Raw genomic sequence first — 114,388 nt, 5'->3', positions numbered from 1 at the left:
AGGAATAGCGGGCCGCCCGGCGCGAAGATCCGGTCGAAGATCGCGAACTGCAGCGGGTCGGTATCCTGGAACTCGTCGATCAGCGCGGCCGGATAGCGCGCGCGCAGCGTCTCGGCGAGCCACGGATGCGCATGCAGCGCGTGGTACAGGTTCGCCAGCAGATCGTCGAACGACACGATGCGCCGCGTGCGCTTGCGCTCGGCCAGCTCGCCCGGCGCCATGTCGAGCCATTCGGCGATCAGCGCGAGCCAGCGCGCGCGTTGCGCGGCTTCAGCCGCCGCCACGGCCGCCTCGAGCGCGTCCGCCACGTCGAAGAACGCGTGTTCGGGCGTCGCGCCGCCTTTTTTCGTCGCCTTCACGAGCGCGGTGCGCGTGAGCTTCAGCGCGGCCTTCGGCAGCGCAGCCGTCGCGTCGCCCTGCGCGAAATGCGCGGCCCATGCGGCGAGCGCATCGGCAACTGCTTCGGGTTTGTGCGAACGCTGGTTGAGCGCGGGCTGCGCGGCGCGCAGCAACGCATCGATCGCTTCGCGCTCGGCCGCCCATATCCGCCCGGCCTCCGCGAAGCATTCGGCCGCGGCGGCCTCGGCCGATTCGTCGGGCTCGGTCACGCCGTCCCAGCGCAGCGCGGCGAGCGGCTTCTTCAGCCGGCGCGCGAGCTGCGCGTCGAGCGCGGCCGGCCCGGCGCCCGATTCGACGAGCCAGGTCGCGAAACCCGGCCAGCGTGCGGCCGCCGGTTCGACGCGCGTGCGCCAGAAATCCGCCGCGAGTTCGAAGCGCAGCGACGCATCGTCGGCCTCCATGTCGAACGCGAACGGCATCGCGGCCGCGAACGGCGCTTCCTGCAGCGCGCGCTGGCAGAACGCGTGGATCGTATGGATGGCCGCCTGGTCGAACGCGCGCAGCGCACGCCGGATCCGTTTCGCGGCCGTTTCGGGATCGAGCTCGCCACCTTCGCCGAGCGTCGTCTCGAGCAGGCGCTCGATGAACCGATCGCCGCCGTCGTCCCCCGTGTCGAGCGCATGCGCAAGCTGCGCGAGCCGGCCGCGAATCCGCTCGTGCAGCTCCGCGGTCGCCGCTTTCGTGAAGGTCACGACGAGGATTTCGTCCGCGCCGAGATCCTTTTCCAGCAGCAGGCGCACATAGAGCGCGCAGATGTTCCAGGTCTTGCCGGTGCCGGCCGATGCCTCGATCTGGTTGACGCCATCGAGCGGACACGCGAACACGTCGAGTTCGAGCGCCTGCTGCGGCTGCGACACGGCGCTCATGCAACCTCCTTCAGATGCTCGACGAGCGGATCGAACACGAGCCGCGCGAGCGTGGCGAACGGCTCGTCGAGCGACGCATGCGCGCCGCGCCATGCGATCGCGATGGCCGGATCGTCGGCTTCGCTCACGACCCGTTCGTTGATCCAGACACTCGCGGCCTTGGCCTCGCCGTCGGACACCCGCGCCCATGCGCTGCGCGGGAAAAACCGCAGCGGCATGCGCCGCCCCGCGCGAAACAGCGCGGCAAGCGGTGCGAGCTGCTCGAGCGGCGCCGCGACAGGCGTCAGCTCGAACGCGCCGCCGCTGCCGAACCACAGCGTGCGGCGCGGGCCGCCGGGCTCGATCGCGCAGTAGACGAGATGCGCAAGCCACGCGGACAGGTAGTCGCGCGCACTCGGCCTCGCATAACGGTAGATGATCTGCCCGGCCTGCGTCAGCCGGTTCAGCGTGCCGTGCAGTTCAAGCGGCGCGCTCACCGCGTCGCCCGACAGCAGCGCGTCGTGCGCGCCGAACAGCGCCTGCTCGGTATCGGGCCACGCGGGCACGACGGTGAGCGAGAACGACCGCCGCTCCATCCCGTCGGCCAGCGCACGACGCACGTTCGACGCCAGCTGTGTCATCGAGCCGAGCGCCTGGTCGCGCCACACGGCGCCTGTCGCGCCGCCCGGCAGTTCGGGGCTCGCGTCCGCGATGCGCAGCGCATGATCGTGCACGCCGCCCTCGTCCGACTCGATCAGCAGCGGCAGCACGCGCTCGGCGAGCGCATCGCTGCCGGCGAAGTCGAGCGCGAACGGTTCCGTATCGAGCAGTTCGGCCTGCGCGTCGGCAAGCACGATGCCGAGCCGGCCACGCAGCAACGCGCGCGCCGGATGGCGCCAGAAGCGTTCGAATTCGCTGAATGCGACAGGCTCGACCGGTTCGGCCGGCAGCGGCTGCGCGAAGAACGGCAATTCGCGCGGGCCGTCGCGCGACGCTTCGGCGGCGAGCAGCGACGCGAGCGTCGCCCGCTCGGCGTCATAGGACACCAGCGCGCTGCCGGGCTGGAAATACGCGGCCGCGAACGGTTGCAGCGGATGCTCGACGATGAACGCGCGCCGCGCGGCATCGACCGCGTCCGGCGCGGCGTCGGGGCCTGCCGTGACGAGCGCGAGATGGTCGAGCAATTCGTCGACGAGTGCCGCGGGCGGCAACGGCGCGTTGTCGCGAATGCTGCGGCCCGTGTACGCAATCAGCAACCGGTCGCGTGCGGCGAGCAGCAGGTCGAGAAACAGGTTGCGCTCGTCGTCGCGGCGCTGGCGATCGCCGAGCTTCGGCAACACGGCCATCAGGTCGAATTCGTCCGCGCGCGCGAGGCTCGGCAGCACGCCATCGTCCATCCCGAGCAGGCAGACGACGCGATACGGCAGCCCGCGCAGGCTCGTCAGCGACGAGAACGTGACGCCGCCCCACGGCACCCCGCCGCGCGCCGGATCGTCGAGCGCGGCGGCCAGCCCGGCCCGGACGACGGCCGCCGGCAGCGCTTCGTCGGGCGCCCCCTCCGTCATCGCGGCCAGCATCGCGTCGAGCGCGTCGCGCACGCCCGCGAGCGCATCCGCATACGCGGCGCCCGAATCGAAGAAACGCGCGAGCGTGTCGGCGAACAGTTCGCTCCAGCCGTGCGGCGTATGCGATTCGGCCAGCCGCCGCGCGAAGCCGTCGAGATCGTCGGTGAAGCGTGCAAGCCGGCCGAGCAGTTCGGCCTCGCTGCCGGTGGCCGCCTCGATCGGCAGCCACGCGCCGACCGGCGCCGCGCCTTCCGGCATCGCATAACCGAGAAAGAGCCGCGCGAGCGCATCGGAGAACGTATGACGCGGCGACGGCACGGCCGCATCGTCGCTCGCGAGCAGCGACAGCCCGCGCCGCGCGCCGGCGGCCGCGAGCCAGGTCTGCACCGTCTCGAGCGCCGTCGCGTCGATGCCGTAGCGTGCCGACACCGCGTCGACGCGCAGCCATTCGACCAGCTCGGGCGCACCGACCTGCCGCTCCGGCAACGCGAGCCAGTCGAGCAGCACGCGCGCGACCGGGTTCGCCTGCGAAGGCGGCAGGCCGGTGATCCGGTAAGGCACGCGTGCACCGCCACTGCCGGCCGTGCCGAACACGGCATCGATCAGCGGCCCGGCCGCCGCGAGATCGGCGACCGCGACGAGCACGTCGGACGGCTGGAGGCTCGCGTCGGCGTCGAACCACGCGAGCAGCCGGTCGTGCAGCACCTCGAGCTGGCGCGCGAGGCTGTGGCACACGTGCACCTCGATGCCGCGCTCGGCCGGGGCATCGCCGGCTTCGGCCTCGGGCCGCAGTTCGAGGATCGCGTTCTGCACACGCGCGAGCCACGTCGGCGCGGGATTCTCGATGAAACGCGACGCGTCGCCCGACGCGGCGCTTTCAGTCAGTTCGTGCAGCATGTGCAGCTGCGCCTGGGTCTGCCTGCCCCATTCGGCGAGCAGCGGATGGCCGACCTCCTGGTAGTCGAGGCGCCCTGCCGCGTCGAGCGCCTCGGCATGCGCGGCGGTCACGATGTCGAACCAGAATTCGCGGCACGGGTTCAGCGCATAGACGCGCACGTCGATCCAGCGCGACAGCTCGCGCAGCAATGCGACGTGCAGCGGCGGCATCGTCGGCAGCGCGAACACGCTGACCGATTCCGGCCAGTGCGAGCGTGCGCGCGCGACGGTTTCGGGGTCGAGATGGCGCGCCTCGACGAGGAAGCGGTGCGCCGGCGGCGTGCCGCTGTCGCTCAGCTCGGCGAGCAGCGCGCGCCACAGCGCGGCCTGCCAGCGCTCGTCGTCGCGCGCGGCGTCGCTGATCCCGCGCGGCGCGCCGTCGCCCGCGAGCACGGACTCGCCGGCCTGCCACGCGGCGAGCCACTCGGGACGATAGGTCAGGTAATGGTCGAGCACGGCCGCGACGCGGTGGGCAAGCTCGTAGCGCATCGCATCGTCGGACGCGGACAGATACGCGGCCAGCCGCGGCGACGCGAGCCACGGCGCACCGTCGGATGCCTGCGCGAACAGCCGGTAGCAGCGCCACACGAGGCGGTCGGGTGCGAACGGCGAACGCGCGGGCACCGTCAGCACGCAGCCGATCTGCGCCCACAGCCACTGCGCGAGATACGTGAACTCGACGTTCGCGCATACGCCGTTGCGTGCGGCGATGTCGAGCTCGAGGCGACGGCGCAGCGCCGCGCTCGGCACAATGACCTGTTGCGGCGCCCACGGGCCGTTGCGGGCCGGGAACGCGGCCAGATCCTCGAGCAGCGCGTCGGCCAGCGTTTCGTGACGGTTCGAATAGAAGAGATGGAGCATGAAGCAGGCGTCGGAACCTCGCGCGGGCAGGGCCGGGCGAACAGGATCATCAAGGATAGCAAATGGACCGCCTCCGCGAACCTCGGCCGGAAAGCCAGGTTTTGCGGACCGCGAAATACGATAGACTCGTCGCCAGTCAATACGCCGCCCCGGGCGTCTTCGTCTGCCATTCAGTCCATCGATGCGCTATTCGGTCGAAATCAGAAAGTTTTTCTACAGCCAGTACTTTTTCGGCGGCCTGCGGATCGCGGTCGGCGTTTCGCTGCCGGCCGTGCTGTGCCTGATCGTGTTTCACAACCGCGAGCTCGGCTTCACGATCTCGACCGGCGCGCTCGGCGCCTGCGTCGTCGACATGCCGGGCCCGCTCAAGTACAAGCACAACGAAATGCTCGCGTGCAGCGTGATCGGCTTTCTGGCCGCGCTCGCGACCGGCCTTGCCACACCGAACATCTTCGTGCTGTGGCTCACCATCGTGCCGCTCACCTTCGTGCTGTCGCTGATCGTCGTCTACGGCAACCGCTGGCCGCAGATCAGCTTCGCGACGCTGTTCATGATGGTGATGACGCTCGAGGAGAAGTTCTCGCCGCTGCAGGCGTTCATCAACGCCGGCTGGATTCTCGCAGGCGGCCTCTGGTACACGTACTGGGCCACGCTCGTGTCGCGATGGCAGGCGCGCCGGATCGAGCAGCAGGCGCTGGCCGAGAGCCTGTTCGCCTGCGCCGACTACCTGCTCGCGCGCGCGCAGTTCTACGACCTCGATGCCGATCTCGACGAGTGCTACCGCAATCTCGTCGCCAAGCAGATCACGGCGGTCGAAACCCAGGAAACCGCGCGCGACATCGTGCTGCGCAACCTGCCGAAGCTGCGCCGCGGCAAGCTCGATCCCGGCCGCACGACGATGTACAACCTGTTCATCAACAGCGTCGACCTGCACGAGCTGTTCGTCGGCGCGCACACCGATTACCCGCTGGTGCGCAACACGTTCGGCGGCTCGGACCTGATCATCTTCTATCGCGACCTGATCGGCAAGGCGGCCGCCGATCTCGAGGAGATCGGCCTCGCGGTGCTCGAAAACCGCGCCCCGCATTCGCGGATCAGCGTGAAGGCCGAGCTGCGCGCGATCGAATACGAGATCGAGCTGATGCGCAAGAAGAACTTCCCGGCCACCAACGCGGAGGCGTATGCGGCCGTGCTCGCCACGTTCCGGCGCATCTGGAGCGCGACGCGCCTGATCGACCGGATGCGCCGCAACCTGTCGGGCCACGCCGATCCGCAGCAAACCGAACTGAAGATCGACAAGGCGCTCACGCGCTTCCTGCAGCGCCGCCGGATGTCGCCGCTCCTGATTTTCTCGAACCTGAACATGCGTTCCCCGAGCTTCCGCCACGCGCTGCGCGTGACGATCGCGGTGGCGGTCGGGTTCTGGCTCGGCCGGCTGCTGCCGCTCACGAACGCGTACTGGATCGTGATGACGACCATCATCATCCTGAAACCCGGCTACTCGCTCACCAAGCAGCGCAACGCGCAGCGGATCATCGGCACGCTGATCGGCTGCGCAGCGAGCATCGCGCTGATCTATACGGTGAAGGAGCCGCACCTGCTGATCGCGATCATGTTCGGGTCGATGGTGATGAGCTACAGCCTGCTGCTGTTCAACTACGCGGCGAGCGTTGTGTTCACGTCGTCGTACGTGCTCCTGATGTTCCACCTGCTCGCGCCGGGCAGCATGCGGATCATCGGCGAGCGTGCGATCGACACCGTGGTCGGCTGCATGATCGCGATCGCCGCGAGCCGGCTGTTCCCGTACTGGGAATACCGGCTGATGGGCAAGCAGGTGGCCGACATGCTCACCGCGACCCGCAAGTATTTCGAGGCCGTGTGGCGGGCCGGGCGCGGCGTGTCGCCGCCGCCCGTGCCGGCCGCCGACGGCGCGGCCGTCGTGCCGGTGGTCGCCGCGGCCATCGAGGCGCCGGCCACGACCCTCGACGACGACTACCGCTACCGCCTCGCGCGCAAGGACGTGCACATCGCGTTCGCGAATCTCGGGCAGGCGTTCCAGCGGATGATGATCGAACCGAAGGCGCACCAGCGCTTCGTGCCGGAACTGAACGACCTGCTCGTGCAGACCCACGTGCTCGGCGCGCAGATCACGGCCGCCGCGCCGCTGATCCGCACGGCCTGCGCAGCCGATGGCAACATCCTTCACGACGATGCGCTGCACCGCGGCCTCGCCGCCGTGCTCGACAATCTCGAGAAGGCCGAGGCCGGCGAGCCGCCGCCCGCCGATCAGCTCGACGCGTCGAAGCAGATCACGCGCGACCTCGACGCGATGGTCGTGTCCGCGGAGAAATCCGATGCGGTGGGTGCCGAGCTCACGCACGACCTGAAGGTACTCGCACATCAGTGCAAGCAGATGCTCGCGTCGTCGCTGCTGATCCGCAAGGATGCGAGCGTGATCCGCCTGCCCGCCTGACCGCGGCTTTACCCCGCCGGTGGCCGGCCCGCGCATGCCGCGGATCGGCCACCGGCGCTCCCCGATTCAGCGATCCCCGAAGCATGACCCGAGCGTTCCAGGCGGCCCGCGCCTCCCATGCGCGACCGCCCTGCCCCCTGTTGCGCCCGTCGCGCCAGTCAGGGAATACCCGATTCCGGTCATCCGGCCCGGCTTGTTATCATTCGTTCACATTCAAGTTGTATAGACAACTTGACGCAATCGGACCGGCCCCGCTCGCCCGGTCCGTCGCATAACGATATCGGAGACACGATGAAAAACTTGCAGCGCCACCTGAGCGCGCGGCACATCCGCTTTCTCGCGCTGGGTTCGGCGATCGGCACGGGTCTGTTCTACGGTTCGGCGTCCGCGATCCAGCTCGCGGGCCCGGCCGTGATCCTGGCGTACATCCTGGGCGGCGCGGCCGTCTACATGGTGATGCGCGCGCTCGGCGAGATGGCCGTGCGCGAACCCGTCGCCGGCTCGTTCGGCCACTATGCGACCGAGAACCTCGGCCCGTTTGCCGGCTTCGTCACCGGCTGGACCTACACGCTCGAAATGGTGATCGTCGCGATCGCCGACATCACGGCGTTCGGCATCTACATGGGCTTCTGGTTTCCGGATGTCCCGCAATGGATCTGGGTGCTCGGCGTCGTCGCGATCATCTGCGGGCTGAACCTGTGCCACGTGAAGGTGTTCGGCGAACTCGAGTTCTGGCTGTCGATCATCAAGGTCGGCGCGATCGTCGCGATGATCGGCGGCGGCGTGGCGATCCTGCTGACCGGCATGCACTTCGGCCATTCGGCCGACGTGCCGACGTTCGCGAACCTGTGGAACCATGGCGGCTTCCTCCCGAACGGCGTCGGCGGGCTGATCGCGTCGCTGTCGGTCGTGATCTTCGCGTACGGCGGGATCGAGGTGATCGGGATGAGCGCCGAAGCCAAGGATCCGGAGCGCGTGATTCCGCGCGCGATCAACGCGGTGCCCGCGCGCATCCTGCTGTTCTACGTGCTGACGATGGTCGTGCTGATGTCGATCAGCCCGTGGACGGGTGTCGGCAGCGACGGCAGCCCGTTCGTGCAGATCTTCTCCGCGCTCGGCGTGAAGTCGGCCGCGACGATCCTCAACCTGGTCGTGATCAGCGCGGCGATCTCCGCGATCAACAGCGACATCTTCGGCGCGGGCCGGATGATGTTCGGGATGGCGCGCCAGGGCCAGGCACCGCGCGTGCTGATGACGACCTCGCGGCACGGCGTGCCGTGGGTCACGGTGCTCGTGATGGCGGTCGCGCTGCTCGCCGGCGTGCTGCTCAACTACCTGATGCCGAAGGACGTGTTCCTGATGGTCGCGGCAATCGCGACGTTCGCGACCGTGTGGGTCTGGCTGATGATCCTGCTGTCGCAGGTCGCGATGCGCCGCCGGCTGTCGAGCGCCGAAGTCGCGGCGCTGAAGTTCAAGGTGCCGTTGTGGCCGGTCGCGCCGGCGCTGACGATCGCGTTCATGGGCTTCGTGATCGTGATGCTCGGCTGGTTCGAGGACACGCGTGTCGCGCTGTATGTCGGCGCGGCGTGGCTCACGCTGCTCGCGGTCGTGTTCTACGCACGGATCCGCCCGAAATTCGCACCTGCGTCACGTTGACGCACGGCTGACCGGCGTACGCGGCGCGCCGGTTCCGGCGCCCGCTTCGTTCCCGGCTCCGCGCGGCATCCGCCGCGCCAACAGCCGGGCACTCGTCCCCTTCACCTCGACGCCACGTGCGCGGCCCGCCGGGCCGCGCATCGGCACGTCAGTGCGATGCGGCGCTCGCGGCCTCGGCCGGATGGGCTTCGTCGTACGCGTGCTTCTGCGAAATCGCGTTGTACAGGATCGTCCCGATCACGAGCAGCACGGCCACGACGATCAGGATGCTCACGTTGCGGACTGGGTTCTTCTTGCGCTGATCGTTCATGGTCGGGGCGACTCCGTCAAATTCATCGAAGCGGGCATTCTACGCGCTTGCGCCCGTCCCGCGACGCCCCGTTTCCGCACCCCTTTCCCGTCCTCCGCCTGCTCGTCGTTATCTTTCATTTGATAACGGTTCCCATTTCGATCTAGAATCCCGAGTCTTTCATTTTGTAATATTCCGGGTCGCTCGAGCGGCAGGCGCGCCCCGGAACGCTCCCTTCGTCCACCTGCCCCTCCGGAGTCTTCATGTCGAATCCGCGCACCCGCCTGCTGCCGCTCGCCGGCGCCCTCGCCCTTGCCGCCGCTGCCTTCGCGCCGCCGGCTCATGCGGCCGAGGAAGTCAGCCTGTACACCACCCGCGAACCGAAGCTGATCCAGCCGCTCATCGAAGCGTTCACGAAGCAGAGCGGCGTCAAGGTCAATACGGTGTTCGTGAAGGACGGCCTGCTCGAGCGCGTGAAGGCGGAGGGTGCGCAGTCGCCGGCCGACGTGCTGATGACGGTCGACGTCGGCAACCTGCTCGATCTCGTCGACGGCGGGCTCACGCAGCCGGTGCGCTCGAAGACGCTCGACGACGCGATTCCCGCGAACCTGCGCGGCGCGAACGGCGACTGGTACGCGCTGTCGCTGCGCGATCGCGTGCTGTACGTCGAGAAGGACCTGAAGGTCGATGCGTTCCGCTACGAGGATCTCGCCGATCCGAAATGGAAGGGCAAGGTCTGCATCCGCTCGGGCCAGCATCCGTACAACACGGCGCTCGTCGCGGCGATGATCGCGCACGACGGCGAAGCCGCGACCGAGAAGTGGCTGCGCGGCGTGAAGGCGAACCTCGCGCGCAAGGCGACGGGCGGCGACCGCGACGTCGCACGCGACATCCTCGGCGGCATCTGCGACGTCGGCCTCGCGAATGCTTACTACGTCGGCCACATGAAGAATGCGGAGCCCGGCAGCGACGCACGCAAGTGGGGCGATGCGATCAAGGTCGTGCGGCCGACGTTCGCGAACGCGAAGAGCGGCGGCACGCACGTCAACATCAGCGGCGCGACGGTCGCGAAGCACGCGCCGCACAAGGCCAACGCAGTGAAACTGCTCGAATACCTCGTGTCGCCGGAAGCGCAGGCGCTGTATGCGCAGGCGAACTACGAATACCCGGTGCGCGCGAACGTGAAACTCGATCCGGTGATCGCCGGCTTCGGGACGCTGAAGATCGACCCGCTGCCGCTGGCGGACATCGCGAAGCATCGCAAGCAGGCGAGCCAGCTCGTCGACAAGGTCGGTTTTGACAACTGACGCAACCACCGCCGGCGCGCGCCGCGTGGCGTGCCGGCCGCGCCTGCTGCCGCGCGCGGGCAGCCTGTGGCTGCTCGCGGCGCTGGCGATCGCCGCGGCGGTCGCGGCGCCGCTCGCGGTGCTCGTGGCCGCCGCGTTCGACGCCGATCTCGCGCACTGGCGGCATCTCGCCGAATTCGTGCTGCCGCAGGCGCTCGTCAATACGCTGCTGCTGCTCGCGGGCGTCGGCACGATCGTGTCGATCGTCGGAACCGGCTGCGCGTGGCTCGTCACCGCATACGACTTTCCCGGCCGCCGCGTGCTCACATGGGCACTGCTGCTGCCGCTCGCGGTTCCCACCTACATCGTCGCGTTCGCGTATCTCGACCTGCTGCACCCGATCGGCCCCGTACAGGGCGCGGTCCGCTGGCTGCTCGGCTTCGACAGCCCGCGCCAGTTCCGCCTGCCCGACCTGCGCTCGCTGCCCGGCGCGATCTTCGTACTCGGCTTCGTGCTGTATCCCTATGTTTACCTGAGCACGCGTGCGATGTTCGTCACGCAGTCCGCGAGCCTGCTCGAAGCCGCGCGCACGCTCGGCGCGGGACGCATCGCCACGTTCTGGCGCGTCGTCGTGCCGCTCGCGCGGCCCGCGATCGCGGTCGGCGTGAGCCTCGCGCTGCTCGAAACGCTGAACGATATCGGCGCATCGGAATTCCTCGGCGTGCAGACGCTGACGGTATCCGTCTACACGACATGGATCACGCGGTCCGATCTTGCCGGCGCCGCACAGATCGCGCTCGCGATGCTCGCGATCGTCGTGGGCATGATCGTGCTCGAACGCTACGGGCGCCGCCGCCAGCGCTATGCGCACGGCCGGCGCATGCGGCCGATCGCGCCGCGCCGCCTGACGGGCACGGCCGCATGGGGCGCCGCCGTGCTCGGCTGGCTGCCCGTGCTGCTCGGCTTCGGCGCGCCGGCCGCGTATCTCGCGGTCGAGACGGCCAAGCGGCTGCATCTCGTCGGCGGCGTGTCCGCGCAACTGATGACGGGGCTCGCGAACACGCTGACGATCGCCACCGCCGCCACCGTCGCGACACTCGCGTGCGGGCTCGTCGTCGCATGGGCCGCGCGCGCGCAACGCGACAGCGCAGGCGCGGGCCCGGCCCGCGTGTGCGCGAGAATCGCGAGCCTCGGTTATGCGGTGCCCGGCACCGTGCTCGCGATCGGCCTGCTGATCCCGTTCGCGGCGGCCGACCGGCTGTTCGGCGCGGCACTCGGCCGCGACGGGCTGCTGCTGATGGGCTCGGCGGCCGCGCTCGTGATCGCCTACACGGTGCGTTTTCTCGCGATCCCGGCCGGCAGCATCGAGGCCGGCCTCGCGCGCATCCCGCCGTCGCTGGAACAGGCGGCGCGCTCGCTCGGCGAAACGGCCGGCGGCACGCTGCGCCGCGTGCACCTGCCGCTGCTGCGGCCCGCGCTCACCACGAGCGCACTGCTGGTGTTCGTCGACGCCATGAAGGAATTGCCGGCGACGCTGCTGCTGCGTCCGCTGAACTTCGACACGCTCGCCACCTGGCTGTATGCGGAAGCGGCGCGCGGCACCTACGAGGAAGGCGCGGTCGCCGCCCTCGCGATCGTGCTGGCCGGGCTCGTGCCCGTGATCCTGCTCGCCCGCACCCGCCACAAGATCGGAGCCTGACACCGTGAACCTGCTCGAACTCGATGACCTCTGCCTCGCATACGACACGCCGCACGGCCGCCGCACGGTGGTCGACGGCCTGAGCCTCGCGCTGCCGCGCGGCGACATCGGCTGCCTGCTCGGTGCGTCGGGCTGCGGCAAGACCACCGTGCTGCGCGCGATCGCCGGCTTCGAACCGGTGCGCATGGGGCGCATCGTGCTGGACGGCGCGCCCGTCGCGGCGCCGTCGCTCGACGTGCCGCCCGAGCGGCGCCGCATCGGCATGATGTTCCAGGATTACGCGCTGTTTCCGCACCTCAGCGCGGCCGACAACGTCGCGTTCGGTTTGCGGCGCATGCCGAAGACCGAACGGCGCATGCGTGTCGCGGAAATGCTCGATCTCGTCGGCCTCGCCGATTCCGGCAGCGCCTATCCGCACGAGTTGTCGGGCGGCCAGCAGCAACGCGTCGCACTCGCCCGTGCGCTCGCGCCGTCACCGGAACTGCTGCTGCTCGACGAGCCGTTCTCGAATCTCGACGTCGATACGCGCGAGCGGCTCGCGTTCGAGCTGCGCGACATCCTGAAACGCACGGGCCACACCGCGATCCTCGTCACGCACAACCAGGCGGAAGCCTTCGCGATCGCCGACCGGATCGGCGTGATGAAGGATGGCCAGCTCGCGCAATGGGATACGCCGTACGCACTGCATCACCATCCGGCCAGCCCGTTCGTCGCGGATTTCGTGCGCCGCGACGCACTGGCCGACGAGCGCGCACGCGCACTGGCGCGCGGCCGCTGAACCCGCGGGCGCGCTGCACGCCCGCGCCGTTTCATTGCCGCGCTACGCCGGCTCGGCAAGGTCGCGCACGGGCAGCGCGGTCGAATACTTGATCTGCTCCATCGCGAACGACGAGCTGACGTCGAACAGCGGCACCGTACGAATCAGCTGCTTGTAGACGCGGTCGTAATCGTCGATGCCGGCCACCACGACGCGCAACAGATAGTCGGTCTCGCCGCTCATCCGGTACACCTCGACCACTTCCGGCATGTCGCGCACGGCCTGCGTGAACCGCTGCGCCCATTCCTCGGTGTGCTGGTTCGTCCGAATCGCGACGAACACGGTCGTGCCGACCCCAAGCTTGCGCGGATCGCACAGCGCAACCTGCGCGCGAATCGCGCCGGTTTCCTTGAGCCGCTGCACGCGCTTCCAGCACGGCGTCTGCGACAGGTTCACGCGCTGTGCCAGTTCCGCGATCGGCAGCGTGGCATCCGCCTGCAACAGCTCCAGCAGCTTGCGATCGATGGCGTCCATTTCTCCAGTCCCTCGTAGATAGAAATTTATTCTATTCATCCTGCACAACGGGGAACAATATGAAAACCGCCTCGCCGCGTCGACCGGTATAAATACCGATCCGGTACACGCGCGGGACGGGTGAGTCCGCCGGCACGCGGCCCGCTCCAGACGAAACAGGCGATCCCGCCCGTCAAGGTGGAATCGCCTGGCGTTCCTGCACGTCGCGACCGGCCCGATGCTCACGCGCCGGCCGGCGCGCCGCTCAATACGCGACCGTCGCGATCTCGCGCACGAAGCTGCCTTGCTCGAGCGCATCGACGAACGCGACCGCGTAGTCTTCCGTCGAGATCCTGCTGTTGCCCTGCGCATCCACGATCAGCTTGCCGACGCCCGTGCGGAACGTGCCCGTGCGCTCGCCCGGGGCGATCATCGCGGCCGGCGCGAAGAACGTCCAGTCGAGGTCGTCGACCGTCTTCAGGTAGCCGAGCGCATCGCGGTGCGCGAGCGCCTGCGCCTTGTACGCTTCAGGAAAGCCTTCGCTGTCGACCAGCTGCTTGCCCGGCGCGATTTCGAGCGAACCCGCGCCGCCCACCACCACGAGCCGCTTCAGGCCCGCCTGGCGGGTGCCGGCGACCAGCGCTTTCGCGGCCGCGACGACCTTCGCCGCATCGTCCTGCTTCGGGCCGTATGCGCTCGCGACGACGTCATGACCCGGCAGCGCGGCCGCGATGCTGGCCGCGTCGAACAGATCGGCCGCCTTCGCGGTGATGCCGTCGCCGGCCGCGCCGGGATGGCGCGACAGCGCGGTCACGCGATGGCCGCGTCGCACGGCTTCCGCGGCAATGCGCGAGCCGATCGTGCCGGTGGCGCCGAACAGCGCGATATTCAGGGTACGTTGCGTCATGTCGATTCTCCAGTAAGCAAAATATGTAACAAAGTCAATTACAGATAAGACCGAAAAAAACGGGGCAAAGCCCCCGTTGCGCCGGTCGCCGCGCAAACGCGCCGTCCGGCTTCCTGCCCTGCCGCCGGTTACCCGCCGGCGCGCGCCTCATGTTGCGTGCGCTGCTCCAGATCCAGCACGTCGGCCGTGACGTCGGCCAGCGTGCGCGTAGCAAGCGAGGCTTCCATCGCGCGCTGCGCGTCGCCGATGTAGTCGGTCAGCGCGCCCTGGATGTGCCGCCCGACGAGACACGCGGGATTCGGCGCCTCGCGGTGCAGCGCGAACAGCTGCGCATCGTCGACCGCCCGATATACGTCGAGCAGCGTGATCGCGCCAGGCTCGCGCGCCAGCAGCGCACCGCCGCCCGCGCCCAGCTGCGACGTGGTCAGCCCGGCGGCCGCCAGCATCGACAGCAAGCGGCGGATCAGCGCCGGATTCGTGTTCACGCTGCCCGCGATGATGTCGGACGACAGCGGCACGCCCTCCTGCATCGACAGCAAGGCAAGCACGTGGACGGCAAACGCGAACCGGCTGCTGGTATTCATTCCTCACTCACTTGACGACGCCGGCCCATCCTGCGGCCGGCGACATATGTAACCATCATAATTACATTTCGTGGATCATGCAAGCCCGCGTCACTCTCCGCTCGCGGGCTTGGCGCCCGACGCATTCTGCTGGCTCCACTGCTGCAGCTTCTTGCCGGCTTCGGCGATCTTTGCGCCGGCTTCGGAAGCCGCATGCGCGACGACTGCGGAAGCAGCCGCGTCGATCTGCGCCTGCGCGGCGGAGGCGAGGCCGCTCGCGGACAGCGGCGGCACGGCCGACGCCGCGGACGCGATGCCGGCCTTCGCGGCGTTGATCTGCTGGTTGACGGTGCTCGCCACCTGGTCGAGCGCCTTGGCCGCATTGTTCGCGGCATCGGCGGCCGCGCTCGCGGCCGTATCGGGTTGCGTGACCGGCGCACCGGACTTCTCGCAGCCCGCGAGCAACAGCAGCGCACCGGCGGCCACGGCCGCCAGTACGGACCCGGGCACGCGACGCGCCCGCGAAGTCTTCATCTTCATCAGCAATCTCCGGCTGCGCGTGGCGCGGCCTCGTGGTTGGACCGACGTCGATGATACCGCCTGTTGAACAGGGCCAATCACGTCCCGCCATTAAAAATGGCTTTAAATTTCGGACTCGTCTGATTCAATCGCACACGCGAGGACTCTAAAGTGGGCACGCTTCAACCCGCTTCGGACGTGCCCCCTTTTTCTCATGGATTTCCTCGTCGACTGGCTCATCGCCCTGGCCGCATTGCTCGCCGCCACCCTGTTCCTGTGTCTGCGCCCGCGGTCGGCGCACCGCCTGGCCGAATCCGGACGCCCGCGCCGCGTCGCAACCGCGCGCCTGCTCGCGCAGGCCGTGATCGGCTTCTGGACCGCCGCGCTGATCGTCGCGCAAGGCATCCTCGGCCCCGACGGCGACGGCCAGTCGCTCGCGGGCTTCGCGGCGCTCGCGTTCGCTGCGCTCGGGCTGACAACCGTCGCCGCCTACTGGTCGGCGTGCGCGCTGCGGCTGCGCCGGCCACCCCCGCTGTTCACGCGCCACTAATGCGCCACTAACGCGCCGGTTGGTGCGCCCGCCACGCACCATCGCGCACCACGCCGCACCAACCAGCTCGTCACGCGCACCAGTTCCGTACGCGCCGCACCACGTGCGTGCACCAGGTATCTCGCTCGGCCCGCGCCGGCTACGCCCTCTTCCCGTGCACGACCCATCGGAATGCCTCACCACGCGGCGCACGAGCACCAACTCCATGCGACGGCTCACCAAGTTGGCTCGATATTTGCATTCCTTGCCCGTTTTTTGCGCAAGGAAGCCACGGCATGGATGGTCTGAAATCCGGCGTCGACTCACTGTTCCTGTTGATCGGCGCCGTCATGGTGCTCGCGATGCACGCGGGCTTTGCATTTCTCGAACTCGGCACGGTCCGCAAGAAGAACCAGGTCAACGCGCTCGTGAAGATCCTGGTCGACTTCTCGGTGTCGACGCTCGCGTATTTCTTCATCGGCTACACGATCGCGTACGGCGTCGAGTTCTTCGACGACATCGGCACGCTGTCCCAGCACAACGGCTACGCGCTCGTGCGCTTCTTCTTCCTGCTGACCTTCGCGGCGGCCATTCCCGCGATCGTGTCCGGCGGCATCGCCGAGCGCGCGAAGTTCAATCCGCAGCTCGTCGCGACGCTGATCATCGTCGGCTTCATCTATCCGTTCTTCGAAGGGATCGCGTGGAACGAACGCTTCGGCGTGCAGGCCTGGCTCGCGCACGCGTTCGGCGCGCCATTCCACGATTTCGCAGGCTCCGTCGTCGTGCACGCGTTCGGCGGCTGGGTCGCGCTGCCGGCCGTCCTGCTGCTCGGCGCGCGCCACGGCCGTTACGCGAAGGACGGCCGGATCGCCGCGCACCCGCCGTCGAACATCCCGTTCCTCGCGCTCGGTGCGTGGGTGCTCGCGGTCGGCTGGTTCGGCTTCAACGTGATGAGCGCGCAGACGCTCGACAAGATCAGCGGCCTCGTCGCCGTGAACTCGCTGATGGCGATGGTCGGCGGCACGCTCGCCGCGTGGATGGCCGGCCGCAACGACCCGGGCTTCACGTACAACGGGCCGCTCGCGGGCCTCGTCGCGGTATGCGCGGGCTCCGACGTGATGCACCCGATCGGCGCACTCGTCACGGGCGCGGCCGCCGGCGCACTGTTCGTCGCGATGTTCACCTGCGTGCAGAACAAGTGGCGCATCGACGACGTGCTCGGCGTGTGGCCGCTGCACGGCATGTGCGGCGCGCTTGGCGGCCTCGCGGCCGGCGTGTTCGGCCTGCCCGCGCTCGGTGGCCTCGGCGGCGTGTCGTTCATGTCGCAGCTCGTCGGCACGCTCGGCGGCATCGCCATCGCGACCGTGGGCGGCACGCTCGTGTACGGTGCGCTGAAGGCGACCGTCGGGCTGCGCCTCGACCGCGAAGCCGAGTTCGACGGCGCGGACCTGTCGATCCACCGCATCTCGGCGACGCCCGAGCGCGATTGAGCCCCTGACGAACGCCCGGCCCGCCATTACGTTTTCAATTCAAAAAACTTTCATCGAGCGTCCTTACACTTCCGTCCAGTTTTCAATTTGCCTTCGCGACGCTTGCCGAGCGCCTGCTTCGCGAAGGCCATTCTTCCAACAACTGAAACTGGACTCCACATGCCCGCGTTGCCCAATGCTTCCCGTCGTCAGGCCCTGAAGATCCTCGCCGGCGCGCCGATGCTTCCCCTTTCCGGCCTCGCGCTGCCGGCCCTGCTGACGGGTTGCGGCGGCGACGACAATCCGGCGTCGACGCCGGCCCCGGTCGCCGCCGCGTACACGTCGGCGACGTTCTCGGCGATGGCCGCCCCGACGCTCGACAACGCGGCCGCGATGGCCACGACGACGGTCGGCTCGACGCTGTCGGTGTCGTTCTCGGACGGCTCGGCGCGCAACTTCAAGCTCGCGTACCGGCCGTTCTTCGTGACGGGCGACATGGTGCCGGACGGCAAGGGCGGCACGACGCTCGCGGGCGGCTACTACGACATCAACAACCAGCCGATCATCGACCGCTCGGTTGCCGGCAAGGAGCGCCAGTTCTATTCCGACTGCCCGGACGGCAGCTCGATGCTGACGCTGAAGAACGCGAACGTGCCCGGCGTGAAAGGCAACACGGTGTTCGCCGTCGTGCAGTTCGAATACACGACGCGCGACCAGGCGAGCGCATCGCAGTACGGCCAGCTGCCGTCGCCGATCGCGGTGCTGACGCTCGACCAGGATCCGGCCAACGGCGCGCTGAAGGTCGTCAAGTACCACAACGTCGACACGTCGAAGGCGCACGGCCTGTGGATCACGTGCGGCGCGAGCCTGTCGCCGTGGGGCACGCACCTGTCGAGCGAGGAGTACGAGCCGGACGCGACCAAGGCCGCGACCGACGCGCAGTTCAAGGCGTTCAGCAGGAACACGTTCGGCGACGAGACGAAGGCGAACCCCTACCACTACGGTCACCTGCCCGAGATCACCGTGAATCCCGACGGCACGGGCACCGTGAAGAAGCACTATTGCCTCGGCCGCATCTCGCACGAGCTGATCCAGGTGATGCCGGACCAGCGCACCGTGATGATGGGTGACGACGCCACCAACGGCGGCCTGTTCATGTTCGTCGCCGACAAGGCCGCCGACCTGTCGGCCGGCACGCTGTACGTCGCGAAGTGGACGCAGACCTCGTCGGCCGGCGCCGGCACCGCGACGCTCACGTGGATCAGGATCGGCCACGCGACGAGCGGCGAAATCGAAGCGCTCGCGAACACGTTGAAGGCGTCGGACATCATGGACCTGGTGACCACCGACCCGAACGATGCGAGCTACACGAAGATCCACTTCGGCGGCAAGTTCAACTGGATGCGCGTGAAGCCGGGGATGGAAAAGGCGGCCGCGTTCCTCGAGACGCACCGCTATGCGGCGCTGCTCGGCGGCAGCATGGGCTTCACGAAGCTCGAAGGCACGACCGTGAACGCGAAGGACAAGATCGTCTACACGGCGATGTCGCGGATCGAGACGTCGATGGTCAAGGGCAATGCGGCGTCGCGCGACGTCGCGGTCGACAAGAAGATCGCCGCGGGCGCCGTCTATGCGCTGAACCTGAAGGGCAGCCAGCGCGACACGACGGGCAGCGCGATCGACAGCGAATGGGTGCCGGTCGACATGGGCGCGCCGGCCGCGCTCGTCGGCGAGGATCTCGCCGCGGCCGACGGGCTCGGCAACCTCGCGAACCCGGACAAGATCGCGAACCCGGACAACCTGAAGTTCTCCGAAAAGCTGCGCACGCTCTTCATCGGCGAAGACTCGGGCATGCACGTGAACAACTTCCTGTGGGCGTACAACGTCGACACGAAGTCGCTGGTGCGCGTGCTGTCGTGCCCGGCCGGCGCGGAATCGACGGGCCTGCACGCGGTCGACGAGATCAACGGCTGGACGTACATCATGAGCAACTTCCAGCACGCGGGCGACTGGGAATCGCCGCTGCACGACAAGGTCAAGCCGACGCTCGACCCGCTCGTGCGCGCGAACTTCAAGGACCGCTTCGGCGCGAGCGTCGGCTACCTGACCGCCGAGCAGACCAGCATCAAGCTCGCGAAGGCCTGACCGGGCCGCGCGAGGAGGCGCCGCCCGCCGGCCGGGGTGTCCCTGACCGGGCGTCCCTGACCGGGCGTCCCTTTCTTCATCACCGATCATTCGTCGGCGCTCCACGCCGTTTGATGCGCGATGCCCAGTGCAGGCATCGCGCTTTTTTTTGCGCGTGCGAATCGCGTCAGGCGCACGCGCGAGCAGGCGCCGCGCGGGTGTAAACGGGGGGTTTCGACGATCGGGGGATAATACGGGCCTGACGCGTCCGGGCGGGCGAGCAGAAAAACGGGCAAAAAAAAGCGCCACGGAGACCGTGGCGCTAAAAAAGTTCTAGCCATTCCGAGGGCCGTGCTAGAACCTGAGAGACTGCGCGAAACATCGTTGCCGGTTAAACTCTTGAAACGATGTTTCGAAAACGTGAGACATTCTTTCCGTTTCCGCCCGACAAGTCAAGCGGTATTTGCACCGGTTCATGCACTTTCTGGCAACGCTCATTTGAGCGTTTTCCTAATAAACCAAGGGTGAACCCGTAAAATCTCATCCAATGACCGGTTCACCCGCGGAACATGCATCCTTTGACAATAGTCCTACAATACCAACAAAATTGAAATCGAGTTTCGGAAATAGAGAGAATCCCTCGTGTCGACCACTGTAACCCCTCCCGCGTCGCGGGACCGTGAATCCTCGCCCGACGAAATCACCGCCCTCGCCCGCGGCCTCGCCGTCCTGCGTCGCATCGCGGCTGCCGACGCGCCCGTCAGCAACCGCGAGCTGACCGAACTGACCGGCATCCCGAAGCCGACCGTCTCGCGCATCACCGCGACGCTCGTCAGCGCCGGCTTCCTGTTCCAGTTGCCCGACAGCGAGCGCTTCGTGCTCACCGCGTCGGTGCTCGAACTGAGCCACGGCTTCCTGCGCAACTTCGACATCCGCGCGCGCTCGCGGCCGTTCATGATCGAGCTGGCCGAACGCACGTCCCTGTCCGTGCACCTCGCGGTGCGCGACCGGCTCGACATGGTCGCGATCGACGTGATCCGGCCGCGCTCGGCCGTGCTCGTCACGCGTCTCGAGATCGGCTCGCGGATGGACATCGCACGCACCGCGGTAGGCCGCGCGTATCTCGCCGCACTCGAGGACGACGAACGCCGCCTGCTGCTCGAGTCGCTGCGCACCACGGCCGGCGACGACTGGCCGCACGTGTCCGCGCGCCTGACCCCCGCGCTGGACGACGCAATGCGCGACGGGTGCGCGATCGCGATCGGCGAATGGCGCGAGGGCCTGAATGCGGTGGCGGCCGGATTCGTCGGCCCGTCGGGCCAGCGCTATTCGGTGAATTGCGGCGGCGCGTCGCACCAGTGCCCGCCCGAATGGCTGCACGAACACGTGGTGCCCGCGCTGCACGAATGCATCGCGAAAATCACCCGCGAGATCGGCGGCGCACCGGCCCGGCGGCACGCCGTGTAATCGATTCGTCATCGTCCAATTGCGTTCTGTAACGACCGTAACCCGTTGAAAGATAGTCCACTGGACTGTAACGGGGACGGGACGTAGGATCATGCCCATCGTCGCGCCGCCTTCGCGGTGCGCACCGCTCTTTTCCCGCGCAGGCCGGCGGGGCCCCGGACCGAGCCGGGCGCCCCGTCCCGGCACCGCCCGCCCACGCGCAGCCCAGCAGTCCGATTTCCGGCACGCCGCGCCGTCTTCCTGACAGAACACGATGGATAACGAACAAAAGCCCACGCCTCCTTCGAACGACCCCGCGTCTCCCGCCGCACGGCGCCCGCGCCGCACGCTGATGGCTGGGGCGCTCGCGGTCGTCGTCATCGGCGGCCTGCTGTGGTGGCACCCGTGGAACCGCACGCCGGCGGCCGGCAGTGCCGCGACGGGCGCGGGTGCAAGCGCCGCCGGTGGCGGCGGCGGCCACCGCGGCCGAGGCGGCCCCGCCGCGATGGCGAACATTCCGCAGCCCGTGCAGGTCGCGACCGCGACGCAGGGCGAAATGCCGATCGTACTGTCCGCGCTCGGCACCGTCACGCCGCTCGCGAACGTGACGGTCAAGACGCAGCTGTCGGGCTACCTGCAGTCGGTCTCGTTCCAGGAAGGCCAGATCGTCAGGAAAGGCGACGTGCTCGCGCAGATCGACCCGCGCCCGTACCAGGTGTCGCTCGAGAACGCCGAAGGCACGCACGCGCGCGACTCGGCGCTGCTCGCGACGGCCCGCCTCGACCTGAAGCGCTACCAGACGCTGCTGTCGCAGGATTCGATCGCGTCGCAGACGGTCGATACGCAGGCTTCACTCGTCAAGCAATACGAAGGCGCGGTGAAGACCGACCAGGCCGCGATCGATTCCGCGAAGCTGAACCTCACGTATGCGCGCATCACCGCGCCGGTGTCCGGCCGCGTCGGCCTGCGCCAGGTCGACCCCGGCAACTACGTGACGCCGGGCGATGCCAACGGCATCGTCGTGATCACGCAGTTGCAGCCGATGAGCGTGATCTTCACGACGTCGGAAGACAACCTGCCGCAGATCCTCAAGCAGGTGAACGCGGGCCAGAAGCTGTCGGTCACCGCGTACAACCGCAACAACACGGTGCCGCTCGAGACGGGCTCGCTCGCGACGCTCGACAACCAGATCGACACGAGCACGGGCACGGTCAAGCTGCGCGCGAACTTCGATAACAAGGAAGGCATGCTGTTCCCGAATCAGTTCGTGAACACGCGGCTGCTCGTCGACGTGATGCGCAACGCGACGATCGTGCCGACCTCCGCGGTGCTGACCGGCTCGATCGGCCAGTTCGTCTACGTCGTGAAACCCGACAACACGGTGACGGTGCGCAAGGTCACGGTCGGCCCGGTCGACGGCGAACGCACGAGCATCGTCAGCGGCGTGTCGCTCGGCGAGCGCGTGGTGACCGACGGCTCCGACCGCCTGCGCGAAGGCGCGAAGATCTCGATCCCGGCCGACAAGCCGAAAGGCGCGTCGGGCGCGCGCGGCGCCGGTGCGGCGTCGGGTGCATCGGGCGCCGACGGCCATCGCGGCGGACACCGGCACGGCGCGTCGCAGGCAGCGGCCCCCGCGGCCCAGTAACGCGCGGGCCGCTCGATGAATCCATCCCGCCTTTTCATTCTCCGGCCGGTCGGCACCGCCCTCCTGATGGCGGCGATCATGCTGGCCGGTCTCGTGGCGCTGCGCTTCCTGCCGCTCGCCGCGCTGCCGGAAGTCGACTATCCGACGATCCAGGTCCAGACCTTCTACCCGGGCGCGAGCCCGGAAGTGATGACCTCGTCGGTCACCGCGCCGCTCGAACGGCAGTTCGGGCAGATGCCGTCGCTGAACCAGATGTCGTCGCAGAGTTCGGCCGGCTCGTCCGTGATCACGCTGCAGTTCTCGCTCGACCTGCCGCTCGACATCGCCGAACAGGAAGTGCAGGCCGCGATCAACGCGGCCGGCAACCTGCTGCCGTCCGACCTCCCTGCCCCGCCGATCTATGCGAAGGTCAACCCGGCCGACGCGCCGGTGATCACGCTCGCGGTCACGTCGAAGACGCTGCCGCTCACGCAGGTGCAGGACCTCGCCGACACACGCCTCGCGATGAAGATCTCGCAGATCGCGGGCGTCGGCCTCGTCAGCCTGTCGGGCGGCAACCGCCCGGCCGTGCGGATCCAGGCGAACCCGACCGCGCTCGCGCAGTACGGGATGAACCTCGACGACCTGCGCACGACGATCTCGAACCTGAACGTGAACACGCCGAAGGGCAACTTCGACGGCCCGACGCGCGCGTACACGATCAACGCGAACGACCAGCTCACGAGCGCCGATCAATACAACAGCGCGGTCGTCGCATACAAAGGCGGCCGCCCGGTGATGCTCACCGACGTCGCGACGGTCGTCGCCGGCTCGGAGAACACCAAGCTCGGCGCGTGGGTGAATTCGGAGCCCGCGATCATCCTGAACGTGCAGCGCCAGCCGGGCGCGAACGTGATCCAGACGGTCGACGCGATCAAGGCGCAGCTGCCGAAGCTGCAGGAAACGCTGCCGGCCGCGCTCGACGTGCAGATCGTCACCGACCGTACGACGATGATCCGCGCCGCCGTGCGCGACGTGCAGTTCGAACTGCTGGTCGCGGTCGGGCTCGTCGTGCTCGTGATGTACCTGTTCCTCGCGAACATCTACGCGACGATCATCCCGAGCCTGTCGGTGCCGCTGTCGCTGATCGGCACGCTCGCGGTGATGTACATGGCCGGCTTCTCGCTGAACAACCTGTCGCTGATGGCGCTCACCATCGCGACCGGCTTCGTCGTCGACGACGCGATCGTGATGATCGAGAACATCGCGCGCTACGTCGAGGAAGGCGAATCCGGGCTCGAGGCCGCGCTGAAGGGCTCGAAGCAGATCGGCTTCACGATCATCTCGCTGACGGTGTCGCTGATCGCGGTGCTGATCCCGCTGCTGTTCATGGGCGACGTGGTCGGGCGCCTCTTCCATGAATTCGCGATCACGCTCGCGGTGACGATCGTGATCTCGGCGATCGTGTCGCTCACGCTCGTGCCGATGATGTGCGCGAAGCTGCTGCGCCATTCGCCGCCGCCCGAGAGCCATCGCTTCGAGGCGCGCGTGCACCACGCGATCGACTGGGTGATCGCGCGCTATGCGGTCGCGCTCGAATGGGTGCTGAACCGCCAGCGCTCGACGCTCGTCGTCGCGCTGCTGACGCTCGCGCTGACGGGCCTGCTGTACGTCTACGTGCCGAAGGGCTTCTTCCCCGCGCAGGACACCGGCGTGATCCAGGCGATCACGCAGGCGCCGCAGTCGATCTCGTACGGCGCGATGGCCGAGCGCCAGCAGGCGCTCGCGGCCGAGATCCTGAAGGATCCGAATGTCGTGAGCCTCACGTCGTTCATCGGCGTCGACGGCAGCAACATCACGCTGAACAGCGGCCGGATGCTGATCAACCTGAAGGCGCGCGACGAGCGTTCCAAAACGGCCGCGCAGATCATCCGCGACCTGCAGCACCGCGTGGCGAACATCACCGGGATCTCGCTCTTCATGCAGTCGGTTCAGGATCTGACGATCGACTCGACCGTCAGCCCGACGCAGTACCAGTTCATGCTGACGAGCCCGAACTCGGAAGAGTTCGCGACCTGGGTGCCGAAGCTCGTCGCGCGTCTGCAGCAGGAGCCGTCGCTCGCCGACGTCGCGACCGACCTGCAGAGCAACGGCCAGTCCGTCTACATCGAGATCGACCGCGCGAGCGCCGCGCGCTTCGGCATCACGCCGGCGACCGTCGACAACGCGCTGTACGACGCGTTCGGCCAGCGCATCGTATCGACGATCTTCACGCAGTCGAACCAGTACCGCGTGATTCTCGAGTCCGAGCCGAAGGAGCAGCACTACGCGCAATCGCTGAACGACATCTACCTGCCGTCGGCGGGCGGCGGCCAGGTGCCGCTGTCGTCGATCGCGTCGTTCCACGAACGGCCGTCGCCGCTCCTGGTCGCGCACCTGTCGCAGTTCCCGTCGACCACCGTCTCGTTCAACCTCGCGGCGGGCGCGTCGCTCGGCGAGGCGGTCAAGGCGATCGAGGCCGCCGAGAAGGACATCGGGCTGCCCGCGTCGTTCCAGACGCGCTTCCAGGGCGCGGCGCTCGCGTTCCAGGCATCGCTGTCGAACCAGCTGTTCCTGATCCTCGCGGCGGTCGTCACGATGTACATCGTGCTCGGCGTGCTGTACGAGAGCTACATCCACCCGATCACGATCCTGTCGACGCTGCCGTCGGCCGGCGTCGGCGCGTTGCTTGCGCTGATGATCACCGGGCACGACCTCGACATCATCGGGATCATCGGCATCGTGCTGCTGATCGGTATCGTGAAGAAGAACGCGATCATGATGATCGACTTCGCGCTCGAGGCCGAGCGCGTCGAAGGCAAGCCGCCGCGCGAGGCGATCTACCAGGCGTGCCTGCTGCGCTTCCGGCCGATCCTGATGACGACGCTCGCCGCGCTGCTCGGCGCGGTGCCGCTGATCGTCGGCGCCGGCGCGGGCTCCGAGCTGCGCCAGCCGCTCGGGGTCGCGATCGCCGGCGGCCTGATCGTGTCGCAGGTGCTGACGCTGTTCACGACGCCCGTGATCTACCTCGGCTTCGACTCGCTCGCGCGCCGCGTGCGCGGCTGGTTCGAGCGCCACGGCCCGCAAGCCGGCACGCGCACGGATGCGTAAATGACACGACCCCCACGCTCACTTCGTTCGCGTGGGGGGGCGCAGCCCCCCCATCTCCCGAAAACGCATCCGTCGGAACACGCGGCGGCCCAGCGAGTGCCGACATGAACCTGTCGCGCCCCTTCATCACCCGCCCCGTCGCGACGACGCTGCTCGCGATCGGTGTCGCGCTCGCGGGCCTGTTCGCGTTCGTCAAGCTGCCGGTGTCGCCGCTGCCGCAGGTCGACTTCCCCACCATCTCGGTGCAGGCGTCGCTGCCCGGCGCGAGCCCCGAGACCGTCGCGACCAGCGTGACGAGCCCGCTGGAGCGGCACCTCGGCTCGATCGCCGACGTCTCCGAAATGACGTCGACGAGCACGGTCGGCAATGCCCGGATCATCCTGCAGTTCGGGCTGAACCGCGACATCGACGGCGCCGCCCGCGACGTGCAGGCCGCGATCAACGCGGCGCGCGCCGACCTGCCCGCCGCGCTGAAGAGCAACCCGACCTACCGCAAGGTCAACCCGGCCGACTCGCCGATCATGGTCGTGTCGCTGACGTCGGAGACCTCGTCGCCCGCGAAGCTGTACGACGCCGCGTCGACGGTGCTGCAGCAGTCGCTGTCGCAGATCGACGGGATCGGCCAGGTGTCGGTGAGCGGCTCCGCGAACCCGGCCGTGCGCGTCGAGCTCGAGCCGCAGGCGCTGTTCCACTACGGGATCGGCCTCGAGGACGTGCGCGCGGCGCTCGCCTCCGCGAACGCCAACGCGCCGAAGGGCGCGATTGAGTTCGGCCCGCAGCGCTACCAGCTCTATACGAACGACCAGGCGTCCGAGGCGTCGCAATATCGCGACCTCGTCGTCGCGTATCGCAACGGCGCGGCCGTGCGGCTGTCCGACCTGTCCGACGTCGTCGATTCGGTCGAGGATCTCCGCAACCTCGGCCTGTCGAACGGCAAGCGCGCGGTGCTCGTGATCCTCTACCGCTCGCCCGGCGCGAACATCATCGATACGATCGACCGCGTGCGCGCGGCGCTGCCGCAGCTCACCGCGTCGCTGCCGGCCGACATCACGGTCACGCCCGTACTCGACCGCTCGACCACCATTCGCGCGTCGCTGAAGGACACCGAGCACACGCTGCTGATCGCGATCAGCCTCGTCGTGATGGTCGTGTTCCTGTTCCTGCGCAACTGGCGCGCGACGCTGATCCCGAGCGTCGCGGTGCCGATCTCGATCGTCGGCACGTTCGGCGCGATGTACCTGCTCGGCTTCTCGATCGACAACCTGTCGCTGATGGCGCTGATCGTCGCGACCGGCTTCGTCGTCGACGATGCGATCGTCGTGCTCGAGAACATCTCGCGGCATATCGAGAACGGCAAGTCGCGCATGCAGGCCGCGTTCGACGGCGCGCGCGAGGTCGGCTTCACGGTGCTGTCGATGAGCATCTCGCTCGTCGCGGTGTTCCTGCCGATCCTGCTGATGGGCGGCATCGTCGGGCGCCTGTTCCGCGAGTTCGCGCTGACGCTGTCGCTTGCGATCGCGGTATCGCTCGCGGTGTCGCTCACGGTGACACCGATGATGTGCGCGCGCCTGCTCCCCGAGTCGCACGAACCGCAGAACGAAGGCCGCTTCGCGCGATTCCTGGAACGCTGTTTCAGCCGCATGCAGCGCGGTTACGAACGCTCGCTGTCGTGGGCGCTGCGCCGGCCGCTGCTGATCCTGCTGACGCTCGTCGCAACGATCGGGCTGAACGTCTACCTGTACATCGTCGTGCCGAAGGGCTTCTTCCCGCAGCAGGACACCGGGCTGATGATCGGCGGCATCCAGGCCGACCAGTCGACGTCGTTCCAGGCGATGAAGCTGAAGTTCTCCGAGATGATGCGGATCGTGCAGGGCAACCCGAACGTGAAGAGCGTCGCGGGCTTCACCGGCGGCACGCAGACCAACTCGGGCTTCATGTTCGTCACGCTGAAGGATCGTACCGAGCGCAAGCTGACGGCCGACCAGGTGATCCAGCAACTGCGCCCGCCGCTGGCGGACGTCGCGGGTGCGCGCACGTTCCTGCAGGCGGCACAGGACATCCGCGTCGGCGGCCGGCAGAGCAACGCGCAGTACCAGTTCACGCTGCTGGGCGATTCGAGCGCCGACCTGTACAAGTGGGGGCCGATCCTGACCGAGGCGCTGCAGAAGCGCCCCGAGCTGACCGACGTGAACTCGGACCAGCAGCAAGGCGGCCTCGAGGCGATGGTGACGATCGACCGCGCGACGGCCGCGCGGTTCGGCATCAAGCCCGCGCAGATCGACAATACGCTGTACGACGCATTCGGCCAGCGCCAGGTCTCGACGATCTACAACCCGCTGAACCAGTACCACGTGGTGATGGAAGTCGCGCCGAAATACTGGCAGAGCCCCGAGATGCTGAACCAGGTGTGGGTCAGCACGTCGGGCGGCAGCGCGAACGGCTCGCAGACCACCAACGCGGCGGCCGGCACCTACGTCGCGACGTCGGCCGGCACGTCGAGCGCCGGCACGGCCGCGCAGAGCGCCGCGGCGATCGCGTCGGACTCCGCGCGCAACCAGGCGCTCAACGCGATCGCGGCGAGCGGCAAGTCGAGCGCGTCGTCGGGTGCGTCGGTGTCGACGTCGAAGTCGACGATGATCCCGCTGTCGGCGATCGCGACGTTCGGGCCGAGCACGACCCCGCTGTCGGTCAACCACCAGGGGCTGTTCGTCGCGACGACGATTTCGTTCAACCTGCCGCCCGGCGTGTCGCTGTCGCAGGCGACGCAGGTGATCTATCAGACGATGGCGCAGGTCGGCGTGCCGCCGACGATCGTCGGCAGCTTCCAGGGCACCGCGCAGGCGTTCCAGCAGTCGCTGAACGACCAGCCGATCCTGATCCTCGCGGCGCTGCTGGCCGTCTATATCGTGCTCGGGATCCTGTACGAGAGCTACATCCACCCGATCACGATCCTGTCGACGCTGCCGTCGGCCGGTGTCGGTGCGCTGCTCGCGCTGCTGCTGTTCAAGACCGAGTTCAGCATCATCGCGCTGATCGGCGTGATCCTGCTGATCGGTATCGTGAAGAAGAACGCGATCATGATGGTCGACTTCGCGATCGACCAGACGCGCCACTACGGCAAATCGTCGCTCGACGCGATCCACGAGGCGTGCCTGCTGCGCTTCCGCCCGATCATGATGACGACGATGGCCGCCCTGTTCGGCGCACTGCCGCTCGCGTTCGGCAGCGGCGACGGCGCCGAGCTGCGCGCGCCGCTCGGGATCGCGATCGCCGGCGGCCTGATCGTGTCGCAGGTGCTGACGCTCTATACGACGCCGGTCGTCTACCTGTACATGGATCGTTTCCGCGTCTGGGCCGAGAAGCGGCGCAACCGCCGCGGGAATTCCGGCGGGCCGGCCGTCGCCGGGAAGTGATGGAAGCGGCCGCCCGCCGGGCGGCCGCTCGCCGCGCTTGCGCATCGGCAGCGATCGGCTATCGTGAGTCCATGCCCACCGCGGGACCCTTCACGGGGACACGCCATGAACGTCCAGCTCAACCATACGATCGTCTGGTGTCGCGACAAGCGCGCCTCGAGCCGTTTCCTTACAGAGCTTCTGGAACTGCCGCCGCCGACGCCGTTCGGCGCGATGCTGGTCGTACCGCTCGACAACGGCGTGTCGCTCGATTTCTACGAACAGGCGGGGGAAATCCGGTCGCAGCATTACGCGTTCCTGCTCGACGAAGCCGGTTTCGACCGCGTGCTGGCACGCATCCGCGAGCGCGGGCTGCCGCACTGGGCCGATCCCGCGAAGCGGCAACCCGATGACATCTACCGCCACAACGGCGGCCGCGGCGTGTATTTCGACGATCCGGACGGCCACTTCCTCGAAGTGATGACGCAGCCTTATGCGCTGAACGGTCAGGTCGGCTGACGGGCCGGCATTGCGCCGGCCGTTGTTGCGCTGCGAGAAACCGGCCCGGGTGCCGACCTGCTTCGGACGACACCCGGCCGGGGGACGTTACCGGGTCACTACCCGGCTCGGCCGTTACCTCAGCCCCTACACGACCATTACTCGGCCGCTGCCGCCGTCTTGCGCGGACGCCGCGCGCGCGGTGCCGCCTTGCGGGCCGGTTTCTTCGGCTTGGCTTCGGCGGGCGCCTCGACAGCTGCCTCGGCCGGTGCGGCAGCCACCCCGCCGCCGACATCGCCGGCCGCCGGCTCGACGTGCGTCACCGCGGCGGGCCACATGTCGCCCTGCTCCGGGTCGCGATGCGGGTCGCCCGCATGCTTGCCGTGCGCGTGCTTGTCGCCGCCGTGCTTCGCCGCGCCATGCCCGGCGTCGTCTGGCCTCCCGGCCGACTCACGGCCTGCGCTCTTCGCGGCGGCGCCCTTCTTCGCGCCGGTCTTCTTCGCCGCGCTCTTGCGCGCACGCTTGCGGCCATCCTTCGCTTCGCCGTGCGCCTCGGCTGCTTCGACCGCTTCCACGAATTCGGTCGTTTCAGCCGGCACGACTGCCGCGATTTCGGTGGCTCCGGCCGATTCGGCCATCGCCGCGTCGTCCGCGTCGACCTGCACCGTTTCATGCACGACGGCTTCCGCCCGCTGCTCGCGACGTCGCGGCTCGCGGCCGGCCCGCGCCGGCTCCGCCGCGCGCGCGCCGTGGTGGCCACCGTGGTGTGCGGCCCCGCCTTCGCCGGCCTGCGCAACCTGCTCCGCAGCCGCCGACTGGCGTGCCCGCGACACGAACGCACCCGACTTGTCGTCACGCCCCACTTCGAGCAGGCCGCGCGCCTGCGCCTCGTCGAGCAGGTTGCCGAACGCGCGGAATCCGTAGTACGACTCGTTGAAATCCGGCTTGCGACGCTTGATCGCGCTCTTCAGCACCGACGCCCAGATCTTGCCGACGTCGTCCCGCTCCGACGCGAGCGCGTCGAACGTCTCCACGGCCAGCGCGATCGCCTCGGCCTTGCGCGCGTCCAAGTCGTGCTTGCGCGACGCCGCCGGCTCGTCCGGCCGCTTCGCGCCGCCGTTGCCCGCGCGCTGCTGCTGTTCGCGCTTCGCGAGCGTGCGCTGCTGCTCACGTACCAGATCGTCGTAGAAGATGAATTCATCGCAGTTCGCGACCAGCAGGTCCGACGTCGATTTCTTCACGCCGACGCCGATCACCTTCTTCGCGTTCTCGCGCAGCTTCGACACCAGCGGCGAAAAATCCGAGTCGCCGCTGATGATCACGAACGTATCGACGTGCGACTTCGTGTAGCAGAGGTCGAGCGCATCCACGACAAGCCGGATGTCGGCCGAATTCTTGCCCGACTGGCGCACGTGAGGAATCTCGATCAGCTCGAAGCTCGCCTCGTGCATCGACGCCTTGAAGCCCTTGTAGCGATCCCAGTCGCAATAGGCCTTCTTCACGACGATGCTGCCCTTCAGCAGCAGGCGCTCCAGCACGGGCTTGATGTCGAACTTCTCGTACTTCGCGTCGCGCACGCCGAGCGCGACGTTCTCGAAGTCGCAGAACACGGCCATGCTGACGTTGTCCAGGGGTAATGCCATGTGTACTCCAACCGGTGGGCCGCTGCGTTGTATGACGTAGCGGCGAAAAATGCATCGCGCACATGATAGCCGGTCGGCGCGTCATTCCCGCATCCGTGTGAACGAATGGCGGCAGGAAGGCCCGTCGCCGGTACGCCCCTTAATACACACCCGCCGCACGGGCAAATCGACATTACACTTGAGTTATCGGTCGTCCGTCCCTATCTGGGAGGACGACGCATCGAGCAAGGAGCGGTTTCATGACGACGAAGGTACTGCTGATTGGCGCGACCGGCCGAACGGGCCAGGCCTGCGCGGATCTGCTGCTCAAGCAGCCGGAGTTCGAGGTCACGGCGCTCGTGCGCCGGCACGGCTATGCGCTGGCGGGCGCGCGGGTGGTCGAGGCCGATCTGACGAACGATTTCTCGCACGCATTCCAGGGCATCACGCACGTGATCTACGCAGCCGGATCGGCCGAATCGGAAGGCGCGGCCGAAGAGGAGCAGGTCGACCGCGACGCGGTCGCCCGCGCGGCCGAATACACGCTGGCCTACAACGCGCAGAAGCTCGTGGTGATCAGCTCGCTGTCCGCGTACCGGCCCGAACTCGGCCCGGACGCGCTGCGCCACTATTCGCAGATGAAGCGCGAAGGCGACGATCGCGTGATCGCGTCGGGTGTCGACTACGCGATCCTGCGCCCCGGCCCGCTTACGGACGACCCGGGCGTCGGCAAGATCGCGCTGACCGACGCGTGGTTCGACGGCGCCCCGCCCGTGTCACGCCAGGATGTCGCCTGGGCCGCGATCGAGGCGATCAAGCTCGGCATCTCGCGCAAGATCGTCGGCTTCGTCGGCGGCAGCGTGCCGATCGAGCAGGCCTTGCGCGCCTAGCGCCCTCACACGCGCCGCCGCGCGGCGGCGCGCCGATCCGTACCGGCGGCCCGCACGACGGGCCGCCTCGACGCTTGACGCACGCGGTGCCCCGGTGCCCCGGTGCCCGTTTACTGCTTCGGATGCGCGTCGGCCCACGCCTTCACGGCGGCGAGCGTGTTCTCGACGTGCTTGTCGGGCGACATGCTCGTGTATTCGTAGAGGATCTTCCCTTCCGGAGAAATCACGTAGGACACGCGGTTCGCGCGGTCGATCGCCGGCAGTTTCGCGTCGTATTCCCGGATGATCTTCGCGTCCGGATCAGCCGCGACCGGGAACTTGCTCCGGCACTCGCTCACCGAGAACTTCGTCAGCGTGTCGATCTTGTCGGCGGATACGCCGATCACCGTCGCGCCGTAAGCCTTGTAACGGTCGACTGCGTCCGCGAACGCGTGCGCCTCGATCGTGCAGCCCTTCGTGAACGCAGCCGGGTAGAAATAGAGCACGACCGGCCCCTGCTTCAGCGCGTCCGCGAGCGCGTAGGTGTAGGTCTTGCCGCCCAGCGACGCCTGCGTCGTGAAATCGGGCGCCGCGGCGCCCGGCTTCAGTTCCGCCTGCGCCATCAGTGCATGACCGGCCACCAGCGCCGCCACGGCGGCGCCCAGCAACAGTTTTCGCTTCATCTGCATCCTCATTTCTTATAAAGTCAGCCTCGATGTGGGCCACGCGGGCGTTCGCCTGTCGAACACTTGCGTGACCGATTCGGACCTGCGGCAGCGCCATCCGCGCCCGGCCCGTTAAAGATTCCGCACAGTCTGCCGTTATTCCTTCCGGACAACCGGTTCCAGCCCTTCACGTCAGCGAGAAACATGGAAGCCAACAGGAAACAGACGTCACGCAAGGGCTCCTGGCGCAGCGCCTTGCATACGCTGCGCCGCTTCGCCTGGTCGGGCGGCGCGCTGATGCCCGCGCGCGCCGGCGCCCCGCGCCGCGACGACTCCGTACGCAACTGGCTGGAACAGACGGTTGGCACGGTGGATTTCCTCGCCCATGTCGACCGTGAACTGCGTTTTCTTTACGTGTCGGACGCGAGCCTGCGCTTCATCGGCTACCACCGCGACTACCTGCACACGCTGACGCTGCGCGACCTGATCGCCGAACAGGATACCGCGGCGCTCGAAGGCCTGCTTGCGCGCGCCGCGCGTTCCGGCCAGGTCGAGAAGGCGACGATGTGCATCGTGAAATCGCTGACCTACCCGCTCGACGTCGAGATCCGCGCGTTCAAGAGCCGCCACCACGGGGTCGACGGGTTCGCGATCGCGGCGTTCGACGTGTCGTCGTGGCGCGCGCTCGAGGCGCGCCTGACCTACGAGATGCACCACGACCCGATGACGGGCCTCGACAACCTGTCCGCGCTCGTGCCCGCGCTGATGCGCGCGCAGCAGGCCGCCGACGAGGGCGGCACCTGCGCGGCGCTGCTGCTGCTCGACCTCGACGACTACCAGCGGATCAACCGCGCGCTCGGCTACGACGCGGGCGACACGCTGCTGCGCGAAACCGCGCAGCGGCTGAAGGCGCTCGTCACGCAGAACGAACAGCTCGCGCGCGTCGCGAGCGACAAGTTCGCGGTCGTGCTCAGTGCGCCGGACCGCACGCAGGCGAGCAATGCCGCCGATGCACTCGCACGCCGGCTGCAGGCCGCGGTGCGCCAGCCTTACGTGTACCAGGGGCAGACCGTGCACCTGTCCGCGAGCATCGGCATCGCGCTCTACCCTGACGAGCGCGCCGCCCCGCATCGCGCGCAGCACCACAGCCCGCTGCTGCGCCGTGCCGATCACGCGCTCGCGCAGGCGAAGGCGTCGGGCGGCAACGCGCTCGCGTTCCACGCGCCCGTCGACGACCCGGCGGACGCCGAACGGCTGAAGCTCGAAGCCGACCTGTACGACGGCGTGCGCAACGGCGAGTTTTCGCTCCATTTCCAGCCGATCACGCGCAGCCAGTCGGGCGCGGTGGTCGGCGTCGAGGCGCTGATCCGCTGGCGCCATCCGGTGCACGGCCTCGTGCCGCCGGCGACCTTCATTCCGCTCGCCGAATCGATCGGCCTGATCAACTATCTCGGCAACTGGGTGCTCAAGGCCGCGTGCATGCAGCTCGTCGCATGGGACCGCCAGGGGCTCGCGCTGCAGTACGTGGCGGTCAACGTGTCGCCGCAGCAGTTCCGCGACCCGCGCTTCACGCAAAGCGTGCGCGAGGCGATCGCGCTGACGGGCATCGACCCGCGCCGCATCGTGCTCGAGATCACCGAAAGCCTGCTGATGCACGATCCCGCGCAGGCGAAGGGGCTGCTCGAGGAACTGACCGATCTCGGCATCCGCTTCGCGATCGACGATTTCGGTACCGGTTATTCGAGCCTCGCGTATCTGCAGCGCTTCCCGCTCGCGAAGCTGAAGATCGATCGCAGTTTCGTCGAGAACCTGCTGACCTCGCGCAACGACCGCGCGATCGTGTCGGCCGTGGTCGGCCTCGCGCAGACGCTCGATCTCGAGCTCGTCGCGGAAGGCGTCGAGACCGAGGCGCAGCGCGAATTGCTGACGGAAATGGGCTGCAACCATATCCAGGGCTGGCTCGTCTGCCAGGCGCTGCCGTCCGAGGAGCTTGCGCGGCGCTTCGAGGCCCATCAGCTGCACCTGCACGCCGCCGCCTGACGCGCGGCGAACCGGACAGATCCGTATGTCAATCACCGAACACCTGCCCCGCACCGCGCTGCTCGACAAGCTGTGGGCCCGGATGAACGAACGGGGCGATTTCCCGTTGCTGTCGGAATCGCTGCGCGCGACGATGGCCGCGATGAAGAACGACGACCTCGACTTCACCGCGCTCGTGCGCGTCGTGCTGTCGGACTTCGCACTCACGCAGAAAGTGCTGCGGCTCGCGAACTCCGCGATGTACATGGCGTTCGGCGGCAACATCACGACCGTGACCCGCGCACTGATGGTGCTCGGCATGGATGCCGTCGGCCATCTGGTCGTCGGGCTCAAGCTCGTCGACCATTTCCACCACAGCACGCCGCGGCGCATCGACGCGAAGCTCGAACTGAACCGCGCGCTGCTGTCCGGCTGCGTCGCACGCAAGCTCACCGAACGCGTCGAGCTGCGCGCGGGCGAGGAAGCCGTCGTCTGCACGCTGATGCGCCAGGTCGGCAAGCTGCTCGTGGTCTGCTATCTCGACAGCGAATGGGACCGGATCCGCCGCCGCGCGGCCGAACTGAACGGCGACGAAGCGGCCGCCTGCATCGACGTGCTCGGCGTCGGCTTCGACGAGATCGGGCTCGAGGCGGCCGCGCGCTGGCGGCTGCCCGACGTGATCCGCGCGGGGATGGCCGACCACGACCACGTGGTCCGCACCGACGCGTTCGGCAACGACGAGGACGACCTCGATGCGGGCGAGGTGTCCGACGACGGCCCGACCGAGCGCGTCCGCTGGCTGCGCGAGATCAGCCGCTGCTCGACCGACGTCGCGGGTGCGCTCGTGATGCCCGCGAGCCCGCAGCGCGACGCGCGCATCGCGGCGCTCGCGCAGCACTACGGCGCGGAACTCGGCATGGAACCCGACGCGCTCGTCGAGATCGCCGAGCGGCTCGCGCGCGAGGAAGCGAGCGACACCATGATGCGCGAGATCGTCGAGCTGCGCGCGAACGCCGATGCGATCGCACGCGCGCAGGCCGAGCCCGAGGCGTGCCTCGAAGCCGGCCTCGCGGACCTGCGCGCGCTGCCGTCCGAGCACGTGCTGACGCCGGTACTCGCGCTCGCGTCGGAAAGCCTGCTGGCCGGCCTCGCGTTCACGCGCACCGTGATGTTCGTGCGTCACGACGACGGCATGTTCGCCGCGCGCCTCGGCTTCGGCCCCGGCGTCGATACGATGCTCGACCGGCTGCGCTTCGACGAGCGCTTCGAGCCGGACGTGTTTCATCTCGCGATCTCGAACTCGGTCGGCATCTTCATCGAGCAGGCACGGGAGCCGAAGATGCTCAAGCGCCTGCCCGCGTGGTATCTCGACGCGTTCGACGACACGCGCGCGTTCGTGCTGCTGCCCGTGCGCGTCGGCACGACGACCGTCGCGCTGCTGTACGGCGACTGGGCCGGCGCGCAGCCCGCGCGCAAGATCACGCAGCAGGAAATGGGCGTGCTCAACGAGCTCGCGCGCGAACTGGGCCGGTTCTTTCCGGCGTGACGCGGCGCCGGCCGCTCCCCGCCGTTTTCGGCGGTTTCACACCCTGTTTCACACCGTTCCCCGCCTGCAAAAGCAAACCGGCCGCATGAGCGGCCGGTTTGCTTGCATCGTGCGATCGAACGCAACGCTTACTTGAGCGTCACGGGCACGCTGAAGTACTTCTTCGCGAGGTTGTCGATCGTGCCGTCGGCCTTCAGGTCCTTCAGCGCCTGATCGAGTGCGGTCTTCAGCGCCGCGTCGTTCTTGCGCAGGCCGAAACCGACGCCCGAGCCGAGGATCTCGGCGTCGCTCACGGTACCGCCCGCGAACGCGAAGCCCTGGCCCTGCGGCTTCGCCAGGAAGCCCTTCGAACCGGCTTCCGCGTCCTGGAACGTCGCGTCGAGACGGCCGGACTTCAGGTCGGCGTAGGCCAGGTCCTGCGTCTGGTACGGCACGACCTCGACGCCTGCCGGCGCCCACTTCTTCTTCGCGTACGCTTCCTGGATCGTGCCCTGCAGCACGCCGACGCGCTTGCCCTTCAGCGATTGCGGGGTCGGCAGCAGGCCGCTGCCCTGCTTCGCGATCAGCTGGTTCGGAATCGTGTAGATCGGATCGGTGAACGCGATCGCATGCTTGCGCTGGTCGGTGATCGTCATGTCCGAGTTGATCGCGTCGAACTTGCGCGCCTGCAGCGCCGGGATCAGGCCGTCGAAGTCGTTCTCGACCCACACGCACTTCGTCTTCAGCTTCGCGCACACCGCGTTGCCGATGTCGATATCGAAGCCGGTCAGCTTGCCGTCGGGCGTCTTGTATTCGAACGGCGCGTACGAGGCTTCGACGCCGAAACGGATCTCCTTCAGATCCGCGGCAAACGCGCTGCCTGCCGCCACCGCCGATGCCGCCACCGCCGCATGCGCGGCCACTTTACGCCAATCCAACTTCATCAGGTGCTCTCCTCGATACTCGAATGTTCCGGAACTACGGGCGCTTGCATCATTGCAGGGTCGGATGACCACGACAATCGCGATGCCACGCCGTGATGCGGCGCAACAGCCGCAAGGCCGCGATTGTACCAATCCGCGCGGCCCGATATGGCAAAGCGGGCGACGTCGTGCGATGCTGCGCTGCGTGCGCGGCACCGGTCAGGCGATCCGCCGAACTTGCAAAACGGTGTCGCAAATACGCAAGCCGGGGGCGCGTGCCGTCGGCCCCGGCTTGCGGGCGACGACGACGGGATACCGGCAGGTTGCGGGTCAGGCGCGGGCCGCGTGCCGTCGCGGCAGCGCAATCAGCAGCCGGTCGGGACATGCGCTCAAACGAGCGCCGCGATCGTCTCGCGCGTCGTGTCGATGACGAGCAGGCCCGCGCGCAGGCCCGGCTTCACGGTCGGGTTCGGAAAGACGATCCGCTCCTCGTCGTGCATCACCGTGTAGCGGTAGTCGCCGTCCTGCGCGAGCACCGTGCCGCGTGCAAACGCGGTGAAGTTCGCGACGTCGGCCGCGACGAACAGCTCCAGCGCATCGCTCTGCTTCGTGATCTGGTCGATCACCGTGAACACGCGCGGCAGCGGCGGATGATCGCCCTGCACGACGGCATCTCCTCCCGCGCCCGACACGAGCTTGCGCACCGCGCGATCGGCCGGTGCGAAGCGCGTCAGGTCGTTCTGGCCGAACGGGCGCACCTTGCCGAGTTCCAGCGTGCACGCGAGCGCGCCGCAGTGCTCGGCCGTGAAATGCGAATACGTATTGCCCTTCGCGGTATGCAGCAGCACGGCCGCGATCCGCGCGTCGCCGAGCCATTCGAACATCGTGCGCGTCGGCGGCGTGCCCGTGTGCGGCAGCAGTGCGAACTGCTCGAATACCGACGCGCGGATCGCCGTGTGCATGTCGATGTGCCAGCGCGCGGCGCCGGCCGGCGCGTCCGCGAAGAACGCGGCGGCCGCCGCTTCCAGCTGCGCGGCGCGCGGTGCTTCGCGGCTGGCGGGCACCTGCGCATGACGGCCGCTGAACAGGCGGTTCAGGTCGTCGTCGAGATAGCGTTCGCCGGCACGCATCGCCGGCACGTTGCCGAGCACGACGAGCAGCCGGCACGCGAGCGGCAGCGCGCCCGATGCGAGATCGCGCACGAGCATCGGCAGCAGCTCGATCGGCGCCGTCTCGTCGCCGTGCACGCCGGCCGACACGAGCACGCTCGGGCGCGCCGCGCCGGCGGCCGCGGCCGGTTCGAGCGCGAGCAGACCGTCGCCGCGCCATGACCAGCGCACGGCGCCGGCCGCGCAGGTGCCTTCCGTCGCGGACGGCGCGCTACCGGCCAGCGTGAACGCAAGGAAGTCGTCGAGCAGCACGTTGGCCGGCATCCGTGCCTCAGCGCTGGAAGTCATACAGCGAACCGACGCGCAGGATCTGCGTGAGCTCGTCGAGCGCCGTGCGCGATTCGTCGAGCAGCGCCGGATCGGCGAGGTCTTCCGGTGCGAGGCGATCGCGATAGTGCCGGTCGATCCACGTGTCGAGCGACGTGAACAGCGTGTCGTTGATCCACACGTTCGACGTGACGGCCGCGCGTTCCGCGTCGTTCAGCACGACACGCAGGCGCAGGCAGGCGGGGCCGCCGCCGTTCTTCATGCTTTCGCGCAGGTCGAACACGAGCACGTCGTGAATCGGGCCGTTGCCGGCCGCGAGTTCGTCGAGATAAGCCGCGACGTTCCCGTTCTCGCGGCATTCCTGCGGCACGACGAGCACTTGCGAGCCGTCCGCGCGCGACAGCAGCTGGCTGTTGAACAGATACGACGTGACCGCGTCGTTCACGCTCACGGCCGCCTCGGGCACCTCGATCACGTTCAGGCGCGCGCCGCGTGCGTCGAGCGCGGCGGTCAGCGTGTCGTAGATCGCCTGCTTGTTGACGAACGCCCGCTCGTGCGTGAACAGCGTGTCGCGGTTGCCGACCGAGATCACGTCGTTGTGGAACACGCCCGCGTCGATCACGTCCGGGTCCTGCTGCGCATACACCGTCGCCTCTTCGGCGAGCCCGTGGCGATGCGCGACCGCGCGGCTCGCCTCGAACGTCTGGCGTGCCGGGAAGCGCTTCGGCTCGGGGCCGCGGCGATATTCCGCGCGGCCGTACACGAAGAACTCGATGCCCGGCTTGCCGTATTCGGCACAGAAGCGCGTGTGGTTCGCCGCGCCTTCGTCGCCGAGTGCCGGCGTGCCGGTCAGCGCTTCGTGCACCGCGAAGTGCGCCGGATCGGCGAACAGCGTCGACAGCGTGCGGCGCGTCGCTTCGTGTTCGATCGCGCGATGCAGCTTGCTGCACAGGTTCGCCGGCGTGAAGTGCACGCGGCCGTCGCTCGTGTCGGCCGACGGGCTGACGGTGGCCGCGTTCGCGGTCCACATCGCCGATGCCGAGCTCGCGGCGGCGAGCAGTTCGGGCGCCTGCTTCGCGGCCTTCGAGATCACGTCCGCGTCCTTGCCCGAGAAGCCGAGCTCGCGCAACAGGCGCAGCGACGGCCGCTCCTGCGGCGGCAGCACGCCTTGCGCGAAGCCGAGATCCGCGAGCTGCTTCATCTTGCGCAGCCCCTGCTTCGCGGCGGCCTTCGGATTCGCGGCCGACTTCTCGTTGTTGAGCGACGCCACGTTGCCGAACGACAGGCCGGCGTAGTTGTGGGTCGGGCCGACGAGCCCGTCGAAATTGGCTTCTTGTGCGTTCATCGTCGTTCCCTCGATCAGAAGTGCAGGCCCGGCGACAGGCTCGCGGGCAAAGTCAGTTGCGTGCTTTCCACCGACGCCATCGGATACGCGCAATAGTCGGCCGCGTAGTACGCGCTCGGGCGATGGTTGCCCGAGCGGCCGGTGCCGCCGAACGGCGCGGCGGACGATGCGCCGTTGGTCGGACGGTTCCAGTTGACGATCCCCGCACGGATCGTGCGGCGGAAGTGGTCCCATGCGTTCGCGTCGTCGGCCAGCAGGCCGGCGGACAGGCCGAACGCCGTGTCGTTCGCGCGCTCGATCGCTTCGTCGAACGTCGCGTAGCGGATGATCTGCGCGAGCGGGCCGAAGTGTTCTTCGTCGGGCAGGTTCGCCACGCCCGTCACGTCGACGATCGCCGCGTTAACGAAGCCCAGGCGCGGATCGCGCTGCGTCATCGCGATGATCGGCTTCGCGCCCTGCTCGATCAGGCGCGACTGCGCGTCGACCAGCTTCGCGGCCGCGCGCGCCGAGATCACCGCGCCCATGAACGGCTGCGGATCGGCGTCGAACACGTCGGCCGTGATCTTCGACGTGACGTCGGCGAAGCGTGCGAGGAAGCGGTCGCCGAACGCGCCCTGCGGCACGAAGATGCGGCGCGCGCACGTGCAGCGCTGGCCCGCCGACAGGAACGCCGACTGGATCGTGTGATGGACGGCCGCGTCGATGTCCTCGACTTCACCGATCACGAGCGGATTGTTGCCGCCCATCTCGAGCGCGAGCACGATTTCCGGACGGCCGCCGAACTGGCGGTGCAGCAGCGTGCCGGTATCCGAGCTGCCGGTGAAGAACAGCCCGTCGATCTGCCGGTGATTCGCGAGCGCGACGCCCGTGTCCTTCTCGCCCTGCACGAGGTTCAGCACGCCGGCCGGCAGCCCGGCTTCCTGCCACACCTCGACCGTCGCGCGCGCGACGCCCGGCGCGAGCTCCGACGGCTTGAACACGACCGCATTGCCGGCGATCAGCGCGGGCACGATATGGCCGTTCGGCAAATGGCCGGGGAAGTTGTACGGGCCGAACACCGCGACGACGCCGTGCGGGCGGTGGCGCAGCACCGCGACGCCGTCGGCCATGTCCTGGCGCTTCTCGCCGGTGCGTTCCTGGTACGCCTGGATCGAGATACCGACCTTCGCGGCCATCGACGCGACTTCGGTGCGCGCTTCCCACAGCGGCTTGCCCGTCTCGCGGCCGATCGCGGTCGCGATCGCTTCCTTGCGTTCATTGAGCAATGCGGCGAAACGCTTGACGATCGCGCAGCGCGATTCGAAGTCGAGCGCCGACCAGCCGGCGAATGCGCGACGCGCGCTCGCGACCGCACGGTCGACGTCGGCCGCCGACGCGCTTTCGCCCTGCCATGCGATCTCGTCGGTGCCCGGGTTGCGCGAAGCGAACACGGGGCCCGAGCCTGCGACCCAGGCGCCGTCGATGAAGAGTTCCGTCATGATTCGTTTATCCCTGTTTGACTTTGAGCGGCAGCACGCGGACCGGATCGCCGACCTTCACGTCGAGCGCGGCGGCATCGTCGGCCGACAGCACGAACGAGCCGTTCGCGACCACGCCCGGCGCGACGCCGACGCGGAAATCGGTGAGCGACGTGTTCGACACGAGCGACGTCGGCGGATGATCGCCCTGCGCGTCGGGCACGCCGATCGCGACCGGCACGACGACGCTCTCGCGCACCGTGCGCAGGTCGTTGACGTGGCATTCGAGCACCGGGCCCGCGTCGAAGATGTCGACGTGGTTCTGGTAGCGCAGCCCTTCCGCCTCGAGCATCTTGCGGGCCGGCAGCGTGTCGCGGTGCGTGAGGCCGACCGCGTCCTGCGCGTCCTGCGGCAGCAGGTCGACGTACACCGGATAGCGCGGCATCAGTTCCGCGAGAAACGACTTGCGGCCGTGCGAGCTGAGATAGTCGGCCGCGTTGAAATCGATCTGGTAGAAGTGCGAACCGACGGCGCGCCAGAACGGCGACGTGCCGTCTTCGTCGAAGTGGCCGCGCAGTTCCGCGCAGATGCGTTCCGGGAAGCGTTCGCGGAACTGCGCGATGAACATGAAGCGCGAGCGCGACAGCAGGCCGCCCACGCCGCCCGTGCGATAACGCGGGCTCAGGAACAGCGAGCACACTTCCGCGTAGCCGGTCAGGTCGTGCGAGATGTTCAGCGCGTGCATGCGCGTCCACACGCCGAGCTCCTGGCTCGCATGCACGACCGTGCTCACGCGGTAGTTGTAGAACGGCTGTTCGAGGCCGACCTGCGACTCGATCCCGCATACGCCCGCGATGTCGCCCGTCTTCGATTCTTCCATCACGAAGAAGTAGCCGGCTTCGCCGGCCGCTGCCTCGCCCTCGAGCGTGCGGCGCGTGCGCTCGATGCGCGCGGCAAGCGCGTCGCGGTCGGGCTTGAACGTGGTCAGGCCCGGCCCGGTTTCCTTCGCGAGCGACACGAGCGCGTCGACGTCGCCCGTTTGTACGACCCGAACGACGATCATGCTGCGTCTCCCTTCAAATCTTCATCGTCGCGGCGGTGCAGTGGCACGCAGCGCACGACATCGCCATCCTTCACATCGAGCGCCGCGCGCACGTCGCCGGCGAGCGGTGCGTCAGCCGCATCGCCCGGCAGGTCGGCCAGCACGCAGCGGAACGATTCGCCGCTGCCCGTCGACACCATGTACGCAACGTCGCCCTGCTGGTGCGCGGCCTCGCGCACGACGCGCTCCGTGCCGTGCTTCACGCACGCGGTGCGGTCGACCTGCGCGGTGAGCACCGGGCCCGCGTCGAAGATGTCGACGAAGCGGTCGGGCTCGAAGCCTTCCTCGAGATGGATGTCGTAGGCGAGCAGTGCCGATTCGTTCGGTTCGCCGAGCACGCGCTGCGCGGCTTCCGGCAGCAGCGGCACGTAGAGCGGATACGCCGGCATCACTTCCGCGATGAAGGTGCGGCTGCGGCCGCCCGACGCGATGTCGACGTCGGTGAAGTCGCGGCCGAAGAACTTGCGGCCCACCGCTTCCCAGAACGGCGACGCGCCCGTGTCGTCGCTCACGCCGAGCAGCAGCGTGAACACTTCCGGCGTGAAGCGGCGGCGGTTCGCGGCGATGTACATCATCCGGGCGCGCGAGATCAGGTGCGCGGCCGCGTCGCCGCGCAGCGACGGATCGACGTAGAAGCCCGCGAGCCGGCTCTTGCCGGTCAGCTCGTGCGACATCGTGAGCGCGTGGATCTTGCGGTTCACGTGCAGCTCGCGCGACGCGTGGATCAAGGCGTCGTTGCGGAACGCGTAGAACGGTTCCGAGTAACCGGCCGCGGCCACGATGCTCGCCGTGCCGAGCAGCTTGCCCGTCGACGAATCCTCGAGCACGAAGAGGTAAAACTCCTCGCCGGCGAAGTCGACGTCCGCGCGAAACGAATCCTCCGAGAGCGCCACGCGCGCTTCGAGCGCCGCGCGGTCGTGCGGCAGCGAGTGCAGGACCGGTTGCGCGGTGCGCGCCATGTGCGCGAGCGCATCGAGATCCGTGAGTTTGCCGGGGCGAACAAATAGCATCGTCGTTCCTGTCTGCGATGGGTGCGCCGATCAGCGCGCGGTGGCTTCCTGGGCGGCGAGCACTTGTTCGACGGCCTTCTCGAAGCGCTTGACGCCTTCGTCGAGCAGGTCGAACGGGATCACCAGCGACGGGACGAAGCGCAGCACGTTCGGGCCGGCGATCAGCATGATCAGGCCGTTTTCTGCTGCCGCGGTGACGAAGTCCTTCGCGCGGCCATCGAACGCGGCAGTGAGTTCCGCGCCGACGAGCAGGCCCTTGCCGCGCACGTCCTTGAAGATGCCGAAGCGTGCGTTGATGCGCTCGAGCGCGCCCTTCAGGCGCACGCTGCGTTCGCGCACGCCTTCGAGCAGTGCCGGGTCGCCGATCAGTTCGACGACCTTGTCGGCGATCGCCGATGCGAGCGGGTTGCCGCCGTACGTCGTGCCGTGCACGCCGACCTTGAAGTGCGCGGCCAGTTCGTTGGTCGTCAGCATCGCGCCGATCGGGAAGCCGTTGCCGAGCGCCTTGGCGGTCGTAAGGATGTCCGGCGTGACGCCCGTGTCCATGTACGCGTAGAACTGGCCCGTGCGGCCGACGCCCGTTTGCACTTCGTCGAAGATCAGCAGCGCGTCGTTCGCGTCACAGGCTTCGCGCAGTGCCTTCAGGAATGCCGGATCGGCCGGGATCACGCCGCCTTCGCCTTGCACGGGCTCGACGATCACTGCGCAGGTTTGCGGGCCGATCGCGGCCTTCGCGGCTTCGATGTCGTTGTACGGCAGATGCGTGATGCCGGCCGGCACGGGGCCGAAGCCTTCCGAGTACTTCGGCTGGCCGCCGACGCTGACCGTGAAGAACGTGCGGCCGTGGAACGACTGCACGAACGAGATGATTTCCACCTTGTCGGCGCCGTGGCGGTCGAACGCGACGCGGCGCGCGAGTTTCAGGGCGGCTTCGTTCGCTTCCGCGCCCGAGTTCGCGAAGAACGCGCGGTCGGCGAAGGTCAGCGATTCGAGGCGCTTGGCGAGGCGCAGCACCGGCTCGTTCGTGTAGCCGTTGCCGATGTGCCAGAGCTTGCGGCTTTGTTCGTCCAGGACTTTCAGCAGTTCCGGGTGACCGTGGCCGAGCGACGTCACCGCAATGCCGCACGCGAAATCGATGTACTCGCGGCCGGCCGTGTCCCACACGCGGGAGCCCTCTGCGCGATCCGGCACGAACGGCGCGGGAGAAAATACCGGCACCATCACTTCATCGAATGTCTGGCGGGTCACGGTCGAGGTCGTCATGGTCGTTCCTTTCGGTTTCGTAAGAGGGTTCAACAGGATCAAGTTTAGGTAAGGGTGACGCAAGCGTCTTGCGGAATTGCGACGGGTTCTATCGGAAGCCCCTTTCTCTGCTGCTATTTTGCCCTTCCAGCGCGGGGGGCTGTGGGATTTGGTGTCAGGGTGGTTTTTTGGTGGGTCGCTTGGGTCGTCGTGAAGCACCTGTGAGCTCGTCGGTCTATTAGCGTCGCCCCTGCGCGGGGCGGCGGTTACTTTTCTTTGTCTTGCCAAAGAAAAGTAACCAAAAGAAAGGCGCTGGGAGAACGCATGACTTCCCGGTGCCATGGTCGTCAGAGTGGTTCGCACCTAAGTGTCCGCGCCAGTCAGGAACGCGGAGTGGTTCGAGCAATGGTTCTGACTCCACTCCCTACCCAACAGAGCGGTATACCGCCCGCTAGCTCCATCCTCGCTTCGCTCGGCTGCAAGGTACGCATCCCTCAGCGGTGCCGTTGGCCGATCAGCTCCGGAAATCAAAGCACGCACGCGACGCAGCGAAATCGATGTACAAGCAGCCTGTCGCTCTCACCGCCCGCAAGACTGACGCAGTCAGCACATTACTTGATGAGGCGGAGCAGACGATCACCAGTCGGTAATTCATGCATACGTTGCGATCACACCATCTCAAGCACATCGAACAATATCGAGATGCGCACTTGCGCCGTGCCGATACGATTGTGACTTTCCGAGAGGGCCAAACGATGAATAGAAGAATTGCAGTTGTGGGCGACAGCCTTTCAAGCGGCGGAACAATTAGCCCATACAGCGGACCACCGTTCCTGGTCCATGGGCACCAAGCAGCCTTGATTGGCGGTAGCGCGTTCTGCATCGCATGTCAAAGCACCGGCATCATCGCAAAGGCTGGCGGGCCATATCGACTCAAGTTTCAAGGGGAAGTCGCGCTAGACGGCGATATTGTCCTGTGCGGTTGCTCGACTCCGCCGGGCATCACTGCTTTGCTTGCCGGTGAAGCATGGTGTGATGATGGGCTAAAGGGTCACGGGGAGGTCATTTCGAGCAGAACGATAACGGGTCGCATCGTGTCGATCAAGAAAGGCGCATTTGATGAGCAGGTCGAAGCGAAGACTAGCGGCAGTGCTGCCCAAGGGCCCGTGGGTTACCCCTACTACATCGAGACGGCAGACGGCCGCGTCCATTCCGGCGTGCTCGATGCGAGCGGCGAGCTACCGCGCGTCCACACTGGTGACGGATCCGGAGACTACACCGTCTATTGGGGAGACGAAGCAATTGCAAAAAAGCACACCGGGGTAAGCCATGCCTAATCCATCCACCAAGATCCGCACGAACGACACACCAAAATCAAAGCAATCTGTACTGCTTCAAACGCTGTCCTTTCAAGACCTTTGGAACGCGTACCCGAAGAAAGACCCCTACGACGACCCTACCGGCGAATATGAGAATCAATGCGCCATTCGCATGAGCGTCACGTTCCACAGCATCGGAAGCGACATGAAGTCGTTTTCGCAAAATGTGTTGAAGCCGATGCCAGGAAAGAAGACGCTAGGCCGTCTGATGCTTGGAGGCAAATCGACAGCGACACGCGCGTACGAGCTGGCTGAATGGTTAAAGCTGCGTCCATTCCTGGGGCTTGGCAAACCAGAAAACATCACTGGCCCAGATTGGCAAACCAAGGTGAAAAACCGAACCGGTATCATCTACTTTTTCGGCTACTGGCGACAGGATGGCGACTCGGCCGACGTACTGAGCGGCGGTCATATCGACTTGTGGAACAAGGACACGCTTACGCCATCCGTCGTAAGTTTCTTACGCTTCCGCATTGGTATGTCGCGATTCCGAAACCCACTGACAAACAACAACTGGTTCTCCGACCTTGCCAGTGCCAAAGAAATCCTTTTCTGGGAAGTGAAATGAAACGTATGGTGCTCGCTGTACTGGGGTTCGTATGGGGCTTGCTCGTCACATGGGTGACCATCTACTCCCTCAATCACATCCATTGGCCCGAGATGAAATCACATGCGACAGGCTGCAACGACATGGAACACTGCACGTCGCATGCGAAGTTCCTGTGGGGCATGTTCGCCATGCTGTTATGGCCCGCCATCACATGCGCGATATTGAACGCGGTAGCGTATAAACGATGGTCGGGACGTCGCTGGGGTGGAGCGTTTTTCGTTGTAACGTTGCTCGCCACGCTGTTCTATTGCAAGCCATACGTCGCCCCCTACTTAGGTCTTGCCGTCTAACCCCTATCGCTGCTCTTGAGGATCGGATGTGCGCCGTCGTCGTCCATTTGTCGCACGCCTCATGGCAAGATCACCGCAAACACCATCACCGCGCAACTTGAAGTACCGTGCAGCCAAGCGAAGCGAGGATGGAGCTTGCGGGCGGCATACCGCTCTGTTGGGTAGGGAGTGGTGTCAGAACCATTGCTCGAACCACTCCGTGTTCCTGACTGGCGCGGACACTTAGGCGGTGTCCACTCCGGGAACCATGGCACCGGGAAGTCATGCGTTTTCCCAGCGCCTTTCTTTTGGTTACTTTTCTTTGGCAAGACAAAGAAAAGTAACCGCCGCCCCGCGCAGGGGCGACGCTAATAGACCGACAAGCTCACAGGTGCTTCACGACAAAAGCAAGCACACTGCAAAAAAACCTGAAATCAATCCTTCCCACGCTCGACGAGCGCCCCACCCCGTGGTTCACTGCCCCCACCGGTCTGCTTCTCGAGCCACGCTCGCCGATCCTCCCGAGGCGTGACCCCGAACCTCTCGCGGTACGCGTTGGAAAAATGCGCAGCAGAAGAAAACCCACAGGCGAGGCTAACCTGCACAACCGACTTGCTGGTCCGCTGCAACTGAGTCCGGGCCTTGAGCAACCGGAGGTTGAGGTAATACTTCGAGGGCATCGCCCCGAGATACTGTCGAAAGAGCCGCTCGAGCTGCCGGCGTGAAACGCCGACGAGTTCGGCGATCTCGTCGGTCGTCAACGGATCCTCGACATTGGCTTCCATGAGCAGCAACGCATCGTTCAACCGAGGATGCCGCTCGCCCGGCGCAGTCACAAAGGGAATCCGCTGCCGCTCTTCGCCGCTCCGCAAAGTCCCGACCCCGAGTGCATCGGCAATCCGCTCCGCGAGGTCCGCCCCATGTTCCCGGCCAATCATGGCCAGCATGAAATCCACGGTAGCCTGCCCGCCCGCGCACGTCGCGCGATCCCGGTCGATCTCGAAGATCTGCTGCGTGACGATCGACCGCTCGAATTGTTCGGCGAACTGCTGATACGTCTCCCAGTTCACGCTCACCCGGTACCCGGAAAGCTGCCCGGCCATCGCCAGCCACCACACGCCATGATGAATTCCGGTCACGAGCGGCGTGCGCTGCCCGACCCGCGCGAGACTCGCGAGAAACAACCGATAGTCGGCAAACTGCTGAAACCGCTCCGACACGACGATGACCCAGTCGCACGCGATCGCATCGTTGAACGCCGCATCGGCATGCCACTGCGCACCGCCGGCAAGCGGCACGGGCCGCCCGTCCCACGAACACACCTGCCAGCGATACAGCAGCCGCCCGTCGATCTCGTTCGCGAGGTTCAGCGCATCGACGATCGGACCCACGCCCGACATCGACACGGGCGGCAATGCAACGATCGCCACCTGCATCGTGCGGGTGGCGCCTGCGGGACGAGACACCGGTACCACGTATGAAACCCGCCCTGTCGCGTTACTTGAGACTGCCCGACAGGAACTGCTTCAGCCGCTCGCTCTGCGGGCGTACCAGCACTTCCTTCGGATCACCCTCTTCCTCGGTCCGCCCCTGATGCAGGAACATCACATGATTCGACACGTTGCGCGCGAAACCCATCTCGTGCGTGACGACGATCATCGTGCGGCCTTCCTCGGCGAGCTTCTGCATCACTTTCAGCACTTCGCCCACCAGTTCCGGGTCGAGCGCCGACGTCGGCTCGTCGAACAGCATCACGTCCGGATGCATCGCCAGCGCGCGCGCAATCGCCACGCGCTGCTGCTGGCCACCGGAAAGATGCGACGGATACTGCTTCTCGACGCGCGGCGGCAAGCCGACCTTCTCCAGGTACTCGCGCGCGCGCTCCTCGGCTTCCTTCTTCGAAATGCCGAGCACGTGCACCGGCGCTTCCATCACGTTCTCGAGCACATTCATGTGTGCCCAGAGGTTGAAGTGCTGGAACACCATCGCGAGCTTCGTGCGGATGCGCTGAAGCTGCTTGTGATCGGCGACTTCGAGCGCACCGGCGCGGTCGGTCTTCGTGCGCACGGTCTCGCCGTCGACGACGATCTGCCCCGCATTCGGCCGCTCGAGAAAATTGATGCAGCGCAGGAACGTGCTCTTACCCGAGCCGCTCGCGCCGATGATGCTGATGACGTCGCCGGCCTTCGCGTTCAGCGATACGCCCTTGAGCACCTCGTTGTCGCCGTAGCGCTTGTGAATGTCGACCGCGGCAAGCTTGGTGGAAGCGGACGCGCTCGTTTGAGTGATCTCGGCCAACTGGCTCTCCTCGAAGTGAATCAATGACGGGCGGCCGCGAGATACGCGAGCCAGTGGCGCTCCGCGCGGCGAAACGCCGCGACGAGTGCGAACGATACCGCAAGATAGATCAGCGCGGCGATTCCGAACGACTGGAACGCCATGTAGGTCGCGGAATTCGCATCGCGTGCGACCTTCAGGATGTCCGGCACGGTCGCCGTGAACGCGACGGTGGTCGCGTGCAGCATCAGGATCACCTCGTTGCTGTACAGCGGCAGCGCGCGGCGCAGCGCCGACGGCAGGATCACGCGGCGGTACATCGTGAACGGCGACATCCCGTATGCCCGCGCCGCCTCGACCTCGCCGTGCGGAATCGCGCGGATCGCACCCGCGAAGATCTCGGTCGTGTACGCGCAGGTGTTCAGCGCGAACGCGAGAATCGCGCAGTTGAAGCCGCTGCGGAAGAACGCGTCGAGCAGCGAGTGCGACCGCACGAACTCGAGGCTGTACATGCCCGTGTACAGCAGCAGCAACTGCACGTAGAGCGGCGTGCCGCGGAACACGTACGTGTAGAACCGCACCGGCGTCGACACCCACTTGTTCTTCGACACGCGCGCGACCGCGAGCGGCACCGCGCACACGAAGCCGAGCGAAATCGACGCGACGAGCAGCCACAGCGTCACCGCGAGGCCGGAGAGGCGCTGGCCGTCCCAGTAAAGGAACGCCTGGCCGAATTCCTGGAGGATCTCGATCATAGTTCTGCGTGCCGCACGCCCATGGAATAACGCTTCTCGAGCTGGATCAGCACGAGGTTGGAAACGGTCGTGATCGCGAGATAGATCAGCGCCGCGACGAGGATGAAGAAGAACATGTTGAACGTGCTCTTGCCGGCGTCCTGCGCGGCCTTCACGACGTCCGCGAGACCGATGATCGACACCAGCGCGGTGGCCTTCACGAGCACCTGCCAGTTGTTGCCGATGCCCGGCAGCGCAAAACGCATCATCTGCGGAAACATGATCCGCACGAACACGCGCATCCCGCTCATCCCGTAAGCCGCACCGGCTTCGAGCTGGCCGCGCGGCACCGACAGGAACGCGCCGCGGAACGTCTCGGTGAAGTACGCGCCATAGATGAAGCCGAGCGTGAGCACGCCGGCCACGAACGGGTCGATGTCGATCTGGTCCCAGCCGACGAAGTCGGTGAACTGGTTCAGCCAGATCTGGATGCTGTAGAACAGCAGCAGCATCAGGACGAGATCGGGCACCGAGCGGATCAGCGTCGTATAACCGGTCGCGATCGCTCGCAGCACCCGGTTGTGCGACAGCTTCGCCACCGCGCCGATCAGCCCCAGCGCCACCGCAGTGGCGAGCGACAGCACCGACAGCTCGATGGTCTGCACGGTGCCGGCCCAGAGGACAGGACCAAAGCCGTAAAGGAACACGCGCGTCTCCAGAGTTGGAATGGATGCCGACGCGTCTGCCTGTCCCGCGTCGGGCTGACGCGGATAGTCGCAAGCGAAATTGATTGCCTCAAATCACCCGGCACGCGATTGCTGCGTCGCAACAATCCGTTCCATCATTTTCAACGGCGACCTACACCGCTGTTTCAAAAGGAAAAAAGCCGCTCCCTGACAACCGGATAACGGCCAGGGAAGCGGACTTTTTGCAATTTTCCGGTCGCTTTTTCGATATAGCACCGAAGAAGACGGTCGGGCTTACCGCCCCTTCAGGATGTCGGAACGCGAAGTCGTGTAGACGAGCCCGTCCGGGCCGAAATGGACGTTGAAGAACGCGTCGGTGTTGACGCCGTCCTCGAGCCAGCGCCAGCTCCAGACCGTCTCGGGCTTGAGCGGATACTGCGCGATGTCGCCGGGCTTGCCGAGCAGGCGCCGCACCTCGTCCTCGTTCATCCCCGGGCGCACTTTCGCGAAATTCTCGGCGGTCAGCACCTGCGTCGCGCCCGTGTAGCGGCCGTTCGCATCGAGGTCGACGAACCACGTCTGGTTGCCCATCGGGCCGCGCGGGTATTCGAGACGCTTCGAGCCGTCGGTGAAGTCGCGCTCGGTCTCGGGCTTGCCCATCGTGCCGCGCACGTCGGCCTCGGTCGATTCGCCGGCCTTCAGCCCCTTCAGCAGCAGCGGCGCGGGCTTGATCGCGTTGAAGAAGTCCCTGATACGTTGCACGTCGAGGTTGCCTTGCTTGTCGTCGCAGCCGGTCAGCGCCAGCGCGGCGGCCAGCATCGTCACGGGGAGCAGCCGGAAACGGAAATTCATCGGAAGAAATGCGCGTCGAGAAAACACGCGGCAAGGATACCCGCGCGACGCCAAAAGCGCGAGACGGGCGCGCGGCCCGTCTCGTGGTCAATGCATCGTTTCGGTTTCGGATTCGGCCACGCGGCCCGTCGCGTGCGGCGCGCGCGGCACGGCCGGCGGCGCACCGATGCTGCGGCGCGTGCGCACGAGTTCGGCAAGCTGCCACGAACCGAGCGCGAGGCAGCCGAACAGCACCTCGCGGCCACGCTTGACCAGCGCGAGCGACAGCGCCGTCTCGCGGTCGACGCCGAACATCTGCGCGAGCAGCACGACGGTCGCCTCCTGCACGCCGAGGCCGCCCGGCACCATGAACGCCGCATGGCGCACGGCCTGCGTCATCGCCTCGATCGCGATCGCGCCGCCGATCGACACCGGATGGCCGAGCAGCGCGAGCGCCCAGTAGATCTCGAGCGCGCCGAGCACGTAGCCGGCCAGCTGCCAGAAGAACGCGCTGAACAACAGGCCCGTGCGCGACATCAGCGCATCGATGTCGGCATCGAGGCGCTTGCCGTCGACGCCCTGCAGCAGCCGGTGCGAATCGCCGAGCAGGCGGCCCGCGAAACGCTCGATCGCGTGGAAGATCCCGCCGCGGCGCATCAGCACGACGCCGAGCACCGGCAGCGGCAGCGTCAGCAGCAGCGCGAGGCCGATCGTGCCGCCGCCCATGTTGTCCGTCGTCGCGAGCAGCAGCACGAGGCCGAGCGCGGCAAACGCATACTGGACGACGATCGTCACGAGCACCTCGACGATCACCGACGCCGTCACGCGGCTCGCGTCGGGCACCTGCCAGCGCGCGAGCCGGATGCCGACCAGCTCGCCGCCGATCCCGACCACCGGCAGCAGCCGGTTCACGGCTTCGCGCACGGTCGCGATCCACCAGAGGAACGGCAGCGACGAGCGCTTGTCGAGCAGCAGGTGCCACGCGTAAGCGTCGAGCAGCAGCGGCAGCGCGTGGAACGGTACGAGCCACAGCAGCGCGTAACCGGCGCGCGCGAGCATCTGCGACACGTCGCCGATGCCTTCGTGCAGCCCCAGCGCCAGCAGGATGCCGATGCCGAGCGGCCAGCCGAGCCATTTGATCCACTTGATCATGACGGCTGCGCTCCCGGTGCGCGCGCCGCCTGCCCGCCGCGCCGCGACGCCGGCTGGCCGAACACGTCGGCAAAACCGCCGGTCGCGACGCCCGCGGCCTTCAGCGCGGCCGCGACGCGCGGCGACAGCAGCGCATCGAGTTCGTCCACCGGACGGTAGCCGGCCATCGTCGGCGTGATCGGGCCGTCGCCGGCCTCGGCCGGATGGCAGTAGATCTCGCCGACGCCCGGCGGCAGCTTGGCCAGCGCGTCGAGCAGCACGGCCTCGTCCATCGCGCCCGTATGCTCGATCCCGACCACGTAGTCGTTGTGCGCGAGCCCCGCCCGGTCGAGCCGCGCGCGCACGAGCGCGATCCACGGCTTGAGCAGCGCGGGCGCGCTCGTCTCGTACGGCAGCCGCACCGCGCGCAGCCCGTAGTCGCGGCCGATCTCGATGATCAGCGACAGCACGGTCGGATGCAGGTGGAAATGCTTGTGCGCGTTCACGTGGTCGAGCGGCAGGCCGCTCGCCGCGAACGCGTCGAACTGCGCGCGAATCTCGCGGCGCAGCTGCGCCCGCACGTGCGGCAGGAAGAAGAAGCGGCAGCCGTCCTTCGCCATCGCGTCGCCGAACCGCCCATCGGGGCCGACGAGTGCGGGAATCTCATGCGCGGGCAGCGTGGCCGGCCCGTCCGCGAGCACGAGATGCAGGCCGACCGCGAGCGACGGCAGCCGCCGCGCGCGCTCGATCGCATCCGGTGCGGCGCTCGCGCCGACCATCAGGCTCGCGGCGTTCAGCACGCCGTCGCGGTGCGCGCGTTCGACTGCCGCGTTGACGCGCGGGTGCAGCCCGAAGTCGTCCGCGGTGAAGATCAGCGCCCGCGCCGCCCGCTGCGTCGCCACGGATTACGCCTCGTGCGCGCGCAGGAAGCGGAAGAACTCGACGCCTTCGCGCAGGCGGCGCTTCATCATGTCCCAGCTCGTCAGCATCTCGCGCACGATCTCCCAGATCTTCGACGGACGGAAGTAGAACTGGCGATAGAACTGCTCGAGGTGGTGATAGATCTCGTCGCGCGACAGGTGCGCGTAGCCGATCGCCGCGAGCTGCACACCTTCCTTGCTCACCAGGTTGATGGTCTTGTTCTCTTCCATCCAGCCGTTCTCCACGGCCTGCTTGTAGAGCGTCGTGCCCGGATACGGCGCGGCGAGCGAGACCTGGATCGTGTGCGGATTGATTTCCTTCGCGTACTCGATCGTCTTCTTGATGGTCTCCTGCGTCTCGCCCGGCAGGCCGAGGATGAAGGTGCCGTGGATCTTGATGCCGAGCTTCTTGCAGTCCGCGCTGAAGCGGCGCGCGAAATCGGTGCGCACGCCCTTCTTGATGTTCACGAGGATCTGGTCGTCGCCGGATTCGAAGCCGACCAGCAGCAGGCGCAGGCCGTTTTCCTTCATGATCTTGAGCGACTTGTACGGCACGTTGGCCTTCGCGTTGCACGACCACGTCATGCCGAGCTTGCCCAGGCCGATCGCGATCGCTTCGGCGCGCGGCAGGTCGTCGGTGAAGGTGTCGTCGTCGAACATCAGTTCCTTCACTTCCGGCATGTTGTCGCGGATCCACTTCGCTTCCGCGAGCACGTTCTCGACCGAGCGCGTGCGGTAGCGATGGCCGCTGACCGTCTGCGGCCACAGGCAGAACGTGCAGCGCGACTTGCAGCCGCGGCCCGTGTAGATCGACACGTACGGGTAGTTCAGGTAGCCGATGAAGTAGTTGTCGATCTTCAGGTCGCGCTTGTAGACGGGCGCGACGAACGGCAGTTCGTCCATGTTCTCGAGGATCGGACGCGCTTCGTTGTGCTCGATCGAGCCGTCCTTCGCGCGCCAGCTCAAGCCCTTGATCTCGGCGAACGGCTTGCCTTCGGCGATTTCCTTGCAGGTGTAGTCGAATTCCTCGCGGCACACGAAGTCGATCGCCTCGCTCGCCGTGAGCGAGTTGTGCGGATCGACCATCACCTTCGCGCCGACCATGCCGACCAGCATCGACGGCTTCATCTTCTTGAGATCCTGCGCGAACATCGCGTCGGTCGGGAACGACGGCGTGCTCGTGTGGATGATCACGAGGTCGTAGTCGTTGGCGATCTTCAGCGTTTCCTCGACCGACAGGCCGTCGGCCGGCGCGTCGACGACGCGGCTGCCCGGCACGAGCGCGGCCGGCTGCGCGAGCCACGTCGGATACCAGAAGGAACGGATTTCGCGCTTCGCCTGATAGCGCGAGCCGGCTCCGCCGTCGAAGCCGTCATACGAAGGGGCCTGCAAGAACAGCGTTTTCATGAATGCTCCGGTAGCCTGCATAGTTCGTTTCGTTACAACGATTCAGTCAAAAAACCGCGGGCCGCCCTGCCGGCGCCCGCCTCTCTGTCATGTCGCGCCGCGCGGCCTCGCCGCGCAGCGCGTCTCGGCCCTCGGGCCGGGTTCGACCGGAACGGCCCTAGCGGCCGTCCACTGCTTCCACGGCCGCCGTCGCGCGCTCGCCGCCGACGACCGTCATCCTCGCGCCGCGCCACACGACATGCGTGCCGAACACGGCCGCGAGCCACTCGAGCGCGAGCAGCGTGTCGCGCACCGCGACGAGCGGCAAGTCGCGCCAGAATGCGCGCCAGCCGTCCTCGCCGCGCGCGTGCAGCACGAGCCGCCCGAACGCGCCCACCACGGCCGCCCAGCCCGCCAGCGAGCCGGCGAAGGTGCCGTCGAGGCGCAGCGCGAGCGCCGCGCCGATCGCGAGCCACGGCACGGTGAACGTAATGAACAGGAACGCGAAACCGGCCGGGTTCAGCGAACGGATCGTGCGCAGCCAGCGCGTCTCGCGGTGCCAAAGCGGCCCGAACGACGGCTCGATCACGTCGGTCGCGACCTCGACCTCCGACAGCACGGTGCGGCGCCCGAGGCGGCGCGGCAGCTCGGCCAGCCAGAAATCGTCGGCCAGTTCGTCCTTCAGCACGGGAAAGCCGCCGATCCGGTCGAGCGTGTCGCGCGTCAGCGCGAGCGTCGCGCCGAAGCCGAAGCGGCTCGAGCGGCCGAGATGCGTGATCCGGACCGACGGCGCGAACCAGGCGTCGACGAACTGCGCGCCGATTCGCGTCCAGAACCCGCCGACGCTGCGCGCATGATACAGGCACGTGACGACGCCGACCGACACGTCGGCGAGCGGTGCCGTCACGCGCTCCAGATAATCGCGCGTCACCGCGATGTCGCTGTCCGCGATCACGATGCGGCCGTATTTCGCGCGTTCGGCGAGGTTGATCAGGTTGCTGACCTTCAGGTTCTTGCCGTGCACGCGCGCATCGATCACGAGCGTGATGTCGCACTCGGGGTAATCGGCGCGCAGCCGTTCGACCACGGCAACGGCCGGATCGGCCGCCGACGCGACGCCAAACAGTACTTCGTAACGCGGATGACGCTGCTCGCAGAACGTCGCGAGGTTTTCGTACAGGTGCGGCTCCGCGCCGCACAGCGGCTTGAGCACGCTGACCGGCTCGAAGCCGTCGCGCGCGGCCGTGCGCGGCGTACGCGGCCGCGGCGCGAACGCGGCGACGAGCGCATAGCCGGCCGCGGCCAGCGTAAAGACGATCAGGAGCCAGTCGAGCATCGTTGCGGTTGCCGTCATGCGCGAGGCCTCCCGGCGACCTGAACGCCATGGAAAACGCTTGAGCGCGATTGAGCGTGATTCGGTATTCCGACAACGACGAACGCGGGCACGACCCGACTCCTTGTTCCAGCAGCGTCTGTATATGAGGGAGGCTCGCCCCATCCTTCGGGTGTGGCCATGCCCGGCTTCGCGTGGGGCACCTCCGCGCGAAACCCGGACGAGATGCGGGAAGACTCGTATGGCTACCTTCGGCACAACATGGGCAGGCGCCGGATTTTAGCAGTCTGCGGCACCCCGCGCTCGGCGCTCCGAGAAACGGACTTGTGCAATTCCGGCAAAGCTGCGCAGTCGGCGAACCATTTGAGCGCACCCGCGTTCACGTTAGCGTAAGCGGTTTGCAGGCGTATTGCAGTCTTGAAAATCAATCGTTTCGTGCAAATTTGTACGTCGATGCGGATTCACATCCAATCGCCGTAAAGATTGGTAATTAATCGTCGATTGGATTGATTTTCGCAACGATCGCCGGATTCAGCCTTGCACCCCTGAAAGGCGCATGGGTATCGCGCCGCCCTCAGCAGGTTCCGGAACCCTTTGGCAAAATCCCTGGCATTTGTTGCGTAAGCGCATCACCCCGCCCCCCCTGTTCGAAGGCCAACCGATGACTCCGTTTTCCGTACTCGATCTCGCCCCCATTCCAGCCGGCGCCGACGCCTCCCAGGCTTTCCGCAATACCGTCGATCTCGCGCAGCACGCGGAACGCTGGGGTTACCTGCGCTACTGGCTCGCCGAGCATCACAACATGCCCGGCATCGCGAGCGCGGCAACGGCCGTCGTGATCGGCCATGTCGCGGGCGCCACGCAGACGATCCGCGTCGGGTCGGGCGGCATCATGCTGCCGAACCACGCGCCGCTCGTGATCGCCGAGCAGTTCGGCACACTCGCGTCGCTGTATCCGGGGCGCATCGACCTCGGCCTCGGCCGCGCGCCCGGCACCGACCAGACCACGTCGCGCGCGCTACGCCGCGACCTGATCGGCAGCGCCGATTCGTTTCCGGACGATGTCGCCGAGCTGCAGCGCTATTTCGCGGAGCCGGTGCCCGGCCAGCGCGTGCGCGCGGTGCCCGGCGCGGGGCTCGACGTACCCGTGTGGCTGCTCGGTTCGAGTTTGTTCAGCGCGCAGCTGGCCGCGATGCTCGGGCTGCCGTTCGCGTTCGCGTCGCACTTCGCGCCGGATTATCTGATGCGCGCGCTCGAGATCTATCGTGCGCAGTACCGGCCGTCGGCCGCGTGGCCGAAGCCGCATGCGATGGTCGGCGTCAACGTGTTCGTCGCCGATACCGACGACGAGGCGCGGCGCCTGTTCACGTCGCTGCAGCAGCAGTTCATCAATCTGCGGCGCGGCACGCCGGGCAAGCTGCCGCCGCCCGTCGACGTGCTCGAGGCCAACGAGCTCGAGCTCGCGACCGTCGCGCATTCGCTGTCGTTCGCGGCGGTCGGCTCGCGCGACACCGTGCGCGACAAGCTGCGCGACCGCATCGCGCAGACGGGGGCCGACGAGCTGATCGTCACCGCGCAGATCTACGATCACGCGGCACGGCTGCGTTCGTTCGAACTGACCGCGCAGATCCGCGACGAGCTCGCGAGCGAGGTGCGCTGACGGCACACGCCCGCGGCCGCCCCCGCGTCACTGCGGGTGCACGGCCTCCAGCCCGTCGAGCAGCGCCTTGTGAAACGCGTCCGGGTCCTGGATCTGCGGCGCGTGCCCGAGCGCGGGGAATTCGACGAGCTGCGCGCCGGGGATCGCGGCCTGCGTCCGCTTCGCGAGTTCCGGGTAGCGGCCGAGCTTCGCATGCACGTCGGGCGGCGACACGTCCTTGCCGATCGCGGTCGTGTCCTTGTCGCCGATCATCAGCAGCGTCGGCACGCGGATCGCGCCGAGTTCGTAGACCACCGGCTGCGTGAGGATCATGTCGTAGATCAGCGCGGAGTTCCAGGCGACTGCATCGCGGCCGGCGCCACGGTACATCCCGGCCAGCATCTGCACCCAGCGCTCGTACGACGGCGACCATTTGCCCGCGTAGTACGTGCCCTGCTCATAGCGGCGGATGCTGTCGGCCGTGGTCTTCTGCTCGCGCGCATACCAGTAGTCGACCGGCAGCGGCGGCACGCCGAGCGCCTTCCAGTCCTCGAGGCCGATCGGGTTCACGAGCACGAGCTGCTCGGTCGCCTTCGGATACATCAGCGCGTAGCGCATCGCGAGCATCCCGCCCGTCGAGTGGCCGACGATCGTCGCCGACTTCACCCCCACCGATTCGAGCAGCGCGTGCGTGTTGCGCGCCAGTTGCTGGAAGCTGTACTGGTAGCGATCGGGCTTCGACGACTTGCAGAAGCCGATCTGGTCCGGTGCGATCACGCGATAGCCGGCACGGCTCAGCACGCCGATCGTGTCCTCCCAGGTCGCCGCGCAGAAGTTCTTCCCGTGCAGCAGCACGACGGTGCGGCCGTTCGGGTGCGCCGGCGGCACGTCGAGATAGGCCATCTCGAGCGTTTCGCGTTGCGACACGAACGTATACACCCGCACGGGTGCCGGATAGGTGAACCCTTCCAGGCGCGGGCCGTACACGGGCCCGTCGTTGCCGGCGGGCGATGCGGCGGCCGCCGCGACAGGCATGGCGCACGCGGCGGCGACACCCGCGCCGAGCACGACGGCGCGCACGGCATACAACATCTTGCGAATCGAAAGCATGGCGATCACGGTGATTGGAGACGCACGCGGGCAGCCGGGCCGCCTCGCGCCACGCGATTCTACGCGGTCGCGCTGACGACGGCGCGCAACACTCCGGGGCCGCGCGACTTCCGCGCGCGCGACGAACTCGGGTATCGTGTGACGTGACCCTGAAACGCGTGCAGGCGATTCCCATGAAAAACGTCCTCAGCATTCAGTCGCACGTCATCTACGGCCATGCCGGCAACAGTGCGGCCGTGTTCCCGATGCAGCGCCTCGGCGTCAACGTCTGGCCGCTCAATACCGTCCAGTTGTCGAATCACATGCAGTACGGCCATTGGGCGGGCAGCGCGATCGATGCCGCGAAGATGGAGCAGCTCGTCGACGGCATCGCCGCGATCGGCGCGCTCAAGCGCTGCGACGCCGTGCTGTCCGGCTTCCTCGGCTCGCCGCCGCAGGCGCGCGCGGCCGTCGAGATCGTCCGCTCGGTGAAGGCGATGAACCCGAACGCGTGGTACTTCTGCGATCCGGCGATGGGCCAGACGGGCGGCATCCGGCCCGAGCCCGGCGTCGAGGAATTCATGGTCCAGGAAATGCCGGCGCTCGCCGACGGCATGTCGCCGAACCACACCGAACTGCAGAAGCTGGTCGGGCGGCGCATCGAAACCGTCGCAGAAGCCGTCGAAGCATGCCGCGCGCTGATCCGGCGCGGCCCGCAAATCATCCTCGTCAAGCACCTGCACGACCGCAACAGCCCGGCCGATCGCTTCAACATGCTCGCCGTCACCGAAACCGAGGCATGGATCGGCCAGCGCCCGCTGTACGCGTTTCCGCGCCATCCGGTCGGCGTCGGCGACCTGACCAGCGCGATCTTCGTCGCATGCCGGCTGCGCGGCGACTCCGTGCGCGCCGCGTTCGAGCACACGCTCGCAGCCGTGCATGCGGTCGTGAAGGCGACCTACGATGCACGCCGCTACGAGCTCGAACTCGTCGCCGCGCAGGACGAGATCGCACGCCCGAGCGAATGGTTCGGCGCGTGGGTGACGGACGCCTGACGTACCGGCATCGCCCGCCGCTTCAGCGGCGCGCGTCCCGCGCTTTCCCGTTGTCCTGCTGTCCTGCTGTCCTGCTGTCCTGTTGTCCCGCTTTCCCGCTCTACCCCCTGCATCACCACGACCGTTCGCGATATGCCCCGACGCAGCGTCGATATCGCTTCGACGCGGATGCAAACGTTTCCGGACTTCACATGAATGACACTGATTCCTCGCTATGCTCGCGGCGGCACCACCCGGCGCAGCCGCATCCTGCGACCCGAGTGCGCCCTTTCAGCAGGTCCCGCCAATCGGCTGTCCCTTTTACCCCACGATAACGACCATGACCCGATCGAACCGTCGTGACTTCCTGCGCGTCGCTGCCGGCACCGCCGGCGCCGCCGCGCTGAACCTGTTCCCGCCCGTGATCCGCGATGCGCTCGCGATTCCCGCGAACCGCCGCACCGGCACCATCCGCGATATCGAACACATCGTGATCCTGATGCAGGAGAACCGCTCGTTCGACCACTACTTCGGCACGATGCGCGGTGTCCGCGGCTTCGGTGACCCGCGCCCGCTGCGCCTCGCGAACGGCAAGTCGGTGTTCCACCAGCCGGTCGGCCCGGCCGAGCTGCTGCCGTTCCATCCGGGCGCGGACAAGCTCGGCCTGCAGTTCCTGCAGGACCTGCCGCACGGCTGGCAGGACATGCACGCGGCATGGAACAAGGGCCGCTACGACCAGTGGGTGCCGAACAAGGGCACCACGACGATGGCGTACCTGAAGCGCGACGACATCCCGTTCCACTACCAGCTCGCCGACGCGTTCACGATCTGCGACGCGTACCACTGCGCGATCCCGAGCTCGACCGACCCGAACCGCTACTACATGTGGACGGGCTACGTCGGCAACGACGGCACGGGCGGCGGCCCGGTGCTCGGCAACGAGGAAAAGGGCTACGGCTGGACGACCTATCCGGAAGTGCTCGAACAGGCCGGCGTGTCGTGGAAGATCTACCAGGACATCGGCACGGGGCTCGACGCGAACGGCTCGTGGGGCTGGACGCAGAACCCGTACATCGGCAACTACGGCGACAACTCGCTGCTCTACTTCAACCAGTACCGCACCGCGCTGCCCGGCACGCCGCTGTACGACAAGGCACGCACCGGCACCAACATCAGCGCCGGCGGCACGCTGTTCGACATCCTGCAGCAGGACGTGAAGAACGGCACGCTGCCGCAGGTGTCGTGGATCTGCGCGCCGGAAGCGTATTCCGAGCACCCGAACTGGCCGGCGAACTACGGTGCGTGGTACATCGAGCAGGTGCTGAAGGCGCTCGTGTCGAATCCGGACGTGTGGAGCAAGACCGCGCTCTTCATCACGTACGACGAAAACGACGGCTTCTTCGACCACGTGCAGCCGCCGTTCGCGCCGCAGTCGCGCGACAACGGGCTGTCGACGGTCGCGACGACCAACGAGGTGTTCCCCGGCGACGCATCGCACATGGCCGGCCCGTACGGGCTCGGGCCGCGCGTGCCGATGCTCGTCGTGTCGCCGTGGACGAAAGGCGGCTGGGTCTGCTCGCAGACCTTCGATCACACGTCGCTGCTGCAATTCATCGAGGCGCGTTTCGGCGCGCAATACCCGGTCAAGGCGGGCAACGTGTCGCCGTGGCGTCGCGCGGTGTGCGGCGACCTGACCGCCGCGTTCGATTTCGCGACGGCCGACGCCGGCTGGCCGACGCTGCCGGATACGAGCGGCTACGCGCCGCCCGACCGCCTGCGCCACCCCGACTACATCCCCGTGCCGCCGGTGCTCCAGAAGCTGCCGAAGCAGGAGGCCGGACTGCGGCCGGCGCGCGCGCTGCCTTACGAGCTGTTCGTGCACGGCCGCGTCGAATCGGTCAACGGCCTGTTCCGGCTGACCTTCGCGAACACGGGCCGGGCGGGCGCCGCGTTCCAGGTGCAGTCGCGCAACCGCCTCGACGGCCCGTGGGCGTACACGGTCGAAGCCGGCAAGCGGATCGCCGACACGTGGAGCGCCGCGGCGTCGCTCGGCCTGTACGACCTCGACGTGTACGGCCCGAACGGCTTCTACTGCCATTTCCGCGGCCCGTTCGCGACCGGCGTCGGCAGCGCGAACGTGAACCCCGAGGTGATCTACGGCTATGACGTCGCGAACGGCAACATCACGCTGCGCCTGATGAACCGCGGCCACAAGGCGGTGCGGCTCAAGGTCACGAACGCATACGGCCACGGCCGCGCGCGCACGTTCGATCTCGCGCCGGGCCAGCAGATCGACGACTACTGGGATCTGCGCGGCAGCCACGGCTGGTACGACCTGACCGTCAGCGACGGCCGGCTGCTCGGCTTCCTGCGCCGCTTCGCGGGCCACGTCGAGACGGGCCGCCCGAGCACCAGCGATCCGCTGATCCGCACGCACGCATCGCACGACGATGCCGAAGCCGCATCGGACGCGCTGTCCGACTGACGGCCTCACGTGAGGCGGCGCGGCCCCGGCGGGCCGCGCCGCTTCCCTGCCCCACGCTTCCGCTTCCGCTCCTCCTCACCGCCCGCTCCGTTCGCGACGGGAAACTCCCGATACCGGCTGCCTCCGCACGCGCGGAAGCTATGCGCAAATCCGCATCGAATGCGCGGCAAATTGCCAAGACCCACGCATATCGGCGACCTATATATCGAAACGATCGGGGCTCTTCGCCGAGCCTGACGGGAGATTCTTCCGAGGATCACGATGCCGACCTCCCCGCCCGATTCCGAGAAGCGGTCGAACCGCCCGCCCGTCGCACGCGTTCAGCCATCCCGAGCGTGTGCGGTACTTACTCGCAGGTATCGAACAAGAGGAACAACATGAAATTCCGTCATTCCCTGCTGTCGGTGTCGATTGCATCCGCGCTTGCCCTCCTCTCGCAACAGGCCGCCCGGGCTGCCGACACGACCGACGTGAAGGTCGGTTTCGCCGCGCCGCTCACGGGCGTGAACGCCGGCTACGGCAAGGACCTGCAGAACGGCGTGCAGCTCGCGCTCGACGATGCCGCCGCGCAGAAGGTGCAGATCGCCGGCAAGCCCGCGCACTTCAACCTCGTCGTACAGGACGACCAGGCCGACCCGCGCATCGGCGTGCAGGCCGCGCAGGCGCTCGTCGACCAGAACGTGTCGGTCGTGGTCGGCCATTTCAACTCGGGGACGACGATTCCGGCCTCGGTCGTCTACGACAAGGCCGGCATCCCGGTGATCGATCCGGCGGCGACCAACCCGACGCTCACCTCGCGCGGGCTGGCGAACATGTTCATGGTGATCGCGACCGACGGCCAGAACGCCGGCAACGCGGGCAAGTACGCGGTCGACGTGACGAAGGCGAAGCGCATCGCGATCATCGACGACCGCACCGCGTTCGGCCAGGGCGAGGCCGACGAGTTCGAGAAGGCCGTGAAAGCCGCCGGCGGGAACCTCATCGGCCGTGAATTCACCAGCAACCAGGCGGTCGACTTTCGCGCGCAGATCACGAGCCTGAAGGCCAAGAATCCCGACCTGATCTTCTTCGGCGGGCTCGATTCGCTCGCCGCGAACTTCATCAAGCAGATGCGCCAGCTCGGGCTGAACGCGCAGTTCGTCGGCGGCGGCGGCGTGAAGGACAACGAGTTCATCAAGATCGCGGGCCCGGCCGCCGAAGGCGCGATGGCATGGGAATACGGCCGGCCGCTCGACGAGCTGCCGCAAGGGAAGGATTTCGAACAGCGCTTCAGGAAGCGCTTCGGGGTCGACGTGCTGTCGTACGCGCAGTTCGGCTACGACGCCGCGTGGGCGGCGATCAAGGCGATGCAGGCGGCCAGCTCGACCGACCCGAAGGTCTATCGTCCGGCGCTGAAGAAGATCGACTTCGAAGGCGTCACCGGCCGCATCTCGTTCGCGAACGACGGCTCGCTGAAGAGCGGGATGTCGACGCTGTACCAGGTGAAGAGCGGCGCGTGGAAGACGATCACGACGAAGGGAGGCTGATCGGCGGTGCCGGCGGCCGGCGGCGGACACGCCGCCCGGCCCCGGTGATCGATGACCGGATATCGATCTCGTATGACGACTGATGTTGACGCGATTCGACCGGGCGGACGCACCGCCCGGTGCATCAGCCGGCCTGCGTGTCGCGCTCGGCCTCGGCCGCCTCGTGCGCGCGGCGCAGCCGCTCGCGGCTGTTGGTGAGGTGCGTGCGCATCGCGGCGCGTGCGGCCTCCGGGTCGTGGCGCGCGATCGCCTCGTAGATGTCCTCGTGCTCGTGGTTCAGCCGGCCGACGTACCGCTCCAGATCGTCACCGGCAAAGCGGGCCGAATTCACGCGCGTGCGCGGGATGATCGACGTGCCGAGCTGCGTCATGATGTCGACGAAATAGCGGTTGCCGGTGGATTGCGCGATCTGCAGGTGGAACTGGAAGTCGAGCTGCGCCGTGTCGCGGCCGCCGCCCGCCCCCGTTGCGATCGCGTCGAGCGCGCGCCGCAGCGCGACCAGATCGGTTTCGTTCGCGCGCTGCGCGGCGAGGCTCGCGCATTCGCTCTCGAGGCTGATGCGCAGTTCCAGCACCGCGAGCACGTCGCGCAGCGTCGTGATCGTCGCCGGGTCGATCCCGAGCGTCTGGCGGCGCGACGGCTCCAGCACGAAGCTGCCGATACCGTGGCGCGTCTCGATGAGGCCGCTCGCCTGCATCCGCGAGATGGCCTCGCGCACGACCGTACGGCTCACGCCCTGCGCCGCCATGACTTCGGTTTCGGTCGGCAGCTTGTCGCCGGGACGCAGCGTGCCGTTTTCGATCTGCGCGGTCAGCGCGTCGACGACATCTTGTGCGAGGCTGCGTGCGCGACGGCGCGGCGCTGCGGGAAGCGTAGGCACGGACATGAGGCCGGTTCCTTTTTGAATGATCGTAATGTGAGCCGAGGGTTTACGCGGGGTTTGAGCGAAAGCCGATGATTCATTATACTGCGTCACAAGTCATCCGACGACTGATGATCAAAATACGGATCTCCTGTCGACTCAAGCGCGCACGCCGGCACTGCCTGGTCCCATGCCTTACGATCAGCCAGCTTTCGCGTTCTGCGCTCCGCTGGTCAGGTTGTCGCTCCCACCCCGTTCCGGGTTGCATCGACCTGCGGGGGCTTGCGCGCCGCGCACGTCGGTTGTCGAATGATCGCACCTCCTGCCGCGCGCGGCAAAGCTTTTGCCGCACGGCATTGCCCACCCTTCTGCCATCGCCGCCCATGAACGCCGTCACTGCCTCGCCCTCCCACGACACGCCGCGCATCGTCGACCTGCAAGCGATCCCGGTCGCCGGCCACGACAGCATGCTGCTCAACCTGAGCGGCGCACACGGCCCGTTCTTCACCCGCAACCTCGTGATCCTGAAGGACAGCGCGGGCCGGACCGGCGTCGGCGAAGTGCCCGGCGGCGAAAGCATCCGCCGCACGCTCGACGATGCGCGTGCGCTCGTCGTCGGCCAGCCGGTCGGCAATTACCATGCGGTGCTCAACGACGTGCGGCGCACCTTCGCCGACCGCGACGCGAGCGGCCGCGGTCTGCAGACCTTCGACCTGCGCACGACGATCCACGCGGTCACCGCGCTCGAGGCCGCGCTGCTCGACCTGCTGGGCCAGCATCTCGGCGTGCCGGTCGCCGCGCTGCTCGGCGAGGGCCAGCAACGCGAGCGCGTCGAAATGCTCGGCTACCTGTTCTACGTCGGCGATCGCACGAAGACCGCGCTGCCCTACCGCGACGGCAGCGGCGCGACCGACGACTGGACGCGTGTGCGCGACGCAGCCGCGCTGACGCCCGAGGCCGTCGTGCGGCTCGCCGAGGCCGCGCATGCGCGCTACGGCTTCAACGACTTCAAGCTGAAGGGCGGCGTATTCGAAGGTGCGAGCGAGATCGAGGCCGTGACGGCGCTCGCCGAGCGCTTCCCCGACGCGCGCGTGACGCTCGACCCGAACGGCGCATGGTCGCTCGACGAGGCCGTGCGGCTGTGTCGCGACCAGCATCACGTGCTCGCCTACGCGGAAGATCCGTGCGGCGCCGAGAACGGCTACTCGGGCCGCGAGGTGATGGCCGAATTCCGCCGTGCGACGGGGCTGCCGACGGCAACCAACATGATTGCGACCGACTGGCGGCAGATGGGCCACGCGGTGCAGTTGCAGGCGGTCGACATCCCGCTCGCCGATCCGCACTTCTGGACGATGCAGGGTTCGGTGCGCGTCGCGCAGATGTGTCGCGACTGGGGCCTCACGTGGGGCTCGCACTCGAACAACCACTTCGACGTGTCGCTCGCGATGTTCACGCATGTCGCGGCCGCCGCACCGGGCCAGGTCACCGCGATCGACACGCACTGGATCTGGCAGGACGGCGAGCGGCTGACGCGCGAGCCGCTGAAGATCGAGAACGGGCTGGTGGAGGTGCCGAAGCGGCCGGGTCTCGGCATCGATATCGACATGGATGCCGTCGCGGTCGCGCACGAACTGTACAAGCAGCACGGGCTCGGCGCCCGCGACGACGCGGCGGCGATGCAGTACCTGATTCCGGGGTGGACTTTCAACAACAAGCGCCCCTGCCTCGTGCGCTGAGCGCGGAACGGACCGGGCGGCTGAATCGCCCGGCCGAGACGGGCTGGATAGGAGCGGCGAGGCCTGGCTGGCGGGTGTCTGGCGGAAAACGCCGCTCGAGTCGAACAGGATCCGGATCGGGATGGCGATGCGAACCGGGCCGGCCATATCGAGACTCGGCCGGGCCTGGCCGGTCTTGGCCGTCCGCACCTAGCCGGCCGCCCCAATCCCCCGCGCCCGCCCGCCGTGCGCGGGACTTGTCAGACGATCTGCTTGAGCGCGGCGTCGAGCGCGAGCACCGCGACGCGGTCGCCTTCGGTCGCGAGCGGCGCGCGCATGACGATCTGCCGGTTATGGCCGACGGCCGCCGGCGAATCCCACAGCAGCTCGACCTTCGGTCGATTGAACAGGCCGCCGCGGCGCGGCGGCACGACCGAGGGCTGTCCGCCCGTCGCCCCTTCGCCGGCGGCAGGCGCCGTACGGCCGGGCCAGCGCACCGACAGTTCGCGCGCGTCGTACTGACCGACCTTGCGGCTTTCCATCCAGACGATCGCGGTGCGCGTCAGCACGTCGAGCGAAATCGCATAACGGCCGACCGCGAAGCGGCGGGCCGCCACGTTGGTCCGCCACAGCGGCCGCGGACGGCAGATCCAGACGATCGCCGCATAAAGCGCCGGGGCCGCAACGAGCCAGCCGTTGGTCGCCGTCACGGCATGCAGCGCGAGGCGCCAGCCGTCCACCCAGACGAACATGCCGATCGACCAGACCGCGAACAGGAAACCGATCAGCGCGAAGACGCGCAGCGCCTGGCGCAGCCACTGCGGCAGCGGATGGAACGGCCGCTCGGCGCGCGCGACGGCACCCGGCAGCGCGAGCAGCAGGAAGATCAGCAGGAGGTAGACGAACGCCCAGGGCGACGACACCATCGCGGACAGCGACGAGCGATAACCCATCTGGGACATCGAGAACAGCCAGCGCGCGAGCAGCACGAGACCGATCGCACGCAACGCGAAGATCACACCGGCGCCGGGGGCCGGCGCTGCGCGCGTGGATTTCGTTCTCGCCAAGACTGCTCTCCTCTGGATATTCGTGCGGGGCCGGATTTCACGGCACGGCCATTATAGGGACATTACCGTCTGGACAGATGGCTGGATGCCATGCCGGGCCGCTTCGAGGGCCGTTCGCGGCGTCGGGCGCGGCGAGAATACAACAGATCCGCGCCGCGGATGTGACAACGCCCCGCCGGAAACCCGGACGGGGCGTCGTTGGCGAGCCGCGCGCCGCCGGGCGGCGGCCCGCAATCAGCCTGCGTTGACTTCGCGGAGCACCGTGCGACGCTTCTGGCGCAGCAGTTCCTCGTAGCCCTTCACATAGTTCTGCGCCATCACCTTCGACGAGAAGCGTGCTTCGAACGCGGCGCGGACCTTCTCGCGCGGCAGCGTATCGAGGCGCTTGAGCGCCGCGACGGCCGACAGTTCGTCTTCGACGACGAAGCCCGACACGCCGTTGTCGATCACTTCCGGCACCGAGCCGCGCTTGAACGCGATCACCGGCGTGCCGCAGGCCATCGCCTCGATCATCACCAGGCCGAAGGGCTCCGGCCAGTCGATCGGGAACAGCAGCGCGTGCGCGTTGCCCAGGAATTCCGTCTTCTCGGCTTCGCTGATTTCGCCGATGTACTCGACGTGCGGCAGCGCGAACAGCGGCTTGATCTTCTCTTCGTAGTACGCGCGGTCAGCCTTGTCGAGCTTCGCGGCGATCTTGATCGGCAGGCCGGCCTGCTCGGCGATGCGGATCGCCGTGTCGACGCGCTTCTCCGGCGAGATGCGGCCGAGGAACGCGAGGTAGCTCGGCTTCACGTTCGGGATCGGCGTCAGCAGGTTTTCCGGCAGGCCGTGATAAACGGTCGACAGCCAGTTCGCCTGCGGCAGCGGGATGCGCTGGTTGTCGGAGATCGACACGACCGGCACGTCGCTGAACGCATTGAAGATCGGCTGCAGTTCCGGCAGGTCGAGACGGCCGTGCATCGTCGTCAGATGCGGGACCGGCTGGCGCGAGAACAGCGAGAACGGGTAGTAATCGATGTGGCAGTGCAGGACGTCGAACTCTTCCGCGCGGCGGCGCACCTGCTCGAGGAGCAGCATGTGCGGGGCCATCACGTCGCGGATCGTCGGGTCGAGGCGCAGCGCCTGCGGCCAGCACGCCTCGAGCTTCGCGGAGGTTTGCGAATCGCCGCTCGCGAAGAGCGTAACGTCATGCCCCATCTCGACAAGTGCTTCGGTGAGGTAGGACACCACTCGCTCGGTACCACCGTACAGTTTCGGGGGCACCGCTTCGTGCAACGGAGCGATTTGGGCGATTCGCATGCGTAACTCCTAAAAAATCGGCTAAAAACCAGGTATGGGTCGGCAACCTGCCGGCGGTCCGGGCTGGATGCATTTCGCCCGAAAAGTCGGACGAATCAGCCTGCCGGGGGCGTCAAACCCGCGCTGCTCAAGGAGCGTCGGCGACGCGACAGGCATAGAACGTTTGAAACGAAGACCCGTTGACAGGGGTTCGTAAAAAACCTGGAATCGAACCCGGAGCCGATTATCTAGGGTTAATCCCGATACGGCGCACAACATTTCAAACACTTTACTTTGTTACAAAGGTGCAACACTTTGCAACCCGCGGACTTGGGTGTCCGTTCTAGAGTGGAAGGCCCTTTTGGCATTCCTTGCCCCAGTGACTGCCGGCAGCGTGATTCCGGCACATGAGACAGGACGGGATGCCGGATTTTATCTCAAAATCGATCGCGCAACCCTGGCCGAGGCAAGATTCGCGCAGCGCAGCGCACGGCCTTGTTTACAATGCCGGATTATTCAGTCCGGGCGAACGCCGGCAAGCGATCCCGCCGCCACGCTCAATCACCGAATCACCGCACGCATATTTTGGAATCTCTCACCCCTGCCCAGCGCAACGCCCACAACGCGAAGCTGTCGAGCTACGCGCACCGGCCGATCGCGTTCCTGTTCCGCTACATCCGCCTGCATCCCGTTGCCCACCTGATCGTGCTCTGCAGTGTGCTGGCCGCCGTCGGCTGCGCGCTCGGCTCGCAATACGCGATCAAGCACCTGATCGACGTGCTGGCGACCGGGCGTCATCACCCCGGCCCGCTGTGGAGCGCATTCGCGCTGCTCGTCGGGCTGATCGCGGCCGACAACCTGCTGTGGCGCGTCGGCGGCTGGGTCGCCGCACATACGTTCGTCGCGGTCACCGGCGACCTGCGGCGCGACCTGTTCCAGTACCTGATCGGTCATTCGCCGACCTACTACTCCGAAAAGCAGCCGGGCACGCTCGCGAGCCGCATCACGGCCACGTCGAACGCCGTCTACACGTCGGAGAACACGATGGCGTGGAACGTGCTGCCGCCGTGCATCGCGGTGATGGGCGCGATCCTGATGATCATCGTCGTCAATCCGATGATGGCCGCCGGCCTGCTCGGCTGTTCGGCCGTGCTGTCCGTGATCCTGTTCAAGCTCGCCGGGCGCGGCTCGGCCCGCCACCATGCGTTCGCGGCGAAGGCCGCCGCGGTCGACGGCGAACTCGTCGACGTGATCGGCAACATGGGCCTCGTGCGTGCGTTCGGGATGACGCTGCGCGAACAGAAGCGCTTCGGCGCAACGGTCAAGGCCGAGATGGATGCGCGCCAGCAAAGCCTGCTCTATCTCGAAAAGCTGCGCCTGCTGCACGCGGTGATCACCGCGATGCTGTCCGCCGGCCTGCTCGGCTGGGCGCTGTGGCTGTGGGACCAGGGCCGCGCGACGTCCGGCGACATCGTGCTCGTCAGCTCGCTCGGCTTCACGATCCTGCACGGCACGCGCGACCTCGCGGTCGCGCTCGTCGACGTCACCCAGCACGTCGCGCGCCTGTCCGAAGCCGTCAAGACGTTGCTCGAGCCGCACGGGATGCCCGATCGCTCGGACGCCCAGCCGCTGTCGGCCAAGGGCGGCCGCGTCGACTTCGAGCGCGTGACGTTCGCGTATCCGCACCGTCGCGCGATCCTCGACCACTTCGATCTCCATATCGAGCCGGGCCAGCGCGTCGGCCTGATCGGCAAGTCGGGCGCCGGCAAGTCGACCGTGCTCGCGCTGCTGCAGCGCTTCTACGACACGCAGGACGGCGTCGTGCAGGTGGACGGCCAGGACGTGAAGACGATCACGCAGGACAGCCTGCGCCACGCGATCGCGCTCGTGCCGCAGGACATCTCGCTGCTGCACCGGACGATCTACGACAACATCGCATACGGCCGCCCCGATGCGACCCGCGACGAAGTGCTCGCGGCCGCGCGCGACGCGCGCTGCGCGGAGTTCATCGAAGCGATGCCGGAAGGCTATGACACGATCGTCGGCGACCGCGGCGTCAAGCTGTCGGGCGGCCAGCGCCAGCGCATCGCGATCGCGCGCGCGATCCTGAAGAACGCGCCGATCCTGCTGCTCGACGAAGCGACGTCCGCGCTCGACAGCGCATCCGAGGAAGCGATCCAGAGCGCGCTCGACCGCCTGATGGTCGGTCGCACGGTGATCGCGATCGCGCACCGCCTGTCGACGCTGCGCAACTTCGACCGGATCATCGTGATGAACAACGGCAAGGTCATCGACGACGGGCCGCCCGACGTGCTGCGCAACCGCCCCGGCCTGTACCGCGACCTGCTCGCGAAGCAGCACGGCCGCCATCACGCGGCGCCCGACGGCAGCACGCCGACCGGCGAACGCGTGGCCTGACGCACCGGCCCGCAGCCAGCAAAAAAGCCGCAGTGCTGCTCGCACTGCGGCTTTTTCATTTCCGGCGGGAGGCGTCGGTTACGCGTGCTGCAGATCGCGCAGGAAGTTGTCGCGCCACACCGACACGTTGTTCTCGCGAAGCTGCGCAATCATGTCCGTATAACGCGCGCGCCGCTCGGCGAGCGGCATCGTCAGCGCCTGCGACAACGCATCGGCCATCCCGTCGATATCGATCGGATTGACGATCAGCGCCCCCGTCAACTCGCGCGCGGCGCCCGCGAAGCGCGACAGCACGAGCACGCCCGGATCGTCCGGATCCTGCGCGGATACGTACTCCTTCGCGACGAGGTTCATCCCGTCGCGCAACGGTGTCACGTAGCCGACCCGCGCGAGCCGGTACAGCGCCGCGAGCAGTTGGCGATCGTACTGGCGATGGATATAGAGGATCGGTGCCCAGTCGAGCTCGGCGAAGCGTCCGTTGATGCGTCCCGACTCTCCTTCGAGCTGCAGGCGGATGTCCTGGTACGCACGCAGCTCCGCACGGGTCGACGGCGCGATCTGCAGGAACGACACGCGATTGCGATGCGACGGCTCGTGCTCGAGCAGCTTCTCGAACGCGCGGAAGCGCTCGACGAGTCCCTTCGAGTAATCGAGCCGGTCGACGCTCATGATCAGCTTGCGGCCCCGCAGCGACGTCGCGAGCGTGCGCACCGCCTTGCCGTGCTCGCCGGCCTGCGCGAGCGACGCGATCTCGTCCGGATGCACGCCGATCGGATACGCGGCCGCGCGCAGCGTCCGGCCGAATGCGCGCACCGTCACCAGGTGGCCGTCGCGCTCGATCACGCCGTCCGCTTCGGATTCGACGTAATCGCAGAATGCGCGCAGGTCGGGTTCGGTCTGGAAGCCGAGCAGGTCGAACGCGCACAGCGATTCGACCAGGTCGCGATGCGGCGGCACGTTGACGAGCACCTGCGCGGCGGGAAACGGGATGTGCAGGAAGAAACCGATGCGGTTCTTCACGCCGGCCGCGCGCAGCGCGCGCGCGAACGGGATCAGGTGATAGTCGTGCACCCAGATCACGTCGTCGTCCTGCAGCAGCGGCACGAGCTGCTGCGCGAGCCACACGTTCACGCGGCTGTAGCCTTCGAACTCGTGACGGTCGTACTGGATCAGGTCGGTGCGGTAGTGAAACGCGGGCCACAGCGTCGCGTTCGAGAAGCCGCGGTAATACTGGTCGTAGTCGCGCCGCGACAGGCCGATGGTCGCGAACGTGACCGGCCCGTGCTCCTCGACGCGAATCTGCGGCGCGCCGGACGCGACGACCTCGCCGCTCCAGCCGAACCACATACCGCCCGTCTCCTTCAGCGCATCGTAGACACCGATCGCGAGGCCGCCTGCCGCCGGTTCGCCTTCCGAAATCGGTGCGACGCGGTTTGAAACGATGATGAGGCGACTCATGCGTGCGGCTGCCCCGCACCGAGCCAGTGCGCGATCTGCTCATGCAGCGCGTCGACCGAATCGAGCCGCGTGCGGGCGGACGTCTCGCCCGCGCCGACCTTGATCGACAGGCCGCCGCGCGCGTTGACCACCGCGAAGCCCTTCTCGTCGGTCAGGTCGTCGCCCGCGAACAGCGGCACGCGGCCCGCGAACGGGGGCTCGTCGAGGAACGCGGCCAGCGCGCGCCCCTTGTCGACCCCCTTCGGCTTGATCTCGAACACCATCTTGCCGGGCTGCAGCACATACGCATCGGCATAGTCGGCGACGAGGCGCTCGGCGGCCGCCCGCGCAGCCGCCTCGCGCTCGGGCGCGTTGCGGTAGTGCAGCGCAACGGCCGCGCCCTTGATTTCGAGCAGCATGCCCGGATGACGGTCGACGACGGCCGCCAGCTCGCGCTCGATGCGCAGCAGGCGTTCGTCGTTGAAGCCGATGCGCTGCGTGTCGCCGTTCGCATCGCGGCGCTCCGCGCCGTGCAGGCCGGCGATCGGCAGGCCGGGCATCTTGAGGAACGTGTCGAGGTTGTCGATACCGCGCCCGGACACGATCGCGACCGCACCGTGCGAGCGGCGCCGCAGCTCGTCGAGCAGCGTCAGCAGCGACGGCGGAACGTGAATGCTGTCGGGCGTCGGCGCCAGTTCGACGAGCGTGCCGTCGAAGTCGAAGAAGAACGCGGTATCGGTCAGGGACAGGGAAGCCGGAACGGATTGCATCGATTCGATAGTCTGAGAGGCGGCCGGCAAACGCCGCACCGCCGCTGCGCGATGGAATTGTGCGCATCTTACCGCGCCTGCGCACCGAGATGGGCGAAACCGGCGCATCGCCGGCCGTGCGCCGCCGATTGCGTCAACTGCGACATATTGCCCCGCTCGCCCGCCCCGTACGGGTTTCGAAAGGACGCGGGCGCGCGAATTGCGCTACAGTCGCAACCGCCTGCCGCGCGACGCATGGCATCGCGCCGGCCGGTCACCTTTCCGTCCGATCGAGCCCCAGGATGTCGTCTGCCCGCCCAGCGCCGCACCGGCGCTTCTCCCGCCTCATCCGCACGACCGCGGCCCTCGCCGCCGCCGTGGCGCTCGCCGCGTGCACGCACGACGAGCCGCGCTGGAACCTGACCAACGTCACCGGCCACCTGCCCGACCTGTCGTTCACGCTGACGGGCGGCGACGGCCATCCCGTCGACGCCGATGCGTTCCACGGCCAGGTCGCGCTCGTCTACTTCGGCTACACGCACTGCCCCGACGTCTGCCCCGAAACGATGGCACGGCTGATGGAAGTGCTGGCGAAGCTCGGCCCGCAGGCCAACGACGTGCGCATCCTGTTCGTCTCGGTCGATCCTGCACGCGACACGCCGCAGGCGATGCAATCGTATGTCGCCGCGTTCGACGCCGCGCATGCGCGCGGCCTGACCGGCACCGACCGCCAGATAGAATCGCTCGCGAAGCGCTATCGCGTCGCGTACCAGATGGAACAGCGCGATCCGTCCGGCGGCTACGAAGTCACGCACAGCTCGGCCGTCTACATCTTCGACGCAACCGGCCGCGCCCGCCTGCTTGCGACCGACCGCGACTCGCCCGACGCCATCGCCGCCGATGTGCGCCGGATCATCGACACCGCCTCCACCACCTGAATTCCTCTCACGACATGAAGACGAAGACGACACTCAAGACGCTCGCCCTCCTCGCCGCGCTGTGCGCCGGCACCCACGCCTATGCCGCCGGCGCGATCACCGCGCAGAACGCATGGGTGCGCTGGCTGCCGAACAAGCTGCCGGCCGGCGGCTACGTGACGATCGTGAACACGGGCGACAAGCCGGTCGATCTCGTCGACGTCGACAGCCCCGACTACGGGATGGCGATGCTGCACCAGACCGTCTCGAACGGCTCGACGCAGAAGATGGAAATGGTCGACAAGCTGACGGTTCCCGCGCGCGGCAAGGTCGACATCGCACCGGGCGGCTACCACTTCATGCTCGAGGAGCCGAAGCACGCGATCAAGCCGGGCGACACCGTGCACCTGCGCCTGAAATTCTCCGACGGCGAAACGGTCGATGCGCCGTTCGCCGTGAAATCGCCGGCCCAGGCGAAATGATGCGCGCGCGATGAACCTCCTGTACTGGCTCGATCCGTGGGAACCGTCGCCGACCGTGGTGATCGCGGTGCTCACCGCTGCCGTGCTGTTCGCGCGCGGCGTGAAGAAGGCGAAGGTGTCGCCGCTGCGGCAGTTCTCGTTCTGGTTCGGGCTGACGGCGCTCTACATCGCACTGCATACACGGCTCGACTATTTCTTCGAGCACGAGTTCTTCCTGCACCGCGCGCAGCACCTCGTGCTGCACCACCTCGGGCCGTTCTTCATCGCGCTGTCCTATCCGGGCGCGGCGATTCGCGCGGGCATCCCGTTTCGCTGGCGGCAGCGCTTCGTGCGCCCCGCCCTCGCGTGGGCGCCCGTGCGCGCGACACTCGACGTGGTGTTCCATCCCGTCGTCGCGGTCGTGCTGTTCGTCGGGCTGATCTATTTCTGGCTGCTGTCGCCGATCCACTTCATCGCGATGCTCGACTGGCGTCTCTATCGCGTGATGAACTGGAGCATGGTGATCGACGGGCTGCTGTTCTGGTGGCTCGTCGTCGATCCGCGCCCTGCGCCGCCTGCGCGGCTGTCGCCGGGCCGCCGGATCCTGATCGTCGTCGCGGCGATCCCGCCGCAGATCGCACTCGGCGCGCTGATCTTCTTCACGCCGCACGAGCTGTATCCGATCTATTCGATCTGCGGCCGCGCGTTCACGTGGCTGAGCCCGCTGCGCGACCAGCAGATCGGCGGCCTGCTGCTGTGGATTCCCGGCTCGATGATGAGCGTGATCGGCGCGCTGATCGCGCTGCGGCACTGGCTGCGGCTGTCCGCCCGCGGCCGCCTGATCGGCGAACGGGCCGCGCAGCGCGCGGACGCGCCGTCGGTCGCGCGCGCCGCGCACTGACTGCCGCGCGGCGCGGCGCGCATTACGCGCGTGCGCTGCTCATCCACACGTGCGGGATGCCGTCCTCGTCGTGCACGTCCGAGCTCGGCGCGAAGCCGAATGCCCCGTAAAAACGCTGCAAGTGAGCCTGCGCATGCAGGCTCACCGGCGTATCCGGCCACTGCGCGCGAATATGCTCGAGCGCGCGCGACAGCAGCCCGTTGCCCAGGCCGGCGCCGCGAAACGCGGCGGTCGTCAGCACGCGGCCGATGCGGACATCGGTGTTCTGCGCATCCGGCAACAGCACGCGCAGATAGCCGGCGAGGCGCCCGGCCGGATCGAATGCAGCCAGGTGCCACGCGGCCTGGTCCGCGTCGTCGATGTCGCGATACACGCAATTCTGCTCGACGACGAACACGGCGCTGCGGGCTTCGAGGATCGAATAGACTTCGCGCGCCGTCAGCGCGTCGAAGGATTTCCAGCGCCAGTCGAGATCGGCGGCGCTCGGGGATGCGGCGGATGCGTTCATGGTCGGTCCTGATTCGGGCGCGCCGGCCGGCGCGCGGCAATCGTCGATTATGCCCCGAAGCGCACGCGCCGCGCGACCGGCTGCCCGCCCCCGAAAAAAAAGCCCCGCATTGCGCGGGGCCTGTCCGTCATGCCGGCATCTGGCCGAAGCGGCCGTTGTTGAAGTCCTCGATCGCGGTGCGGATCTCCGCTTGCGAGTTCATCACGAACGGCCCGTATCCGACGACGGGCTCGTCGATCGGTTCGCCGCTCAGGATCAGCAGCTTCGCGTCGCCGTTCGCTTCGATCTCGACGTCGCTGCCGTCGCGGCCGAGCTGCACGAACTGCGCTTCGCGGGCGACCGTCTCGCCGTTCACCTGCACGGTACCGCTCAGCACGACCACCGCGAGCGTGCGCCCTTCGGCGACCGGGAACCGCGCATGGCCGCCGGCCACGAGCCGCACGTCCCATACGTCGATCGGCGTATGCGTGCGGGCCGGGCCGCGCCGCCCGTCGAGCTCGCCCGCGATGATCCGCGCACGCCCCGCGCCGTCCGGCAGCTCGACCACGGGGATGTCGGCATCCAGCAGCGTCTGGTAGCCGGGCGCCCCCATCTTGTCCCTGGCGGGCAGGTTCACCCACAGCTGGACCATCTCGAGCGGGCCGCCACGCTTCGTGAACCCCTCCGAGTGGAATTCCTCGTGCAGGATCCCGCTCGCGGCCGTCATCCACTGCACGTCACCCGGGCCGATCACGCCGCCCGCGCCGGTCGAGTCGCGGTGCGCGACCTCGCCGTCATAGACGATCGTCACCGTCTCGAACCCGCGGTGCGGATGCTGGCCGACCCCGCGCGGCGCCGAGGCCGAGCCCGGCTCGAACGTGGCCGGGCCGGCATAGTCGAGCAGCAGGAACGGGCTCAGATGCGCGCCGTGGGACTGGTAGCTGAACATCGAACGCACCGGGAAACCGTCGCCGACCCAATGGCCGCGCGGCGCACTGTACACACCCTGGATCTTCTTCATTGCCTTCTCCGAATTGCGGCGAAACACGTGTTTCGCATCCTGGACAGGAATATAGAGGTGGAACGATCGATCCGGTAGACTGCCAAAATCGCACTCAGCGTTCCATTTCATGAACGATAAAGCGCGGGATCTGAACGATCTCTATTATTTCGTGCAGGTCGTCGAACACGGCGGCTTCGCACCGGCCGGGCGTGCGCTGGACATGCCGAAATCGAAGCTGAGCCGCCGCATCGCGCTGCTCGAGGCGCGGCTCGGGATGCGGCTGATCCAGCGCTCGACGCGCCGTTTCACCGTTACCGACGTCGGCCAGACCTACTACGCGCATTGCCGCGCGATGCTCGTCGAGGCCGATGCCGCCGACGAGGCGATCGCGCTGCTGCACGAGGAGCCGCGCGGCATCGTGCGCGTCAGTTGCCCGATCGTGCTGCTCGATTCGCTCGTCGGCGAAATGATCGCCGCATTCATGGTCGCGTGTTCGCGCGTCGAGATTCATCTGGAAGCGACCAACCGGCGCGTCGACGTGGTCGGCGAAGGGATCGACGTCGCGATCCGCGTACGCCCGCCGCCGCTCGAGGACAGCGATCTCGCGCTGCGCGTGCTGGCCGAGCGCGGCCAGTGCCTCGTCGCGAGCCCCGCGCTGCTGCGCGAGCATGGCGCACCGGCCGTTCCCGCCGATCTCGCGCGCCTGCCGAGCCTCGATCACGGCGTCCCGCAGTCCACGCACGTGTGGCGGCTGCGCGGGCCCGACGGCGCGCATGCGGAAATCCACCACCTGCCGCGCTTTGTGACCGGCGGCATGCTCGCGTTGCGCGCGGCGGCCGTCGCGGGTGTCGGCATCGTGCAGTTGCCGACGATGATGGTGCGCGACGAGGTCGCGCGCGGCGCGCTGGTAACCGTGCTGCCCGACTGGGCACCGCGCCGCGAGATCGTGCATGCCGTGTTCGCGTCGCGCCGGGGGCTGCTGCCCGCCGTGCGCGCGCTGCTCGATTTTCTGGCCGCGCGGTTTGCCGAACTCGAACCCGACTGAGCTTGCCGCGTCACGCGCAACCGCGCGCTGCAAACCGTGCGTGCGTGCCGTAGACTGCGGTACGCGCATCGCGCATTCCACAACCCTGATCGCTTTCCCGCCATGTTCACGCTGTCCAACGACCCCAACGCCTCCAAGGCCGATCAATACGCGACGCTCGTCGAGCAAGCACGCGCGCTCGTCGAATCCGAACGCGACCTGACCGCGAACGCGGCCAACTTCGCCGCGCTGGTCTACCACTCGCTCGACCGTCTCAACTGGGCCGGCTTCTACTTCTTCGACGGGACGGAGCTCGTGGTCGGGCCGTTCCAGGGCAAGCCCGCCTGCGTGCGGATCGCGCTCGGCAAGGGCGTGTGCGGCACGGCTGCGCAGACGCGCGAGACGCAGGTCGTGCGCGACGTGCATGACTTCCCCGGCCATATCGCGTGCGACGCCGCGTCGGAATCGGAAATCGTCGTGCCGCTGGTGGCCGGCGACGGCACGCTGATCGGCGTGTGGGACGTCGACAGCCCGGTAGCCGCGCGCTTCGACGAAGAAGACCGCCAGGGGATGGAGGCGCTCTGCCGCGTATTCGTCGAATCCGCCTGGCAGAAGGCGCGCGGTTGAGCGGCGGCTGAGCCGCGTTCATCCACCGCGCGGCGCGCGGCAGGTCGCCGCGTTCACGCATGAATCGCGCCGCATGACCTCGAACGAAACGGGCTCCGCAAAGGAGCCCGTTTCACTGTGCCGCCGCACCGCCCTTCGCGGCGCACTTTACGCGTCAGGCAGCATGCGTGCCGGACAGCGCCGGGAACGCTTGCGGCTTCACATCCTCGGTCAGCACCTCGAAGCCCGTTTCCGTCACCACGACCATGTGCTCCCATTGAGCCGACAACGAATGGTCCTTCGTGACGACCGTCCAACCGTCCGCCAGCATGCGCGTGTCGCGTTTGCCCGCGTTGAGCATCGGCTCGATCGTGAAGATCATCCCCGGCCGCAGCGGTACGCCGGTGCCCGGGCGGCCGTAGTGAAGCACCTGCGGCTCGTCGTGATAGACGTCGCCGATGCCGTGCCCGCAGTACTCGCGAACCACGCTGAATCCTTCGCGATGCGCAACCTGCTGGATCGCGTAGCCGACGTCGCCGAGCGTGGCGCCCGGGCGCACCGCGCGGATGCCCGCATGCATCGCCTCATAGGTCGTCGCGACGAGGCGCCGCGCGAGTTCGTTCGGTTCGCCGACGAAATACATGCGGCTCGTATCGCCAAACCAGCCGTCCTTGATCACCGCGATGTCGAGGTTCACGATGTCGCCGTCGCGCAACGGCCGCGACGTCGGGATACCGTGACACACCACGTGGTTGACCGACGTGCACAGCGTCTTCGGATAACCGTGGTAGCCGATGTTCGCCGGGATCGCGCCGAGCACGTCGACGATGTATTCGCGGCAGCGTGCGTCCAGTTCGTCGGTGGTGACGCCCGGCTTCACGTGCTCGGTGATCATCGTCAGCACCTGCGACGCCAGCTTCGCGGCTTCGCGCGACTTGGCGATTTCCGCCATGCCGCGGATCGGGATGTCTCGCTTCGCCATTACGCCACCTGCTCGATGGCGTGTTCGACCGGTTCCGCCGTCCCCGCGTCGCCGCCCCGCGCTTCGGCCTCGATCAGCATCCGGCAGATGTCGCCGTAGGACAGCGCCGGATTGAGTTCCGCCAGCATCCCGACGCGCAGCCAGTGCTCGGCCTGTGCGTTGATCGAGCGGCTCAGCGCCGTGCTGGTCGAGCGAAGCCGCTCGTGCATGTGCTCGGAAATCTTGATGATGCCCATATATCCCCAATTAAACGAAACGTAGTCGGTTCGTATATTACGCTGCGGTCGGCTGACGGGCAAGCCATGCGGATTCCGTTGAGCCGTCGGCCGGCCGCCAGCCCGTCACCAGCGTTGACACTGAATTCCAGTTTGCTGGAAAATAAATCCACCATGAAAGAATCCGTCACCGCCGCTGCCGACGACACCGGCATCAACGAACGCATCGCCCGGCGCGTACGCGACCTGCGCACCGTACGAGGCTACACGCTCGATGCGCTGGCTGCGCGCTCCGGCGTCAGCCGTTCGATGATCTCGCTCATCGAACGTGCATCGGCCAGCCCGACGGCCGTCGTGCTCGACAAGCTGGCAGCCGGTCTCGGCGTGTCGCTGGCCGGGCTGTTCGGCGGCGACCACGACGACGCGCCCGCGCAGCCGCTGGCACGCCGCGCGCAGCAGGCCGAATGGCGGGATCCGGCGTCCGGTTATGTGCGCCGCAACCTCTCCCCGGCTGGCTGGCCGTCGCCGATCCAGCTCGTCGAGGTGGATTTCCCGCCCGGTGCGCGCGTCGCGTACGACAGTGGCGGGCGCGAAAGCGCGTTGCATCAGCAGGTGTGGATCATCAGCGGCCGCGTCGACGTCACGCTCGGCGAAACGCTTCACGAACTTCACGAAGGCGACTGCCTGGCCATGCGGCTCGACCAGCCGCTGATTTTCAGCAATCCGTCGCCGCACGCCGCGCGTTATGTCGTCGTGATCTGCGACGCGTCAGCCGCCGGTATGCGCACCCTCTGATGAACGCGTCGTCGCAGCAGCCGTGCGCGCGACCCACTTACTGCCCACAGGAGTCCGTATGAATTCCCCGAAACAGCGCGACGACGTGCGCCTGATCGATTGCAGCGAGGCCGAGCATGCGCCGGCCATCCTCGAGATCCTGAACGACGCGATCGCGAACTCGACCGCGCTGTACGACTACAAGCCGCGTCCGCCGGAAGCGATGGTCGCGTGGTTCGCGGCGAAACGCGCAGGCGGCTTCCCGGTCATCGGCGCGGTCGACGCGTCGGGCACGCTGCTCGGCTTCGCGAGCTGGGGCACGTTCCGCGCGTTTCCCGCGTTCAAGTACACGGTCGAACACAGCGTGTACGTGCATCGCGACCAGCGCGGCCGCGGGCTTGGCGAGGTGCTGCTGCGCGAGGTCGTCCGGCGCGCGCGGGAAGCGGAAGTACACGTGCTGGTCGGCTGCATCGATGCGGCCAATGCGGGGAGCATCGCACTGCATGCGAAGCTGGGATTCGTGCACTCGGGCACGATCAAGGAAGCGGGCTTCAAGTTCGGCCGCTGGCTCGACGCGGCGTTCTATCAGTTGACGCTCGACACGCCTGCGCAACCGGTGGACGGCTGAGCGGATGTCGCGATGGACGAGCGGCATCGCATGGCCGAAGCCTGCTCGCAGCGGGCTTTCGTATTTCTGGACGCCAGATCCCGCCACCGGAGTTGCAAAGCAACTTGCAGTGCCGAACGACGCAGTCATGTCTGCTCGCGTGGGGCATTCAAATAGACTTGGGCCAAGCGACGCTACCGTGTGACAAAAGAGACTTTGCCGGTGCATATGCTCGTCATCCGACATCAGGTCGTCGCCTCCTATCTGCGATGCGCATATCGCGAGCAACGAAGAAGCAATCGTTCCTGGGTTCGCCCGCTGCCATCCGAAGCGACACCAATCCCGGTAAAAATTGACCGATCAAACAGAATGTTACCGTTGGTTTCAAAGATGCCCAAATAGTAGGCTGGAGTGCCGCTATTCTTCCGTCACCCACAATAACGATCCCAACTTGGGGGGTGACATGAACAACATCATCAAAGGCGCCCTTTGCGCCGCCTTCGTACCATTCATCCTCGCCGGTTGCGGCGGCGGCGGCGACGGTGGCGGCACGCAAACCGGTACGCTGCACGTCGCGATGACGGATGCGCCATCCTGTGGCTTCGACCATGTGTACATCACCGTCTCGCAAGTCCGCGTCAACGCAAACGCGAACGCCGCAGACAACGACGCCGGCTGGTCGACCGTATCCCTCGCTACACCGCAGAAAATCGATCTGCTGTCGCTGACCAACGGCGTGCTCGCCGATCTCGGGCAGACCGCCCTGCCCGCCGGCCAGTATCAGCAAGTCCGCCTGGTTCTCGCACAGAATCAAGGTAACAACCTCGCGAACTCGGTCGTCCCGACCGGCGGCACCGAACAGGCGCTCGCCACGCCGAGCGCGACGCAAAGTGGCTACAAGATCATCCACCCGTTCACGGTCCAGCCCAACACGCTCGTCGATCTCGTGCTCGACTTCAACGCATGCAAGTCGATCGTCCAGCGCGGCAACGGCTCGTATGCGCTGAAACCCGTCGTCACTGCGGTCCCGACAGTTGTGAGCGGCGCGATCTCCGGTTACGTCGCCTCGGCCGAAGCCGGCGCGACGGTCTATGCCGAGCAAGGCGGCAAGGTCGTCCGCGGCACAGTGGCCGACAGCACCGGCAAGTTCGTGCTGTCGCCGCTGATCCAGAGCTCGACGCAAGGCAATTACGATGTCGTGATCGTGCAGAACAACTTCGCGTCGGGTATCGTGCGCTCCGTCCCGGTCGTCGTGAACACGACCACGGCGGTGTCGGCGTCGACCGCACCGATCACGCTGCCGGCGTCGACGATGAGCACCGTCAGCGGTGCGGTGACTGCCAGCGCCAATGCATTCGTGCGCGCGCTGCAGACGATCGACGCGAATGCCTACGAGATCACGTCGATCAACGCGAACCTGGATACGGGCGCCTATGCGCTCAACGTACCCACTGCCGCGCCGATCGTCGGCACTTACTCGGGTTCGCTACCGGTCGCGCTCGCCGCATCGCCGGCCGCCGCCGCACAATATACGATCGAAGCGGACGCAGCGTCGGGGGCAACGCAATCGACGAACGTCAACGCAACGACCAGCCAGTCGAACGTCAATTTCAGCTTCTGACGCGTCGGCAGCGCACCGAAAGGGCCGTTCGGCCCTTTCATCAATAACGGGAGAACGAAGTGAAAAAAGGGGTTATCGCGTTGCTTGCAGCGGCGAGCATGGTCGGCACGCTCAGTGGGTGCGTCGCATACGTTCCGGGTGCACCGGTAGTTGTTGCACCGCAGGGTGGCCCGGGGAACGGATTCTGCCCACCGGGACAGGCGAAGAAAGGCAATTGCTGATTGCACAGGGGCCCGCATTCAGCGGGCCTGTCCAGACTTTGTTTGCGAATTACAGGCCATAGGAACTGGTTGCTGCGCCCCCAACTGGCGTATCGGCTCCGTTTCGTCAAGAGCACCGATGTCCGCAAGACACTCAACGAACCGGACGTAGAGTTCGTCCTGTACTAGGCCGTTTGACCGCATCCATTCCATGGCTGCGTTTGGGTTCAGTAGCAAGACATGATGGAACTGCCCAGACGGCCCAGGCTTGGTTCGGATGAAATTCAGTTCGCGTAGCCTACTCATCCTGCGACGCCAGGTGTCGACAGCGCACTCGCCGGTGAATCCGACCTCTGCCGCCAAGGTCAAGGGATCAGCAATTGACAGCACTGGATAATTCCACGCCCTTGCCCACAGGCAGAAAAGTGTTTGACCTGCTGGCTGTCTCTTTGACTGGGCGTCGACGGCTTGCATCGCAATCGGTAGCGTACGAGGAATAGTGACGAACCCAACGTTTCGATGTGGGTGCCAAAGCCAAATTTCAGGTATGCCGGGAAAATGAAGATCCAGCAGTTGCTGGGCACGGTCAGCCATTTTCAGACGACGAGGAATTGTATGTTGAATGTTCGCCATGGTCGTCCCCTGGATGCCGCTTATTTGTCTGATGTTTTAATTGGGATCGCCTGCCAGACCACAAGTTTCGATGCTGCGTTTGGCCTCGCAACGACGCAATTTCGTCCGGACGCGCCCCCTTTTCCGTGGCAGTGGAGAGCGAACGCACCACGTTTCGGACGCCCTCCCGAGACGCATGCAAGTTGAATCGTCGGGCGATCGTGAATGGGCAACGACTATCGTTCCCAACGCAACTGATGAAGCGAACAACGTGCCAGCCTCACGACTGCACCGCCCGAACAGTGCTCGGCGATGCCGAGCATCAAGTACGGGCGAGTCCTGGCAAATGCGTTGCAGCGTCGATACACCGTGCGGGTGGTCAATGGGACGAAATCGGCGAAAAGTGTCGAGACTGACGATGTGAGAGGCGCCGCATCACAACGGTTCCGCGCTCGCCAAATGCCTTTACTGGAACTCGGCGAATGTGCCAGTACGTCACCGAATAATGATTCGAACATGCAACACCGGCGCTGCATGCATGTCACCGCTCAAGTTACTTTGGCTCTGCGGCCATCTGTTCCGCCGGATAGAGCTGCAGCATCATGCGCGCAGCTTCCGCATTCTTCTTGTGCAACCGTTCGTGATAGTCAAAAGAAAAAGCCCTGATTTCTCAGGGCTTTTTCTCTTCTTACTTGGAGGCGCGAGCCGGAGTCGAACCGGCCTAAACGGCTTTGCAGGCCGCTGCATAACCGCTTTGCTATCGCGCCAAAAGCGGACTGTCCGGATGCCGTGAGGCAAGAGACAGATTTTTTATTCGAGGACCGGAGGTCCATCAAATAAAAAGGGAAGCGTGGCTTCCCCATTACTTGGAGCGGGAGACGAGTCTCGAACTCGCGACCTCAACCTTGGCAAGGTTGCGCTCTACCAACTGAGCTACTCCCGCATTGTCCTGCACCTGCAGCGCTTCGCCGTACCACACGCTGCCAGAAAAATCTGGAGCGGGAGACGAGTCTCGAACTCGCGACCTCAACCTTGGCAAGGTTGCGCTCTACCAACTGAGCTACTCCCGCATGTGTCCTGCATCTGCAGCGCTTTGCCGTACTACACGCTGCCAGAAAAAATCTGGAGCGGGAGACGAGTCTCGAACTCGCGACCTCAACCTTGGCAAGGTTGCGCTCTACCAACTGAGCTACTCCCGCATATTGCTGCGCTACTGCTTCCCCGTCACACACTTACTTCGTCGTGCAGCGGAGAAGCGAGATTATGTCGAAGGCACTTTCGTGTGTCAAGGGCTTTTCCAGCCCTTTTTCCAAAAAACCTGCTCGACCGAACGCGTGACACGCATCACGCGCCGCCGCGCTCGCGAATTTGCGGCCACGCGAGCTTCATGTAGTACAGCATCGACCAGATCGTCAGCACCGCCGCGAGATACATCAGCCACTCGCCCCACACGCGCGTATCGATCGTGGCGATGCCGAGCGGCAGCGGCCCGTAGAACAGCAGCATCGGAATCGCGACCATCTGGCATGCGGTCTTGAACTTGCCGAGCTGGTTCACCGCCACGCTCTTCGACGCGCCGATCTGTGCCATCCATTCGCGCAGCGCCGAAATCGCGATCTCGCGGCCGACGATCACGAGCGCGATCGCCGCATCGACGCGCGAAATCTGCACGAGGATCAGCAGCGCCGCCGTCACCATCAGCTTGTCCGCGACCGGATCGAGAAAGGCGCCGAACGACGACGTCTGGTTCCACTTGCGGGCTAGAAACCCGTCGAACCAGTCGGTCAGCGCAGCGAGAATGAAAATCGCCGCCGCCGCGAGATTGCGGTGCGCGCCGCCCATCACCGTGTCCGGCAGATAGAACACGCCGACGACGAGCGGAATCAGCACGATCCGTACCCACGTCAGGAAAATCGGGAAATTGAACGGCATGGCATGCGGGACAGTAAAGGATTCGCAATTGTGCCGTGTCGACCGGCCTGCCACAAGAACGCTGGCAAGGCAGCCGGCCGCACGGCCGCGTCAGTGAAGCTGCTTGTAGATCTGCTCGGCGAGCGCATGCGAGATGCCCTCGACGCTCGCGAGTTCCTCGACGCTCGCGGCAACGACACCGCGCAACCCGCCGAACCGCGCGAGCAGCCGCTGCCGGCGCTTCGCGCCCACGCCCTCGAGCTCCTCGAGCCGTGACGTCTGGCGCGCCTTCGCCCGCTTCGCGCGCATGCCGGTGATCGCGAAGCGGTGCGCCTCGTCGCGAATCTGTGCGACGAGCATCAGGGCGGCGCTCTCCTTGCCGAGTTCGAGCGGCGTGCGGCCGTCCGCGAACACGAGCGTCTCGAGGCCGACCTTGCGCCCCTCGCCCTTCGCGACGCCGACCAGCATCGACGTATCGAGGCCGAGCTCGGTGAACACCTGGCGCGCGATTTCGACCTGACCCTTGCCGCCGTCGATCAGCACGATGTTCGGCAGCAGGCTCGACGCCTCGGCCTGGCGCGTCGACTCGCCGTCGATGCCGGCCGCTTCGTCGACAGCCGCCGCCTGGGCCGCCTGCTCGACCATCTTCTCGTAGCGGCGCGTGAGCACCTGCCGCATCGCCGCGTAGTCGTCGCCCGGCGTGATCCCGGTGATGTTGTAGCGGCGGTACTCGCCCGACTGCATCTTGTGATGGTGGTAGACGACGCACGACGCCTGCGTCGCCTCGCCCATCGTATGACTGATGTCGAAGCATTCGATCCGCAGCGTCGCGAGATCGTCGCATTCGTAGCTGAGCGTCTCCGCGAGCGCACGCGTGCGCGCCTGCTGCGAGCCCTGCTCGGACAGCAGCCGCATGAGCGCGATCTGCGCATTCTGCTCGGCCATCGACAGCCACGCGCGCCGCTGCCCCTGCGGCTGCCGCACCAGCGACACCTTGTGGCCGGCCTGCTCGGACAGCAACTCGAGCAGGTCGCGGCTCGCGGGCGCATGGCTCACGACCAGCACGGGCGGCACGCGATTGCCGAGATAGTGCTGAGCGATGAACGCGTCGAGCACCTCGGCCTCGACCGACGCCGCCGCGTCGCCGCGCGCGCGTCCGGATTCTTCGGCGGGCAGGTCGGGTAATGCGTCGGCCGGCGCGGCGGCCGCCTCCGCCAGTTCGGACTCGTCGCCGAGACCGCCTTCGGCGAGCGTCAGCGCGCTTTCGACGTGCGTCGGGAAATACGCCTTGTCGCCGAGATGCCGGCCGCCGCGCACCATCGCAAGATTCACGCACACGCGCCCGCCCTGCGCGACCACCGCCAGGATGTCGACGTCGCTGTCGCTGCCGACCTCGATCGCCTGCTGGTGCAGCACCGTCGCGAGCGAGCTCATCTGGTTGCGCACGGCCGCCGCCTGCTCGAATTTCAGCTCGGACGCGAACGCGTGCATCTTCTGCTCGAGCTCCTTCATCACTTCGGACTGCCGGCCGAGCAGGAACCGCGCGGCGTTCGACACGTCGATCGCGTAATCCTCGTCGGAGATCGCACCGACGCACGGGGCCGTGCAGCGCCCGATCTGATGCAGCAGGCACGGCCGCGTGCGGTTGTTGAAGACCGAATCCTCGCAAGTGCGCAACTGGAACACGCGCTGCAGGATCTGGATGCTCTCGCGCACGGCCCAGGCGCTCGGGAACGGCCCGAAATACTGGTTCTGCTTGTCGACCGAGCCGCGGTAATAGGCCATGCGCGGAAAGCGGTGCGCGGTGAGCTTCAGGTACGGATATGACTTGTCGTCGCGAAACAGGATGTTGTAGCGCGGCGCGAGCGCCTTGATCAGGTTGTTCTCGAGCAGCAGCGCTTCGGCCTCCGAACGCGTGACGGTCGTCTCGATGCGCGCGATGCGCGTGACCATCATCGCGATGCGCGGCGACAGCTGCGTCTTCGTGAAATAGCTCGATACGCGCTTCTTCAGGTCGCGCGCCTTGCCGACATAGAGCACGGCGCCCGTCGTGTCGTAATAGCGATAGACGCCCGGCATGTGCGGCAACTGCGCAAGGATCTTCTTCGGTTCGAACGGGGTATCGGGAGCTTCAGGGGATGTCATGCGTGATCCGGGCGCCTTGTAACGCGGAACGGGTCTATTAGAATCGCCAGTTTAGAGCATTCACCGGCCCGCTTCGATGCCACGCACCACCGCTGCCCCCCTGCCCGCCGCGCCGGGCGAACCGATCGCCTGCGACCTCTTCTGTACCGTGATCGACAATTTCGGCGACATCGGCGTCTGCTGGCGCCTCGCGCGCCAGCTCGCGCACGAGCACGGCTGGCAGGTTCGCCTGTTCATCGACGACCTGCGCACGTTCTCGCGCCTGCTGCCCGGGGTCGATCCCGACGCGGGTCGGCAGACGGTCGACACGATCGTGGTCGAGCACTGGCATGCGGAAGTCGGCGACGCGCTGGAGATCGCCGATGTCGTGATCGAAGCGTTCGCGTGCGAGTTGCCCGGCGCGTATCTCGCGGCGATGGCGCGCCGCGCGCGCCGCCCGGTGTGGATCAACCTCGAATACCTGAGCGCCGAGGACTGGGTCGCCGACTTCCATCTGCGCCCGTCGCCGCATCCGCGCTACCCGCTGCTGAAGACGTTCTTCTTCCCCGGCCTGTCGGCCGGCACCGGCGGCGTCCTGAAGGAGCACGACCTCGATTCGCGCCGCGCGGCCTTCGAAGCCGACGCGGCGGCGCGCGACGCATGGTGGCGGCGCGCGACCGGCGGCGCGCCGCCGGCTGCCGGCACGACGGTCGTCAGCCTGTTCGCGTACGAGAATCCGGCCGTCGACGCGCTGCTCGCGCAGTGGCGCGACGGCCCGTCGCCGGTCGTCGCGCTCGTGCCGGCCGGCCGCGTGTCGCCTGCCGTCGCGCGTTTTTTCGGGGTCGAGTCGTTCGACGCGGGCACGCATGCGCACAGCGGCAACCTGACGGCTCACGGGCTCGCGTTCGTCCCCCAGGCTGACTACGATCCATTGCTGTGGGTGGCCGACATCAATTTCGTGCGCGGCGAGGATTCGTTCGTCCGCGCGCAGTGGGCACGCAAGCCGTTCGTGTGGCACATCTATCCGCAGGCCGACGACGTGCACCTGCCGAAGCTCGACGCCGCGCTCGCGCACCTGTCGGCCGGCCTCGCCGACGCGCCGCGCGCGGCGCTCGAGCGGTTCTGGCATGCCTGGAACGGCGCCGGCACGCCCGACTGGGCGGATTTCTGGCAGCACCGCGCCGCACTGGACGCCAACGCGGCCCGCTGGGCCGATGCGCTCGCGGCCGTCGGCGATCTCACGGGAAAGCTGGCGGAATACGCAAAATCTCAGTTAAAATAAGCGGTTATCCGACGGCCGACCGCGCAAGCGCTTGCTTTTGGCGCCCACCGGAACGCGTCTGCTTGGCGCCTCACCCGTTGTGCAACGCTCAGGCACCTATTTATTTGATTTGATCAGGACAGTTTTTTATGAAAACCGCACAGGAACTCCGCGTAGGCAACGTCGTGCAGATCGGCAGCGACGCATGGGTCATCGCCAAGGCTGAATACAACAAGTCGGGCCGCAACTCCGCCGTCGTCAAGATGAAGATGAAGAACCTGCTGACGAATGCAGGCCAGGAAGCGGTCTACAAGGCTGACGACAAGTTCGACGTCGTCGTGCTCGACCGCAAGGAAGTGACGTACTCGTACTTCGCCGACCCGATGTACGTGTTCATGGACGCCGACTACAACCAGTTCGAAGTCGAAGCCGAAATGATGGGCGAAGCGCTGAACTACCTCGAAGACGGCATGGCTTGCGAAGTCGTGTTCTACAACGAGAAGGCGATCTCGGTCGAACTGCCGACGGTCCTCGTTCGCGAGATCACCTACACGGAACCGGCAGTCAAGGGCGACACGTCGTCGGGCAAGGTGCTGAAGAACGCCAAGCTCGCAACGGGCTTCGAACTGCAAGTGCCGCTGTTCTGCAACACCGGCGACAAGATCGAAATCGATACGCGCACGAACGAATACCGCAGCCGCGCGTAATCGTCAGCGATGCCCGCATCGAACAAAGCGCCCTTCGGGGCGCTTTTTGTTTGTCTTGCGCCAACAAGCGAGCGCGGGCAAGGCTCATGTAAAGCACAAAATCCACCGGTAAAGATATTCAATTTGTATCATCGGTAACTGTTTTATAGCGCCGGAGAAATAATGCTCGTTACGCGTTCAGCGGGGCATAAAATCAGTCTTTAATCTGACATGCGGCTGCGGCCCCGATGACCGACAGCCCGCCTCTCTTGACTCGACTCGCGTCCACCATGCCACACGCCCTGATTGTCGAAGACGATCCCAACAGTCTGTCCGGCCTCACCGCGCTGCTCGCCGCGGACGGCTTCTCGGTCGACACGGCCACGTCGCTCGCCGAAGCGCGCACGGCGCTCGGCCGTTCGATTCCCGATGTCGTGCTCGTCGACCTGAACCTGCCGGACGGCAGCGGGTTCGACCTGCTCCAGCACCTGCCGCAGCAACAGCCGAACGGCTCGCTGCCCGTCATCGTGCTGACGGGCAATGCGACGGTCGAGAGCGCCATCGAGGGCCTGCGTCACGGTATCTGGGACTACCTGCTGAAGCCGATCAACATTCCGCGCCTGCGCAGCCTGCTCGCGCGGATTCCCCGTCCTTACGAACTGATCGACGAAGTGCAGTCGTTGCGCGCATCGCTGCGCCATCTCGGCCGCTTCGGCGCACTGGTCGGCCGCAGCGACGCGATGCAGCACGTGTACGACATGATCGAGCACAACGCGCGCACCGAAACGGCCGTCCTGTTCTCCGGCGAAGCCGGTACCGGCAAGAAACTGGCCGCGCGCACGCTGCACGACCTGAGCCGGCGCCGCAAGGGGCCGTTCGTGTCGTTCGACTGCAGGACGATCGCGCAGGCCGGCCGGCACGGCGCATCGCTCGACAGCGTACTGTTCGGCCATGAGCGCGGCGCGTTCGACGGCGCCGAGCGCCGCGAATCGGGCCTGTTCGAGCAGGCCGGCGGCGGCACGCTGTTCCTCGACGAAATCACCGCGCTGCCGCTCGTGCTGCAGGAAGCACTGCTGCATGCACTCGATTCGCAGAACTTCATGCGGATCGGCGGCACGAGTTCGATCACGAGCGATTTCCGGCTGATCGCGACCACCCGCCGCCCGGCGCGCGAAGCGGTCGCGAACGGTACGCTGCGCGAGGATCTGTGGTTGCGCCTCGACGCGGCGTCGATCACGATGCCGCCGCTGCGCGAGCGCGACGGCGATGCACTCGCGATCGGCGACGCGCTGATCGACGAGCTGAACCGCGAAGCGCGCGCAACCGGCCGCAGCACGACCGACAAACGCGCGGCACCGGGCTTCGTGCGCGAATGCCTGTCCTACGAATGGCCGGGCAACGTGCGCGAACTGCAGGAACGCGTGCGCTTCGCGTACGACGCATCGGGCGATTTCATCGAGACGCTGCGCGCGGGCGAGCCGAGTTTCTCGGCCGGCGCCGCGCTGAACGGCAGCAGCGTGCAGATCAAGGTCGGCACGCCGCTGTCCGACGTCGAGGATCTGCTGATCCGCGCGACCCTCGATGCGGTCGGCGGTACGCGCCACCGCGCGGCCACGCTGCTCGGCATCAGCCCGAAGACGCTGTACAACAAGCTGCAGCGGATGAAGGTGAACTGAGCGGGCGTCGATGCTTGCAGGCACTGGCGGAATCAGACCGTTAGTTGCGCCAAGAGAATCACCGTCCCCGCCCGCTTGACTCGTGACGCTACCCGGTTCGCACCTGCAGTAACTCATGAAAAAGCCGCGCAACTGCGCGGCTTTTTGTTTCGGCGACCGGGGAATGGCACACGTCGCGCCATCCCCTCCCCGCTCATGCCAGTGCGCTGCTCAACAGCGCCTGCGCCTGCAGGTATTCGGGCTGCGCGATCAGCTTGTCCCACTTGGGTGCCTTGCCGCGCGCGCGCATCCGCTTGAGGCGTCGCACCGACTCGTCCGTTGCCCGCGCTTTCAACCCGTTCAGCACGACCTCGGCCGCGTCCGGCTGGTTGCAGACGAGCACCATATCGCAACCGGCAGCGAGCGCGGCGTCGGCCGCCTGCGTGAGCGTGCCGCCTTCGCGCGCGGCTTCCATCGACAGGTCGTCGCTGAAGATCGCGCCGGTGAAGCCGAGCCGCCCGCGCAGGATGTCCTGCAGCCACACGCGCGAAAAACCGGCCGGCCGCTTGTCGACCTGCGTGTAGATCACGTGCGCGGGAATCACCGCGGACAGCGACAAGCCGAGCCAGTCGTAAGGCGCGACGTCCTGCTTGAGGATCGCATCGAGCGTGCGGTCGTCGGTCGGCAGCGCCACGTGCGAGTCGGCCTCCGCGAAGCCGTGCCCCGGGAAATGCTTGCCGCAGTTCGCCATCCCGGCGAGCGACAGCCCGTGGTTCAGGCTCTTCGCGAGCAGCGTGACGACGCGCGCATCGCGATGAAACGCGCGATCGCCGATCACTTTCGAGTGCCCGTAATCGAGGTCGAGCACGGGGGTGAAACTCATGTCGATCCCGCATGCGCGCAATTCCGCGGCCAGGATATAGCCGACGGCCGTCGCGACCTTCGTCGCGAGCAGCACGTCGCGATCCCACAGCTCGCCGAGACGCCGCATCGCGGGCAGCACGGTGAAGCCGTCGGTGCGGAAACGCTGCACGCGCCCGCCTTCGTGATCGACGGCGATCAGGATGTCTTCGCGCACCGCGCGGATCGAGTCGGTCAGCGCGGTCAGTTGCGCACGGTTCTGGAAGTGCCGCGCGAACAGGATCACGCCGCCGGTATTCGGATGCGCGAGGCGCCGCGCATCGTCGCGCGACAGGGCCGTGCCGACGACGTCGAGCATGACCGGGCCGGGAGTCGTTTTCATCGAATCGGGAATTCCGTCAGGAGGAGGTTCGGGAAACAGGGGCAGGCGCGGCGTCCGTCTCGGCGATCACGAACGACACCGCGTAGTCGCGCTCGTCGCTGACCGTCACGCGTGCCGTGATGCCGCGGGCGGCAAGCCAGTCGGCCAGCTCGCCCGACGCGACCACGTACGGCTCGCCGCTCGGGTGATTGAGGGTCTGCAGCGCACGCCACGTCATCGGCCAGTGCATGCCGAGCCCGATCGCCTTCGAGAACGCTTCCTTCGCGGAAAAGCGCGTCGCGAGGAACGCGATGCCGCGCGCCTCGGAGCGGGCGCGGCGCGCATGGAACACGCGCAGCTCGTCGGGGCCCAGCACCTTCTCGGCAAACCGGCCGCCCGTGCGTTCGAGCACGGCCGCGACGCGGCTCACCTGCGCGATGTCGGTACCGATGCCGTAGATCGCCATGTCAGTACGCGCCGGTGTGGCCCGGCTGAGCCGGGTCAGGCATGACGCGCGATGCGCAGCGGCCTTTCATCTTCAACGCGCGCCGCCATGCAGCGCGGCAACGCGTGCGGCGACCATGATCGCCTTCATTTCGCGCACCGCATTGTCCCAGCCCGAGAAAATCGCGTGCGCGACGATCGCATGGCCGATGTTCAGCTCGACGATGCCGTCGATCGCGGCGATCTGCTGCACGTTCGTGTAGTGCAGCCCGTGACCGGCATTGACCTTCAGGCCAAGCTGCGCGCCGGCCTGTACGCCCGCGACGATGCGCTCGTATTCGCGCTGCTGCTCGGCTTCGTCGTGCGCTTCGGCATAACGGCCCGTATGCAGCTCGATCACCGGCGCGCCTGCTTCGTGCGCGGCACGGATCTGCGTCTCGTCCGGGTCGATGAACAGCGACACGCGCACGCCCACGTCGGCAAGCTGCTTGCACGCCGCACGCACGGCCTCGAAGCGGCCGGCGACATCGAGACCGCCTTCGGTCGTCAGTTCCTCGCGCTTTTCGGGCACGAGGCACGCGTCGTGCGGGCGCACTTCGCAGGCGATATCGAGCATCTCGGCCGTCACCGCGCATTCGAGATTCATGCGCGTCTTCAGCAGCGGGCGCAGCTTGCGCACATCCGCATCGACGATGTGGCGACGATCCTCGCGCAGATGCAGCGTGATCGCGTCGGCGCCGGCTTCCTCGGCGGCGAGCGCCGCGCGGATCGGATCGGGGTAGGTCGTGCCGCGCGCATTGCGCAGCGTCGCGACGTGGTCGATGTTCACGCCGAGGTCGATGGCGGTGGGCGTTGTCAGGAAGAAGCTCATAGGTTTTGCAGGTCGATCAGGATCTGACGCGTGGCAAGCGGCGTACCGCCGAGATAGGTGTTCAGCAGGAAGCGCATCAGCGTCTTGCTTTGCGCAACCGTCTGGGCTCGATGGTAATCGTCCTGCTCCATGTCGAGCAACGTCTGCCCGGAAATGACCGGCCAGTGCGACGGAACTTCGTCGTCCGCGTTGCGCACGCCGCGCTCGGGATCGAACACGTAGCGGCGGTCAGGCTCGACCGCGCGGCGCGCGACCGTGCGGTTCAGCGCCATCGCGTAGCCGGTCTCGCGCAACAGCACGCGCTCGAACGAGCGCAGTACCTGCACCGCGGGCTCGCCGTGGGCAAGGCGCGTGAGGGTCAGCACGTAGTGGTTGAAGAGCGGCGGCTGAGGATCCTCGCGCGCGCAGAATTTCACGAGCAGCTCGTTCGCGTAGAAGCCGCACAGCAGCCCGTCGCCGCCGAGCGGCAGCATCCCGCCGACCCACTCGGCGCCCGTCAGCGTGCGCACCTCGGATTTGCCCGACCACGACAGCAGCAGCGGCTGGAAAGTCTGCAGTACACCGCGCAGCGCGGAGTGCGGGCGCTTCGCGCCCTTCGCGACGAGCGCGAGCCTGCCGTGATCGCGCGTCAGCACGTCGACGATCAGGCTCGTTTCACGATACGGGTAACTGTGCAGCACGAACGCCGGCTGCTCGGCGACGCGGAAATCGGACGTGCGAGACGTCGCGCGCCGCGCCTTGCGCGGCGGTTCGGGCGGTGCCGGCAGCGGCGCGTCGTTCGCGCCGGCCGTCACCGCGTCTTCGGTCGACGTCAGTGCGTCATTCGTACCCATAGGCGCGCAGCCCTGCCTCGTTGTCGGCCCAGCCGCTCTTCACCTTCACGAAGGTCTCGAGGTACACGGGGCCGTCGAACAGCTTCTCCATGTCCATCCGCGCCTCGGTGCTGATCTGCTTGAGCTTCTCGCCCTTCTTGCCGATCACCATCGCCTTGTGCGAATCGCGCTCGACGAGGATCGTCGCGAAGATGCGCTTCAGGCGCCCTTCCTCCTCGAACTTGTCGATCAGCACGGTGCTCGTGTACGGCAGTTCGTCGCCGGTCCAGCGGAACACCTTCTCGCGCAGGATTTCGGCGGCGAGGAAACGCGAGCTGCGGTCGGTCAGCTCGTCCTCGCCGTAGATCGGCTCGCCTTCCGGCAGGTACGGCTTGATCGTGTCCAGCAGGCGCTTGATGTCTTCCGGACGCTGCGCCGACAGCGGCACGAGCTCGGTGAATTCGCGCAGCGTGCTCATCTGCTGCATGAACGGGAACAGCGACGCCTTGTCGGTCACGCGGTCGATCTTGTTCGCGATCAGCAGCGTCGGCATGCCCGGCGGGATCAGGTCGAGCACCTTCTGGTCGTCGGGCCCGAAACGGCCGGCCTCGATCACGAACAGGATCACGTCGACCGACGTGAGCGTCGACGTGACCGCGCGGTTCAGCGAACGGTTCAGCGCGGTGCTGTGGCGGGTCTGGAAGCCCGGCGTGTCGACGAACACGAATTGCGCGTCGTCGAACGTATTGATGCCGGTGATGCGGTGGCGGGTCGTCTGCGCCTTGCGCGACGTGATGCTGATCTTCTGGCCGACGAGTGCGTTCATCAACGTCGACTTGCCGACGTTCGGGCGGCCCACGATCGCGATCATGCCGCAACGGAAACCGGTAGGAGCGGGAGTGTTCATATCGTTTGGGAGACAGGTTCGGAAACGGCCGCGCGGCGCGCGGCACGATCGATGGGCAATTCAGTGGTCGGCATCGGCCACGCGCGCCTGCGCGGCAGCGAGGCTCACGCCGCCCGGCGGCGTCTCGGAATCCGGTGCCGCCGTGTCGCGCGTGCGCGCAGCCGTGCGCGAAGCGGAGTCGGTACCGGCGGAAGTCTTTTCGGCAGACGCGGGGGCCGGATCGGCGGCCTGCGCAGCCGGCTTGTCGGCTGCGCGTGCGGCGGGCACGGCTTCAGCGGGCTTCTCCGCGGACTTGTCGGGTCGCTCGGCCGGCTTTTCAGCAGCCTTGTCGACCGCCGGCTTCGCCGCCCGCTCACCCTTCTCGGCAGATGCGTCGACATGCGCCGCGCGAATCGCGGCCATCGGCGCCGCGGCCGGCTCATTACCGGTCGCCGCGGTTGCCGCGGGCGCCGCACCGGCCGCCCTCGCCTCGCGCGCCGCCGCGCGTTCCTTGCGCTCCGGCGAGCGCAGGTCGAGCGCTTCCTGCACGCCCTTCACGCCCGGCACGATTTCGGGTTCGACATGCTTCGACCCGCGTGCGTTTTTCGAGCGCTTCGGCTTGGCGGCCAGCATCGGCGCGGCCGCCATCACCTCGTCGAGCGCCTTCTTCGCGGCGGCCTGCTCGGCCGCGCGCCGGCTCGCACCCGAGCCCGACACCTTTACGTCGAGCTTCGGCACCGTGCATTCGACTTCGAATTGCTGATTGTGCGCCGCACCATGCGTCGCGACCACCGTGTAGGTCGGCAGCGCGATCTTGTGCCCCTGCAGGTATTCCTGCAGCAGCGTCTTCGCGTCCTTGCCGAGCGTGCGCGGATCGATGTGGTCGAGAATCGGGATATAGAGGCGCTTGATGACCCCTTGGGCGGCTTCGAAGCCGCCATCGAGGAACACCGCCCCGATGATGGCTTCGAACGCGTCCGCGAGGATCGACGGGCGGCGGAACCCGCCGCTGCGCAACTCCCCCTCGCCGAGCCGCAGCCCGTCCGAGATATTCAGGGCCTGAGCAATTTCGTACAGCGACTGCTGTTTGACGAGGTTGGCGCGTACGCGCGACAGATCGCCTTCGTCCAGCTTGCTGAAACGCTGGAACAAAAGGGCAGCCACCGCGCAATTCAGAACGGAATCGCCGAGAAACTCGAGCCGTTCGTTGTGCGTGGCACTGTGACTACGATGGGTCAAAGCCTGGCGCAACAATTCCGCATTGCGAAATTCGTAGCGCAGCCGGCTTTCCAACTGGGATAGGGGCATGTGCAGGAGTATAACGCGGGCGCCGGTCGGGCCGAAACGGCACGGCCGGACGCGAAAAGGCGTGACGAGGCGGTGTTACCGCCGGTTCTTAAAGTAGTTCGGCAATACGCGACGCGGCCCGTGCGTCGCGTATTGCGAGTGACCCGGATGCGATCAGTTGAAGGAACCGATGCGCTTGAGGTCGCTGAAGTTCATCCAGATGAAGAACGCGCGGCCGACGATGTTCTGGTCCGGCACGAAACCCCAGTAGCGGCTGTCCGCACTGTTGTCGCGGTTGTCGCCCATCATGAAGTAGTGACCGGGCGGCACCTTGCAGATCACGCCGCGGCTGTTGTACGTGCAGTTGTCGCGAAACGGATAGTCGTATGCGCCCATCACGAACGGCGGCACGGCCGGGTTGTTGAGGATCGCGTTCTTCTTGTTGCCGATCGTTTCCTCGAACTGCTTCGCGTAATTCTGGCGCTCGTCGTCGAAGAAATCGGGCAGCGGCGTTTCGGGCACCGGCTGGCCGTTGATCGTGAGCTGCTTGTCCTGATATGCGACGGTGTCGCCCGGCAGGCCGATCACGCGCTTGATGTAGTCGACCGACTCATCCTTCGGATAGCGGAACACGACGACGTCGCCGCGCGACAGCGGGCTGCCCTGCGTGATCTTCGTGTTCGTCACCGGCAGGCGCAGCCCGTATTCGAACTTGTTGACGAGGATGAAGTCGCCGACGAGCAGCGTCGGCACCATCGAGCCCGACGGAATCTTGAACGGCTCGACGACGAACGAACGCACGACGAACACCGCCAGGATCACCGGGAAGAAGCTCGCGGTGTACTCGAGCCACCATGGCTGGCGCAGCTTTTCGTCGCGCAGCTTCGAACGCGTCTGCACCGCGTTTTCATCCGCGAAACGCTTGTCGATGCGCGACTGCTGGCGATCGAACTCCTCGATCGCCGAGTCGGCCGCCTTGCGTCGCTGCGGCAGGAACACCAGTTTGTCCAGCACCCACGCTACGCCCGTCAAGATGACGAGCACAAAAAGAATCAGCGCAAAATTCATAAAAGGAACAGTCCTGTTATTTGTCTTCGACGCGCAAGATCGCAAGGAACGCTTCCTGCGGGATCTCGACCGAACCCACCTGCTTCATCCGTTTCTTGCCTTCCTTCTGCTTTTCGAGCAGCTTCTTCTTTCGCGTGATGTCGCCGCCGTAGCACTTCGCAAGCACGTTCTTGCGCAGCGCCTTGATGTTCTCGCGCGCAACGATGTGCGCGCCGATCGCGGCCTGGATCGCCACGTCGTACATCTGGCGCGGGATGATCTCGCGCATCTTCGCGGCCACTTCGCGGCCGCGGTATTGCGACTGCGAGCGGTGCACGATGATCGACAGCGCATCGACCTTGTCGCCGTTGATCAGCATGTCGACCTTCACGACGTCCGACGAACGGTATTCCTTGAACTCGTAGTCCATCGACGCGTAGCCGCGCGACACCGACTTCAGGCGATCGAAGAAATCGAGCACGATCTCGGCCATCGGGATCTCGTACGTGAGCTGTACCTGGCGGCCGTGATACTGCATGTTGATCTGCGAGCCGCGCTTCTGCTCGCACAGCGTGATCACCGAGCCCACGTAGTCCTGCGGCATGTACAGGTTCACGGTGACGATCGGCTCGCGCACTTCGGCGATGCGGCCGGGCTCCGGCATCTTCGCCGGGTTCTCGACCATGATCGTCGAGCCGTCGCTCTGCACGACCTCGTAGACGACCGTCGGTGCGGTCGTGATGAGATCCATGTCGAACTCGCGCTCGAGCCGCTCCTGCACGATTTCCATGTGCAGCAGCCCGAGGAAGCCGCAGCGGAAACCGAAACCGAGTGCCTGCGACACTTCCGGCTCGTACTGCAGCGACGCGTCGTTCAGCTTCAGCTTCTCGAGCGATTCGCGCAGCGCGTCGTACTGGTTCGCTTCAACCGGATACAGCCCCGCGAACACCTGCGGCTTCACTTCCTTGAAGCCCGGCAGCGGCTCGGCGGCAGCCTTGGTCGCATGCGTGACGGTATCGCCGACCTTCGCGGCCGTCAGTTCCTTGATGCCGGCGATGATGAAGCCGACCTGCCCCGCCGACAGCGATTCGAGATTGCGCGATTTCGGCGTGAACACGCCGACGTGCTCGACCGGATACTGCGCGCCGGTCGCCATCATCTTGATCTTGTCCTTCGGACGCAGCGTGCCGTTGACGATGCGCACCAGCATCACGACGCCGACGTAGTTGTCGAACCACGAGTCGATGATCAGCGCCTGCAGCGGCGCGGCCGGATCGCCCTTCGGCGGCGGCACCTTCGCGATCAGCGCTTCGAGGACGTCCTCGACGCCGAGGCCCGTCTTCGCGCTGCAGCGCGTCGCGTCGGTCGCGTCGATGCCGATCACGTCCTCGATCTCCTCGATCGCGTTCTCGGGGTTCGCGGCCGGCAGGTCGATCTTGTTCAGCACGGGAACGACCTCGACGCCGAGCTCGATCGCCGTATAGCAGTTCGCGACCGTCTGCGCCTCGACGCCCTGGCTCGCATCGACGACCAGCAGCGCGCCTTCGCACGCGGACAGCGAACGGCTGACTTCGTACGAGAAGTCGACGTGCCCCGGCGTGTCGATCAGGTTCAGGTTGTAGACCTTGCCGTCGCGCGCGCGATAGGACAGCGCGGCTGTCTGCGCCTTGATCGTGATGCCGCGCTCGCGCTCGATATCCATCGAGTCGAGCACCTGCGCTTCCATTTCACGGTCGGCGAGGCCGCCGCATACCTGGATGATGCGATCCGCGAGCGTCGACTTGCCATGGTCGATGTGCGCGATGATCGAGAAATTGCGAATATGATCCATTCAGTGCCGATCAAGCGAAAAAGGCGCGCTCGACGACCGCTGAGCACGCCTTGTGTAAGTCGGTGAAAAAACGGCTTATTTTAGCCGAAAAGGCCTTCGCCGGGCGGTATTTCCAACGCCGGCCCGCGCGGCACCCTGCCGGGGCCGCCCGCCGGGCAAAGCCCGGTGCCAGGCGCCGCCGCAAGGCAGCAGCCCGGCTTCAGCGCCGGGCCGCGAGCGCGTCGTGCACCTTCGCGGCGTCGAACCGGTGGCGGCACACTTCCGCACCGTCCAGCAGCAGCACGGGCACGTCCTCGTCGTAGCGGGCGACGAGTGCCGCATCGGTATCGATGTCGATGTAATCGACCGCAACACCGAATTCGGCCGCCACCGGCGCCAGGGCGTCGCGCATGTCGTCGCACAGGTGGCACCAGCCGCGGCCGTAGAGCGTGAACATCGGCGCGTTATTTCTGGCGCGGCCGCACGGGCACGAACTGCGTGTTGTCGCCGCGCCGCACGAGTACCGCGACCGCCTTCTGCGGATCGAGCTGCGCGGTCACTTCGGCGAACTGCTTCGCGTTCGTGATGTCGGTGTCGCCGACACGCAGCACGATGTCGCCGCGCTGCAAGCCCGCACGGGCGGCCGGGCCGTCGACGCCGTCGATCTGCACGCCGTTCTTCAGCTTCAGCGTCTTCATCTGCTCCGCCGTCAGGTCGCTGACCGTCAGACCGAGCGAGTTGGCCTGGCGCGGCTTCTGCGGCGCGTTCTTGCGCTGCTCGGCCTTCGCCGTCGATTCGGCCGGGGTTTCCGCGATCGTGATCGGCAGATCGCGTGCCTGACCCTTGCGCCACACGCTGACCGTCGCCTTCGTGCCCGGCTTCGTGTCGCCGACCATGCGCGGCAGATCCGACGCCGTGTCGACCGAACGGCCATTGAACTTCAGGATGATGTCGCCCGGCTGGATGCCCGCCTTGTCGGCCGGACCGCCCGGCTCGACGCTGCTGACGAGCGCGCCCTCCGCCTTCGGCAGCCCGATCGAGTCGGCCACGTCCTTCGTCACTTCGCCGATCGCCACCGCGATCCGGCCGCGCGTGACCTTGCCCGTCGCCTTCAGCTGGTCGGCCACGCGCATCGCCTCGTCGATCGGGATCGCGAACGAGATGCCCATGAAGCCGCCGGTACGGCTGTAGATCTGCGAGTTGATGCCGATCACCTCGCCCTGCATGTTGATCAGCGGGCCGCCCGAGTTGCCGGGGTTCACGGCGACGTCGGTCTGGATGAACGGCAGGTAGTCGCCCGTGTTGCGGCTCTTCGAGCTGACGATGCCGGCCGTCACCGTGTTGTCGAGGCCGAACGGCGAACCGATCGCGACGACCCATTCGCCGACACGCACCTTGTTCGAATCGCCGATCGCGACGACCGGCAGGTTCGACGCCTGGATCTTGACGACCGCGACGTCCGTGCGATCGTCGACGCCGATCAGCTTCGCCTTGAATTCGCGCTTGTCGGTCAGCGTCACGTAGATGGTGTCCGCATCGTCGACGACGTGCGCATTGGTCATCACGTAACCGTCGGCCGACACGATGAAACCCGAACCGACGCCACGATTCTGTTCGGTGTCGGGCGGATTGTCCGGCGCCGGCGCGTTCTTCGGGTTGCCGCCACCGTTGCCGGGCGCCTGCGGCAGCGGAATGCCGAAGAAGCGCCGGAAGAATTCCGACATGTCGCCGTTGTCGAAGCCCGGCGGGAGCATCCCGCGCGGGCCGCTGCTCGTCGGCACGTTGGCGGTGGTCCGGATGTTCACGACGGCCGGCCCGACCTTTTCGACCAGATCGGCGAAGTCGGGCAGGCTGGCAGCGGGAGTCGTCACCGCGACCGCGGTATGTGGCACGAGCGGCAGGCAGGCAGACAGCGCCGCCGCCGCGAGCCATTTGCGCAGCGTGAGTTTCATCATGTCGGAAGCCGTAGCGTTACTTGGAAGCCTTGTATTCTATGGCAGACGCGAACTGCTGCAACGTAGCCGGCGGCACTTCGCCGAGCACGGTGATCCAGTAGTCGCCGCGGCGCTTCACGAGAACGTTCGTTGCACCGGTGCTGCCCGCGCCTTCCTTGCGCGTATTCTTTTCGGCCGGCTCGATGAAAACCGAGATCGTCGCGAGACCGTCGGTGAAGACGGCCTGATCGACCGGAATCGGCGGCTCACCCGCGTCGCGCGCGGCCATCGGCCGGCGCACTTCGCGAATCTTCTGGAAACCGGCGACACTCGGTGCGAGTTGCCAGCCCTGCGCTTCCATGTCGACCGTCGCAACCGGCGGGCGCACGACCGTCCAGCCGCTCAGGTTGCGCATGCCGGCCGCGATCGCGGCCTTGTCGCCGCTTGCGCCGCCCGTCTGCAATTGCGAGAACGCGATCTGCTCGAGCACATGATCGTTCGCATCGAGCGTCTGCGAACGCAGCAGCAGCCCCGTGCGCGCATCGGCCCACAGCTTGTACGTGAAGCGGTATGCGTCCTTCGGCACGAGCTCGACGACCTGCGCGTCGATCCCCGCGACACGATCCTTGCCGAGCGACTTCGCGTCGTAGACGGACATCACGTGCTCGCCGCTCGCGCCGAGCAGCGCGGGGAACGAGTCGCGCGTCTGACGGCGCTCGACCACGCACAGCTTGCGCTCGGGTACGAACGTGTACAGCTCGTCGTTGTGGCGCAGCAGCTTGCGCGGCTTGCCGTCGAGCGTCTCGATGCGTTCGAACTCGCCGTCGCGGGACGCGACGTGCGCAATGCGCGACGACTGCACATACCCGCCGCGCTGATAGACGAACGTGCCTTCGTAGCTCTGCTGCTGCGCCGCTTGCTGGACGCGGTCGAGCCAGTCCGCGGCACCCTTGCGGGTCGCGACGGGATCGTCCGGTTGCTGGGCGCTGGCAGGAAGGGATTGAACGGACAACAGGGCGGCTGCGCAAAGCAGGAGGGCCGGCAGCCGCTTCCATCCGGAGATGGTTTGATTCAACTGCAATGTCCGCATCGGGTTTATTGGCCTGGCGTGGTGGTCACGGCAGCACGGATCAGCGGCATCGAACCCGTGACGACGGGCTGCTGCGCGAATTGCTGGTGCGCTTCAAGGTATTGGTCGAGGCTGGCGTCGCGGATGATGTTGACGTCCTGCAGCCCCGGCTGGGCCGATGCCTGCGCAACCGTCACGCGCTGCAGGTTGCCGCCTTGCGGCGCACCGGCCGACGCGACCTGGACGGCGCCCGGGGCACCGGCCGTCTGCATTTGCGGGACGACGATCCACGTCAGCGTGGCCGCCGCGGCGGCAACCGCGAACGCGGGCACGACGCGCCGGCGCAGCGACAGCAGCTTGCGCGCGACGGGCGCGGCCGCCGGCGCGAGCAGGTGCGGCTCGCTTTCGAGCGCAGCCGACATGCGCGCGGTGAACGCGACGCTCAGCGCGGGCGACAGCGCCAGTTCGTCCGAGCGCAGCGCATCGCCGATCAGGTGGTAATGGGCCCACGCAGCGCGATCCGCGCGGTTGAGCTCAGCCAGAAACTGCCCGTTGTCCGGGCCATCGAACATTTCGCCGTCGACCAGCGCGGAAAGGCGCTCGCCGCGCGAGCACGCTTGCGACTGCGTATTGACCGACCCCATGATGCTCCCCATCTTGCACACCCCGTCGTGACTTCACGACTCTAACCGTAACTAGACCCCGACCCGCGTCGCTCCGCCTGTCGCGCTTACCAGCGCTTGCCTTCGGGCGTATCGAGCAGCGGACGCAATTTGGCAGCGATTGCCTCGCGTGCACGGAAGATCCGCGACCGGACCGTCCCGATCGGACAGCCCATCATTTCCGCGATCTCTTCGTAGCTCAGGCCCTCGATCTCGCGCAGCGTAATTGCCTGGCGCAGTTCCTCGGGCAGCAGAGCCATGGCAGCGTTGACCGTCTCGGCAATCTGCTTGCTCATCAACATCGACTCAGGCGTGTTGATATCCCTTAGTTGGTCTGCGTCGGAGAAAGTTTCCGCTTCCTCCGCATCGGCCTCGGTCGAGGTCGGCGCCCGGCGGCCTTGCGTCGCAAGGTAGTTCTTCGCCGTGTTGACGGCAATTCGGTACAACCACGTATAGAACGCCGATTCGCCGCGGAATTGCGGCAGCGCACGATACGCCTTGATGAACGCGTCCTGGGCCACATCCTCGACCTCGGCGGGATCCCGCACGAGGCGCGAGATCAGCCGAATGATCTTGCGGTGGTATTTGGAGACCAGGAGTTCGAACGCCGCCTTGTCGCCCTTCTGTACGCGTTCGACCAGAGCCTGATCGATTTCTTTTTCACTCACCTGACAAATCCGTTAACTAGGGATGCAACGCGGAGCGTCATTGTAACGTTCCCGCGCCGGACGCTGGTTACGGTACGTAACCGCGCCGCCGTCATGCCCGACCCGCCGCGCCCGCCGTCTTCGCCAGCACGGAAAGCGCGCTGAACGATGCGGCGTCGAGCGCATCGGCCGGAATCAGCAGCGGCCGGGCCCGCCGGGCACCCTGCCCGACCGACAGCACCAGCAGCAGGCTGCTCCAGTGCGCATGCCCCGTCACGCGGCCACGGGCCAGCAGGCGCCCGGTGCGGCCAAACGCCGCAATTTCCCCGAACGCGTCGATCCGCAGCTCGGCCGGCAGCCGGCGGGCACAGGCCCGTGCGGCGCATACGGCCAGCAGCGCGGCCGTCACGGCCGACACGCATGCGCCCGCAGCAGCGCCCGCGCGCGGCGCCCAGAACAGGTAGGCCGACGCGGCAGCCGACGCGACGAACGCGGCCAGCACGACATATGACACGGCCGAGGCCCGCAACGCAAAGCGCTGCGGACGCCCGGCCGGCGCATCGAATGGACTCGTCAAGTGACTGCGGCGTCAGACGCGCTTGAACACCAGCGTGCCGTTGGTACCGCCGAAGCCGAAGTTGTTCTTCACGGCCACGTCGATCTTCATGTCACGTGCGGTGTTCGCGCAGTAATCGAGATCGCACTCGGGGTCCTGGTTGAAGATGTTGATGGTCGGCGGCGACACGTTGTTGTGCAGCGCGAGCACCGTGAACACCGACTCGAGGCCGCCCGCGCCGCCCAGCAGGTGGCCCGTCATCGACTTCGTCGAGTTCACGACGATCTTGTACGCATGCTCGCCGAAAGCCGCCTTCACCGCGTCGGACTCGTTCTTGTCGCCCAGCGGCGTCGACGTGCCATGCGCGTTCAGGTACTGGACCTCGTCCGCGTTCACGCCGGCGTCGCGCAGTGCCGCGACCATGCAGCGGCGCGGGCCGTCCATGTTCGGCGCGGTCATGTGGTACGCATCGCCCGTCATGCCGAAGCCCGAGACTTCCGCGTAGATCTTCGCACCGCGCGCCTTCGCCGCTTCGTATTCCTCGAGCACCATCACGCCCGCACCTTCGCCCAGCACGAAGCCGTCGCGGTCCTTGTCCCACGGTCGGGACGCGGTGGCCGGATCGTCGTTGCGGGTCGACAGCGCGCGCGCTGCCGCGAAACCGCCGATGCCGAGCGGCGACACCGTCGATTCGGCGCCGCCCGCGACCATCACGTCGGCGTCGCCGGCCTGGATCAGGCGCGCCGCGAGGCCGATGCTGTGCAGGCCGGTCGTGCAGGCCGTGACGGCCGCGAGGTTCGGGCCCTTCAGGCCGAACATGATGCTCAGGTGACCCGAGATCATGTTGATGATCGAGCCCGGCACGAAGAACGGCGAAATCCGGCGCGCGCCGCGATCGACGTAGGTCTGGTGCGTATCTTCGATCATCGGCAGGCCGCCGATGCCGGAACCGACCAGCACGCCGATGCGTTCCGCATTGGTTTCGTTCACTTCCAGCCCGCTGTCCTTGATGGCCTGGACGCCGGCGGCGATGCCGTAATGGATGAACGTATCCATGTTCCGGGCTTCCTTCGCCGGGATGTACTCCTCGGCGCTGAACCCCTTCACTTCGCCCGCGAAATGGACGGCGAGGTTCGACGGGTCGAACTTCGTGACGGTGGCAATGCCGGACTTGCCGGCGACGAGATTGGCCCAGCCGTCGGCAACATTATTGCCAACAGGCGAAATCAGCCCCAGGCCTGTAACAACAACACGACGGCGGCTCACGGTAACCTCTTTTCCATTATTGGATGACAAAAACAAAAGCCACAGTGGCCACAGGAACCAGCCCTGCGAGCCCTGTGGCTGTTAGTCCGTCCGGCGCGAGGCCGGCAGGATGGCGCGTCAATCGCGAAGATCGCGGCGACGTGGCGGACAAGCGCGAAAGGCGCCTGTTACGCCTTGACGTTTGCGCGAGCGTAGTCGATCGCTTGCTGAACGGTCGTGATCTTCTCTGCTTCTTCGTCCGGGATTTCCATGCCGAACTCGTCTTCGAGAGCCATCACCAGTTCGACGGTGTCGAGCGAGTCGGCGCCCAGGTCGTTCACGAACGAAGCTTCGTTCTTGATCTCGGCTTCCGCGACGCCCAGTTGTTCAGCGACGATCTTCTTGACACGTTGTTCGATGTTGTCCATTACCCCTCCGAGGGAAAGTTCAGATTTACAAGTGCGCGCATTTTATCAGGTTTGCTGACGCCAAAACGCGCGTTGGCTTGATGGTCGATCAAGCGCCGATCCGCCTGAAAAACGGGATACGGCGCGGATGGTAAACGAAAATCGTTACGACATGTACATGCCGCCGTTCACGTGCAGCGTCGTACCGGTGATGTAACCGGCCTGCGGCGATGCGAGGAACGCGACGGCATGGGCAATGTCTTCCGGGCTGCCGAGGCGGCCGAGCGGAATCTGGGTCTTGAGCGCGGCCTGCTGTTCTTCCGGCAGCGTCTTCGTCATGTCGGTGTCGATGAAGCCCGGCGCCACACAGTTCACGGTGATGCCGCGGCTGCCGATTTCACGTGCGAGCGCACGGGTCATGCCCGCGACGCCGGCCTTCGCGGCCGCGTAGTTGACCTGACCCGGGTTACCGGCCGAGCCGACCACCGACGTGATGTTGATGATGCGCCCGCCACGCGCCTTCATCATCGGGCGCAGCACCGCGCGCGACAGGCGGAACACCGACTTCAGGTTGGTGTCGATCACCGCGTCCCAGTCCTCGTCCTTCATCCGCATCGCGAGCTGGTCCTGCGTGATGCCCGCGTTGTTGACGAGCACGTTCAGCGCACCGAATTCCTTCACGGTCGCGTCGATCAGCGCCTCGGCGGCTGCCGCGTCGTTGACGTTCAGCACCGCACCGCGACCCGTGACGCCCGCTTCCGCGAACGCCGCGGTGATCGCCGCGGCGCCCGACTCACTCGTCGCCGTGCCGATCACCGTCGCGCCCAGGCGCGCGAGTTCGAGCGCGATCGAACGGCCGATGCCGCGCGATGCGCCGGTAACGATCGCAACCTGTTTATCGAGAGTCTTGTCCATGAATCGAATATCCGTCTCTTGAGAAAAGGCGCCGCGTCAGGCGGTCACCAGCTTGAGCACTTCGTCGAGCGACGCCGGATCGAACACCGACGCACCCGTCAGGTTGCCGTCGATGCGCTTCGTCAGGCCGGCGAGCACCTTGCCCGGACCGCATTCGATCACGTGCGTGACGCCCGTGCCTGCGATGTGCTGCACGCACTCGACCCAGCGCACCGGGCCCGCGGCCTGGCGCACCAGCGCGTCCTTGATCGCGGCCGGATCGCTGACCACGGCGACGTCGATGTTGTTGACGACCGGAATCTGCGGCGCCTTCACGTCGACGTTCGCGAGGTAGTCGCGCAACTGATCCGACGCCGGCTTGAGCAGCGACGAATGGAACGGCGCCGACACCGGCAGCGGCAGCGCGCGCTTCGCGCCCTTCGCCTTCGCGATCTCGCAGGCCTTTTCGACCGCGGCCTTGTTGCCTGCGATAACGACCTGTGCGGGTGCATTGAAGTTCACTGCTTCGACGACGCCCGCTTCCGCGGCTTCCGCGCATACCGCACGCACCGTGTCGTCATCGAGCCCCAGGATCGCGGCCATGCCGCCCTGGCCGACCGGCACGGCCGTCTGCATCGCCTGCGCGCGAAAGCGCACGAGCGGCACGGCATCCTTGAACGCGAGCGCGCCGGCGGCGACGAGCGCCGTGTATTCGCCGAGGCTGTGGCCGGCGACGATCGACGGCGCCGGGCCGCCCGCCTGCTGCCACGCGCGATAGCACGCATAGGCCGCGGTCAGCATCACGGGCTGCGTGTTGGTGGTGAGGTTCAGCTCTTCGGCCGGGCCTTCGGCGATCAGCTTGCCGAGATCCTGATTGAGTGCATCGGACGCCTCCTGGAGCGTCTCGCGCACGACGGCCAGATCAGCGAATGCGTTGAGCATGCCGACCGCCTGCGAGCCCTGCCCCGGAAATACGAATGCAAATTTCATATCGTCCCCAATTGAATCGATTCGGACGGCGCGCACGAATGGCGCGCCGGTGGGATCCGCGCGCAGCAGTCGCGCGCCGCGGATCAGTAGCGGAAGACCGACGCGCCCCAGGTGAAGCCGCCGCCGACGCCTTCGATCAGCACGTGCTGGCCACGCTGGATGCGACCGTCGCGTACCGCGGTATCGAGCGCCAGCGGGATCGACGCGGCCGACGTGTTGCCGTGCTGGTCGACCGTCACGACCATGCGCTCCTGCGGCAGGCCGAGCTTGCGGCAGGTGCTGGTCATGATGCGGATGTTGGCCTGGTGCGGAATCAGCCAGTCGATCTGCTCGGGCGCGAGATTCGCCTTCGCGAGCGCCTCGATCGCGACCTTCTCGAGCACGTTGACCGCGAGCTTGAACACGGCCTGCCCGTCCATGTATAGGAACGCGCTGCCTTCGATCACGCCGCGGTTGACGTTGCCCGGCGTGCAGAGGATATGCGAGTAGCTGCCGTCCGCGTGCAGCGCGCTGCCGAGCACGCCCGGCTCTTCCGACGCGGACAGGATCACCGCGCCCGCGCCGTCGCCGAACAGCACGCAGGTCGTGCGGTCCTTGAAGTCGAGAATGCGCGAGAACGTCTCCGCGCCCACCACGAGCGCGGTGCGGTGCTGGCCGCTGCGGATGAAGCTGTCGGCCGTCGCCATCGCGTACGCGAAGCCCGAACACACGGCCTGCACGTCGAAGGCCGCGCCGCCGTTCTTGATGCCGAGCTTGTTCTGCAGCAGGCACGCGGTGCTCGGGAACACGAAATCGGGGGTCGAAGTCGCGACGATGATCAGGTCGATCGACTGCGGATCGATGCCGGCGGCCTCGATCGCGCGACGCGACGCCTCGAGCGCGAGGTCGCTGGTCGTGACGTCCGGTGCGGCGAAATGGCGCGCATGGATGCCCGTGCGCGCAACGATCCATTCATCGCTCGTCTCGATGCCTTCCTTCGCAAGACGATCGGTCAACTGCTGGTTCGTGACGCGGTCAGGCGGCAGGTAGCTGCCCGTGCCGAGCACGCGGGAATAGAGAGTCGATTGGGCCATTTATGCTTTAGAGGATTGCGCAGCGGAAGGTTCGGCGTGATGGCCTGCGGCGGGGCTTGCATGGCCCGCGCCGCCCGCGTTGTGTTCGCCGTCGCCGAGCGACACCGAATTATCCGCCATCGCACGCGTGAGGCGCTCCAGCACGCCGTTTTTGACGGCATCATACCCGCGTTTGATTGCCCACTCAAACGCGTAGGCATCGGCCGAACCATGGCTCTTGATCACGAGGCTCTTCAGCCCCAGCAGCGCCGCGCCGTTGTACTGGCGGTGATCGACACGCTTCTTGAAACGCATCAGGACAGGCAGCGCGAGCAGCGCCATCAGCTTCGACATCAGCGAACGGCCGAACTCTTCGCGGATGATGTCCGACAGCATCTGCGCGAGCCCCTCGGACGTCTTCAGCGCGACGTTGCCGACGAAGCCGTCGCACACGATCACGTCGACCGTGCCCTTGTAGATGTCGTTGCCTTCGACGTTGCCACGGAAGTTGAGCGTGCTGGCGCGCAGCAGTTCGCCTGCGCGCTTGATCGTCTCGTTGCCCTTGATCATCTCTTCGCCGATGTTCAAGAGGCCGATCGTCGGACGCTCCTTGCCTTCCAGCGCAGCCACGAGCGCGTGCCCCATTTCCGCGAACTGCAGCAGGTGCTGCGGTTCGCAGTCGACGTTCGCGCCGAGGTCCAGCATCATCGTGTAGCCGGTCGGGTTCGGCAGCGCGAACGCGATCGCGGGCCGCTCGATGCCGGGCAGCGTCTTGAGTACGTAACGGGAAACGGCCATCAGCGCGCCGGTATTGCCGGCGGAGATGCAGGCCTGCGCCGCGCCTTCCTTGACGTGGTTGAGTGCGACGCGCATCGAAGAATCCTTCTTCTTGCGCAGCGCCACTTCGACAGGGTCGTCCATCGCCACGACTTCGGTGGCGGGAACGATGGTCAGCGCGGGATCGTCGAGGACTTTCAGCTTTTTCAGCTGAGCGCGGATCGCGCTTTCGATGCCGACGAGCATCAGGTGCGCATCGGGATGCGCGCGGACGAACTTGACTGCCGCGGGAACGGTCACGGACGGGCCGTGGTCGCCTCCCATGCAATCGATTGTGAGCTTTACGGTCATGGAATGCGACGAATTTCAGGCACAAAAAAGCGGCAGTTGAATGCCGCCTTTTTGTTGAGCCAGGAAAGTGTCAAGCGAACCAGTTGTCACGCGAACGGCAAACGTAGCGCGCAACGCGTGACTTGACGCTTAGTCGTTCTTCGTCTTGACGACTTTCTTGCCGCGGTAGTAGCCGTTCGGGCTGACGTGGTGACGCAGGTGCACTTCACCCGTGCTCGGCTCGACTGCCAGCGGCGCTGCCGTCAGGAAATCGTGCGAACGATGCATGCCGCGCTTCGACGGCGACTTCTTGTTTTGCTGGACTGCCATGACTAACTCCTAAATAATTTTCCGGATTCTAACACAGCCCGATCCGGCGCTTAACTACCCTGGCCCAAAGCCTTTACGCCTTCCCGCGCCACAACTGCTTAGTGTTTCTTGGTGCCGTCACCGCCCTTCTTCAGCGCCTCCAGCGCCGCGAACGGATTCGGCCGTTTGCCTTCGTCCCCGGCTTCGTCGGACTCCTCGTCCGTCTCTTCCGCGGGACCGCTCGCACCCGACACGAGGCTTTCGTGAACTGCCGGGCAAACCTCGTGCTTGGGCACGAGCGGCAACGAAAGCAGCAATTCCTCTTCGATCAAGTCGACGAGATCGAACTGGCGTGAGCCCACGATCACATCGGCTTCATCGTCGTCGAGCGGAAATTCTTCAGCTTCTTCTTCGGTCGCGACGACCCGGTACGTCATGTCGACGTCGAACGTCTGGTCGTACGGGGTCATGCAGCGCTGGCACGTGAGCCACGCATGACCGTGCACCGCGAGGCGCAGATACGGCTGCTGCCCGTCGGCGCCGTCGTCCTGCAACTCCTTCTGGGTGAACCCTTCTGCCTGCCATGTGAAGACCGTGTCGCGATCTGGCGCGTCCGCGGGCACTTCGTTTAACATGCGCGGCAGTTGCGAGAGGTGCACCGCGCCTGCTGCCTGCCGCCCGCTGCGGGCGAACTCGAACAGGTCGACTGCATGCGGATCAAGTGGCGCCGCAGCAGGTTTGCCAGAAGAAGTGTTCATGTGCGCTCCTGCCTACAGGCTGACTTGCGGATCCGGCTTGGCACCGCTCGCGTACGGGTGACCGTACTTTACTTCCGAAGACCCGGCAGGCGCCACCACAACGGAAGCCTGCCGACGAAAAGCGGGAAAGCATACCTGTTTTACCTTTTGCAGTCAATCACTTAAGCTTGCGTCCGCAGCAACGCTGCGCAACACCCGACGACTCACCAATCCCACCGACCATGCCGGATACCGTTTGCCGCCCGCCGCGGCTGATTCTTGCCTCCAGTTCACGCTACCGCCGCGCGCTCCTCGAGCGCCTCGGCATCCCCTTCGACGTCGTGTCGCCCGACCTCGACGAAACCCCGCGCGACGGCGAAACGCCGGCCGCGACCGCACTGCGCCTTGCGGGCGCGAAAGCGCGCGCCGTCGCCGCGACGATCGACGCGCCGGACGGCGTGCTCGTGATCGGGTCCGACCAGGTCGCGACCTTCGACGGACTCCAGATCGGCAAGCCCGGCACGCATGAGCGCGCGCTCGCGCAACTCGCGTCGATGCAGGGCCGCGAAGTCGAATTCCACAGCGCGCTCTGCCTGTATGACAGCCGCACGGGCGAAGCGCAGGTCGAGGACGTCGTCACGCGCGTGCGTTTCCGCTCGCTGCCCGAGGCCGAACTCGATGCGTACCTGCGCGCGGAAACGCCGTACGACGTCGCCGGCAGCGCCAAGTCGGAAGGGCTCGGCATCGCGCTGCTCGACGCGATCGACTCGAACGACCCGACGGCACTCGTCGGCCTGCCGCTGATCGCGCTCACGCGGATGCTGCGCGCCGCCGACTATCCGCTGTTTGCAACCACCCGTGGAGACCGCGCATGACGGCCGGCACGCTCTATCTCGTTCCGAACACGCTCGGCGAAGGCGACGAATCGATGCTCGCGGCCGTCCTGCCCGCGGCCGTGCAGGCACGCGCCGGCACGCTCGGCTATTACATCGGCGAGAACGCGAAGACGACGCGCGCGTTTCTGAAGAAGATCGGCACGACGCGCCCGATCCAGGAAATCGAAATCAGCGAACTGAACGTCAATACGCCGGCCGGCCAGATCGACCGGCTGCTCGCGCCCGTGCTGGCCGGTGCGGACGCCGGCCTCGTATCCGAAGCCGGCTGCCCGGCCGTCGCCGATCCCGGCGCCTTGCTGGTGCGCCGCGCACACGAGCGCGGGGTGAAGGTCGTGCCGCTCGTCGGGCCGAGTTCGATCCTGCTCGCGCTGATGGCATCGGGCCTGAACGGCCAGAGCTTCGCGTTCAACGGCTACCTGCCGGTCGACGCGGCCGCGCGTGCGAAACGCCTGCGCGAACTCGAGCAGCTGTCACGCAAGGCGCGCCAGACGCAGATCTTCATCGAAACGCCGTACCGGAATCAGGCGATGCTCGACACGCTCGTCGCGACCTGCGCACCGTCGACGCAGATCTGCGTCGCGGCCGACCTGACCCTCGCGACCGAGACGATCGCGAGCCGCACCGTGACGGACTGGAAAAAGGCGCCTGCGCCGAATCTGCACAAGCGCCCTGCGATCTTCCTGCTGCTGGCGAACTGAAGCCGCGACCGGCGGCTGCCCGGCAGCCGATCGGCGGGCCATCGCGGCCCGCCCGCTTCCGGTCAGCGCAGGCTGACCGACGCGCCGCCGGCCGTCAGCGCCTTCATCGCGGCGCCGCCGACGGCCGCGCCGAACTTGCGCGCGACACGGTTCGTCAGGCTTTCCTTCACCGTATAGTCGACGAGATCGGGCGCCTTCAGCACGTCGCGCGCGACCGTGTCGGTCGTGCCGAAGCCGTCGGCGAGCCCGAGCTCGACGCTCTTCTCGCCGGTCCAGAACAGGCCCGAGAACATGTCGGGCGTCTCGTGCAGCCGCTTGCCGCGGCCATCCTTCACCGCCTTGATGAACTGCGCGTGCACCTGATCGAGCAACGCCTGCGCATGCGCGTCCATCTTCGGCGTGTCCGGAGAGAACGGGTCGTAGAAGCCCTTGTTTTCGCCCGAGGTATGCAGGCGCCGCTCGACGCCGAGCTTGCCCATCAGGCCGGTAAAGCCGAACCCGTCCATCAGCACGCCGATCGACCCGACGATGCTCGCCTTGTCGACGAAGATCTTGTCGGCCGCGGACGCGATGTAATAGCCGCCCGATGCACACATGTCGGTCACGACGACGTACAGCGGCTTGTCCGGATGCTTCGCGCGCAGCCGCCGGATCTCGTCGTAGACCATCCCGGCCTGCACCGGGCTGCCGCCCGGGCTGTTGATCCGCAGCACGACGCCGGCCGTACCGTCGTCGTCGAACGCGGCGTCGAGCGCCGTGTTGATGTCGTCGGCGTTCGCGTTGACGCCGGCGGCGATCTCGCCGTCGATCGTCACGAGCGCCGTATGCCGCCCGCTCGCCGAGAACTTCGCATCGCTCGAGAAATCGATCAGCGCGAACGCAAGCAGCACGAACACGCCGAGGAACGCGAAGCGGAAGAAGATCTTCCAGCGCCGTGCCGCGCGCTGCTCCTTGACGGCCGCGAGCGCGATCCGCTCGAGCGCCGCACGCTCCCAGTTCGGTTCACGGCTGTCGGGACGGGAGGAGGAATCCGGGGAATTCGGTTGGTCGGCCATGCGGTGTTGTCGTCAGTCGGTCGTGGCGGAAACGGCGGGACGCAGGTCGGCGTCGGGCACCCAGAATACCGCACGCCCGTCGGCCGTGTCGCGCTCGTCGACCTCGACCGGCCGCAGCCGGCCGCCGCGGCACG

General features: G+C 66.9%; 100 protein-coding genes and 4 tRNA genes (2 of these 104 only partly in view). 38 read left to right on the top strand and 66 right to left on the bottom strand.

The genetic code is table 11. The features are described 5' to 3' along the window. Positions 1 to 1,265, bottom strand: partial view of an exodeoxyribonuclease V subunit beta gene (gene recB, locus APZ15_RS09775; protein ID WP_027787946.1) — the 5' end (the start) only. 2,446 nt of this gene lie to the left of the window's left edge; 1,265 of the gene's 3,711 nt are visible here — the first part of the coding sequence; its start codon is at positions 1,263 to 1,265; its stop codon lies beyond the left edge, outside the window. Next, a complete protein-coding gene (gene recC, locus APZ15_RS09770; RefSeq protein WP_027787947.1) occupies positions 1,262 to 4,606 on the bottom strand; it encodes an exodeoxyribonuclease V subunit gamma in 3,345 nt (1,114 codons plus the stop codon). The genes recB and recC overlap by 4 nt, the downstream gene beginning before the upstream one ends. Positions 4,607 to 4,787: 181 nt before the next feature. Between recC and APZ15_RS09765 the strand changes: the two genes are divergently transcribed. Continuing rightward, positions 4,788 to 7,079, top strand: coding sequence for an FUSC family protein (locus APZ15_RS09765; RefSeq protein WP_027787948.1), 2,292 nt, complete (start codon positions 4,788 to 4,790; stop codon positions 7,077 to 7,079). A 291-nt stretch (positions 7,080 to 7,370) separates the two neighbouring features. Then, positions 7,371 to 8,735: an amino acid permease gene (locus APZ15_RS09760; RefSeq protein WP_027787949.1), complete on the top strand. Its 1,365-nt coding sequence runs from the start codon at positions 7,371 to 7,373 to the stop codon at positions 8,733 to 8,735. A 148-nt stretch (positions 8,736 to 8,883) separates the two neighbouring features. Here the strand turns inward: APZ15_RS09760 and APZ15_RS40820 are convergent, their stop codons facing one another. Then, complete coding sequence (locus tag APZ15_RS40820; protein ID WP_006476417.1) at positions 8,884 to 9,045, bottom strand: hypothetical protein; 162 nt, start codon at positions 9,043 to 9,045, stop codon at positions 8,884 to 8,886. 242 nt (positions 9,046 to 9,287) lie between these two features. On the opposite strand from APZ15_RS40820, the gene APZ15_RS09755 reads away from it, so the two are divergent. Genes APZ15_RS09755 through APZ15_RS09745 form a run of 3 tightly spaced genes read left to right on the top strand, consistent with a single transcriptional unit; the run spans position 9,288 to position 12,787 of the window. Further along, positions 9,288 to 10,331 carry a Fe(3+) ABC transporter substrate-binding protein gene (locus APZ15_RS09755; RefSeq protein WP_021163380.1) on the top strand — a complete coding sequence of 348 codons (1,044 nt, stop codon included), beginning with the start codon at positions 9,288 to 9,290 and terminating at the stop codon, positions 10,329 to 10,331. Further along, entirely contained in the window at positions 10,321 to 12,009 is a 1,689-nt protein-coding gene (locus tag APZ15_RS09750; protein ID WP_027787950.1) for an ABC transporter permease, read from the top strand. Before APZ15_RS09755 ends, APZ15_RS09750 begins: the two co-directional genes overlap by 11 nt. A gap of 4 nt (positions 12,010 to 12,013) precedes the next feature. Continuing rightward, positions 12,014 to 12,787: an ABC transporter ATP-binding protein gene (locus APZ15_RS09745; protein WP_021159403.1), complete on the top strand. Its 774-nt coding sequence runs from the start codon at positions 12,014 to 12,016 to the stop codon at positions 12,785 to 12,787. A 42-nt stretch (positions 12,788 to 12,829) separates the two neighbouring features. Here APZ15_RS09745 and APZ15_RS09740 read toward each other — a convergent pair whose 3' ends face one another. From APZ15_RS09740 to APZ15_RS09725, 4 genes are all read right to left on the bottom strand, one after another. Then, positions 12,830 to 13,300, bottom strand: a complete 471-nt coding sequence (locus tag APZ15_RS09740) for an Lrp/AsnC family transcriptional regulator (protein ID WP_006484401.1) — start codon at positions 13,298 to 13,300, stop codon at positions 12,830 to 12,832. A 244-nt stretch (positions 13,301 to 13,544) separates the two neighbouring features. Continuing rightward, a complete protein-coding gene (locus tag APZ15_RS09735) occupies positions 13,545 to 14,186 on the bottom strand; it encodes an NAD(P)-dependent oxidoreductase (protein WP_027787951.1) in 642 nt (213 codons plus the stop codon). A gap of 128 nt (positions 14,187 to 14,314) precedes the next feature. Next, a complete protein-coding gene (locus APZ15_RS09730; protein WP_027787952.1) occupies positions 14,315 to 14,770 on the bottom strand; it encodes an Rrf2 family transcriptional regulator in 456 nt (151 codons plus the stop codon). A gap of 90 nt (positions 14,771 to 14,860) precedes the next feature. Continuing rightward, positions 14,861 to 15,289: a hypothetical protein gene (locus tag APZ15_RS09725; RefSeq protein WP_021159399.1), complete on the bottom strand. Its 429-nt coding sequence runs from the start codon at positions 15,287 to 15,289 to the stop codon at positions 14,861 to 14,863. A 193-nt stretch (positions 15,290 to 15,482) separates the two neighbouring features. Here APZ15_RS09725 and APZ15_RS09720 point away from each other — a divergent pair, with 193 nt between their 5' ends. From APZ15_RS09720 to APZ15_RS09685, 8 genes are all read left to right on the top strand, one after another. Then, entirely contained in the window at positions 15,483 to 15,818 is a 336-nt protein-coding gene (locus tag APZ15_RS09720) for a hypothetical protein (RefSeq protein ID WP_027787953.1), read from the top strand. A gap of 275 nt (positions 15,819 to 16,093) precedes the next feature. Beyond that, positions 16,094 to 17,287, top strand: coding sequence for an ammonium transporter (locus tag APZ15_RS09715; RefSeq protein ID WP_027787954.1), 1,194 nt, complete (start codon positions 16,094 to 16,096; stop codon positions 17,285 to 17,287). Between the two features lie 159 nt (positions 17,288 to 17,446). Next, positions 17,447 to 19,411, top strand: a complete 1,965-nt coding sequence (locus tag APZ15_RS09710) for a PhoX family protein (protein WP_027787955.1) — start codon at positions 17,447 to 17,449, stop codon at positions 19,409 to 19,411. A 621-nt stretch (positions 19,412 to 20,032) separates the two neighbouring features. After that, positions 20,033 to 20,857 (top strand): IclR family transcriptional regulator, encoded by an 825-nt coding sequence (locus APZ15_RS09705; RefSeq protein WP_057056455.1) that lies wholly within the window; start codon positions 20,033 to 20,035, stop codon positions 20,855 to 20,857. 253 nt (positions 20,858 to 21,110) lie between these two features. Next, entirely contained in the window at positions 21,111 to 22,481 is a 1,371-nt protein-coding gene (locus APZ15_RS09700) for an MdtA/MuxA family multidrug efflux RND transporter periplasmic adaptor subunit (protein ID WP_027787957.1), read from the top strand. A gap of 15 nt (positions 22,482 to 22,496) precedes the next feature. Further along, entirely contained in the window at positions 22,497 to 25,610 is a 3,114-nt protein-coding gene (locus APZ15_RS09695) for an MdtB/MuxB family multidrug efflux RND transporter permease subunit (RefSeq protein ID WP_027787958.1), read from the top strand. A 104-nt stretch (positions 25,611 to 25,714) separates the two neighbouring features. Further along, positions 25,715 to 29,023, top strand: a complete 3,309-nt coding sequence (locus tag APZ15_RS09690; RefSeq protein ID WP_027787959.1) for an efflux RND transporter permease subunit — start codon at positions 25,715 to 25,717, stop codon at positions 29,021 to 29,023. Positions 29,024 to 29,128: 105 nt separating this feature from the next. Then, a complete protein-coding gene (locus APZ15_RS09685; RefSeq protein WP_027787960.1) occupies positions 29,129 to 29,521 on the top strand; it encodes a VOC family protein in 393 nt (130 codons plus the stop codon). A gap of 137 nt (positions 29,522 to 29,658) precedes the next feature. On the opposite strand, the gene APZ15_RS09680 is transcribed toward APZ15_RS09685, so the two are convergent. Next, positions 29,659 to 31,143, bottom strand: a complete 1,485-nt coding sequence (locus tag APZ15_RS09680) for an NYN domain-containing protein (protein ID WP_027787961.1) — start codon at positions 31,141 to 31,143, stop codon at positions 29,659 to 29,661. A 239-nt stretch (positions 31,144 to 31,382) separates the two neighbouring features. Here APZ15_RS09680 and APZ15_RS09675 point away from each other — a divergent pair, with 239 nt between their 5' ends. After that, entirely contained in the window at positions 31,383 to 32,012 is a 630-nt protein-coding gene (locus APZ15_RS09675) for an NAD(P)H-binding protein (protein WP_027787962.1), read from the top strand. Positions 32,013 to 32,122: 110 nt separating this feature from the next. Here the strand turns inward: APZ15_RS09675 and APZ15_RS09670 are convergent, their stop codons facing one another. Continuing rightward, the gene (locus APZ15_RS09670; protein WP_021161764.1) at positions 32,123 to 32,674 is read right to left on the bottom strand and encodes a peroxiredoxin; all 552 of its coding nucleotides are present in this window, start codon (positions 32,672 to 32,674) and stop codon (positions 32,123 to 32,125) included. 279 nt (positions 32,675 to 32,953) lie between these two features. On the opposite strand from APZ15_RS09670, the gene cdpA reads away from it, so the two are divergent. Both cdpA and APZ15_RS09660 read left to right on the top strand, forming a co-directional pair. Continuing rightward, entirely contained in the window at positions 32,954 to 34,696 is a 1,743-nt protein-coding gene (cdpA, locus tag APZ15_RS09665) for a cyclic di-GMP phosphodiesterase CdpA (RefSeq protein ID WP_194290282.1), read from the top strand. A 25-nt stretch (positions 34,697 to 34,721) separates the two neighbouring features. Then, on the top strand, positions 34,722 to 36,221 hold the full coding sequence (locus tag APZ15_RS09660; RefSeq protein ID WP_027787963.1) for an HDOD domain-containing protein: 1,500 nt from the start codon (positions 34,722 to 34,724) through the stop codon (positions 36,219 to 36,221). A gap of 128 nt (positions 36,222 to 36,349) precedes the next feature. Here the strand turns inward: APZ15_RS09660 and APZ15_RS09655 are convergent, their stop codons facing one another. The 7 genes from APZ15_RS09655 to APZ15_RS09625 all read right to left on the bottom strand — a co-directional run bounded on the left by APZ15_RS09655 (position 36,350) and on the right by APZ15_RS09625 (position 44,736). Then, entirely contained in the window at positions 36,350 to 37,144 is a 795-nt protein-coding gene (locus APZ15_RS09655; RefSeq protein WP_027787964.1) for an ABC transporter substrate-binding protein, read from the bottom strand. A 368-nt stretch (positions 37,145 to 37,512) separates the two neighbouring features. Further along, the gene (astE, locus tag APZ15_RS09650; protein ID WP_027787965.1) at positions 37,513 to 38,556 is read right to left on the bottom strand and encodes a succinylglutamate desuccinylase; all 1,044 of its coding nucleotides are present in this window, start codon (positions 38,554 to 38,556) and stop codon (positions 37,513 to 37,515) included. A 7-nt stretch (positions 38,557 to 38,563) separates the two neighbouring features. Continuing rightward, complete coding sequence (gene astB, locus APZ15_RS09645; RefSeq protein WP_027787966.1) at positions 38,564 to 39,904, bottom strand: N-succinylarginine dihydrolase; 1,341 nt, start codon at positions 39,902 to 39,904, stop codon at positions 38,564 to 38,566. A 14-nt stretch (positions 39,905 to 39,918) separates the two neighbouring features. Continuing rightward, a complete protein-coding gene (astD, locus tag APZ15_RS09640) occupies positions 39,919 to 41,382 on the bottom strand; it encodes a succinylglutamate-semialdehyde dehydrogenase (RefSeq protein WP_027787967.1) in 1,464 nt (487 codons plus the stop codon). A 7-nt stretch (positions 41,383 to 41,389) separates the two neighbouring features. Beyond that, entirely contained in the window at positions 41,390 to 42,424 is a 1,035-nt protein-coding gene (gene astA, locus APZ15_RS09635; RefSeq protein ID WP_027787968.1) for an arginine N-succinyltransferase, read from the bottom strand. Beyond that, positions 42,421 to 43,473 carry an arginine/ornithine succinyltransferase subunit alpha gene (aruF, locus tag APZ15_RS09630; protein ID WP_027787969.1) on the bottom strand — a complete coding sequence of 351 codons (1,053 nt, stop codon included), beginning with the start codon at positions 43,471 to 43,473 and terminating at the stop codon, positions 42,421 to 42,423. The genes astA and aruF overlap by 4 nt, the downstream gene beginning before the upstream one ends. A gap of 30 nt (positions 43,474 to 43,503) precedes the next feature. After that, a complete protein-coding gene (locus APZ15_RS09625) occupies positions 43,504 to 44,736 on the bottom strand; it encodes an aspartate aminotransferase family protein (RefSeq protein WP_027787970.1) in 1,233 nt (410 codons plus the stop codon). Positions 44,737 to 45,470: 734 nt separating this feature from the next. On the opposite strand from APZ15_RS09625, the gene APZ15_RS39040 reads away from it, so the two are divergent. Genes APZ15_RS39040 through APZ15_RS09615 form a run of 3 tightly spaced genes read left to right on the top strand, consistent with a single transcriptional unit; the run spans position 45,471 to position 46,994 of the window. After that, positions 45,471 to 46,052, top strand: coding sequence for a PAAR domain-containing protein (locus APZ15_RS39040; RefSeq protein ID WP_034195908.1), 582 nt, complete (start codon positions 45,471 to 45,473; stop codon positions 46,050 to 46,052). Beyond that, positions 46,045 to 46,662, top strand: coding sequence for a type VI secretion system amidase effector protein Tae4 (locus APZ15_RS09620; protein ID WP_027787971.1), 618 nt, complete (start codon positions 46,045 to 46,047; stop codon positions 46,660 to 46,662). Before APZ15_RS39040 ends, APZ15_RS09620 begins: the two co-directional genes overlap by 8 nt. Beyond that, positions 46,659 to 46,994: a hypothetical protein gene (locus APZ15_RS09615; RefSeq protein WP_027787972.1), complete on the top strand. Its 336-nt coding sequence runs from the start codon at positions 46,659 to 46,661 to the stop codon at positions 46,992 to 46,994. The genes APZ15_RS09620 and APZ15_RS09615 overlap by 4 nt, the downstream gene beginning before the upstream one ends. A 413-nt stretch (positions 46,995 to 47,407) precedes the next feature. On the opposite strand, the gene APZ15_RS09610 is transcribed toward APZ15_RS09615, so the two are convergent. The 9 genes from APZ15_RS09610 to hpnI form a co-directional block, all read right to left on the bottom strand. Further along, complete coding sequence (locus APZ15_RS09610) at positions 47,408 to 48,448, bottom strand: GlxA family transcriptional regulator (RefSeq protein WP_027787973.1); 1,041 nt, start codon at positions 48,446 to 48,448, stop codon at positions 47,408 to 47,410. Between the two features lie 22 nt (positions 48,449 to 48,470). Further along, positions 48,471 to 49,271 carry an ABC transporter ATP-binding protein gene (locus APZ15_RS09605; protein ID WP_021163192.1) on the bottom strand — a complete coding sequence of 267 codons (801 nt, stop codon included), beginning with the start codon at positions 49,269 to 49,271 and terminating at the stop codon, positions 48,471 to 48,473. Between the two features lie 20 nt (positions 49,272 to 49,291). Beyond that, complete coding sequence (locus APZ15_RS09600; protein WP_011351456.1) at positions 49,292 to 50,005, bottom strand: ABC transporter permease; 714 nt, start codon at positions 50,003 to 50,005, stop codon at positions 49,292 to 49,294. Next, positions 50,002 to 50,691 (bottom strand): ABC transporter permease, encoded by a 690-nt coding sequence (locus APZ15_RS09595; protein ID WP_021163190.1) that lies wholly within the window; start codon positions 50,689 to 50,691, stop codon positions 50,002 to 50,004. Before APZ15_RS09595 ends, APZ15_RS09600 begins: the two co-directional genes overlap by 4 nt. 273 nt (positions 50,692 to 50,964) lie before the next feature. Then, positions 50,965 to 51,522, bottom strand: a complete 558-nt coding sequence (locus tag APZ15_RS09590; RefSeq protein WP_021163189.1) for a lipoprotein — start codon at positions 51,520 to 51,522, stop codon at positions 50,965 to 50,967. Positions 51,523 to 51,609: 87 nt separating this feature from the next. Next, the gene (locus APZ15_RS09585) at positions 51,610 to 52,653 is read right to left on the bottom strand and encodes a lysylphosphatidylglycerol synthase domain-containing protein (protein ID WP_027787974.1); all 1,044 of its coding nucleotides are present in this window, start codon (positions 52,651 to 52,653) and stop codon (positions 51,610 to 51,612) included. Then, positions 52,650 to 53,534, bottom strand: a complete 885-nt coding sequence (hpnK, locus tag APZ15_RS09580; protein ID WP_027787975.1) for a hopanoid biosynthesis-associated protein HpnK — start codon at positions 53,532 to 53,534, stop codon at positions 52,650 to 52,652. Before hpnK ends, APZ15_RS09585 begins: the two co-directional genes overlap by 4 nt. Before the next feature lie 3 nt (positions 53,535 to 53,537). Next, positions 53,538 to 54,980 (bottom strand): hopanoid biosynthesis associated radical SAM protein HpnJ, encoded by a 1,443-nt coding sequence (gene hpnJ / locus APZ15_RS09575; RefSeq protein WP_311768753.1) that lies wholly within the window; start codon positions 54,978 to 54,980, stop codon positions 53,538 to 53,540. Positions 54,981 to 55,116: 136 nt separating this feature from the next. After that, positions 55,117 to 56,292, bottom strand: a complete 1,176-nt coding sequence (hpnI, locus tag APZ15_RS09570) for a bacteriohopanetetrol glucosamine biosynthesis glycosyltransferase HpnI (RefSeq protein WP_027787977.1) — start codon at positions 56,290 to 56,292, stop codon at positions 55,117 to 55,119. Between the two features lie 640 nt (positions 56,293 to 56,932). Here hpnI and APZ15_RS09565 point away from each other — a divergent pair. Further along, positions 56,933 to 57,931: an LLM class flavin-dependent oxidoreductase gene (locus APZ15_RS09565; protein WP_027787978.1), complete on the top strand. Its 999-nt coding sequence runs from the start codon at positions 56,933 to 56,935 to the stop codon at positions 57,929 to 57,931. A 27-nt stretch (positions 57,932 to 57,958) separates the two neighbouring features. On the opposite strand, the gene APZ15_RS09560 is transcribed toward APZ15_RS09565, so the two are convergent. After that, complete coding sequence (locus tag APZ15_RS09560; protein ID WP_027787979.1) at positions 57,959 to 59,020, bottom strand: alpha/beta fold hydrolase; 1,062 nt, start codon at positions 59,018 to 59,020, stop codon at positions 57,959 to 57,961. Positions 59,021 to 59,193: 173 nt separating this feature from the next. Here APZ15_RS09560 and pdxY point away from each other — a divergent pair, with 173 nt between their 5' ends. The 3 genes from pdxY (at position 59,194) to APZ15_RS09545 (ending at position 64,044) form a co-directional block, all read left to right on the top strand. Further along, positions 59,194 to 60,054, top strand: coding sequence for a pyridoxal kinase PdxY (gene pdxY, locus APZ15_RS09555; RefSeq protein ID WP_027787980.1), 861 nt, complete (start codon positions 59,194 to 59,196; stop codon positions 60,052 to 60,054). Positions 60,055 to 60,373: 319 nt separating this feature from the next. Next, a complete protein-coding gene (locus APZ15_RS09550; RefSeq protein WP_027787981.1) occupies positions 60,374 to 62,518 on the top strand; it encodes a phosphocholine-specific phospholipase C in 2,145 nt (714 codons plus the stop codon). A gap of 377 nt (positions 62,519 to 62,895) precedes the next feature. Continuing rightward, on the top strand, positions 62,896 to 64,044 hold the full coding sequence (locus APZ15_RS09545) for a branched-chain amino acid ABC transporter substrate-binding protein (RefSeq protein WP_027787982.1): 1,149 nt from the start codon (positions 62,896 to 62,898) through the stop codon (positions 64,042 to 64,044). A gap of 124 nt (positions 64,045 to 64,168) precedes the next feature. Here the strand turns inward: APZ15_RS09545 and APZ15_RS09540 are convergent, their stop codons facing one another. Further along, the gene (locus tag APZ15_RS09540) at positions 64,169 to 64,930 is read right to left on the bottom strand and encodes a FadR/GntR family transcriptional regulator (RefSeq protein ID WP_027787983.1); all 762 of its coding nucleotides are present in this window, start codon (positions 64,928 to 64,930) and stop codon (positions 64,169 to 64,171) included. A gap of 359 nt (positions 64,931 to 65,289) precedes the next feature. Here APZ15_RS09540 and gudD point away from each other — a divergent pair, with 359 nt between their 5' ends. Beyond that, a complete protein-coding gene (gudD, locus tag APZ15_RS09535; RefSeq protein WP_027787984.1) occupies positions 65,290 to 66,642 on the top strand; it encodes a glucarate dehydratase in 1,353 nt (450 codons plus the stop codon). A 239-nt stretch (positions 66,643 to 66,881) separates the two neighbouring features. On the opposite strand, the gene APZ15_RS09530 is transcribed toward gudD, so the two are convergent. Together APZ15_RS09530 and APZ15_RS09525 are read right to left on the bottom strand one after the other, a co-directional pair. Continuing rightward, entirely contained in the window at positions 66,882 to 67,688 is an 807-nt protein-coding gene (locus APZ15_RS09530; RefSeq protein WP_021163102.1) for a hypothetical protein, read from the bottom strand. 234 nt (positions 67,689 to 67,922) lie between these two features. Beyond that, positions 67,923 to 68,987, bottom strand: a complete 1,065-nt coding sequence (locus APZ15_RS09525) for a glycosyltransferase family 4 protein (protein ID WP_027787985.1) — start codon at positions 68,985 to 68,987, stop codon at positions 67,923 to 67,925. Between the two features lie 564 nt (positions 68,988 to 69,551). On the opposite strand from APZ15_RS09525, the gene APZ15_RS09520 reads away from it, so the two are divergent. Further along, the gene (locus tag APZ15_RS09520; RefSeq protein ID WP_027787986.1) at positions 69,552 to 71,384 is read left to right on the top strand and encodes an ABC transporter ATP-binding protein; all 1,833 of its coding nucleotides are present in this window, start codon (positions 69,552 to 69,554) and stop codon (positions 71,382 to 71,384) included. A 78-nt stretch (positions 71,385 to 71,462) separates the two neighbouring features. On the opposite strand, the gene otsA is transcribed toward APZ15_RS09520, so the two are convergent. After that, positions 71,463 to 72,842, bottom strand: a complete 1,380-nt coding sequence (gene otsA, locus APZ15_RS09515) for an alpha,alpha-trehalose-phosphate synthase (UDP-forming) (RefSeq protein WP_027787987.1) — start codon at positions 72,840 to 72,842, stop codon at positions 71,463 to 71,465. After that, positions 72,839 to 73,591, bottom strand: coding sequence for a trehalose-phosphatase (gene otsB, locus APZ15_RS09510; protein WP_027787988.1), 753 nt, complete (start codon positions 73,589 to 73,591; stop codon positions 72,839 to 72,841). Before otsB ends, otsA begins: the two co-directional genes overlap by 4 nt. 281 nt (positions 73,592 to 73,872) lie before the next feature. Between otsB and APZ15_RS09505 the strand changes: the two genes are divergently transcribed. The 3 genes from APZ15_RS09505 to APZ15_RS09495 are packed head-to-tail and all read left to right on the top strand — an operon-like array spanning position 73,873 to position 75,849. Continuing rightward, positions 73,873 to 74,508, top strand: coding sequence for an SCO family protein (locus APZ15_RS09505; RefSeq protein ID WP_027787989.1), 636 nt, complete (start codon positions 73,873 to 73,875; stop codon positions 74,506 to 74,508). Between the two features lie 14 nt (positions 74,509 to 74,522). Continuing rightward, positions 74,523 to 74,969 carry a copper chaperone PCu(A)C gene (locus tag APZ15_RS09500; protein WP_027787990.1) on the top strand — a complete coding sequence of 149 codons (447 nt, stop codon included), beginning with the start codon at positions 74,523 to 74,525 and terminating at the stop codon, positions 74,967 to 74,969. Positions 74,970 to 74,979: 10 nt separating this feature from the next. Next, on the top strand, positions 74,980 to 75,849 hold the full coding sequence (locus APZ15_RS09495) for a cytochrome c oxidase assembly protein (RefSeq protein ID WP_021163095.1): 870 nt from the start codon (positions 74,980 to 74,982) through the stop codon (positions 75,847 to 75,849). A 22-nt stretch (positions 75,850 to 75,871) separates the two neighbouring features. Here APZ15_RS09495 and APZ15_RS09490 read toward each other — a convergent pair whose 3' ends face one another. Both APZ15_RS09490 and APZ15_RS09485 read right to left on the bottom strand, forming a co-directional pair. Then, positions 75,872 to 76,357 carry a GNAT family N-acetyltransferase gene (locus APZ15_RS09490; protein WP_027787991.1) on the bottom strand — a complete coding sequence of 162 codons (486 nt, stop codon included), beginning with the start codon at positions 76,355 to 76,357 and terminating at the stop codon, positions 75,872 to 75,874. A gap of 127 nt (positions 76,358 to 76,484) precedes the next feature. Next, positions 76,485 to 77,357, bottom strand: coding sequence for a pirin family protein (locus APZ15_RS09485; protein ID WP_027787992.1), 873 nt, complete (start codon positions 77,355 to 77,357; stop codon positions 76,485 to 76,487). Positions 77,358 to 77,466: 109 nt separating this feature from the next. Between APZ15_RS09485 and APZ15_RS09480 the strand changes: the two genes are divergently transcribed. Both APZ15_RS09480 and APZ15_RS09475 read left to right on the top strand, forming a co-directional pair. After that, a complete protein-coding gene (locus APZ15_RS09480) occupies positions 77,467 to 78,384 on the top strand; it encodes a LysR family transcriptional regulator (RefSeq protein ID WP_027787993.1) in 918 nt (305 codons plus the stop codon). Positions 78,385 to 78,486: 102 nt separating this feature from the next. After that, positions 78,487 to 78,990 carry a GAF domain-containing protein gene (locus APZ15_RS09475; RefSeq protein ID WP_021163091.1) on the top strand — a complete coding sequence of 168 codons (504 nt, stop codon included), beginning with the start codon at positions 78,487 to 78,489 and terminating at the stop codon, positions 78,988 to 78,990. A 154-nt stretch (positions 78,991 to 79,144) separates the two neighbouring features. On the opposite strand, the gene map is transcribed toward APZ15_RS09475, so the two are convergent. Beyond that, a complete protein-coding gene (gene map, locus APZ15_RS09470; RefSeq protein WP_027787994.1) occupies positions 79,145 to 79,951 on the bottom strand; it encodes a type I methionyl aminopeptidase in 807 nt (268 codons plus the stop codon). Beyond that, positions 79,951 to 80,187, bottom strand: coding sequence for a ParD-like family protein (locus APZ15_RS09465; RefSeq protein ID WP_027787995.1), 237 nt, complete (start codon positions 80,185 to 80,187; stop codon positions 79,951 to 79,953). The genes map and APZ15_RS09465 overlap by 1 nt, the downstream gene beginning before the upstream one ends. A gap of 153 nt (positions 80,188 to 80,340) precedes the next feature. Between APZ15_RS09465 and APZ15_RS09460 the strand changes: the two genes are divergently transcribed. The 3 genes from APZ15_RS09460 to APZ15_RS09450 all read left to right on the top strand — a co-directional run bounded on the left by APZ15_RS09460 (position 80,341) and on the right by APZ15_RS09450 (position 83,168). Further along, complete coding sequence (locus APZ15_RS09460) at positions 80,341 to 80,961, top strand: helix-turn-helix domain-containing protein (protein ID WP_027787996.1); 621 nt, start codon at positions 80,341 to 80,343, stop codon at positions 80,959 to 80,961. Between the two features lie 58 nt (positions 80,962 to 81,019). Beyond that, positions 81,020 to 81,568: a GNAT family N-acetyltransferase gene (locus APZ15_RS09455; protein ID WP_027787997.1), complete on the top strand. Its 549-nt coding sequence runs from the start codon at positions 81,020 to 81,022 to the stop codon at positions 81,566 to 81,568. Positions 81,569 to 82,010: 442 nt separating this feature from the next. Then, the gene (locus tag APZ15_RS09450; protein WP_027787998.1) at positions 82,011 to 83,168 is read left to right on the top strand and encodes a DUF4382 domain-containing protein; all 1,158 of its coding nucleotides are present in this window, start codon (positions 82,011 to 82,013) and stop codon (positions 83,166 to 83,168) included. A 239-nt stretch (positions 83,169 to 83,407) separates the two neighbouring features. Here APZ15_RS09450 and APZ15_RS39030 read toward each other — a convergent pair whose 3' ends face one another. The 7 genes from APZ15_RS39030 to uvrC form a co-directional block, all read right to left on the bottom strand. Then, on the bottom strand, positions 83,408 to 84,001 hold the full coding sequence (locus APZ15_RS39030; protein WP_080982092.1) for a hypothetical protein: 594 nt from the start codon (positions 83,999 to 84,001) through the stop codon (positions 83,408 to 83,410). 672 nt (positions 84,002 to 84,673) lie between these two features. After that, positions 84,674 to 84,747: transfer RNA gene (locus tag APZ15_RS09445), tRNA-Cys, on the bottom strand. A gap of 100 nt (positions 84,748 to 84,847) precedes the next feature. Beyond that, positions 84,848 to 84,923, bottom strand: a tRNA-Gly gene (locus APZ15_RS09440). A 51-nt stretch (positions 84,924 to 84,974) separates the two neighbouring features. Further along, positions 84,975 to 85,050: transfer RNA gene (locus APZ15_RS09435), tRNA-Gly, on the bottom strand. Positions 85,051 to 85,103: 53 nt separating this feature from the next. Continuing rightward, a tRNA-Gly gene (locus tag APZ15_RS09430) sits at positions 85,104 to 85,179 on the bottom strand. 145 nt (positions 85,180 to 85,324) lie between these two features. Then, entirely contained in the window at positions 85,325 to 85,912 is a 588-nt protein-coding gene (gene pgsA / locus APZ15_RS09425; protein WP_021163085.1) for a CDP-diacylglycerol--glycerol-3-phosphate 3-phosphatidyltransferase, read from the bottom strand. Between the two features lie 90 nt (positions 85,913 to 86,002). After that, positions 86,003 to 88,036, bottom strand: a complete 2,034-nt coding sequence (gene uvrC, locus APZ15_RS09420) for an excinuclease ABC subunit UvrC (protein ID WP_027787999.1) — start codon at positions 88,034 to 88,036, stop codon at positions 86,003 to 86,005. 76 nt (positions 88,037 to 88,112) lie between these two features. On the opposite strand from uvrC, the gene earP reads away from it, so the two are divergent. The 3 genes from earP to APZ15_RS09405 all read left to right on the top strand — a co-directional run bounded on the left by earP (position 88,113) and on the right by APZ15_RS09405 (position 91,638). After that, entirely contained in the window at positions 88,113 to 89,297 is a 1,185-nt protein-coding gene (gene earP / locus APZ15_RS09415) for an elongation factor P maturation arginine rhamnosyltransferase EarP (protein ID WP_034195804.1), read from the top strand. Between the two features lie 128 nt (positions 89,298 to 89,425). Beyond that, positions 89,426 to 89,983: an elongation factor P gene (gene efp / locus APZ15_RS09410; RefSeq protein ID WP_011351421.1), complete on the top strand. Its 558-nt coding sequence runs from the start codon at positions 89,426 to 89,428 to the stop codon at positions 89,981 to 89,983. 269 nt (positions 89,984 to 90,252) lie between these two features. Beyond that, positions 90,253 to 91,638: a sigma-54-dependent transcriptional regulator gene (locus APZ15_RS09405; RefSeq protein WP_027788001.1), complete on the top strand. Its 1,386-nt coding sequence runs from the start codon at positions 90,253 to 90,255 to the stop codon at positions 91,636 to 91,638. Positions 91,639 to 91,831: 193 nt separating this feature from the next. On the opposite strand, the gene nagZ is transcribed toward APZ15_RS09405, so the two are convergent. The 22 genes from nagZ to APZ15_RS09295 form a co-directional block, all read right to left on the bottom strand. Further along, entirely contained in the window at positions 91,832 to 92,860 is a 1,029-nt protein-coding gene (nagZ, locus tag APZ15_RS09400; protein ID WP_021159684.1) for a beta-N-acetylhexosaminidase, read from the bottom strand. A gap of 16 nt (positions 92,861 to 92,876) precedes the next feature. Further along, positions 92,877 to 93,305 (bottom strand): holo-ACP synthase, encoded by a 429-nt coding sequence (gene acpS / locus APZ15_RS09395; RefSeq protein WP_021159685.1) that lies wholly within the window; start codon positions 93,303 to 93,305, stop codon positions 92,877 to 92,879. Between the two features lie 72 nt (positions 93,306 to 93,377). Beyond that, the gene (gene pdxJ, locus APZ15_RS09390) at positions 93,378 to 94,154 is read right to left on the bottom strand and encodes a pyridoxine 5'-phosphate synthase (protein ID WP_027788002.1); all 777 of its coding nucleotides are present in this window, start codon (positions 94,152 to 94,154) and stop codon (positions 93,378 to 93,380) included. Continuing rightward, on the bottom strand, positions 94,151 to 94,987 hold the full coding sequence (gene recO / locus APZ15_RS09385) for a DNA repair protein RecO (RefSeq protein ID WP_021159687.1): 837 nt from the start codon (positions 94,985 to 94,987) through the stop codon (positions 94,151 to 94,153). Before recO ends, pdxJ begins: the two co-directional genes overlap by 4 nt. Beyond that, complete coding sequence (gene era, locus APZ15_RS09380; RefSeq protein ID WP_027788003.1) at positions 94,974 to 95,873, bottom strand: GTPase Era; 900 nt, start codon at positions 95,871 to 95,873, stop codon at positions 94,974 to 94,976. The genes recO and era overlap by 14 nt, the downstream gene beginning before the upstream one ends. Before the next feature lie 60 nt (positions 95,874 to 95,933). After that, a complete protein-coding gene (rnc, locus tag APZ15_RS09375) occupies positions 95,934 to 97,160 on the bottom strand; it encodes a ribonuclease III (protein WP_027788004.1) in 1,227 nt (408 codons plus the stop codon). A 153-nt stretch (positions 97,161 to 97,313) separates the two neighbouring features. Next, the gene (gene lepB, locus APZ15_RS09370) at positions 97,314 to 98,207 is read right to left on the bottom strand and encodes a signal peptidase I (protein ID WP_027788005.1); all 894 of its coding nucleotides are present in this window, start codon (positions 98,205 to 98,207) and stop codon (positions 97,314 to 97,316) included. Positions 98,208 to 98,223: 16 nt separating this feature from the next. Then, positions 98,224 to 100,017, bottom strand: a complete 1,794-nt coding sequence (gene lepA / locus APZ15_RS09365; RefSeq protein ID WP_021159691.1) for a translation elongation factor 4 — start codon at positions 100,015 to 100,017, stop codon at positions 98,224 to 98,226. A 199-nt stretch (positions 100,018 to 100,216) separates the two neighbouring features. Next, entirely contained in the window at positions 100,217 to 100,453 is a 237-nt protein-coding gene (locus APZ15_RS09360; RefSeq protein ID WP_027788006.1) for a glutaredoxin family protein, read from the bottom strand. 7 nt (positions 100,454 to 100,460) lie between these two features. Then, entirely contained in the window at positions 100,461 to 101,951 is a 1,491-nt protein-coding gene (locus APZ15_RS09355; protein ID WP_027788007.1) for a DegQ family serine endoprotease, read from the bottom strand. Positions 101,952 to 101,967: 16 nt separating this feature from the next. Beyond that, positions 101,968 to 103,020, bottom strand: a complete 1,053-nt coding sequence (locus tag APZ15_RS09350; RefSeq protein WP_027788008.1) for a MucB/RseB C-terminal domain-containing protein — start codon at positions 103,018 to 103,020, stop codon at positions 101,968 to 101,970. Positions 103,021 to 103,025: 5 nt separating this feature from the next. Continuing rightward, complete coding sequence (locus APZ15_RS09345) at positions 103,026 to 103,643, bottom strand: sigma-E factor negative regulatory protein (RefSeq protein ID WP_027788009.1); 618 nt, start codon at positions 103,641 to 103,643, stop codon at positions 103,026 to 103,028. Positions 103,644 to 103,729: 86 nt separating this feature from the next. Beyond that, positions 103,730 to 104,329, bottom strand: coding sequence for an RNA polymerase sigma factor RpoE (rpoE, locus tag APZ15_RS09340; RefSeq protein WP_006490873.1), 600 nt, complete (start codon positions 104,327 to 104,329; stop codon positions 103,730 to 103,732). Positions 104,330 to 104,420: 91 nt separating this feature from the next. Continuing rightward, positions 104,421 to 104,885, bottom strand: a complete 465-nt coding sequence (locus tag APZ15_RS09335) for a hypothetical protein (RefSeq protein WP_021159696.1) — start codon at positions 104,883 to 104,885, stop codon at positions 104,421 to 104,423. 12 nt (positions 104,886 to 104,897) lie between these two features. Then, positions 104,898 to 106,130: a beta-ketoacyl-ACP synthase II gene (gene fabF, locus APZ15_RS09330; protein WP_021159697.1), complete on the bottom strand. Its 1,233-nt coding sequence runs from the start codon at positions 106,128 to 106,130 to the stop codon at positions 104,898 to 104,900. 167 nt (positions 106,131 to 106,297) lie between these two features. Then, positions 106,298 to 106,537 (bottom strand): acyl carrier protein, encoded by a 240-nt coding sequence (gene acpP / locus APZ15_RS09325; RefSeq protein WP_004197638.1) that lies wholly within the window; start codon positions 106,535 to 106,537, stop codon positions 106,298 to 106,300. A 144-nt stretch (positions 106,538 to 106,681) separates the two neighbouring features. Next, entirely contained in the window at positions 106,682 to 107,431 is a 750-nt protein-coding gene (gene fabG / locus APZ15_RS09320; protein ID WP_006476504.1) for a 3-oxoacyl-ACP reductase FabG, read from the bottom strand. 36 nt (positions 107,432 to 107,467) lie between these two features. Then, a complete protein-coding gene (fabD, locus tag APZ15_RS09315; RefSeq protein WP_027788010.1) occupies positions 107,468 to 108,400 on the bottom strand; it encodes an ACP S-malonyltransferase in 933 nt (310 codons plus the stop codon). Between the two features lie 83 nt (positions 108,401 to 108,483). Then, positions 108,484 to 109,473, bottom strand: a complete 990-nt coding sequence (locus APZ15_RS09310; protein ID WP_027788011.1) for a beta-ketoacyl-ACP synthase III — start codon at positions 109,471 to 109,473, stop codon at positions 108,484 to 108,486. Beyond that, positions 109,474 to 110,580 carry a phosphate acyltransferase PlsX gene (gene plsX, locus APZ15_RS09305; protein ID WP_027788012.1) on the bottom strand — a complete coding sequence of 369 codons (1,107 nt, stop codon included), beginning with the start codon at positions 110,578 to 110,580 and terminating at the stop codon, positions 109,474 to 109,476. It lies immediately after the preceding gene. A gap of 129 nt (positions 110,581 to 110,709) precedes the next feature. Further along, complete coding sequence (rpmF, locus tag APZ15_RS09300; protein ID WP_006051932.1) at positions 110,710 to 110,889, bottom strand: 50S ribosomal protein L32; 180 nt, start codon at positions 110,887 to 110,889, stop codon at positions 110,710 to 110,712. 98 nt (positions 110,890 to 110,987) lie between these two features. Further along, on the bottom strand, positions 110,988 to 111,626 hold the full coding sequence (locus tag APZ15_RS09295; RefSeq protein WP_021159702.1) for a DUF177 domain-containing protein: 639 nt from the start codon (positions 111,624 to 111,626) through the stop codon (positions 110,988 to 110,990). A 221-nt stretch (positions 111,627 to 111,847) separates the two neighbouring features. Here APZ15_RS09295 and APZ15_RS09290 point away from each other — a divergent pair, with 221 nt between their 5' ends. Both APZ15_RS09290 and APZ15_RS09285 read left to right on the top strand, forming a co-directional pair. After that, positions 111,848 to 112,480, top strand: a complete 633-nt coding sequence (locus APZ15_RS09290; RefSeq protein ID WP_027788013.1) for a Maf-like protein — start codon at positions 111,848 to 111,850, stop codon at positions 112,478 to 112,480. Beyond that, entirely contained in the window at positions 112,477 to 113,199 is a 723-nt protein-coding gene (locus APZ15_RS09285; protein WP_027788014.1) for an SAM-dependent methyltransferase, read from the top strand. The genes APZ15_RS09290 and APZ15_RS09285 overlap by 4 nt, the downstream gene beginning before the upstream one ends. A 62-nt stretch (positions 113,200 to 113,261) precedes the next feature. Here the strand turns inward: APZ15_RS09285 and APZ15_RS09280 are convergent, their stop codons facing one another. Both APZ15_RS09280 and APZ15_RS09275 read right to left on the bottom strand, forming a co-directional pair. Continuing rightward, positions 113,262 to 114,254, bottom strand: a complete 993-nt coding sequence (locus APZ15_RS09280) for a S49 family peptidase (RefSeq protein ID WP_027788015.1) — start codon at positions 114,252 to 114,254, stop codon at positions 113,262 to 113,264. A gap of 12 nt (positions 114,255 to 114,266) precedes the next feature. Further along, a protein-coding gene (locus APZ15_RS09275; RefSeq protein ID WP_021159704.1) for a Rieske (2Fe-2S) protein crosses the window boundary here: on the bottom strand, positions 114,267 to 114,388 show its 3' end. Its footprint extends 280 nt past the window's final position; 122 of the gene's 402 nt are visible here — the last part of the coding sequence; its start codon lies beyond the right edge, outside the window; it ends in the stop codon at positions 114,267 to 114,269.

The organism is Burkholderia cepacia ATCC 25416 (assembly GCF_001411495.1).
Taxonomy (GTDB): Bacteria; Pseudomonadota; Gammaproteobacteria; order Burkholderiales; family Burkholderiaceae; genus Burkholderia; species Burkholderia cepacia.
Note: the sequence above shows the minus strand (reverse complement) of the source record. Positions and strands in the feature narration are given on the sequence as shown.

Bases quoted from the DNA above. Each gene is read 5' to 3' on its own strand.
- APZ15_RS09700 (WP_027787957.1), top strand. From the start codon at position 21,111: ATGGATAACGAACAAAAGCCCACGCCTCCTTCGAACGACCCCGCGTCT.
- APZ15_RS09360 (WP_027788006.1), bottom strand. From the start codon at position 100,453: ATGTTCACGCTCTACGGCCGCGGCTGGTGCCACCTGTGCGACGACATG.
- astA (WP_027787968.1), bottom strand. From the start codon at position 42,424: ATGATCGTCGTTCGGGTCGTACAAACGGGCGACGTCGACGCGCTCGTG.
- APZ15_RS09345 (WP_027788009.1), bottom strand. From the start codon at position 103,643: ATGGGGTCGGTCAATACGCAGTCGCAAGCGTGCTCGCGCGGCGAGCGC.
- rpmF (WP_006051932.1), bottom strand. From the start codon at position 110,889: ATGGCAGTCCAGCAAAACAAGAAGTCGCCGTCGAAGCGCGGCATGCAT.
- APZ15_RS39040 (WP_034195908.1), top strand. From the start codon at position 45,471: ATGAATAGAAGAATTGCAGTTGTGGGCGACAGCCTTTCAAGCGGCGGA.
- era (WP_027788003.1), bottom strand. From the start codon at position 95,873: ATGAACACTCCCGCTCCTACCGGTTTCCGTTGCGGCATGATCGCGATC.
- APZ15_RS09625 (WP_027787970.1), bottom strand. From the start codon at position 44,736: ATGACGACCTCGACCGTGACCCGCCAGACATTCGATGAAGTGATGGTG.
- APZ15_RS09585 (WP_027787974.1), bottom strand. From the start codon at position 52,653: ATGATCAAGTGGATCAAATGGCTCGGCTGGCCGCTCGGCATCGGCATC.
- APZ15_RS09715 (WP_027787954.1), top strand. From the start codon at position 16,094: ATGGATGGTCTGAAATCCGGCGTCGACTCACTGTTCCTGTTGATCGGC.
- nagZ (WP_021159684.1), bottom strand. From the start codon at position 92,860: ATGAAAACGACTCCCGGCCCGGTCATGCTCGACGTCGTCGGCACGGCC.
- earP (WP_034195804.1), top strand. From the start codon at position 88,113: ATGCCACGCACCACCGCTGCCCCCCTGCCCGCCGCGCCGGGCGAACCG.
- APZ15_RS09355 (WP_027788007.1), bottom strand. From the start codon at position 101,951: ATGATGAAACTCACGCTGCGCAAATGGCTCGCGGCGGCGGCGCTGTCT.
- pdxY (WP_027787980.1), top strand. From the start codon at position 59,194: ATGAAAAACGTCCTCAGCATTCAGTCGCACGTCATCTACGGCCATGCC.
- APZ15_RS09545 (WP_027787982.1), top strand. From the start codon at position 62,896: ATGAAATTCCGTCATTCCCTGCTGTCGGTGTCGATTGCATCCGCGCTT.
- APZ15_RS09465 (WP_027787995.1), bottom strand. From the start codon at position 80,187: ATGGGCATCATCAAGATTTCCGAGCACATGCACGAGCGGCTTCGCTCG.
- APZ15_RS09740 (WP_006484401.1), bottom strand. From the start codon at position 13,300: ATGGACGCCATCGATCGCAAGCTGCTGGAGCTGTTGCAGGCGGATGCC.
- rnc (WP_027788004.1), bottom strand. From the start codon at position 97,160: ATGCCCCTATCCCAGTTGGAAAGCCGGCTGCGCTACGAATTTCGCAAT.
- APZ15_RS39030 (WP_080982092.1), bottom strand. From the start codon at position 84,001: ATGGCGAACATTCAACATACAATTCCTCGTCGTCTGAAAATGGCTGAC.
- APZ15_RS09485 (WP_027787992.1), bottom strand. From the start codon at position 77,357: ATGAAGAAGATCCAGGGTGTGTACAGTGCGCCGCGCGGCCATTGGGTC.
- cdpA (WP_194290282.1), top strand. From the start codon at position 32,954: ATGCCCGCGCGCGCCGGCGCCCCGCGCCGCGACGACTCCGTACGCAAC.
- hpnJ (WP_311768753.1), bottom strand. From the start codon at position 54,980: ATGCAGGCTACCGGAGCATTCATGAAAACGCTGTTCTTGCAGGCCCCT.
- otsB (WP_027787988.1), bottom strand. From the start codon at position 73,591: ATGCAATCCGTTCCGGCTTCCCTGTCCCTGACCGATACCGCGTTCTTC.
- recC (WP_027787947.1), bottom strand. From the start codon at position 4,606: ATGCTCCATCTCTTCTATTCGAACCGTCACGAAACGCTGGCCGACGCG.
- aruF (WP_027787969.1), bottom strand. From the start codon at position 43,473: ATGCTATTTGTTCGCCCCGGCAAACTCACGGATCTCGATGCGCTCGCG.
- APZ15_RS09505 (WP_027787989.1), top strand. From the start codon at position 73,873: ATGTCGTCTGCCCGCCCAGCGCCGCACCGGCGCTTCTCCCGCCTCATC.
- APZ15_RS09350 (WP_027788008.1), bottom strand. From the start codon at position 103,020: ATGCGGACATTGCAGTTGAATCAAACCATCTCCGGATGGAAGCGGCTG.
- APZ15_RS09550 (WP_027787981.1), top strand. From the start codon at position 60,374: ATGACCCGATCGAACCGTCGTGACTTCCTGCGCGTCGCTGCCGGCACC.
- APZ15_RS09450 (WP_027787998.1), top strand. From the start codon at position 82,011: ATGAACAACATCATCAAAGGCGCCCTTTGCGCCGCCTTCGTACCATTC.
- otsA (WP_027787987.1), bottom strand. From the start codon at position 72,842: ATGAGTCGCCTCATCATCGTTTCAAACCGCGTCGCACCGATTTCGGAA.
- pgsA (WP_021163085.1), bottom strand. From the start codon at position 85,912: ATGCCGTTCAATTTCCCGATTTTCCTGACGTGGGTACGGATCGTGCTG.
- APZ15_RS09735 (WP_027787951.1), bottom strand. From the start codon at position 14,186: ATGACGCAACGTACCCTGAATATCGCGCTGTTCGGCGCCACCGGCACG.
- APZ15_RS09525 (WP_027787985.1), bottom strand. From the start codon at position 68,987: ATGCGAATCGCCCAAATCGCTCCGTTGCACGAAGCGGTGCCCCCGAAA.
- fabD (WP_027788010.1), bottom strand. From the start codon at position 108,400: ATGAAATTTGCATTCGTATTTCCGGGGCAGGGCTCGCAGGCGGTCGGC.
- efp (WP_011351421.1), top strand. From the start codon at position 89,426: ATGAAAACCGCACAGGAACTCCGCGTAGGCAACGTCGTGCAGATCGGC.
- astB (WP_027787966.1), bottom strand. From the start codon at position 39,904: ATGAACGCACAAGAAGCCAATTTCGACGGGCTCGTCGGCCCGACCCAC.
- APZ15_RS09765 (WP_027787948.1), top strand. From the start codon at position 4,788: ATGCGCTATTCGGTCGAAATCAGAAAGTTTTTCTACAGCCAGTACTTT.
- uvrC (WP_027787999.1), bottom strand. From the start codon at position 88,036: ATGACATCCCCTGAAGCTCCCGATACCCCGTTCGAACCGAAGAAGATC.
- APZ15_RS09290 (WP_027788013.1), top strand. From the start codon at position 111,848: ATGCCGGATACCGTTTGCCGCCCGCCGCGGCTGATTCTTGCCTCCAGT.
- fabG (WP_006476504.1), bottom strand. From the start codon at position 107,431: ATGGACAAGACTCTCGATAAACAGGTTGCGATCGTTACCGGCGCATCG.
- APZ15_RS09285 (WP_027788014.1), top strand. From the start codon at position 112,477: ATGACGGCCGGCACGCTCTATCTCGTTCCGAACACGCTCGGCGAAGGC.
- APZ15_RS09685 (WP_027787960.1), top strand. From the start codon at position 29,129: ATGAACGTCCAGCTCAACCATACGATCGTCTGGTGTCGCGACAAGCGC.
- plsX (WP_027788012.1), bottom strand. From the start codon at position 110,580: ATGACCGTAAAGCTCACAATCGATTGCATGGGAGGCGACCACGGCCCG.
- lepB (WP_027788005.1), bottom strand. From the start codon at position 98,207: ATGAATTTTGCGCTGATTCTTTTTGTGCTCGTCATCTTGACGGGCGTA.
- acpS (WP_021159685.1), bottom strand. From the start codon at position 93,305: ATGGCGATCTACGGCATCGGTACCGACATCGCGCAGGTGAGCCGCGTC.
- APZ15_RS09295 (WP_021159702.1), bottom strand. From the start codon at position 111,626: ATGAACACTTCTTCTGGCAAACCTGCTGCGGCGCCACTTGATCCGCAT.
- APZ15_RS09690 (WP_027787959.1), top strand. From the start codon at position 25,715: ATGAACCTGTCGCGCCCCTTCATCACCCGCCCCGTCGCGACGACGCTG.
- APZ15_RS09615 (WP_027787972.1), top strand. From the start codon at position 46,659: ATGAAACGTATGGTGCTCGCTGTACTGGGGTTCGTATGGGGCTTGCTC.
- map (WP_027787994.1), bottom strand. From the start codon at position 79,951: ATGGCGAAGCGAGACATCCCGATCCGCGGCATGGCGGAAATCGCCAAG.
- acpP (WP_004197638.1), bottom strand. From the start codon at position 106,537: ATGGACAACATCGAACAACGTGTCAAGAAGATCGTCGCTGAACAACTG.
- gudD (WP_027787984.1), top strand. From the start codon at position 65,290: ATGAACGCCGTCACTGCCTCGCCCTCCCACGACACGCCGCGCATCGTC.
- APZ15_RS09590 (WP_021163189.1), bottom strand. From the start codon at position 51,522: ATGAATTTCCGTTTCCGGCTGCTCCCCGTGACGATGCTGGCCGCCGCG.
- astD (WP_027787967.1), bottom strand. From the start codon at position 41,382: ATGACGGAACTCTTCATCGACGGCGCCTGGGTCGCAGGCTCGGGCCCC.
- APZ15_RS09490 (WP_027787991.1), bottom strand. From the start codon at position 76,357: ATGAACGCATCCGCCGCATCCCCGAGCGCCGCCGATCTCGACTGGCGC.
- APZ15_RS09455 (WP_027787997.1), top strand. From the start codon at position 81,020: ATGAATTCCCCGAAACAGCGCGACGACGTGCGCCTGATCGATTGCAGC.
- APZ15_RS09760 (WP_027787949.1), top strand. From the start codon at position 7,371: ATGAAAAACTTGCAGCGCCACCTGAGCGCGCGGCACATCCGCTTTCTC.
- APZ15_RS09600 (WP_011351456.1), bottom strand. From the start codon at position 50,005: ATGATCGAGATCCTCCAGGAATTCGGCCAGGCGTTCCTTTACTGGGAC.
- APZ15_RS09710 (WP_027787955.1), top strand. From the start codon at position 17,447: ATGCCCGCGTTGCCCAATGCTTCCCGTCGTCAGGCCCTGAAGATCCTC.
- APZ15_RS09565 (WP_027787978.1), top strand. From the start codon at position 56,933: ATGACTCCGTTTTCCGTACTCGATCTCGCCCCCATTCCAGCCGGCGCC.
- recO (WP_021159687.1), bottom strand. From the start codon at position 94,987: ATGGGTACGAATGACGCACTGACGTCGACCGAAGACGCGGTGACGGCC.
- APZ15_RS09720 (WP_027787953.1), top strand. From the start codon at position 15,483: ATGGATTTCCTCGTCGACTGGCTCATCGCCCTGGCCGCATTGCTCGCC.
- APZ15_RS09660 (WP_027787963.1), top strand. From the start codon at position 34,722: ATGTCAATCACCGAACACCTGCCCCGCACCGCGCTGCTCGACAAGCTG.
- hpnI (WP_027787977.1), bottom strand. From the start codon at position 56,292: ATGACGGCAACCGCAACGATGCTCGACTGGCTCCTGATCGTCTTTACG.
- astE (WP_027787965.1), bottom strand. From the start codon at position 38,556: ATGCCGGCCAACGTGCTGCTCGACGACTTCCTTGCGTTCACGCTGGCC.
- APZ15_RS09560 (WP_027787979.1), bottom strand. From the start codon at position 59,020: ATGCTTTCGATTCGCAAGATGTTGTATGCCGTGCGCGCCGTCGTGCTC.
- APZ15_RS09620 (WP_027787971.1), top strand. From the start codon at position 46,045: ATGCCTAATCCATCCACCAAGATCCGCACGAACGACACACCAAAATCA.
- APZ15_RS09540 (WP_027787983.1), bottom strand. From the start codon at position 64,930: ATGTCCGTGCCTACGCTTCCCGCAGCGCCGCGCCGTCGCGCACGCAGC.
- APZ15_RS09730 (WP_027787952.1), bottom strand. From the start codon at position 14,770: ATGAATACCAGCAGCCGGTTCGCGTTTGCCGTCCACGTGCTTGCCTTG.
- APZ15_RS09460 (WP_027787996.1), top strand. From the start codon at position 80,341: ATGAAAGAATCCGTCACCGCCGCTGCCGACGACACCGGCATCAACGAA.
- APZ15_RS09725 (WP_021159399.1), bottom strand. From the start codon at position 15,289: ATGAAGATGAAGACTTCGCGGGCGCGTCGCGTGCCCGGGTCCGTACTG.
- APZ15_RS40820 (WP_006476417.1), bottom strand. From the start codon at position 9,045: ATGAACGATCAGCGCAAGAAGAACCCAGTCCGCAACGTGAGCATCCTG.
- APZ15_RS09280 (WP_027788015.1), bottom strand. From the start codon at position 114,254: ATGGCCGACCAACCGAATTCCCCGGATTCCTCCTCCCGTCCCGACAGC.
- APZ15_RS09655 (WP_027787964.1), bottom strand. From the start codon at position 37,144: ATGAAGTTGGATTGGCGTAAAGTGGCCGCGCATGCGGCGGTGGCGGCA.
- pdxJ (WP_027788002.1), bottom strand. From the start codon at position 94,154: ATGAGCTTCTTCCTGACAACGCCCACCGCCATCGACCTCGGCGTGAAC.
- APZ15_RS09675 (WP_027787962.1), top strand. From the start codon at position 31,383: ATGACGACGAAGGTACTGCTGATTGGCGCGACCGGCCGAACGGGCCAG.
- APZ15_RS09680 (WP_027787961.1), bottom strand. From the start codon at position 31,143: ATGGCATTACCCCTGGACAACGTCAGCATGGCCGTGTTCTGCGACTTC.
- APZ15_RS09480 (WP_027787993.1), top strand. From the start codon at position 77,467: ATGAACGATAAAGCGCGGGATCTGAACGATCTCTATTATTTCGTGCAG.
- lepA (WP_021159691.1), bottom strand. From the start codon at position 100,017: ATGGATCATATTCGCAATTTCTCGATCATCGCGCACATCGACCATGGC.
- APZ15_RS09405 (WP_027788001.1), top strand. From the start codon at position 90,253: ATGCCACACGCCCTGATTGTCGAAGACGATCCCAACAGTCTGTCCGGC.
- APZ15_RS09670 (WP_021161764.1), bottom strand. From the start codon at position 32,674: ATGAAGCGAAAACTGTTGCTGGGCGCCGCCGTGGCGGCGCTGGTGGCC.
- APZ15_RS09500 (WP_027787990.1), top strand. From the start codon at position 74,523: ATGAAGACGAAGACGACACTCAAGACGCTCGCCCTCCTCGCCGCGCTG.
- APZ15_RS09695 (WP_027787958.1), top strand. From the start codon at position 22,497: ATGAATCCATCCCGCCTTTTCATTCTCCGGCCGGTCGGCACCGCCCTC.
- APZ15_RS09755 (WP_021163380.1), top strand. From the start codon at position 9,288: ATGTCGAATCCGCGCACCCGCCTGCTGCCGCTCGCCGGCGCCCTCGCC.
- APZ15_RS09475 (WP_021163091.1), top strand. From the start codon at position 78,487: ATGTTCACGCTGTCCAACGACCCCAACGCCTCCAAGGCCGATCAATAC.
- APZ15_RS09495 (WP_021163095.1), top strand. From the start codon at position 74,980: ATGAACCTCCTGTACTGGCTCGATCCGTGGGAACCGTCGCCGACCGTG.
- APZ15_RS09310 (WP_027788011.1), bottom strand. From the start codon at position 109,473: ATGGCCCAATCGACTCTCTATTCCCGCGTGCTCGGCACGGGCAGCTAC.